Consider the following 114,245-nt stretch of genomic DNA (forward strand, 5'->3'; position numbering starts at 1 on the left):
GCTGTAAGAGCGGAACCAATACCAGCCATCACCCAAATAACGGATATACACCCAAAACACGCCCAATCTCACCAAAGACAACACCCAGTGACCACTGAGGCAACCTGTCACGCGGCAAAAGACCACGCCTTGCTCTCGCGAAAATGGGACTACTCTTTCAGCAATGCTTGATCCAGATCAAAACCTTCGCCGGGATTGCTCTGGCGGCCGCAAGGCCAGAATCCCTGCGTGGTTGGTTATAAAAAGAAACGAATTTGAATTCGCCACACTCCATATCCGTGGGGGCAGTGGGTGCAGGCCTCCAGCCAGCATTCGGTATTACCTGACAGAGGAAGACTTATGTTCGGTTTGGAGGCGCTAGATCTCGCCCGAATTCAATTCGCGTTCACCATCTCATTCCATATCCTGTTCCCGGCCATCACCATCGGCCTGGCCAGTTACCTTGCGGTGCTGGAAGGCCTGTGGCTCAAGACCCACAACGACACCTACCGTGACCTCTACCATTTCTGGTCGAAGATCTTTGCCGTCAACTTCGGCATGGGCGTGGTCTCCGGTCTGGTCATGGCCTATCAGTTCGGCACCAACTGGAGCCGCTTCTCGGACTTCGCCGGTGCCGTCACCGGGCCGTTGCTGACTTATGAGGTGCTCACGGCGTTCTTCCTCGAAGCCGGCTTCCTTGGGGTCATGCTGTTCGGCTGGAACAAGGTCGGGCGCAAGCTGCACTTCTTTGCCACGGTGATGGTGGCCGTCGGCACGCTGATCTCGACTTTCTGGATTCTTGCCTCCAACAGCTGGATGCAGACGCCACAGGGCTTTGAAATCATTGATGGCCGGGTGATTCCAACCGACTGGCTGGCCGTGATCTTCAACCCGTCGTTCCCCTACCGCCTGATGCACATGGCCACGGCCGCGTTCGTCGCTACCGCGTTCTTCGTCGGCTCCTCGGCGGCCTGGCACTTGCTGCGCGGCAAGGACAACCCGGCGATCCGCACCATGCTGTCGATGGCAATGTGGATGGCGCTGATCGTTGCGCCGATCCAGGCGGTCATCGGTGACTTCCACGGCCTGAATACCCTCAAGCATCAGCCGGCGAAGATCGCCGCGATTGAAGGCCACTGGGAAAATATCGGCAACGAGCCCACGCCGCTGATCCTGTTCGGCTGGCCGGACATGAAGGCTGAAAAAACCAAGTTCGCAGTAGAAATTCCGTACCTGGGCAGCCTGATCCTGACCCACTCCCTGGACAAGCAGGTGCCGGCCCTCAAGGAGTTTCCGCCTGAGGACCGTCCCAACTCGACCATCGTGTTCTGGTCGTTCCGGGTCATGGTGGGCCTGGGCTTCCTGATGATCTTCACCGGCCTGTTCAGCCTCTGGCTGCGCCGTGGCGACAAAATGTACACATCCAAGCCGTTCCTGTACCTGGCGCTGTGGATGGGCCCGTCCGGCCTGATCGCGATTCTCGCTGGCTGGTTCACCACCGAGATCGGCCGTCAGCCGTGGGTGGTCTACGGGCTGATGCGCACGGCAGACGCTTCGTCCAACCACAGTTTTGCGCAGATGAGCATTACGTTGGTGTTGTTTGTGGTGGTGTACTTCGCGCTGTTCGGCGCGGGCCTGGGCTACATGATGCGCCTGGTGCGCAAAGGGCCTGTGACCCACGAAAGCACCGAGCCTACTCACGGTGGTCCTGGGCAGAAACGCACACCGGCCCGTCCGTTGTCGGCGGCTGATGACAGTGCCGATGCCGATCACGGCGACACCTTGAACAAGGGGAACTGAGCCATGGGTATTGATCTTCCGCTGATCTGGGCCGTGATCATCATCTTCGGCATTATGATGTACGTGGTCATGGATGGCTTCGACCTGGGGATCGGCATTCTCTTCCCGTTCATCCCGGGCAAGACCGACCGTGACGTGATGATGAACACCGTCGCCCCCGTGTGGGACGGCAACGAAACCTGGCTGGTACTCGGCGGCGCGGCGTTGTTTGGCGCGTTCCCGCTGGCCTATTCGGTGGTGCTCTCGGCGCTGTACCTGCCACTGATGCTGATGCTGATCGGGCTGATCTTTCGCGGCGTGGCGTTTGAGTTCCGCTTCAAGGCCAAGGACGACAAGCGTCACCTGTGGGACAAGGCCTTCATCGGCGGCTCGCTGGCAGCGACGTTCTTCCAGGGCGTGGCGCTGGGGGCGTTCATTGATGGCATCCCGGTGGTCGACCGGCAGTTTGCCGGTGGCTCCCTGGACTGGCTGACGCCGTTCACGATGTTCTGCGGCGCGGCCTTGATCGTGGCGTATGCGCTGCTGGGCTGCACCTGGCTGATCATGAAGACCGAAGGCAGCTTGCAGGAGAAGATGCACAACCTGGCTCGGCCCCTGGCCTTCGTGGTGCTGGCGGTGATCGGTATCGTCAGCCTCTGGACGCCGCTGGCCCACCCGGAAATCGCCTCGCGCTGGTTCACCCTGCCGAACCTGTTCTGGTTCCTGCCGGTGCCGATCCTGGTGTTGGTGACCATGTACGGCCTGATTCGCGCCGTGGCCCGCAATGCGCACTACACGCCGTTCCTGCTGACACTGGTGCTGATCTTCCTTGGCTACAGTGGCTTGGGGATCAGCCTGTGGCCGAACATCATCCCGCCGTCAGTTTCGATCTGGGACGCCGCCGCACCGCCGCAAAGCCAGGGCTTCATGCTGGTGGGCACCTTGTTCATCATTCCGTTCATCCTGGGCTACACCTTCTGGAGCTACTACGTGTTCCGCGGCAAGGTCACCCACGAAGACGGTTATCACTAGGAGGATTGACTCATGTCCGGCAAACCTTCGTTGCACGACATCGAACAGGCCGAGAAAAAGCCGCTCTGGCAGCGCCTGGGCTGGCTGGCGATGATCTGGACCGGCAGCGTCCTGGCCCTGTTCGTGGTGGCCAGCCTGATGCGCATGTTCATGAATGCCGCGGGCCTGACCACCCACTGACATCCCGTTGTAACTATTGCCCTCCTTTATGGAGGGCTTTTTTATTTGCGCGCCTTGAGGACCACGAACTTCGGCGTGGTCGCCACTTGCTCGACGCCACGGAACAACCGCGCCAACTTGGTGTGATAACCCAAGTGACGGTTGCCGACGATGTACAGGGCGCCGCCCACCACCAACGCTTCCCGCGCCTGCTGGAACATGCGCCAGGCGAGGAAGTCTCCCACCACTTGCTGCTGGTGGAACGGCGGGTTGCACAGCACCACATCCAGTGACTGCGCTTCCTGATCGGCCAGGCCGTCGCCGGGGCGAATCAGCACGTCACGTTCGCCCAGCGCCGCGCGCCAGTTCTCTTCCGCCGATTGCACGGCCATATAGGACTCATCCACCAGCGTGTACTGCGCCTGCGGATTCTGCAGCGCGCTGGCAATTGCCAGTACGCCGTTGCCACAGCCCAGGTCTGCTACCCGGGCGTCCCCCAGGTTTGCCGGAAGGTGCGGCAGGAAGGCCCGGGTGCCGATGTCCAGGCCTTCGCGGCAGAACACGTTGGCGTGGTTGAGCAGTTCGATGGCCGGGGTTTCCAGGCTGTAGCGCGTAGGGTAGGGCGATACGGCGTGTGGCCGATCGGCCAGGGTGGCGATCAGCAGTCGGGCCTTTTTTACCGCCAGTGAGGCGTGCATCGGACCGATGTAGCGCTCCAGCAGTTCGCCGGCAGCCCGTGGCAGGTGCTTGACCATCGCCCCGGCAATCACTTCGGCGCCGGGTGCCAGTTGACCTTGCAGGCGAATCAGTTGTTCTTCGAGCAGGGCCAGGGTTTTCGGCACGCGGATCAGTACGCGGTCGAACGGCCCGGCAGGTGTCTGGCTGGCGGGCAGGAGCGTTACCGCGTCGAAAGCCTTGCCGTTGCGCGCCAGGTTTTTCTCCAGGCCCAGGGCGCCGAGGAACGAGTCACCACTGGAGGTGACCTGCACATGCCCTTCGAGGCTGGCCGCCAGTGCGCCGAAACTGTCGTTGAGCACGAGTACGCGGGTCGCCGTCGTCAGCTGTTGTTCCGCCAGGTAGCTGAGCAAATACTCATCGGCTGCATCAAACGCTTGCAGCGGGTCGTTGTGCTGTTCTGGCTGACGGATCAGGTCGAGTTGGGCGAAGGGGCTGTCGAGCAGGGGCATGGCGGGGGAGACTCTGGGTAAGCGAACCATCGGGGTGAGCGGCGACGCGAGGCGCATCAGGGGCTCGCGTCATCACCCGGAACTGGCCGCAAATGTTACGTTTTTTTCCCCTGGATTACATGCGGTGTTTAAAACAACCCGCATTTGACTGCCGTGATCACTGCGGCAATCTTGTTACTGACCCCCAGTTTCTTCATCGCACTGCTGATATGGAAGCCGACCGTGCGTTCGGACAGGCACAGGATGGTGGCGATGTCCGAGGCGGTCTTGCCCAAGGCCGACCATTGCAGGATTTCGGTTTCCCGCGGGGTCAATTTGCTGGGCGCTTGCGGGCTGGGATTGTCTGCGTATTTTTTGGCCACCACCGCGTGCATGGCGTGGCAAATCCAGAGCACTTGCCCGGCTTTTTCATAGAGTTCTTCAGGGCCCACTGGGCCGGTGGCACGCCCCAGGCTCAACATGCTGAAAACACCCTGGAAGTCATGAACCGATTGGGTCCATCCGAAATTCAGTCCGTTGGACTGGGCATGGGCCCATAAGTCCGGTACCGAAGAAAAGGTTTTCTCGTCCCATACGATCGGTAGAACCGAGCGTTTGCAATGCGCAACCACAGGGTCGAGATCAAAGTAGTGCTCTTGTCTGTACAGCGTATTCCATTCATTGGAATAGTTGTTGAGGTTGATAGTTTTCGTTTGGTTGTTGGGTAGATGGGAACTAAGGGTGAATGCGCAGTATTGGAAGCCAAGCTCGTAGGTAAGGTTGAGGGCAGCTTCGTACATACTGGTTATTTCGCTTTCCCCTTCGAGTTTGGGCAGGCGAGTGTTGTGCCAGTTGACCATCGGTAACTCTCCATGCGAACGGTTTTTACATGGGGTACTTCCAAGGCCCCCGTTTACAGCGTGAAAAATAGTGTAGGACAACGGCTACAGCTCGAAATGAAAATTTGGTTATGTTCAAGCGGGCGTTAGGCCAATAACATTTGTACAACCTGGCTACGGTGTACAGGTTTCAGGCGTTCGATAAGATTTTTTTCCATTAGTTTTAAGAACTTGCTCTAAATGCGCCTTGTTAATATTTAGTTGCACTCCCTCATCTAATGGCTTGTTGGAAGGCGACTAATAGCCAAATATTTAGTACCGCCCAGCGGTTGCCACAATGGGCAGCGGCAATGCCAGCACAAACCATCGGTGTTTCCAGGCGGCGCTTTGGGGGACACTAGGGGCCTCTGCAAATGGAGTTTCCCATGACGGCCAGTGCTGAAAAATACACCCGCCAGACCCTGCTCGACGTGAAATCGCTGACTCCCAGCCTGTTTACCCTGCGCACTACCCGAGACCCTGGTTTTCGTTTTCGCGCCGGACAATTCGTGCGTCTTGGGGTGACCAAGGCCGATGGCAGCATTGTGTGGCGTGCTTATTCGGTGGTGTCCTCGCCCTTTGACGAGCACCTGGATTTCTTCTCTATCGTCGTGCCGGGTGGCGAGTTCACCAGTGAGCTGAGCCGCCTGCGCGAGGGCGATACCCTGCTGGTGGAACGCCAGGCCACGGGCTTTCTGACCCTGGACCGGTTTGTGGATGGTCGTGATCTGTGGCTGTTGGGCACCGGGACCGGTATTGCGCCGTTTCTCTCGATTCTGCAGGACTTCGAAGTGTGGGAGAAATTCGAGCGGATTATCCTCGTCTATAGTGCCCGCGAAGCAAGGGAGCTGGCTTACCAGTCGTTGATCCATGAACTGGGCGAACGTGAGTACCTGGCAGAATACGCCCACAAGCTCACCTACATTCCCATTGTCACCCGCGAGCAACATCCGGGCGCGCTGAATGGGCGGATTACCACCCTGATCGAGAACGGCGAATTGGAGCGCGCCGCAGGCATCGAGCTGACCCCCGAGCATTCCAGGGTGATGATTTGCGGTAACCCGCAGATGATCGACGACACGCGTCAGTTGCTGAAACAGCGCGACATGCAACTGAGCCTGACCCGCCGTCCGGGGCAGGTCGCGGTAGAAAACTACTGGTAAAACAAAGGCGCCCTGCAGGCGCCTTTACTTTTTGCCGAGCTTACTCGGGCTTGCTGTTCTGTGCCTTGAGCAGATCGCGGATCTCCCCCAGCAGCACTTCTTCCTTGGTCGGGACCGGCGGCAGGCTAGGTGCCACGGCCTCTTCACGCTTCAGGCGGTTGATGGCCTTCACGCCCATGAAGATCGCAAACGCAACGATCACAAAGTCGATCACGCTCTGGATGAACTTGCCGTACGCCAGTACGACGGCCGGCGCATCGCCCTGGGCGGCTTTAAGCGTTACGGCCAGGTCGCCGAAGTCGACACCCCCGATCAACAGGCCGATAGGTGGCATCACCACGTCGCCTACAAAGGATGAAACAATTTTGCCGAAGGCGGCGCCGATGATAATACCGACCGCCATGTCGACCACATTACCTTTGACCGCGAAGGCCTTGAACTCACTTAACACGCCCATAGGTTATTCCTTGTTACAGATGAGGAGGTAGAAGCCAGTGTAAGACAGTGTGGCGAGGCTTGCTCGACACAACTGCTAACAGTGTCCGTTTTTATCGACACATTAAATCGCAAATAGTTTGCAAAGTGCCACCAATCGCGCGCGGAATACCCGCTATTTCAGTGGGTTACCACACTATTTTCTTTATCGGGGTGGTACGGCTTTTCTATTTATCTTCTGACTCGCGGGTCACTAGCCTCTGGCAAGCACAACTCAATGTGCACTAAAAAAACCAGAGGATACCTCGATGAAAAACCCTATTAGCCGCGGGCCTATTTCTGCGCGACAGGTGCTGTTTGCAGTGAGCGCCAGTCTTCTTTCGCTGTCCGTACACGCCGCCAACCTCACGCGCGATAATGGCGCGGCGGTCGGTGACAATCAGAACTCGCAAACCGCCGGTGCGAATGGCCCGGTCCTGTTGCAAGACGTGCAACTGATCCAGAAGTTGCAGCGCTTTGATCGCGAGCGTATTCCGGAGCGCGTTGTGCACGCCCGTGGCACCGGCGCTCACGGTACTTTCACCGTCACCGATAACCTCAGCGACCTGACCAAGGCCAAGGTGTTTGCCGCCGGCGAAGCCACGCCGGTATTTGTGCGCTTCTCTGCGGTCGTTCACGGCAACCATTCGCCGGAAACCCTGCGTGACCCGCGCGGCTTCGCCACCAAGTTCTACACCGCCGAAGGTAATTGGGACCTGGTCGGTAATAACTTCCCGACGTTCTTTATTCGCGATGCGATCAAGTTTCCGGACATGGTTCACGCCTTTAAACCAGATCCGCGCACTAACCTGGACGATGATTCCCGTCGCTTTGACTTCTTCTCCCATGTTCCGGAGTCCACTCGTACGTTGACCGAGTTGTACTCGGACTCCGGTACTCCAGCCAGTTACCGGGAAATGGACGGTAACGGTGTACATGCCTACAAGTTGATTAACGCCAAGGGCGAAGTGCACTACGTCAAGTTCCACTGGAAGAGCCTGCAAGGCATCAAGAACCTCGATCCTAAACAAGTGACTGAAGTACAGGGCCGTGACTACAGCCATATGACCAATGATTTGGTCACGCACATCAATAAGGGCGACTTCCCCAAGTGGGACCTGTATGTGCAAGTGCTGAAACCGGAAGACCTGGCCAAGTTTGATTTCGACCCGTTGGATGCCACCAAGATCTGGCCGGACGTACCGGAGCGCAAAGTCGGGCAGATGGTGCTGAACCGTAACCCGGCCAACGTCTTCCAGGAAACCGAGCAAGTCGCCATGGCGCCGGCCAACCTGGTGCCGGGCATCGAGCCTTCGGAAGACCGCCTGCTGCAAGGCCGGGTGTTCTCCTATGCCGATACGCAAATGTACCGCCTGGGGCCAAACGCCCTGCAACTGCCGATCAACGCACCCCGGGTGACCGTCAACAACGGTAACCAGGACGGCGCGATGAACTTCGGCAAGACCACCACTGGCGTGAACTACCAGCCAAGCCGCCTGCTGCCACGGGAAGAGCCGCAAGCCGCCCGCTACAGCCAGTCGGCCCTGTCGGGCAGTACCCAGCAGGCGAAGATCCAGCGTGAGCAGAACTTCAAGCAGGCCGGCGATCTGTACCGTTCGTTCAACAAGAAAGAACGCCAGGACTTGATCGACAACTTCGGCGGCTCCCTGGCCACCACCGATGACGAGAGCAAGCACATCATCCTGTCGTTCCTCTACAAGGCTGATCCGGAGTACGGCACTGGCGTGACCAAAGTGGCCAAGGGCGACCTGGCCCGCGTCAAGGCGCTGGCTGAAAAGCTGACCGACTAACCGCCCACGCTCCCTGTAGGAGCCGGCTTGCCGGCGATAGCGCCCACAAGTACGCCATCGCCGGCAAGCCGGCTCCTACAGGTGGCACATCACTGAGAATTTGCCATGCGAATCTTTATAGGCGCTGTCCTTGCGTGTTTGTCGTTCAGCGTATTGGCCGAACAAGCTGACCCGGCCGCGCTTAAGGCACAACTGCAGGATTACTACTTCGACGCCGCCCGCCGTGGCGACGTGGAAATGCTCAACACCTTCATCGAATCCGGCTATTCGCTGAACACCCAGGATGAAAAAGGCTACACGGCGCTGATTCTCGCCGCCTATCACGGTGAAAGTGCCTACGTGGACCGATTGCTCGCCGCCGGCGCCGATGCCTGCGTGCAGGACAAACGCGGCAACACGGCGTTGTTGGGCGCGATCTTCAAGGGTGAGCTGAAAATCGCCCAGCGCCTGCTCGCCACCGACTGCAACCCCGACCAGCGCAACGGCGCCGGACAAACGGCGGCCATGTATGCCGGGCTGTTCAAACGCGTGGAACTGCTGGATGAACTGAAAGCCAAGGGCGCCGATCTGAATGCCGAAGACCCGATCGGTAACAGCGCTTCACGTTTGGCCAGCGGTGAAATCCGTACCCCGGCGCCGCGCTGAGCTATCATCGCGGTTTTTCGGTTGGAGGTTCTCAAATGGCAAAGGCCAAGCGCATGTATGGCTGCACGGAGTGCGGCGCGACCTTTCCCAAGTGGGCCGGCCAGTGCACGGAATGCGGTGCGTGGAACACCCTGACCGAAACCATGATCGAGAGCGGCGGCGCCGTGGCCCCCAGTGGCCGTTCCGGCTGGACCGGGCAACAAACCCAGATCAAGACCCTGGCCGAAGTCAGCGTCGAAGAAATCCCGCGTTTCTCCACCGCTTCCGGTGAACTGGACCGGGTGCTGGGCGGCGGCCTGGTGGATGGCTCGGTGGTGCTGATCGGCGGTGACCCGGGCATCGGTAAATCCACGATCCTGCTGCAAACCCTGTGCAGCATCGCCAGCCGCATGCCGGCGCTGTATGTCACCGGCGAAGAATCCCAGCAGCAGGTGGCCATGCGTGCGCGCCGCCTGGGCCTGCCCCAGGACCAACTGCGGGTGATGACCGAAACCTGCATCGAAAGCATCATCGCCACCGCGCGCCTGGAAAAGCCCAAGGTGATGGTGATCGACTCGATCCAGACGATTTTCACCGAACAACTGCAATCGGCTCCGGGTGGCGTGTCCCAGGTGAGGGAAAGTGCCGCGCTGCTGGTGCGCTATGCAAAACAGAGCGGTACGGCGATTTTCCTGGTGGGCCACGTGACGAAAGAAGGCGCGCTGGCCGGCCCACGAGTGCTGGAACACATGGTCGACACCGTGCTGTATTTCGAAGGCGAGTCCGATGGGCGGTTGCGTTTGCTGCGGGCGGTGAAGAACCGGTTTGGCGCGGTCAACGAACTCGGAGTGTTCGCCATGACTGACCGGGGCTTGAAAGAGGTCTCCAACCCGTCAGCGATTTTTCTTACCCGCGCTCAGGAAGAAGTCCCAGGCAGTGTGGTGATGGCAACGTGGGAAGGCACCCGGCCGATGCTGGTGGAAGTCCAGGCGCTGGTGGACGACAGCCACTTGGCCAACCCGCGTCGTGTCACCCTGGGCCTGGACCAGAACCGGCTGGCGATGTTGCTGGCGGTATTGCACCGCCACGGCGGCATTCCCACCCATGACCAGGATGTGTTCCTCAACGTGGTGGGCGGGGTCAAGGTGCTGGAAACCGCGTCTGACCTGGCGTTGATGGCGGCGGTGATGTCCAGCCTGCGCAACCGGCCATTGCCCCATGATTTGCTGGTGTTTGGCGAAGTGGGCCTGTCGGGTGAAGTGCGCCCGGTGCCCAGTGGCCAGGAGCGCTTGAAAGAAGCGGCCAAGCATGGCTTCAAGCGGGCCATCGTGCCCAAGGGCAATGCGCCGAAAGAAATGCCACCGGGGCTGCAAGTGATCGGGGTAACGCGCCTGGAGCAGGCGCTGGATGCCCTGTTCGAATAGTCGCCAGCCACACAGCCCCCCTGTGGGAGCCGGGCTTGCCCGCGATGGCGGTGTATCAGCTGATTGATATGCAAACTGACACACCGCCATCGCAGGCAAGCCAGCTCCCACATGTTCAGGTCTCCAGCAAGGCGGCGAATTCCCGCTCCAGCTCTGCCTGATCACCGAGGTTCAGCTCGATTATCCGCCGCAGGTGGCTGATGGAGTCGAGGTCGATGTGTTCGCACACAAAGCCGAGCTGCCCATGATCGTCGTGGGTCAGCCGCACCTGCATCTTCACGTCGGTCTCGGCGTCGAGATGAATGTCCACATCGAACGATTCGTAGCGATGGCCGTGCCATTCTTGCGGCCGTTGCACCAGCAAGCCCTTGAGCGACAAATCCACCAGTTGCACCGGCCAGACATGGCCGTCTTGCGTGAGCTCGGTCCTGGCATCGAAGGCAATGCGTCGGAAACGGCGTCGGTCTGAAGGCTGTTCGCTCATGGTGAAACCCTCTGTGGATAAAGGAATTGTAGCCGTGCGCCATCATGGGGCGGTTTTTTCTGCTTTTTTTGCCCCGGCAAGGCTCTAGACCAACGTAGGGGGGTGGCCTTTAAGGCCAGTAGCGCTAAACTCGGGATGGCTGTCTTTCTGTCCACCCTGGCTGGAATATAAAAATGAAAAATAATAATAGCCTGCTACGCCATCTACCCTGGCTGCTGCTGGCAATCGTAGGAGCGTGCGCCCTGGGCGTAGTGGCCTTGCGCCGCGGCGAGGCGATCAACGCCTTGTGGATCGTGGTCGCAGCAGTGGCCATTTATCTGGTTGCTTACCGTTACTACAGTCTGTTCATCGCTAACCATGTGATGCAGCTCGATCCACTGCGGGCTACCCCCGCTGTGCTGAACAACGACGGTCTGGACTATGTGCCGACCAACAAACACATCCTTTTTGGTCACCACTTCGCGGCAATCGCCGGCGCAGGGCCTTTGGTCGGCCCGGTACTGGCGGCGCAGATGGGCTACCTGCCCGGCACGTTGTGGCTGATCGCCGGCGTGGTGCTGGCGGGGGCGGTGCAGGACTTCATGGTCCTGTTCCTGTCCACCCGGCGCAACGGCCGTTCCCTGGGGGACATGGTCCGCGAAGAAATGGGCCGTGTGCCCGGGACCATCGCGCTGTTCGGCTGCTTCCTGATCATGATCATCATCCTCGCGGTGCTGGCGCTGATCGTGGTCAAGGCCCTGGCCGAAAGCCCGTGGGGCATCTTCACGGTGATGGCAACCATCCCGATCGCGATGTTCATGGGCATCTACATGCGCTACATCCGCCCGGGCCGCATCGGTGAAATCTCGATTGTCGGCGTGCTGTTGCTGCTGGGTTCGATCTGGCTGGGCGGGCAGATTGCCGCTGACCCGGTGTGGGCCAAGGCCTTCAGCTTCACCGGGATCCAGATCACCTGGATGCTGGTGGGTTATGGCTTCGTGGCTGCCGTGTTGCCAGTGTGGCTGATCCTCGCGCCACGGGACTACCTGTCTACTTTCCTGAAAATCGGCACCATCATCGCCCTGGCGATTGGCATCCTGGTGACCATGCCCGACCTGAAAATGCCGGCGCTGACCCAGTTCATCGATGGCACCGGCCCGGTGTGGAAGGGCGGCCTGTTCCCGTTCCTGTTCATCACCATCGCCTGTGGCGCGGTCTCGGGTTTCCACGCACTGATCTCCTCGGGCACCACGCCCAAGTTGCTGGCCAGTGAAGGGCACGCCCGTTACATCGGCTACGGCGGCATGTTGATGGAGTCGTTCGTGGCCATCATGGCGATGGTTGCCGCTTCGGTGATCGAGCCAGGGGTGTACTTCGCCATGAACAGCCCGGCCGCGATTGTCGGCGGTGACGTGGTGGCTGTGGCGCAAACCGTCAGCAGCTGGGGTTTTGCAATTACCCCGGAAGCGTTGCAGGCGGTGGCCCATGACATTGGTGAGTCCACCATCCTGGCCCGTGCCGGTGGTGCGCCGACCCTGGCGGTGGGTATCGCGCAGATCCTGCACAGCGTCCTGCCGGGTGAAAACACCATGGCGTTCTGGTACCACTTTGCGATCCTGTTCGAAGCGCTGTTCATCCTGACTGCGGTCGACGCCGGTACCCGTGCCGGTCGCTTCATGCTGCAGGATTTGCTCGGCTCCTTCGTGCCGGCGCTCAAGCGTACCGAGTCCTGGACGGCCAACCTGATCGCTACCGCAGGTTGTGTGGCGATGTGGGGTTACCTGCTGTACCAGGGCGTGATCGACCCACTGGGTGGCATCAACACCTTGTGGCCGCTGTTCGGTATCTCCAACCAGATGCTGGCCGGTATCGCGCTGATGCTCGCCACGGTTGTGCTGATCAAAATGAAACGCCAGCGCTACATCTGGGTGACCATGCTGCCAGCCGTATGGCTGCTGATCTGCACCGTGACCGCAGGCTTCATCAAGTTGTTCGACGCCAACCCGGCGATCGGCTTCCTGTCGCTGGCCAAGAAATACAGCGATGCCCTGGCCGGCGGCCAGATCCTCGCACCGGCCAAGAGCATCGACCAGATGCAACACGTGATCTGGAACGCCTACACCAACGCAACGCTGACGGCGCTGTTCCTGTTCGTGGTCTTCAGCATCCTGTTCTATGCGCTCAAGGTCGGCATTGCTGCCTGGGGCAAAAAGGAACGTACGGATAAAGAAGCGCCATACCAGGCCATCCCGGACGCGTGATAGAGGATTGCAATCATGTTCAATGACATCAGTCGCCTCGGTAAATACCTCGGTCAGGCCGCGCGCCTGATGGTCGGCATGCCCGACTACGACACCTACGTCGAGCATATGCAAACCAAACACCCGGACAAACCGATGATGGACTACAAGGCGTTCTTCCGGGAACGCCAGGAAGCCCGTTACGGCGGCAAGGGTGGGCCCAAGTGCTGCTAGCCCGGTAGTTCGGGCTGCGGTGATCCCTTGTGGGAGCGGGCTTGCTCGCGAAGGCGGTCTTTCAGTGATGCATGTGCTGACTGACACGCCGCCTTCGCGAGCAAGCCCGCTCCCACATTTGTTTTGTGTTTCTTCAAGGAGAATTCTTTGTCCTCTCCCATTCCCGTCACCGTCCTCAGCGGCTTCCTCGGCGCTGGCAAGACCACCTTGTTGCGTCACCTGCTCAAGGCCGAGCACGGCTTGAAAATCGCCGTGATCGAAAACGAATTCAGCGACGCCGGTATCGACACCCAACTGCTGGGCAGCGAGCCGGTGCAAGTCATGACCCTGTCCAATGGCTGCGTGTGCTGCACCATCCACACTGACCTGACCAAGGCCCTGTACCTGTTGCTGGAGCGCCTGGACAGCGGCGAGATCGCCTTCGACCGCCTGGTGATCGAGTGCACCGGCCTGGCCGACCCGGCCCCCGTGGCCCAGACCTTTTTCATCGATGAAGAACTGCGCGAGCGCTACATCCTCGACGGCATCATCACCCTGGTGGACGCGGCCCACGCCGAGCACCACCTGACCCAGACCATCGCCCAGGCACAGATCGGGTTTGCCGACCGCCTGCTGGTGAGCAAGCGCGACCTGGTGGACGACGCCACCTTCGACGCCCTCAGCGAGCGCCTGACTCGTATCAACCGCCGGGCGCCGATTCGTGTGGTGGAACACGGCAAGATCGACCTCGCCGAACTGCTGGATGTGCGCGGCTTCAACCTCAACGCCGGCATGAGCCTGCGCCCGGTGAGCCAGGCGCCGTCCATCGACCGTATTTCCAGCCTGGTGCTGCGCACTGACCAGCCGCTGGATATCGACAAACTCAGCGAGTTCATGAACGAGCTGCTGGAAGACCACGGCAAGCAATTGCTGCGCTACAAAGGCGTGCTGAACATTGCCGGGGAAGACCGGCGCATGGTGTTCCAGGGCGTGCTGAAGCTCTACGGGTTCGATTGGGACACCGAATGGGCCGAAGGCGAAGCGCGGGAAAGTGTGATTGTGTTTATTGCTGACGAGTTGCCGGAAGAGAAGATTCGCGAAGGCTTTGCGCGGGTTTACCAATCCTGACTTGAAACGCAGTCAAAATGTGGGAGCGGGCTTGCTCGCGAAAGCGGTGTATCAGTCAGCCCATGCATCAACTGACACAGCGCTTTCGCGAGCAAGCCCGCTCCCACATTTGATGTCATTTCAAATTGAGAAAGCAGCGTTTTCAGGCATAAAAAAGCCCGGCTCAAGAGCCGGGCTTTTCATTCAAGCAACTGCAATCAAGCGCCGTATACCGGCAGCTTCTTGCAGATGGCCTTGACCTTCTCACGAACAGAATCAATCACTGCTTCGTTGTTCAGGTCAGCCAGGATGTCGCAGATCCAGCCAGCCAGTTCCTTGCACTCTGCTTCCTTGAAGCCACGAGTGGTCACAGCCGGGGTGCCGAAGCGCAGGCCGGAGGTGACGAACGGCGAACGTGGGTCGTTCGGTACCGAGTTCTTGTTCACGGTGATGAAGGCTTTGCCCAGAGCGGCGTCAGCGTCTTTACCGGAGATGTCCTGCTTGATCAGCGACAGCAGGAACAGGTGGTTCTCAGTACCGCCGGACACCACGTCAAAACCGCGCTCGATGAACACGCCGGCCATGGCCTTGGCGTTTTTCACCACTTGCTGCTGGTAGGTCTTGAACTCAGGCTGCAGGGCTTCCTTGAAGCAGATCGCTTTGGCGGCGATCACGTGCTCCAGCGGGCCACCCTGGCCGCCCGGGAATACCGCGGAGTTCAGCTTCTTCTCGATCTCGGCGTTGGCGCGAGCCAGGATCAGGCCGCCACGTGGACCGCGCAGGGTCTTGTGGGTGGTGGTGGTCACGACGTCAGCGAACGGCACCGGGTTCGGGTAGACGCCAGCGGCGACCAGACCGGCCACGTGGGCCATGTCGACGAACAGGTAGGCGCCGACCTTGTCAGCGATTTCGCGGAAGCGTGGGAAATCCAGGATCTGCGAGTAGGCAGAGAAACCGGCCACGATCATTTTTGGCTTGTGCTCAACGGCCAGGCGCTCGACTTCGTCGTAGTCGATCAGGCCGTTGCCGTCGATGCCGTACTGAACGGCGTTGTACAGCTTGCCGGAGGAGGAAACGCTGGCGCCGTGGGTCAGGTGACCGCCGTGGGCCAGGCTCATGCCCAGGATGGTGTCGCCCGCTTGCAGCAGGGCCAGGTACACGGCGCTGTTGGCTTGGGAGCCGGCGTGTGGCTGGACGTTGGCGTAATCGGCGCCGAACAGTTCCTTGGCGCGGTCGATGGCCAGTTGCTCAACGATGTCGACGAACTCGCAACCGCCGTAGTAGCGCTTGCCCGGATAGCCTTCGGCGTACTTGTTGGTCAGAACCGAACCTTGAGCCTCCATCACGGCGGGGCTGGTGTAGTTTTCCGAAGCGATCAGCTCAATGTGCTCTTCCTGGCGCTGAGCTTCTTGCTCCATGGCGGCAAAGAGATCGGCGTCGTACTTGGCAATAGTCAAATCACGGCTGAACATGGCGGTCCTCAAGGATCGGGGGCAGAAAAGAAGCGCATTCTAACCCAATGGGTTTTAGATGGCATATGAAAGGACATCATGTCGCGGACAAGCGGGGCTCATCTGGGGATAGGTGGTGTTTGTTCGGGCCCCTTCGCGAGCAAGCCCGCTCCCACATTCAATCGGGTTCCTTCAGGTGGAATACGGTCGAATGTGGGAGCGGGCTTGCTCGCGATGAGGCCATCAGCATCACCTGAGGATTTCAATCGAACATGAACAGCGCATCATTGCTGAACTGCGCCTCAAACCGATTCGCCGGCATCGGTCGCCCGAACAGGTAGCCCTGCACCTCATCGCAACCGTGCTCCCGCAGGAAGTCCAGCTGCTCATGGGTTTCCACACCCTCGGCGATCACCGCCAGGTTCAGGCTGTGGGCCATGGCGATAATCGCCCGGGCAATCTGCGCATCCTGCTCGCCCGACGGCAGGCCGTCGACAAAGGTGCGGTCGATCTTCAGCACGTCGATGGGGAACTGCTTGAGGTAGTTCAGCGATGAATAACCGGTGCCGAAGTCATCTACCGCGATGCTCAGGCCGAGGTTTTTCAGGCTGGCGAGGATCTGCATCGCTTCGTTGACCTCGCGCATCAGGATACTTTCGGTCAGCTCCAGCTCCAGGCACGCCGGCGGCAGGCCGGTGTCCTTGAGGATGGTGGCGATGCGCTCGCCCAGTTGCCCGTCGGAGAACTGCCGGGCCGAAATGTTGACCGAAACCTTGGGTACCCGCACCTTGTTCTGGTGCCAGGTCTTGAGTTGGCGGCAGGCTTCGCTGATCACCCAGTCACCCACGTCCACCACCAGCCCCAACTCCTCCAACACCGGAATGAAGTCCCCCGGCGGCACCAGCCCGCGACGCGGATGGCGCCAGCGCAGCAGGGCTTCGGCGCCGGTCAAACGTTTGCCGTCGCCGCTGAACTGCGGCTGGTAATACAGCACGAATTCGTTCTGTTCCAGGGCGTGGCGCAGGTCGCTTTCCAGCTCCAGACGTTCCAGGGCGCTGGCGTTCATGTCGGCCTGGTAGAACTGGAAGTTGTTCTTGCCCCGCTCCTTGGCGTGGTACATCGCCGTGTCGGCGTTTTTCATCAACTGGCTGAGTTCGTTGCCGTCCTGCGGGCTCAGGGCGATGCCGATACTGGCGGTGACGAAGAACTCGCGGCCCTCCAGCACAAACGGCTTCACCAGGCTGGCCAGAATCTGCTCGGCCACGTGAATCGCCCGGTTCAGCGCCATCTCACGGTTGACCCGCGGTTGCAGCAGCAAGGTGAATTCGTCGCCGCCCATGCGTGCCACGGTGTCGTCTTCGGCGACGCAGCCCAGCAGGCGGGTGGCCATTTCCTTGAGCATGCGGTCGCCGGCGGCGTGGCCCAGGGAGTCGTTGATCGGCTTGAAGCGGTCGAGGTCAAGGAACATCAGCACCACCCACGACTTCTGCCGTTCCGCCGATTGCAGCGCGGTGTGCAGGCGGTCCTGGAACAGCGTGCGGTTGGGCAGGTGGGTCAGGGCGTCGTAGTAGGCCAGGCGGTGGATGCGCTGCTCGCTGGCCTTGCGTTCGCTGATGTCACTGAAGAAGCACACGTAGCTGGCCAGGTCGCCTTCGTCATCGAACACGGCAGTAATTCCGACCCAGGCCGGGTAATGCTCGCCGTTGCGGCGCTTGAGCCACACTTCGCCTTCCCAGGTGCTGTGCTGGTGCAATTGCTTGAGCACGTAGCGCAGGTGGGCTTCCTGCTGTTCGTCGACGGTGAGCATGTTCGGCAACTGGTCGAGCACGTCCGCCACCGCATAACCGCTGACCCGGCTGAACGCCTCGTTGGCCTGCACGATGTAGCCGGCCGGGTCGGTGATCAGGATCGCCGAGGTGGAGTGTTCGAATACCGTGGCCGCCATGCGCAGGTCTTTTTCCGCACGGCGCTGCTGGCTGATATCGCGACCCACGCCAAGGATGCCCTCGAACGCGCCGTGTTCGTCCCACACCAGCACCAGGCGCAGTTCGATGGGGATCTTGCGCCCGTCGGCCCGCAGGCAGTCGAACAGGAACAGTTGGGTCTGCACGTCGTTGCGCAAGGCCGCGAGGGATTCGGGTTGGTCCAGGGCGCGGCTGACTTGCTCCACCAGGGAGTAGATACCGGTCAGTTGCTGCGGGTTGGCGATGGTCGATTGCCAGCCGTTTTCGAAGATCCAGTCGACGTCATAGCCCAGCACCGCGTTCACCGAAGGGCTGACGTAGTTGAGGGCCAGCTTGCTGTCGGTGGAGAAGATTACGTCGCTGATGCTTTCCGCCAGCATGCGGTAGCGCTGTTCGCTGTCACGCAGGGATTCACTGGCTTCGATCTGGTCGGTGATGTCCTTGGCGACGCCGATGATGCGCGTCACCTGGTCAGTCTTGTCACGGGCCAGGGCCTGTTCGCGGATGTCGAAGCGCCGCCATTGGTTGTTGCGGTGGCGAAAGCGCAACTGGCACTGCAACTGGCTCAGGTAGCCGGCCTGGCGCTGTTGCAGGCGCAGGTCGTGGTAACGCTCGGCGTCTTCGGGGTGCAGCAGGATCTCCCAGAAGTACTCGCCCATCTGCTGCAGCTCGGGCTTGTTGTAGCCCAGGGTGTGGCCCAGGTGGTGGTTGCTGAAAATCATCCGCTGGCTGATCACGTCCTGCACATACAGGTGATCGGGCACGGTGCGCACCACGTCCGACCAGAAACTCTCGCGCTCCACCAGTGACAACTCGATCAGCTTGCGGCTGGTGATGTCGCTGATGCTCAGGATCACGGCCTTGAAGTCGTCCTGTTGTTCCGGCAGGCGCATCACCAGCCACAGGTATTGGTCGTTGCCTTCGATATCGCTGAGCTGGATTTCCAGTTCAAGCTGCTTCTGCTGGGTCAGCACCGCGTCGATCACCTGGTTGCCGATGGCGGTCGGGCTCGACGGGCAGGCGTCGATCAGGCGTTCCCAGGCCTGCTCGCAAGAGGCAACATTCAGCAAGCGCACCGCCACCTGGTTGACCTCGGTGATGCGCAGTTCCTTGAGCAGTTGCTGGCGCTGTTCCGGGTTGTCTTGCAGCAACTGTTGCAACTGCTCGCGGGTTTGCAGTCGGGCTCTATCGAAGAACGCGCGCAGGCCCGACAGGTCGAGCACGCACAGCGCCACGCCGGTGCCTTCGAAAATATCCTGGTAGCGCCGGCGCCCCTCGTGCACCTGGCGCTGGCGGCGGCGCATGTTCAGCAGCACGATCACCGGGATCAGCGAGAAGGCCAGGCCCAGCAGGCATTTGCCGATAAAGGCCGGCAGCAGTTGCTCCAGCACGGCGGCGCGGTCGAACAGGCCGCGCAGTTGCCAGTCGCTCTTGCTCAGGGGCGTGACCAGTACACTTTTGTTCAACTCGTCCGGGGTCAACGCGGTGGCCCATTGGGCCGGCATCCCGCTGTCACGGCTGACCACCCGGTGGTTGAGGCGGTTTTCGATGACCCACATCGGGCGCTGGCCCTGGCCATCCTGGCGGGTCAGGTTGGCCAGGTAATTGGGGGCCAGGCGCAAGGCCCAGTACATCTTGGTGCCGCCGCTGGGCTGGTGCAGCAGCAGGTAGATGACGGTGCCGTCGTTGTTGTTGCTCAGGTAATAGGACTGGGCGTGGCTGCGCTTGACCAGTTCTTCGAGCCAGGCGCTGTCCTGGCTGTCGCTGGCGCTGTCACTGATCATCGCGCCGCTGGGGGCGAGCAGGGCGACGCTGCGCAACTCCGGCAGGGAGCGTTGCAAGGTGCGCATCAGGATTTGTTGCTGTTCGGCGTCCCGCGGCGGTTCGACGATCGGCAGCAGGTTCAGCGCGATCTGCGCACTGAGGGCCATGTTCAGGCTGATCTGTTCGGCCAGGTCGGCGCTGTAGTCGATGGTGTATTGCTGCTGGTTTTTCTGGTTTTGCTGCAACTGGTCCAGCAGTTGCCAGAACAATAACGCGAGCAGCAACAGGACCAGCGTCGCCAATGCGCCCTTCAGGGTTCCGTGCAGGGGCGCTCCCGGCGCTATATGAGCGGCGCGCAGGGGAGTTGGCGGCGTTACGTTGGACAAACTGTGATCCTGCGGTTTGGCTGGACTGGCGCGCGACGTGCACTATAAGCCGGACGCCCGGAGGGCGGCTAGCATGCCTTGTGTTGTGGCAAAGTGCCAGCCCTGCCTGGCTGGACTGCCCACCCGCATTCAGGTAGCTTTGCCGGTTACGCGAGGGCGTTCCAGCCCCAGACAATCAGGCATCTACCGCACGCAGGCATTGATAGACATCAACGGCCCGCGCGGCGCATGGCCTGGCACGGGTTTCGCCCGCTTAATTCATCAGTCACTGACGCTAGGTTCACCATGGCTCAATACGTCTTCACCATGCATCGGCTGGGAAAAGTTGTTCCGCCGAAGCGGGAAATCCTGAAAAACATTTCTCTGTCCTTCTTCCCGGGCGCCAAGATCGGCGTGCTCGGCCTCAACGGTTCGGGTAAATCCACCCTGTTGAAAATCATGGCCGGCGTCGACACCGAGTTCGACGGCGAAGCCCGCCCGATGCCCGACCTGAACATCGGCTACCTGCCACAGGAACCTATCCTGGACCCGACCAAGACCGTGCGTGAAGTGGTCGAGGAAGCGGTCAGCGTGATCAAGAACGCGCAGGCCCGCCTGGACGAGGTCTACGCGGCCTACGCTGAAGAAGACGCCGACTTCGACAAACTGGCGGCAGAACAGGCCAAGCTCGAAGCCATCCTGCAAGCCGCCGACGGTCACAACCTGGACCGCCAGCTGGAAGTCGCCGCCGACGCGCTGCGCCTGCCGGCGTGGGACGCCAAGGTTGAACACCTGTCCGGTGGTGAAAAGCGTCGTGTGGCCCTGTGCCGCCTGCTGCTGTCGGCCCCCGACATGCTGCTGCTCGACGAACCGACCAACCACCTGGACGCCGATTCCGTCGCCTGGCTGGAGCATTTCCTGCACGACTTCCCGGGCACCGTGGTTGCGATCACGCACGACCGGTACTTCCTGGACAACGTTGCTGGCTGGATCCTCGAGCTCGACCGTGGCGCCGGTATCCCTTACGAGGGCAACTACTCCGGTTGGCTGGAAGCCAAGTCCGACCGTCTGGCCGCCGAATCCAAGCAACAGTCGGCCCATGAAAAGGCCATGAAAGACGAGCTGGAATGGGTGCGTAAAGGCGCCAAGGCGCGTCAGTCGAAATCCAAGGCCCGTCTGGCACGTTTCGAAGAGATGCAGTCCCAGGAATTCCAGAAGCGTTCCGAGACCAACGAAATCTACATCCCGGCCGGTCCGCGCCTGGGTGACAAGGTCATCGAGTTCAAGAACGTCTGCAAGGGCTACGGCGACCGCGTGTTGATCGACAACCTGTCGTTCTCCATGCCAAAAGGCGCCATCGTTGGCGTGATCGGCGGTAACGGTGCGGGTAAATCCACACTGTTCCGCATGCTGATGGGCAAGGAACAACCGGACTCGGGCACCATCGAAGTCGGCGAAACCGTGCAGCTGGCTTGCGTTGACCAGAGCCGCGACGACCTCGACGGCAGCAAAACGGTGTTCCAGCAGATTTCCGACGGTTCCGACCAGATCCGTATCGGCAACTACGAAATCCCGTCGCGCACCTACGTGGGTCGCTTCAACTTCAAGGGCGGCGACCAGCAGAAGTTCGTCAAGGACCTGTCCGGTGGTGAGCGCGGTCGCTTGCACCTGGCCCTGACCCTGAAAGAAGGCGGCAACGTATTGCTGCTCGACGAACCGTCAAACGATCTCGACGTTGAAACCCTGCGTTCCCTGGAAGAAGCCCTGCTGGACTTCCCGGGCGCCGCCATTGTGATCTCTCACGATCGGTGGTTCCTTGACCGCGTGGCCACTCACATCCTGGCGTACGAAGACGACTCCCAGGCGGTGTTCTTCGAAGGCAACTACACCGAATACGAAGCCGATCGCAAGAAACGCCTCGGCGAAGCTGCTGCCCAGCCGCATCGTGTACGGCACAAGAAACTGGCCTGATTCGGGTTGGTGGTTTGAACAAGCGGGGCCTTCGGGTTCCGCTTTTTTTTGCGTGTTTTCATGTGCACCGCGTCGTCTGCATCGCAGGCAAGCCAGCTCCCACAGTTGACCGCATTGTCATGGATGTACTGGATCAAATGTAGGAGCTGGCTTGCCTGCGATAGCGGATTAACTGTTGGTGCAAAGCCTGGATTGAAATCCTCATTAAGGTGCAAAAAACGCCTGTATTTATATCTAATGCACCATTTAAATTCACAAAAGCGACATTTTGCCCTGTCGCGGTGCGACATGAATTGATAAAGTCCGGGACAAATCTCCTTTAACGACAATAAATTTGCCGAGACTTTTCATGATCGAATCCGTTGAATCCTTCCTTGCCCGCCTCAAGAAACGCGACCCCGACCAGCCGGAATTCCACCAGGCCGTGGAAGAAGTCCTGCGCAGTTTGTGGCCGTTTCTTGAAGCCAATCCCCACTACCTGAACTCGGGCATCCTGGAGCGCATCTGCGAGCCGGAGCGTGCGATTGTGTTCCGGGTGTCGTGGGAAGATGACCAGGGCAAAGTACGGGTCAACCGCGGGTTCCGGATCCAGATGAACAGCGCCATCGGCCCCTACAAAGGCGGCCTGCGCTTCCACCCGTCGGTGAACCTGGGCGTGCTGAAATTTCTCGCCTTCGAACAAACCTTCAAGAACTCCCTGACCTCGCTGCCCATGGGCGGCGGCAAGGGCGGCTCGGACTTCGATCCCAAGGGCAAGAGCGACGCCGAGGTGATGCGTTTCTGCCAGGCGTTCATGAGCGAGCTGTATCGACATATCGGCTCGGACGTGGACGTGCCCGCCGGTGATATTGGCGTGGGCGCCCGGGAGATCGGCTTCCTGTTCGGCCAGTACAAGCGCCTGAGCAACCAGTTCACCTCGGTGCTGACCGGCAAGGGCATGAGCTACGGCGGCAGCCTGATTCGCCCGGAGGCCACCGGTTTTGGCTGCGTGTACTTCGCTGAAGAAATGCTCAAGCGCAACGGCGAGCGGGTCGAAGGCAAGCGCGTGGCCATCTCCGGCTCCGGCAACGTCGCCCAGTACGCGGCGCGCAAGGTCATGGACCTGGGCGGCAAGGTGATTTCCTTGTCCGACTCCGAAGGCACTCTGTACTGCGAAAGCGGTTTGACCGAAGAACAATGGTCGGCACTGCTTGAACTGAAAAACGTACAGCGCGGGCGCATCAGCGAGCTGGCATCGCGTTTCGGCCTGGAATTCCGCGCCGGCAAAACACCATGGGAGCTGGCCTGCGACATCGCGTTGCCCTGCGCCACCCAGAATGAACTGGACGCCGAAGCGGCGCGCACCCTGTTGCGCAATGGCTGCGTCTGCGTGGCCGAAGGCGCCAACATGCCGACCACCCTGGAGGCGGTGGATATCTTTATCGAGGCCGGCATCCTGTTCGCGCCAGGCAAGGCGTCCAATGCCGGCGGGGTGGCGGTGAGCGGGCTGGAGATGTCGCAGAACGCCATGCGCCTGCTGTGGACCGCCGGTGAAGTGGACAGCAAGCTGCACAACATCATGCAGTCGATCCACCATGCGTGCGTGCACTACGGCGAAGAGAACGGCCGGGTCAACTACGTGAAGGGCGCCAACATTGCAGGCTTCGTGAAGGTTGCGGATGCAATGCTGGCCCAGGGCATCGTTTAACCCTCGGGTTCGATGCGCAGGATTTCGATCAACTGATCACCGACGGGGCGCCTCCACAGCACCTCGTCGCCCACCTGTGCACCCAGCAGCGCGCGGCCCAGTGGCGAACCCCAGTTGATCAGGCCCACCGTGGCGTCGGCCTGGTCTTCGCCCACTAACTGAATGCGCTGCTCTTCGTCCTGTTCGTTGGCAAAGGTCACCCAGCTGCCGATTTGCACCTTGTCGGTGGAGGTTGCCGGCGCCACCACCTGTGCGCTTTGCAGGCGCTGGTTGAAGTAACGCAAATCCCGCTCAAGGTCGGCCTGGCGCTGTTTATCGGCCTGCTCGCCCTTGGCGGATTCTTCGCTGTGCTCATGCTGCAACTGCGCGACCCTGGCCTGCAATTGTGCAAGTCCGCGGGCAGTGAGGTGATTGGGTTGCGCGCTGACCTGGCGTTCCACCGGTTGGCTGGCCTGGGCAGCGGCGCTGTCTTCGTTGACGAAAGCTCGACTCATGACGTTCTCCTGCTATGGAGTTTGGGCCATGGTCGCAGGGGTTAAGTTTCGCTGGATGTCTGGAAGCGACCTATTGCGAGCGAAAGGCCCTGGCAGCGTCGCGGTCTTTTTCCTGTTGCCAGGCGCGTTCGCGGTCGTCCCAGTGGCGATTCTTGTAGTCGTTCAGGTCTTCGTTCTCGCGCATGGCCTTGCATTGGCGAAAGCCATCATCCCAGCCTTCGGCGTAGGTGCGGTCTTTCAGGTAGCGCGGGACGTTCTTGCGAAATTCCCCGGTGATCACCCCGGCAGCCTGGCGGCCGCTGCTGCAACCGTCGTCATAGCCATCGGCGAAGGCGGGTGGATAACCCTTGGCCAGCAAATCCTCATGGGTTGATTGGCAACCCGACAGCAGGGCCAACAGGCCCAGCACTACAGCGTACCGCCACATCGCTTGCTCCCTGGCCGTTGAACGGCTGATGGGGGAAGTGTAGGAGTGGATTCGTTCGGGGTATGTGAAACGGATGTGAGAAATCCGTGTGACGCTGCGGCTTCGGGCGATCACGCGCCCCCTGTGGCGAGGGAGCTTGCTCCCGCTGGGGCGCGAAGCGGCCCCTGTTCAGGGTATTGAGATATTCCAGAGAGGGTGAGGTGTCTGGTTTTGGGGCTGCTGGGCAGCCCAGCGGGAGCAAGCTCCTTATGGACTAATTAGAGATCGTTCCCACGCTCTGCGTGGGCATGCCGCTCTGGACGCTCTGCGTCCGCTTTTAAAGGTCGTGACGCAGAGCGTCACAGGATGCATTCCCACGCGGAGCGTGGGAACGATCTACGGCTCAGGGATTAATAGTGATACCACTTCACTTCCAGCATCACTTCGTTCACCGGTGTCGCGAGGTGGCTGTATTCCCGCTGCGCACTCAGTCTCAGCCCCAGGTTGCGCGACAATTCCCACTGTTGATTCAGGCTGATACTGCGCCGCACCTCGCCATTGGTGAAGAAGTCACCCTTGGCTTCCAGGCTCAGGTTGCCCAGCGGGTTGCGCCACAACACACCTGTATTGAACCCGGCAGCCGGGGAGATGGCTTCACCGAAGTCGCTGTTGTGCTCCACGCGCACGGTGCCGAGGGCGAAGCCAAGCATGTCGTCGCGCAGTTGCCAGGTGCCGCCCGCGCCACCGTTGACGTGGCTGACGAGTGTCTCGTCGTCATGCTTGCCCGGTACGCGCTCCAGGCCGCCGGTGACTTGCCACGACCACGGCTGCAGCAGCTCGTTGCGTGGGGTCAGTGAGCGGATGGTTGCCAGATCCAGTTGCTGCAATTGCCAGTGGTTGCCTTCGTACTGGCGCAGTTTCATTTGCAGGATTTCAATCTGCGCGCCCAAGGGGAAGCCTTCGGCGTTGTCGTTCAGGTCGTGGTAGGCCATGCGCAGGCCGTATTCGCCGAAGGCCTTGTCGCCCCGGGTGCCGATGCCGGCTTGCCAGGTGCGGGATTCGTGGCCGTCTTCGGGCAGGCCGGGGCGTTCGATCTTCAGGTCCGGCGCCGGGTTCTGGTTGATCGCCCGCAGCAGTTCGAAGCTGCGCTGGGAGCGTTCGGTGTCGCGCTCCAGGCCGTTGGCGCGGTAGCGGCCAAGGCGGTAGGCGGCGTCGATGATCAGGGCCTGGCGGTCTTTGGCGATAGCCTTGAACGCCGGGTCCTGCAGTTGTTTCTGGTCGTCGCTGATCTTCAGCACCCATTGCTGCTCGTCGCTGTCCAGCGGCTTGGCGCGTTCCAGCAGCTCCCGTTCACGGGAAGGGCGGTAATCGATTTTCTCCACCAGGCCGGCTTCTTTCACGGCTTTTACCGTGTCGGTAGGGATCGCGGTCAGCGGGAATTGTTCGGTCAACCGCAGGCTTGGGCGGGCCACTTGCAGCAGTTCCAGCAGGCGATAGGAGCAGTTTTCGTCGAAGAAGAAGTAGTCGAATTGGATCTGCTTGAGTTCCCACACGTGCTCGACCATGCGCTCGGTCTCGACCTGGGTCAGGTTCAGGCGGTATTCCCACAGGTCGCGGTTCTCCAGGCTACGGTATTCCGAGAGTTTTTCCTGGTAGGGCACCAGCGCGAACAGGCCCGGGTAGCCGCCCATCAGGCCCTTCCAGGCGTAGAGGATGCTGTTGTCCGAGCCTTCGATATAGGCGCCAAAGTTGATCGCGTAGCTGAGCAGGGCGGTGTTGTTGCTCTGCACGTCAGCCTGGTCGATGCGCAGCAGGGTATGGCCGAACATTGATGACGGGCTGTTGAGGTAGGCCGCCGGGAAGATCATCACCGCGCTGTGGGGGGCGACGTCCTTGAACCATTGCTTGAACTCCTTGCAGTCCAGCGTCGGCAAGTCCGTCAGGTGCAACTGGTCCTTGAGCCAGCGTGTACGTGCCGGGTAAACGCATTGGGCGTGCTTTTCGCCGAGGCTGGCCGGGGCATACAGCGCCTCGACAGTGGCCTTCAGCTCCTGGTCCGGATGGTGGGCGCCATCGGGGGCGAGGAAGAATTTCTTGTCGCTGACATAGCTGCGCCAGCCTTTGAACTTGCCGGATTCGTAGTGCCCCAGCGAAAGCCAGAACGGGTCGTTGGCCAGCTGCTGCAAACGTTGATCATCAAGGTGCGGCGCCGCATACAGCGGGGCGCAGGCGAAGAGTGCCAGGTAGGCAAGGCGTTTGAGCATGTGGGCAACTTAAGTCGAGATAAAAAGACCCAAAGGGGAGGCAGGTCCAAAAATAATAAAAACCCGTGCCTCGAAAGGCACGGGCGGGTCGAGCTTAAGCCTGGGTAGCGTATTTCGCCAGACGGGTGTCGCTTTTCAGTACAGCCAGGGTGTTGTTGTGCACGTCATCTGCGGTTACGTCAGCCTTGCTGAAGATTTGCTGGAAGTGCTCGTGAGTCACAGCGGCAAAGTGCTCGCGATCTTCAGGAGCAACGCCCAGTACTACAGCGTAGGTAGTCAGCGCTTCGCCGTTACCCTTGGCCATGTCTTCGGACAGCTCGTTCATCATGCCATTCATGGCAATCCACGATTTGCCACCGTAGGTCAGTGCGCTGTTGGTGCTGCAGCCGTTGGTGCCCGAGGTCATGCCGAACGTGGCGTTACCCGAGGTACCGTTGGTGGTGGAGGCCAGGAAGTGAGCCGGAGTGCCGCGTTGGCCTTCGAACAACATGTTGCCCCAACCGCAGTTCGGGCCACCTGGCGCTTCTGCCATTGCATTGAGGGAGACGACGGTGAAGAGAGTACCGAGAAGGATCCGTTTCATAGCTTTGTTCTCTTTGTGTGCAAACCAATGGACAAGGGTTCAGGTGCCTGACAGCACCCTAGGGGTCGGTTATTAGTCCAACCCGCAGCAGGTTGGAGTTTAGGCATGATCCAAGGGTTCCGTGACTTTTTATGAAACAAGCCGGAAACACTCGGTTTTTTTACAGCCCCGAACACGGGTCTATGCTTTCCCCAAGCCGTCCTTGCCAGCCGGCCCAACCCGGCGCCAGAATGCCGTCATCTGCCCCGCCTGATGTAAGGAAGCCCGATGCCTGATCCTGTTGCTGCCAGCTTGCGTCTAGCGCCCGAAGCGCTGACTCGTCCTTTTTCCGCTGAACAGTTCAGCTTCTCGACCACCAATGATTTGGAGCCCTTTCGCGGTGTGCTTGGCCAGGAACGTGCGGTCGAAGCCTTGCAGTTTGGTGTGGCCATGCCACGCCCCGGTTACAACGTATTTGTCATGGGTGAGCCCGGTACCGGGCGCTTTTCGTTCGTCAAACGCTACCTCAAGGCCGAAGGCAAGCGCCTGCAGACCCCGGCCGACTGGGTCTACGTCAATAATTTCGATGAGCCTCGCGAACCCCGCGCGCTGGAACTGCCTGCGGGCGGTGCTGCCGCGTTCATCTCCGATATCAACGGCCTGATCGACAACCTGGTCGCGACCTTCCCGGCGGTGTTTGAACACCCGACGTATCAACAGCGCAAAAGCGCCATCGACCGTGCCTTCAACCAGCGTTACGACCGTGCCCTGGACGTCATCGAGCGCCTGGCCCTGGAAAAAGACGTGGCGCTGTACCGTGACAGCACCAACATTGCGTTTACCCCGATGCTCGACGGCAAGGCCCTGGACGAGGCCGAGTTCTCGCAGTTGCCCGAAGCCGACCGCGAGCGTTTCCACACCGATATTTCCGAACTGGAAGAACGCCTCAACGAAGAACTCGCCAGCCTGCCCCAGTGGAAGCGCGAGTCCAATAACCAGATGCGCCAGTTCAACGAAGAAACCATCACGCTGGCCTTGCAGCCACTGCTGGCGCCGTTGTCCGAAAAATATGCGGAGAACGCGGCCGTCTGCGGCTACTTGCAGGCGATGCAGGTCTACCTGCTGAAAACCGTGGTCGAGCAACTGGTGGACGATGCGAAAACCGACGCCCAGGCCCGCAAGTTGCTGGAAGAACAGTACTGCCCGAGCCTGGTGGTGGGGCATCCGATCAACGGTGGCGCCCCGGTGGTCTTCGAGCCGCATCCGACCTACGACAACCTGTTCGGTCGTATTGAATACAGCACCGACCAGGGCGCGCTCTACACCACCTATCGCCAATTGCGCCCGGGTGCGCTGCACCGTGCCAACGGTGGTTTCCTGATCCTTGAAGCCGAGAAGATGCTCAGCGAGCCGTTTGTATGGGACGCCCTCAAGCGTGCCTTGCAATCGCGCAAGCTGAAGATGGAATCACCGCTGGGCGAACTGGGCCGCCTGGCCACGGTGACCCTCAACCCGCAAGTGATCCCGTTGCAGCTCAAGGTGATCATCATCGGCTCCCGCCAGTTGTACTACGCGTTGCAGGACGCGGATCCGGACTTCCAGGAGATGTTCCGGGTACTGGTGGATTTTGACGAAGACATCCCGATGGTGGATGAAAGCCTGGAGCAGTTCGCCCAGTTGCTGAAAACCCGCACCTCGGAAGAAGGCATGGCGCCGTTGACCTCCGATGCGGTGGCGCGGCTGGCGACCTACAGCGCGCGGTTGGCGGAGAACCAGGGCCGCTTGTCGGCGCGTATCGGTGACTTGTTCCAGCTCGTCAGCGAGGCGGACTTCATTCGTCACCTGGCCGGTGATGAGCGCACCGACTCCGGGCACATCGAGCGCGCACTCAAGGCCAAGGCCACGCGCACCGGGCGGGTGTCGGCGCGGATTCTCGACGACATGCTCGCCGGGGTGATCCTGATCGACACCGCCGGCGCGGCGGTGGGCAAGTGCAACGGGCTGACGGTGCTGGAGGTGGGGGACTCGGCGTTTGGTGTGCCGGCGCGGATTTCTGCCACGGTGTACCCGGGCGGCAGCGGTATCGTCGATATCGAGCGTGAAGTTAACCTCGGCCAGCCGATTCACTCCAAGGGCGTGATGATCCTCACCGGTTACCTGGGCAGCCGTTATGCCCAGGAATTCCCGTTGGCGATCTCGGCGAGTATCGCCCTTGAGCAGTCCTACGGCTATGTCGACGGCGACAGCGCGTCCCTGGGCGAAGCCTGCACCTTGATCTCGGCCCTGTCGAAGACGCCGCTCAAGCAGTGCTTTGCCATCACCGGCTCGATCAACCAGTTTGGTGAGGTGCAGGCGGTCGGCGGGGTCAACGAGAAGATCGAAGGTTTCTTCCGTCTTTGCGAGGCCCGCGGGCTGACCGGCGAGCAGGGGGCGATCATTCCCCAGGCCAACGTCGCGACACTGATGCTCGATGAGAAGGTATTGCAGGCCGTGCGGCAGGGGCAATTCCACGTCTATGCCGTGCGTCAGGCCGACGAGGCCTTGAGCCTGCTGGTGGGTGAGCCTGCGGGTTCGCCCGACGAGGAGGGGCAATTCCCCGAAGGCAGCGTCAATGCGCGGGTGGTGGAGCGTCTGCGGGCGATCGCCGAGATGATCAGTGAAGATGACCTGAAGGAAGCCGAGAAGGAGTTGGCGCAGGAAGCACTGGCTGAGACCAAGCCGGTGTAATCAATGCCGAAGGGGCCTGGTTCCAGGTCCCTTCGGCATATTTTTGACGCCGTCGTGACGGCAGTCGTCCGTTGGTCCCCCAGCCTTGGTTTGTACCGGGTTTCTTCTATTCTCAGCTCAAGGGATAGCCACAGGAGTCGCTGGATAGAAACAGTCTTGCCTTGCGAGGCTGAATACCGGATCTACCGAGGGTCGCCGCCATGTCGCGCAACCTCTGCCTCACCCGCCAGTGTCTGGGCCTGGTCACCCGTATCGAATGTTCCATTCGCCCTCTCGCGGGGGATACCGGGATGTGGACCTTGTTGTTTGCCGCCGGAATGACCGGCGAACAACCCTCCACCATCAAGTCCCAAGGCCCGTTCCACGGACCTTTCGTGGCACAAACCATCCTCGATTCGATTGTTGAAAGCCTGACCCTGCACGGGTACGAGCTGGCTGACGACCCGCAGATCTGGTGCCTGCACCTGCAGGCGCACTTGCGACAACTCAACGGTGGGCGGCAGACGGTGCTAAGCGATATCCGCTGACCGCACTCCCCCCGTAGCAGCTGGCGCTCGACAGCTGCTACGGGGGCGAGGGAGGGGCTATGGCTTGGGGGCAGGGGCCGCCTCGGGTTTGTCCAGCTTCACCTCAAACCCATACTGCACCGTGTCCAGGCCGGTGCGCTGGTAGGTTTCCAATGTCGTCGGCTGGCCGTAGAAGTAATGCACGTCGAACAGCGCCGTGCCGTATTCCTCGGCGCGGTGGCTGACGCCGAGAATTTCCTTCAGGTAGTTGCCGCTGGCGTCCTTGGCATAGAACCGCCAGCTGTCAGAGGGGAACAGCTTCTGGTCGACAATCAGCGCGTTGTCCTTCAGCTCCAGGCCCTTGGGCAGTTGCCCGGCAGTGAGGCTGCCTTTCTCGATGGTCGCCAGGAACAGCGGCATCGATCCGACGGCAAACCCCGGGTTTTCAGGAAACAGGTTCAAGTCATAGGTGATGGTGCCGCGCCCCGGGTCGACCTCGTAGGCTTCGGCGGGCAGTTCGATCGGCTCGCCAAGCTTGCCTTCGTCGTTGGCGGTGAGGAACGTCACCGGGGCATCGCCGCCGCCGCGGTCCTCGCCCAGCAGGTCGTCGTTGAAGGTGTAGGGGTGATCGAACTCAACGTGCGCCGCACTGGCGTCATCCACCGACTGGTTGATGGTGACGCTTTTCTTCAGTTGGTCTTCGGACAGGGTGGCGTCCTTGAGCCAATCCGCAGCCTGGTCGTCATACACCGTGACGGGCATCGGCAACGGCTGTACGGTTTTTTCCAGGCTGTTCTTGTCGAAGCGCCGTACGGGCAGGTCCAGGTCCTTGCGGGTCACCGTGGCCTGGGAAAAGTCGAGCACGCTGACTTGCACATTGTCGATCAGGCCATTGAAGTACACCTTGGTGTAATGGCTATTCTGCTTGAGCTCGAAGGCTTTCTGCTCGTCTTCCAGCTGTTTCTCGAAGGCGTCGGACCAGGCCTTCTGCTTCTGCATTTCGGCCAGTTGCTTCTCGTAGAACGCCAGTTGCGCGGCGTTTTCGTTGATCGAGCCCGAGCGCGAGAGAAATTGCCCGGTGGTGTCACGAGCCTGCACCAGCAACGGGTTCGGCGATTCGTCCGCGACTTCCGGCGCCAGCGGGGCGCTGTTGGTCAGTTCGATCTCGGCATAGTTCTTTTCCAGGGCCAGCAGGGTGACGGTGACGTTTTCTTCGGTGCGCTTGCGGCCCACGTCCTTTTTCGCCAAGTCGAAGGTGAAGACTTTACGCGGGGCAATCACTTCCACCTTGCCCTTGAGGGTGACGGGCTGCGGCTGGCTTTTGTTCTCCGTCTCGACGCCTTCGACGAACGGGTAGGTCACCGTCAGGTCATCGGGGTTGGTCAGGTTGGAACTGGTGGGGCTCAACTGGATGCCCGGGTCGGTTTCCGACCATTCCGGCTGGAACGGGATGACCTTGTTGTTGCTCAGGGTCACCGACTGCCATTCCAGGCCGTGTGGGAAGGGGAACTGGTCGGGCATGTTGAAGTTGAACGGGAAGATCGGCTGCAGGTCCGTCAGGTAGTCCGAATGGGACGCCTTGCGCAGGACAAACAGGCCATTGATGTAGGTATCGACCAGCGCCTGCGGCGTAGGGTAATGCTTGAGCAGCGCCAGGGCGTCTTCGCTGTACTCGGCCTCGATGGGCTTGGTGGCGAGCTTGGCGCGCGCCCGTTCCAGCAACAGCAGCGAGCCTCCAAGCTCGGACACGGCGTCCTTGAGCTTGGGGTCCTGGATGGCGTCCAGGGATTGTTCGAACTTGGCGGTTTTCTCTTCGAGACTGGCTTGCTTGTGTTCATCGCTTGGGGAACAACCGCTGCCCATCAGCAACGCCGCACACAGGCCAAGGCTGGCCAAAGGGGATCGCACATCCATTATCTGAGTTTTCCTGTCCGACATCATCGAGCCGAGTTGATGAGCTCGACACTAGCAGAAAAATTCCTTAACAGATGCCGTACAGATCAGTTTTCTCGACGGTTTCTGGGGTTTGGGTGCGGCTGGTATACTCGCCGCCATTTTTAGCCAAGCTGTGTGAGATTCAATGGAACGCTTTATCGAAAATGCAATGTATGCCTCACGCTGGCTGTTGGCGCCGATCTATTTCGGGCTGTCCCTGGGGCTGCTGGCGCTGGGCCTGAAGTTCTTCCAGGAAGTGTTTCATGTGATTCCCATCGTGTTCACCATGAGCGAGTCGGATGTGATCCTGGTGCTGCTGTCGTTGATCGACATGGCCCTGGTGGGCGGCCTGCTGGTGATGGTGATGATCAGCGGCTACGAGAACTTCGTCTCCCAGCTGGACATCGACGAAAGCAAGGAGAAGCTCAACTGGCTGGGGACCATGGACTCCTCGTCGCTGAAGATGAAGGTCGCGGCGTCCATCGTGGCGATTTCGTCGATCCATCTGCTGCGGGTCTTCATGGACGCCAAGAACGTCGATCCCGAGCACCTGAAATGGTACGTGATCATTCACATGACCTTCGTGGTGTCGGCGTTTGCCATGGGCTACCTGGACAAGGTTACCAAGCATTAATCAGCCCCTGGCGCTCTCCTGCGCGGGGCTCATCAAGGGCGTGGCTTGTGTGCTAGTCTGCTCGCCCTTTTAGTTTGGACGGCACCTGTGTCGTCCTACAGCGGAGCCTTTCCATGTCCGAAGTTAATCTGTCCACCGACGAAACCCGCGTGAGCTACGGCATTGGCCGTCAGTTGGGCGACCAGCTGCGCGACAACCCGCCACCGGGCGTGAGCCTGGACGCGATCCTGGCTGGCCTGACCGACGCTTTTGCCGGCAAGCCTAGCCGTGTGGACCAGGAGCAAATGGCCGCCAGCTTCAAGGTCATCCGCGAAATCATGCAAGCCGAAGCCGCTGCAAAGGCTGAAGCTGCTGCTGGCGAAGGCCTGGCTTTCCTGGCTGAAAACGCCAAGCGTGACGGCATCACCACCCTGGCTTCCGGCCTGCAATTTGAAGTGCTGACTGCAGGTAGCGGCGCCAAGCCGACCCGTGAAGACCAGGTGCGTACTCACTACCACGGCACCCTGATCGACGGCACTGTGTTCGACAGCTCCTACGAGCGCGGCCAGCCTGCGGAATTCCCGGTTGGCGGCGTGATCGCCGGCTGGACCGAAGCCCTGCAACTGATGAATGCCGGCAGCAAATGGCGCCTGTACGTGCCGAGCGAACTGGCTTACGGCGCTCAAGGCGTTGGCAGCATCCCGCCGCACAGCGTTCTGGTGTTTGACGTCGAGCTGCTCGACGTTCTGTAAGACCTTACCTGCAGGAGCGAGCCTGCTCGCTCCTGCAGTGTTTTGCGCGGTTGCTCATGGATGAAACTTGCCATTGAGATCCGTCACCGGGCGCAACGCTCGGGCATAGCAGAACAGAAACAGATTTCTCACCACTTCCTTCAGCACCCCGGGCTCACTGGAACTCAGGCCATTGACGTCCAGGTCGCCCTGATCCTGCAGTTCGCTTAATGCCTCTTCTTCCAGCACCGCGCAGACTTCCCCGGTTTCCCGATGGAGGATTCGCAGGTAAGGGTGTGGACGGTCCAGCCAGGCATCGATCAAATAAGTCATGGGAAGTATCTCCTTGATGGGTTTCAATGAGAATAATTCTTATTCGTAGAATAGCAAGTCCCTATTGGCCATTTCCGGACTTTTCTGTGTGGATATTGTTTTTGATCAAAAGGCCTGGCCTTTTGCCGCCAGTGCGGAACTGACGCGGGGAGGGTGAAGCGCCATCCCGTGCAGGGCACGGGATGGAGGCAGCATATTCAGACCTTACGGACGAACTCGGACTTGAGTTTCATCGGGCCGATACCGTCGATCTTGCAGTCGATATCGTGGTCGCCATCGCACAGGCGGATGTTCTTGACCTTGGTGCCGACCTTGACCACCAGGGACGTGCCCTTGACCTTGAGGTCCTTGATCACGGTGATGGTGTCACCGTCCTGCAGGACGTTGCCCACAGAGTCTTTCTTCACGGATTCATCGCTGGCCGCCTCGGCTTCGCCGCCGACGGCCCACTCATGGGCGCATTCCGGGCAAATCAGCTGGGCGCCATCTTCGTAGGTGTATTCGGAATTGCATTTCGGGCAGGGTGGCAACGTGCTCACTAAAGCTCCTTTGGTTTCAGGATGGCTAAAAAGCGCACATTGTATAGGGTTTTAGCCGGGCAGGGGGCAGCAACGCCAGAGAACGCTGTGGGAGCTGGCTTGCCTGCGATGCAGGCACCTCGGTTTGTCTGTTACACCGCGGTGATGCAATCGCAGGCAAGCCAGCTCCTGCATGGAGCAGAGCAGAATCAGTGAGTACGGGCGACCGCGAACTCACTCAGCTCAACCAGGGCGTCCCGGTATTCGCTGGCTGGAAGGGCTTCCAGGCATTGGATCGCGCGAGCCACGTAGTCACGGGCCAGTTGCGCGGTGTATTCGAGGGAACCCGAGGCTTCCACGGCTTCGCGGATGCTTTCCAGGTCTTCGATCCCGCCTTTCTGGATCGCCTTGCGCACCAGGGCGGCCTGTTCCGGCGTGCCTTCGCGCATGGTGTAGATCAGTGGCAAGGTCGGCTTGCCCTCGGCCAGGTCGTCACCGACGTTCTTGCCCAGGGTTTCGGCGTCGCCGCGATAGTCCAGCAGGTCGTCCACGAGCTGGAAGGCCACGCCCAGGTGATCGCCGAACGTGCGCAGGGCTTCGCTCTGCTCGGGCGTCGCTTCGCACAGGGCGGCGGCGCTGTGGGTCGAGGCTTCGAAGAGCATCGCGGTTTTGCCGCGAATCACTTCCATGTAGGTTTCTTCAGTGGTGCTGGCGTCGCGAACCTTCGACAGCTGCAACACTTCGCCTTCGGCGATGATGCGCGTGGCCTGTGAAAGAATCTTCATCACCGGCATCGAGCCCAGCTCGACCATCATTTCGAACGAGCGCGAGTACAGGAAGTCGCCCACCAGCACGCTCGGCGCATTGCCCCACATCGCGTTGGCCGTCTCGCGACCACGGCGCATGCCGGACATGTCGACCACGTCGTCGTGCAACAGGGTGGCGGTGTGCAGGAACTCGATGGTCGCGGCCAGCAGGCGCAGGTCATCGCCTTCACGGCCCAGGGCCTTGCCACACAGCAACACTAATAAAGGACGCAGGCGTTTACCGCCGGCCGACGTAATGTAGTCGCCAATTTTGGAGACCAGCGGCACTTTAGAAGTCAGCTGCTTCTTGATGATGCCGTCGACGGCGCTAAAATCGTCCGCCACCGCGCGGTAGAAAGCTTGGGGTTGCATCAGCGACAGTCGCTCCAGAAGGGTTGCGCGGCATGCTAGGACCCACGTCCCGTAGTGTCAAGGCGCGATAGACGGCTACTTGCAACACCTCCATAGCTTGCGTACAATCGCGCACCCTGAACTTCCTGGGCAGCACCTGCCTTACGCAATTGCATTCGGGACGTCCATCCCATGCAGCCATGCCAGCCAATACCTCTTCTTATAAAGCGCTGGGTGAGCAGGATTATCGGAGAAATACCATGTCGTACGCAGTAATTGTTACTGGTGGCAAGCAATACAAGGTCGCCCCAGGTGAATACCTGAAGATCGAGAAGCTGGAAATCGCTACTGGCGAATCCGTTACTTTTGATCGCGTTCTGTTGGTCGCCAATGGCGATGACGTGAACATCGGCGCTCCAGTTGTTGCAGGCGCTACCGTTGTGGCTGAAGTGATCTCCCAAGGTCGTCACGATAAAGTCCGCATCATCAAGTTCCGTCGTCGTAAGCACCACATGAAGCGTATGGGCCACCGCCAGTGGTACACCGAGATCAAAATCACCGGTATTCAGGCTTAATTTCAGCCTAATTCCTCACTAGGAGAATTGACTCATGGCACACAAAAAAGCTGGTGGTAGTACCCGTAACGGTCGCGACTCAGAAGCCAAACGCCTTGGCGTGAAGATGTATGGCGGCCAGGTTATCATTCCGGGCAACATCATCGTGCGTCAGCGCGGCACCCAATTCCACGCCGGTTACGGTGTTGGCATGGGTAAAGATCACACTCTGTTCGCTAAAATCGACGGCGTGATCAAGTTTGAAGTAAAAGGCGCTTTCAACCGCCGTTACGTGAGCATTGTCCCGAAGACTGAAGTCGTCGCGGCATAATTACGTAGTTGCTGGAAAAGCCCTGTCTCGCGACGGGGCTTTTTCGTTTGTGGGGTGAGTCTCTTGCAAAGCTGTTTGTGATGGGCGAAAGCAGTGGATTTGCGGTCGTTGCTTGAGGTCGCTGCGCTCATTTTTGCAAGAGTCTTATGTCTTGGTTTCTTAAGCTCGTCCGTGTGGCGAGAGGCGTTTTGTTATGAAGTTTGTTGATGAAGTTTCGATCCGAGTAAAAGCTGGCGACGGCGGTAACGGTTGCATGAGTTTCCGTCGGGAAAAATTCATCGAAAACGGTGGTCCTAACGGCGGTGATGGCGGTGATGGCGGCTCGGTCTACATGATCGCCGACGAAAACCTCAACACCCTGGTGGACTACCGTTACACCCGGCACTTTGATGCCGAGCGTGGCTCCAACGGCGGCAGCACTGACTGCACCGGTAAAAAAGGCGAAGAACTGGTACTGCGGGTTCCGGTCGGCACCACCGTTATCGACTCCGCAACCCAGGAAGTCATTGGTGACCTGACCAAAGCCGGTCAGCGCCTGCTGGTGGCTCATGGCGGCTGGCACGGTCTGGGTAACACCCGTTTTAAGTCCAGTACCAACCGTGCGCCACGCCAGACCACGCCGGGCAAGCCAGGCGAGCAGCGTGACCTCAAGCTGGAAATGAAGGTGCTGGCTGACGTGGGCCTGCTGGGCTTGCCGAACGCCGGCAAAAGTACGTTCATTCGCTCGGTGTCTGCTGCCAAGCCGAAAGTCGCCGATTACCCGTTCACTACCCTGGTGCCGAACCTGGGTGTGGTCAGCGTCGACCGCTGGAAAAGCTTCGTGGTTGCGGACATTCCGGGCCTGATCGAAGGCGCTTCCGACGGCGCAGGCCTGGGGATCCGTTTCCTCAAGCACTTGTCCCGCACCCGTTTGCTGCTGCACCTCGTCGACATGGCGCCGCTGGATGACACCAGTGCACCGGACGCTGCTGAAGTGATTGTCAGCGAGCTGACCAAGTTCAGCCCGTCCCTGGCTGAGCGTGACCGCTGGTTGGTGCTGAACAAGTGCGACCAGATCCTCGAGGAAGAGCACGAAGAGCGCGTCAAGGAGATCGTTGATCGCCTGGAGTGGACCGGTCCGGTCTACGTGATCTCGGCCATTGCCAAAGAAGGCACTGAGCGCCTGACTCGCGACATTATGCGTTACCTCGAAGACCGTGCCGATCGCCTGGCCGCCGACCCTGTCTACAAGGCCGAGCTGGCTGAACTGGATCAGCGCATCGAAGACGAGGCTCGTGCCCAGTTGCAGGCGCTGGATGATCAGCGTGCCCTGCGTCGCAGTGGCGTCAAGTCGGTCCATGATATCGGTGACGATGATTGGGACGAGGAAGACGTGGATGATGAAGATGGTCCGGAAATCATTTACGTGCGCGACTGATTCGTTGCAGTAAACTTAAGCGCCGCTCAATCGAGCGGCGTTTTGGTATCTGGAAATCGGTAGTCACGAATAACGTTATGGGCGGCGCTGGGTCGCGCGGCCCTCTATCTAAGGTTGAAGATGATGCGGAGCAAGGTGACAGGTGCGCAGCGTTGGGTCGTTAAGATCGGTAGTGCGCTGCTGACGGCGGATGGCAAGGGGCTGGATCGTGCGGCCATGAGTGTCTGGGTGGACCAGATGGTGGCCTTGCATGAGGCCGGCGTCGAGTTGGTGTTGGTGTCGTCCGGGGCGGTTGCCGCCGGCATGAGCCGCCTCGGCTGGACCGCGCGACCCAGCGCGATGCATGAGCTGCAGGCTGCCGCCGCGATTGGTCAGATGGGCCTGGTACAGGCCTGGGAGTCCAGCTTTGCCGAGCACGGGCGCCACACGGCGCAGATTCTGCTGACCCATGACGACTTGTCCGACCGCAAGCGCTACCTGAATGCCCGCAGCACCCTGCGCGCCCTGGTTGAACTCAAGGTGATCCCGGTGATCAACGAGAATGACACCGTGGTGACCGACGAGATTCGCTTCGGTGACAACGACACCCTGGCAGCGCTGGTGGCCAACCTGGTTGAGGCTGATTTGCTGGTGATCCTCACGGATCGTGACGGCATGTTCGACGCTGACCCGCGCAATAACCCTGAGGCCCAGCTGATTTATGAGGCGCGTGCCGATGATCCGGCGCTGGATGCGGTGGCTGGCAGTGTCGGCGGTGCCCTGGGGCGTGGCGGCATGCAGACCAAGCTGCGTGCGGCACGGCTGGCTGCGCGTTCCGGTGCGCATACCATCATCGTCGGTGGCCGGATTGAGCGGGTGCTGGATCGCCTCAAGGCGGGCGAGCGCATCGGTACGCTGCTGTCGCCTGAGCGTGGCATGCTGGCGGCGCGCAAGCAGTGGCTGGCGGGGCATCTTCAGACGCGCGGTACCCTGGTGTTGGATGCTGGTGCGGTTTCAGCGTTGTCCCAAGGCAACAAAAGCTTGCTGCCAGTGGGTGTAAAACTGGTCCAGGGCAGCTTCCGCCGTGGCGAAATGGTGGTGTGCGTGGCGCCGGACGGTCGTGAGATTGCCCGTGGCCTTGCCAACTACAGTGCCCTTGAGGCGCAGAAAATCATCGGGCAGTCGTCTGATGCGATTGTCGGTCTGTTGGGTTACATGGCTGAGCCGGAGCTGGTTCACCGGGATAACCTGATTCTGGTTTAAGCAAAAAAGGAATTCTCGATGCGCGTGATGAAGGGGTTGCTCGGTTTGCTGCTGGCGATGCCGTTGCTGGCGTCGGCCGAAGAGATTGGCCAGGTGTCGACAGTGTTCAAGTTTGTCGGCCCCAATGACCGGATCGTGGTCGAGGCCTTTGATGACCCGAAGGTGGATGGCGTGACCTGCTACCTGTCTCGCGCCAAGACGGGTGGGGTAAAGGGTGGGTTGGGTCTGGCGGAGGATCGCGCCGAGGCGTCGATTGCCTGTCGCCAGGTGGGCGCGATTCGCTTCAAGGGCGAGCTGAAGGATGGGGATGAGGTGTTCAAGGAGCGCACGTCCCTGGTCTTCAAGACCATGCAGGTGGTGCGTTTCCTCGACAAGAAGCGCAATACCCTGGTGTATCTGGTCTACAGCGACCGCTTGATCGAAGGCAGCCCGCAGAATGCGGTGACGGCGATTCCGATCTTGCCGTGGCCCACAGCGCAATAAATCTGAAGTAGAGCCGGCATGCCGGCTCTTTTTTTGGCTTTCCCAAATCGCAGGCAATAAAAAACCGACCCTGGGGTCGGTTTTTTAACAAGCTTATCGCTTAGGCTGCAGCAGCAAGGTTCAGAGCCTTGATGTGGCCATTCAGACGACCTTTATGGCGAGCAGCTTTGTTCTTGTGGATGATGCCTTTATCGGCCATACGGTCGATAACTGGCACGGCCAGAACGTAAGCAGCTTGAGCTTTTTCAGCGTCTTTTGCGTCAATGGCTTTAACTACATTCTTGATGTAGGTACGAACCATGGAACGCAGGCTGGCGTTGTGGCTGCGACGCTTCTCAGCCTGTTTTGCACGTTTTTTGGCGGAAGGTGTGTTGGCCACCGTCGAGCTCCTCGAAAGACTTTTTAGGAAATAGCAAACAAAATAGGCCGCGAATCATGCCGATGAGTTGAAGTCTTGTCAAGGGCGTGTGATGCGAACTGCTGAGTGGTCGATCTTAAGAGGCGGGTGATTTATTTCCGGCGCTTGACCTGTAAACTCGCGAGCTTTGGCTCTGTGCTTGTTGCAGGCGCGGAGTATCGCATATGTGGGCCGTTTGTTCGCCTGCTCTTTATCTATAGGCAAAAACTCTTTCAATGAATCTGCTCAAATCGTTGGCCGCTGTCAGCTCTATCACCATGATTTCCCGGGTTCTGGGGTTTGTGCGTGACACGCTGCTGGCACGTATTTTTGGCGCCAGCATGGCCACGGATGCCTTCTTTATTGCCTTTAAACTGCCCAACCTGCTGCGGCGGATCTTCGCCGAGGGGGCTTTTTCCCAGGCATTCGTGCCGATTCTGGCGGAGTACAAGGCCCAGCAAGGCGAGGAGGCGACCCGCACCTTTATTGCCTATGTTTCGGGTTTGCTGACGTTGGTGCTGACGCTGGTGACGATCGCCGGGATGCTCGCCGCGCCCTGGGTGATCTGGGCCACGGCCCCCGGTTTTGCCAATACACCGGAAAAATTCGCCCTGACCACTGATCTGTTGCGGGTGACCTTTCCTTATATATTGCTGATTTCCCTGTCGTCCCTGGCCGGGGCGATCCTCAATACCTGGAACCGTTTCTCGGTGCCGGCCTTCGTGCCGACCCTGCTTAACGTCAGCATGATTATTTTTGCGCTGTTCCTGACACCGTATTTCGATCCGCCTGTGATGGCCCTCGGCTGGGCGGTCCTGGCTGGTGGCCTGGCACAACTGCTGTACCAGCTGCCGCACCTGAAGAAAATCGGCATGCTCGTGCTGCCGCGTTTGAATCTCAAGGACACCGGCGTCTGGCGGGTGATGCGCAACATGCTGCCGGCCATCCTCGGGGTTTCCGTCAGCCAGATTTCCCTGATCATCAACACCGCCTTCGCCTCGCTGCTGGTCTCGGGTTCGGTGTCGTGGATGTACTACGCCGACCGTCTGATGGAATTGCCGTCCGGCGTGCTCGGCGTGGCACTCGGCACCATCCTGCTGCCAACGCTGTCGCGCACCTATGCCAGCAAAGACCGCCACGAATATTCGCGGATTCTCGACTGGGGCCTGCGCCTGTGCTTCGTGCTGGTGCTGCCGTGTGCCGTGGCCCTGGGGTTGCTCGCCGAGCCGCTGACGGTCGCGCTGTTCCAGTACGGCCAGTTCACTGCGTTTGACGCCTCGATGACCCAGCGTGCGCTGATCGCTTATTCCGTCGGCCTGCTGGGCATTATCGTGATCAAGGTGCTGGCCCCCGGCTTTTATGCTCAACAAAACATCCGTACCCCGGTAAAGATCGCGATCTTCACCCTGGTGGTTACCCAGCTGCTCAACCTGGCGTTCATCGGTCCGCTGAAGCATGCCGGGCTGGCGCTGGCGATCAGTGTGGGGGCCTGCATCAACGCCGGGCTGCTGTTTTATCAGCTGCGTAAACAGAAAATGTTCCAGCCTCAGGCGGGCTGGGGCTTGTTTGCGCTCAAGTTGGTGGTGGCAGTGGGGACGATGGCCGCGGTACTGCTGGGCCTGATGCACTTCATGCCGGCCTGGGAGCAGGGCCATATGCTCGAGCGCTTCATGCGCCTGGGAGCGTTGGTGGCGGCTGGTGTGCTGGTGTACTTCGGCATGTTGCTGCTGATGGGCTTCCGCTTGCGGGATTTCAATCGCAAGTCGCTGAGCTAGAGACTTTTCGTCGATAAGACGGTTGTTTTATCGATTCGCGCAAATGGCCTGCGCTGTTGCCTGTCGTCCGGGGCCGGGTGTGGTTATAATCGACCACTTTATGAGCAAGAAGCGCGTTATGCAGCTGGTTCGAGGTCTCCACAACCTGCGCCCCCAGCATCGGGGCTGCGTCGCCACTATTGGCAACTTTGACGGTGTTCACCGTGGCCACCAGGCTATCCTGGCCCGCCTGCGTGAGCGTGCGGTTGAGTTGGGCGTGCCCAGCTGCGTGGTGATTTTTGAACCACAGCCGCGAGAATTCTTTACCCCGCAGACGGCGCCGGCGCGTCTGGCCCGCCTGCGGGACAAGCTGCAACTGCTGGCTGAAGAAGGTGTGGACCGCGTCCTCTGCCTGGCTTTCAACCAGCGCTTGCGCAGCCTCAGCGCCGCCGAGTTCGTCGACCGTATCCTGGTGGACGGCCTCGGCGTGCAGCATCTGGAGGTCGGCGACGACTTCCGTTTCGGTTGCGACCGGGTAGGGGATTTCGATTTCCTGCAGCAGGCCGGCGTCACCCAGGGTTTTACCGTCGAAGCCGCGCAAACCGTCGAACTGGACGGCCTGCGCGTGAGCAGTACCCAGGTGCGTAACGCCCTGGCCGCTGCCGACTTCGCCTTGGCCGAGCGTTTGCTCGGTCGCCCGTTCCGGATTGCCGGGCGGGTGCTGCACGGCCAGAAGCTGGCGCGCCAACTGGGCACGCCAACCGCCAACGTGCAGCTCAAGCGCCGTCGTGTGCCACTGACCGGGGTTTACCTGGTGAGTGTCGACATCGACGGCCAATCGTGGCCCGGAGTCGCCAACATAGGCGTCAGGCCCACGGTTGCAGGTGATGGCAAAGCCCACCTGGAAGTTCACCTTTTGGATTTTGCCGGTGATTTGTATGACCGGCGTTTGACGGTGGCTTTCCACCAAAAGCTGCGTGAAGAGCAGCGTTTCGCCTCCCTGGAGGCGTTGAAAACGGCGATCAATGCGGATGTCGCCGCCGCCCGTGCACTAGCCGCACCTAGCGCCCATCGCTAATGAAGAGCCTTAAATGACCGACTACAAAGCCACGCTAAACCTTCCGGACACCGCCTTCCCAATGAAGGCCGGCCTGCCACAGCGCGAACCGCAGATCCTGCAGCGCTGGGACAGTATTGGCCTGTACGGAAAGTTGCGCGAGATTGGCAAGGATCGTCCGAAATTCGTCCTGCACGACGGCCCTCCTTATGCCAACGGCACGATTCACATCGGTCATGCGCTGAACAAGATTCTCAAGGACATGATCATCCGCTCGAAAACCCTTTCGGGTTTCGACGCGCCTTATGTCCCGGGCTGGGACTGCCACGGCCTGCCGATTGAACACAAGGTCGAAGTGACCTACGGCAAGAACCTGGGCGCGGATAAAACCCGCGAACTGTGCCGTGCCTACGCCACCGAGCAGATCGAAGGGCAGAAGTCCGAATTCATCCGCCTGGGGGTGTTGGGCGACTGGGCCAACCCGTACAAGACCATGAACTTCAAGAACGAGGCCGGTGAAATCCGCGCCTTGGCCGAAATCGTCAAGGGCGGTTTCGTGTTCAAGGGCCTCAAGCCCGTGAACTGGTGCTTTGATTGCGGCTCGGCCCTGGCTGAAGCCGAAGTCGAGTACGAAGACAAGAAGTCCTCGACCATCGACGTGGCCTTCCCGATCGCCGACGAAGCCAAACTGGCGCAAGCCTTCGGTCTGGCGAGCCTGGCCAAGCCAGCCTCCATTGTGATCTGGACCACCACCCCGTGGACCATCCCGGCCAACCAGGCGCTGAACGTGCACCCGGAATTCACCTACGCCCTGGTGGACGTCGGTGACAAACTGCTGGTGCTGGCTGAAGAGCTGGTGGAGGCGTGCCTGGCCCGCTATAACCTGCAAGGCTCGGTGATCGCGACCACTACCGGGTCCGCGTTGGAACTGATCAACTTCCGTCACCCGTTCTACGACCGCCTGTCGCCAATCTACCTGGCCGAGTACGTTGAACTGGGCGCCGGCACCGGCGTGGTTCACTGCTCGCCTGCCTATGGCGTAGACGACTTCGTGATCTGCAAGCAGTACGGCCTGGTCAACGACGACATCATCAATCCCGTGCAAAGCAACGGCGTGTACGTGCCGTCCCTGGAATTCTTCGGTGGCCAGTTCATCTTCAAGGCCAACCCGGCGATCGTCGACAAGCTGGCGGAAGTCGGTGCGCTGCTGCACACCGAAACCATCACCCACAGCTATATGCACTGCTGGCGTCACAAGACCCCGCTGATCTACCGCGCCACTGCGCAGTGGTTTATCGGCATGGACAAAGAGCCGACCAGCGGCGAAACCCTGCGCAAGCGTGCGATCAAGGCGATCGAAGACACCAAGTTCGTTCCGGCCTGGGGCCAGGCGCGCCTGCACTCGATGATCGCCAACCGTCCGGACTGGTGCATCTCCCGCCAGCGCAACTGGGGCGTGCCGATTCCGTTCTTCCTGAACAAGGAAAGCGGCGAGTTGCACCCACGTACCGTCGAGCTGATGGAAGAGGTTGCCCAGCGCGTTGAACAAGAGGGCATCGAAGCCTGGTTCAAGCTGGACGCCGCCGAGCTGCTGGGCGACGAAGCGCCGCTGTACGACAAGATCAGCGACACCCTCGACGTCTGGTTCGACTCGGGTACCACCCACTGGCACGTACTGCGCGGCTCGCACCCGATGGGCCATGAGACCGGCCCGCGTGCCGACCTGTACCTGGAAGGTTCGGACCAACACCGTGGCTGGTTCCACTCCTCGTTGCTGACCGGTTGCGCGATCGACGATCACGCCCCGTACCGCGAGCTGCTGACCCACGGTTTCACCGTCGACGAGAACGGTCGCAAGATGTCCAAGTCCCTGGGCAACGTGATCGCGCCGCAAAAGGTCAACGACACCCTGGGCGCCGACATCATGCGCCTGTGGGTTGCCTCTACCGATTATTCGGGCGAGATGGCCGTTTCCGAGCAGATCCTGCAGCGCAGCGCCGATGCCTACCGCCGGATCCGTAATACCGCACGCTTCATGCTGTCGAACCTGACCGGTTTCAACCCGGCCACCGACATCCTGCCGGCCGAGGAAATGCTCGCCCTGGACCGTTGGGCCGTGGACCGTACCCTGTTGCTGCAGCGCGAGCTGCAAGAGCACTACGGCGAATACCGCTTCTGGAACGTCTACTCGAAGATCCACAACTTCTGCGTGCAGGAGCTGGGTGGTTTCTACCTCGACATCATCAAGGACCGCCAGTACACCACCGGCGCCAACAGCAAGGCCCGCCGTTCGGCGCAGACCGCGCTGTACCACATCTCTGAAGCGCTGGTGCGCTGGATCGCCCCGATCCTGGCATTCACCGCCGACGAACTGTGGGAATACCTGCCGGGCGAGCGGAACGAGTCCGTGATGCTCAACACCTGGTACGAAGGCCTGACCGAATTACCGGCCGACTTCGAGCTGGGCCGCGAGTACTGGGAAGGCGTAATGGCCGTCAAGGTTGCCGTGAACAAGGAGCTGGAAGTGCAGCGCGCGGCGAAGGCCGTTGGCGGCAACCTGCAGGCCGAAGTCACGCTGTTTGCCGAGGAAGGCCTGACCGCTGACCTGGCCAAGCTGAGCAACGAACTGCGCTTCGTCCTGATCACCTCGACCGCCAGCCTGGCGCCGTTTGTCCAGGCGCCTGCAGACGCAGTCGCGACCGAAGTCCCGGGTCTCAAGCTCAAGGTGGTCAAGTCCTCCTTCGCCAAGTGCGCCCGTTGCTGGCACTGCCGTGAAGATGTCGGCGTGAACCCCGAGCATCCGGAAATCTGCGGTCGCTGTGTCGACAACATCTCTGGCGCTGGCGAGGTTCGTCACTATGCCTGAAGCCAGTCGTTTTGGACGCCTGGGCTTGCTCGTGTTGAGCGTGCTGGTGCTGGTCATTGACCAGCTCAGCAAGGCTCACTTCGAAGGCGCCCTGGAGATGTACCAGCAGATCGTGGTGATTCCCGACTACTTCAGCTGGACCCTGGCCTACAACACCGGCGCTGCGTTCAGCTTCCTGGCTGACAGCTCCGGCTGGCAGCGCTGGCTGTTTGCCCTGATCGCCGTGGTGGTCAGTGCCGTGCTGGTAGTCTGGCTCAAGCGCCTGGGGCGTAACGACACCTGGCTGGCCGTTGCGTTGGCGCTGGTGCTGGGTGGCGCATTGGGCAACCTCTACGACCGCATTGCCCTGGGCCATGTGATCGACTTTATTCTGGTGCATTGGCAGAACCGCTGGTACTTCCCGGCGTTCAACTTTGCCGACAGCGCCATCACCGTCGGTGCAATCATGCTGGCGTTGGATATGTTCAAAAGCAAGAAAACCGGAGAGACCGTTCATGACTGAACAGGTATTGGCTGAGCAACGCATTGGCCAGAACACGGAAGTCACCTTGCATTTCGCATTGCGCCTGGAGAATGGCGACACGGTCGACAGCACGTTCGACAAGGCCCCGGCGACCTTCAAGGTCGGCGACGGCAACCTGCTGCCGGGTTTCGAAGCGGCACTGTTCGGTTTCAAGGCCGGCGACAAGCGCAACCTGCAGATCCTGCCGGAAAACGCCTTTGGCCAGCCCAACCCGCAAAACGTGCAGATCATCCCGCGTTCGCAGTTCCAGGACATGGAGCTGTCGGAAGGCTTGCTGGTGATCTTCAACGATGCGGCGAATACCGAGCTGCCGGGTGTGGTGAAAGCCTTTGATGACGCGCAAGTGACCATCGACTTCAACCACCCGTTGGCCGGGAAAACCTTGACCTTTGATGTTGAAATCATCGACGTTAAAGCGCTGTAACTAACGAAATCGGCCTACTGCAGGGGCGAGCTTGTTGGGGCTGCTTCGCAGCCCAGCGGGAGCAAGCGCCCTCGCCACACAAGCTCGATCCTACAGGGCAAGACACGAGGCACAGCATGCAAATCAAACTCGCCAACCCCCGTGGCTTCTGCGCCGGCGTGGACCGGGCGATTGAAATCGTCAACCGCGCCCTGGAAGTTTTCGGGCCGCCGATTTACGTGCGCCATGAAGTCGTCCACAACAAGTTTGTGGTCGAAGACCTGCGCAGCCGCGGGGCCATCTTCGTTGAAGAACTGGACCAGGTGCCGGACGACGTTATCGTCATCTTCAGCGCTCACGGCGTTTCCCAGGCGGTACGCACCGAAGCAGCAGGCCGTGGCCTGAAAGTGTTCGACGCCACCTGCCCGCTGGTGACCAAGGTGCACATCGAGGTCGCGCGCTACAGCCGTGATGGTCGTGAATGCATCCTGATCGGCCACGCCGGTCACCCGGAAGTCGAAGGCACCATGGGCCAGTACGATGGCAGCAATGGTGGGGCGATCTACCTGGTGGAAGACGAAAAAGACGTCGCTGCATTGCAGGTTCACAACCCTGAAAAGCTGGCTTTCGTTACCCAGACCACCTTGTCCATGGACGACACCAGCCGCGTCATCGATGCCTTGCGCTCGCGCTTCCCGGCCATCGGCGGTCCACGCAAGGATGACATCTGCTACGCCACCCAGAACCGCCAGGATGCGGTCAAGCAATTGGCCGACGAATGCGATGTTGTGCTGGTGGTGGGGAGTCCCAACAGCTCCAACTCCAACCGCCTGCGCGAACTGGCCGAGCGCATGGCCACCCCGGCCTACCTGATCGATGGTGCCGAAGACATGCAGCGCAGCTGGTTCGACGGTGTCGAACGCATTGGCATCACTGCCGGAGCCTCGGCCCCGGAAGTCCTGGTGCGTGGCGTTATTCAGCAACTGCAGGCCTGGGGCGCCACGGGCGCTGATGAACTGGCTGGCCGTGAAGAGAACATCACTTTCTCCATGCCCAAGGAGCTGCGGGTTCGTTCGCTGCTCTGAGGCCCAGAGTGCCGGCATAGCCCCGGCACAAAGCCTGCTCGGTCTTGTTACTGCGCAGGCTGATACGCCCGCTGGCGGCCAGCACTATTTGATACAGGCTCAGTTGCTGGTCCGTCGCACACACGTGGACGGTGCCGGCGCTGAATGCCCCTGCTGACAGCAGCGGTTCACCCAGGCTGCTGAAGCGTATCTGGGTTCTCACCGGCGTATTCCCCACAATCGGTATCTGCCCACTGTCCTGGCGCTCCAGCAGCACCGGGTTTTTGTCGTCCAGATGGCCGCGACCGTTCAGGTCCAGTATCACCCTCCAACCCCGGCTCCAGTCATCGTCCAATGCATGGATAACCACCGTGCGATTGCGTGCGATGGCTTCTGTGCGGGCATAACGCAGTCCGCCGGCAAGGGATTCGGCGGCGCTCTGGCGTCGTTGCGACTCGAGCAGCCCCTTGAGGCTCGGCACTGCCAGATTGGCCAGGATGCCGCTCAGGAACAGGCCGAGTATCAGTTCAATCAGCGAGAAACCTCGTTGTTTCATGGGCCGTCCCTCCGTGGACGCGGTGTGCTTTTTCAGTCGGTGCCGGATGGCAGACATAGTTATAGCGCCCAGTCCGGCGGGTCGAATGGTGGCCATTCTGTCCAAAGTATTTCGCTTTGTTCCGGGGGGCAGCGCCCAGGCAATACCGGCGCTAGTCTTGCGTCGCACAGCAGGTTTGCGCTGCTTTCTGATGACCTTCGACATGGATGGCGATGGTAATGAACGCTTTTCCCGTAACGCCCCACCCGCAACCGACCCAGGCCGGAATGACGCTGATCGAGGTCCTGGTATCTGTGCTGATCCTCGCTGTCGGCCTGCTGGGGGCGGCAGTCATTCAGCTCAATGCATTGAAATACACCGACAGTTCCAGGATGACCAGTCAGGCCAGTTTCATTGCCTACGACATGCTCGACCGGATCCGCGCCAATTCGGGTGCTGATTACTCCTGGGGCCAGGGCGAACGCGCGCCCTCCAGCACCTCGGTCGCGAGTGTGCGTGATCTGGACCTGCACGACTTTGAAGCGAATATCGTCGGGTTCGCCGGGGAAAGCGCCAAGGGGTCGGTTGCGGTCAATCAGCGAGAGGTGACCATCAGCATCAGTTGGGACGACTCCCGTGGAGCGAAGGCTCAAGGCACCCGGGAAACGTTCACCCTGACCAGCCGGGTTGCAGTCGACCCGAGGGTGTTGCCATGAGAGGTCCAGCGTGCGGTTTCAGCCTGGTGGAGATGCTGCTGGCATTGGCCCTCGGCCTGATGTTGATCCTGGGGGTGACCCAGATTGCACTCAGCTCCCGAACCACTTATGCCAGCCAGAGTGCGGCTTCGCTGTTGCAGGATGATGCACGGTTCGCCCTTGGCAAGCTGATTCAGGAAATACGCCAGGCGGGCATGTTTGGCTGCTTGTCCGCTGCATCAATCAGCAACGCTCCCGCAGGTTTTGATCGTCCCATTGGATGGAGTACCACCGGCAGTTCCCGGTCCCTGACGCTGGTGACCGCCGACGTCGGGGAGGGTGGCAGCAAGCCGGACTGGACGGTGCTTTCCGATTGCACCGGCTCTGCCCACGCCTATGTTGGAAGCCCGCCGGCAGCGACGCCCGGGCAAATCCACTTCCCACTGCGCAAGCTGACCTACACCTTTGAGGGCGGGCAGCTGAAGTTCAGTACGCTGGCGGCCCCGAGCAAAGCTGTGCTGGTGGATAACGTGGGGGCATTCGATATCAGTTTCGGCGTGGCCGACAAGCCTGGCTCAACGGTTGTCAGCCGATATGACCCCAACCCCGGCGATGAGTCGCTCATCCGCAGCGTGCGGATTCTGCTGACACTTCAGGATCCAAATGGGTTGGTGAAAGACCAGGCCTACAGCGTGGTCGCGGCACTACGTAATCGCCTGGAGTAGCGTGCCCATGGGTTATTACCTCTCTCGTTCGAGGCAGGCAGGCATGGTTTTGCTGATCAGCCTGGTATTCCTGCTGCTGTTGGCACTCCTCGGAGTGTCTTCGATGCAGGGAGCAATCTCGCAAGAAAAAATTACCGGCAGCCTTCGGCAGCGCAACCAGTCGTTTCAGCAGGCCGAAAGCGGCCTCAGGCTTGGCGAGTCTTTGGTGCAGGCGTCAGGTTTCGCCCTGCGCCCTTGCCACTCGACGGCCGCGTGCGCGCCACCTGCCGAATCGGTTTCGGTAGTGGGGCCGGGGACGAATCCCGTATCGACTGTGACCTGGATAGGGATGAAAGATGGCGTCTACGGTATTCAAAACCTGGGGCCGGGAACGGGTTTGGCTCAACTCCCGGCAGAGGCCCAGGCCACCGTCTATCGCGTGACCTCAGTGGGCGTCAGTGGGCGCTCACGCTCCGTCCTGGAGTCTGTGTATGCCCGTGTGGGCAGCGGGCCCGGCGAGCGTTTTCGACGAATCATGTGGCGACAACTTCAATAGGTGAGCAGCACGATGGGCAAAGATTGCACAGGCTTCACCCTGATCGAATTACTGATCGCCGTGGCGATCGTCGGACTCCTGGCGGGCGTCGCCTATCCCGGGTATCTCAGCCATATGAAAAAGGTCTATCGCGCGGAAATTGCCGGGTTGCTGAGTGAGCAGGCACAGTACCTTGAGCGCTATTACGCGAGGAACGGCACTTTTATTGATGCAACTGGCGTCATCGCCGGCAATGATCGCTATAGAATCACCCCTGCATTGAACCCTCAGGATTTCGTTCTGCTTGCCACGCCGGCAATTGACTCGGTGATGGCGGGCGATCCCTGTGCCGCCTTCAGCCTGAGCAGTACCGGTGCGCGAAGCAACCCGGGAGCCGCGCCTGATATGACGCGCAAGGCGTGCTGGGGGCAATGATGAGGAAGCTGGACGATTGGGCGCCGGGCGTGCCTTTTTCTTTTTATCGGCTGGATCGAACAATGGCTAAGCAACAGCAAGTAGTGGTTGTGGGTGGTGGGGTAATCGGGTTGTTGACGGCGTTCAACCTGGCGACCCAAGGGCAAGCGGTTGTGTTGCTGGATCGTTCGGCGGTCGGTCAGGAGTCTTCCTGGGCCGGCGGCGGCATTGTCTCCCCGCTCTACCCGTGGCGCTACAGCCCGGCCGTGACGGCCCTGGCGCACTGGTCCCAGGATTTTTACCCGCAACTGGCAGAGCGTCTGTTCGCGGCCACTGGCATTGACCCGGAAGTTCACACCACCGGCCTGTATTGGCTGGACCTGGATGATGAAACCGAGGCGCTTGCCTGGGCAGCCCGCGAAGGGCGCCCGCTGAGCAAGGTGGATGTTTCGGCTGCCCATGACGCTGTGCCGGTGCTGGGTGCCGGGTTTTCCCAGGCGATCTATATGGCGGATGTGGCCAATGTGCGTAATCCGCGGTTGGTCAAATCCCTCAAGGCGGCCTTGTTGGCCCTGCCGGGCGTGACGATTCACGAGCAGTGTGCGGTTGATGGGTTTATTCAGCAGGGCGGCAAGGTTGTTGGGGTGAATACGGCGCTCGGGCCGATCCATGGCGATCAGGTAGTGCTGGCCGCCGGCGCCTGGAGCGGTGAGTTGCTGGGCCGCCTGGGGCTTGAGTTGCCCGTGGAGCCGGTCAAGGGGCAGATGATCTTGTACAAGTGTGCGTCGGACTTCTTGTCGTGCATGGTCCTGGCCAAGGGGCGTTATGCGATTCCCCGGCGGGATGGGCACATTCTGATTGGTAGCACGCTGGAGCACGAGGGGTTCGACAAGACGCCCACCGACTCTGCACTGGAAAGCCTGAAAGCCTCTGCCGTCGAGTTGATTCCGGCCCTGGCCGATGCCGAAGTGGTGGGGCATTGGGCCGGTTTGCGGCCCGGCTCGCCGGAGGGCATTCCCTATATTGGCAAGGTGCCAGGTTTCGACGGGCTGTGGCTCAACTGCGGGCATTACCGCAACGGCCTGGTGCTGGCGCCGGCGTCCTGCCAACTGTTTGCCGATTTGTTGCTGGGACATGAGCCGATCATTGATCCGGCCCCGTATGCGCCGGCAGGCCGAATCAACGCTGGATAGATTTCGGCCCTTGCTCCAGATGCGCCTGGGTGCAATACCATTCCTGGCGCAGGCTCAAGGCTCGATCCTGTGGCAGGTGAAGGCCACAGTGGGCGCAACGAACCATCTGGATCGGGCCCTGTTCGCTGGGCCGCTGCTGTTTGGCGGCCGGGCTTTTGAATTTGCGCCAAAACCATACCGCGGCAGCAATAACGGCGATCCAGAACAGTAGACGAACCATGGTGGGCAGCTTCTCGACAAGGAATCCCGCAGTTTAGCCAAGGACGTGATGGGCGCACAGCGCAATTATGCAGCGCAATAAAAAAGGGAGCTCCGAAGAGCTCCCTTTTTGCATCACGGCGAACAATCAGTCAAAGATACCGAAAGTCATGTAGCTGAACCACGAGCGATCTTCGTTATTGCCCAGGGCTTGAGGCCCTTGCTCTTCGATGATGTCGCCGTTTTCGTCACGCGGCTTGAGGTCCGATGGAATCGAATCCTTGGCGTCCTGGTATTGCTTGATGATGTCCTGGTTGGCGCGGGTTTCACCCGGCGGCAGCGGTGGACGGGACTCGATCAGGCCCAGGGTGTACTTGCTCAACCACGAGCGGTTGTCGGCTTCGGCAACCTGCGGTACGAACTGGCCGTCCTTCAGGCTTGGGTGGTCCGGGTAGTTGAGCTTCAGGGTTTCCAGGCTGGTGGCCGCCAGGGCGTCCAGGTGCAGGCGCTGGTAAGCCTCGGTCATCACGGCTAGGCCGTCACCCACCGATGGGGTTTCCTGGAAGTTTTCCACTACGTAACGGCCACGGTTCGCGGCAGCAACGTACGCCTGACGGGTCAGGTAGTAGTGGGCTACGTGGATTTCGTAGGAAGCCAGCAGGTTGCGCAGGTAGATCATGCGCTGCTTGGCGTCCGGCGCGTAGCGGCTGTTGGGGTAGCGGCTGGTGAGCTGGGCGAACTCGTTGTAGGAGTCGCGGGCAGCGCCCGGGTCACGCTTGGTCATGTCCAGCGGCAGGAAGCGCGCCAGCAGGCCAACGTCCTGGTCAAACGAGGTCAGGCCCTTGAGGTAGTAGGCGTAGTCCACGTTCGGGTGCTGAGGGTGCAGGCGGATAAAACGCTCGGCGGCGGACTTGGCAGCTTCCGGCTCGGCGTTCTTGTAGTTGGCGTAGATCAGCTCGAGCTGGGCCTGGTCGGCGTAGCGCCCGAACGGATACCGCGACTCCAGTGCCTTGAGCTTGGTCGTGGCGCTGGTGTAGCTGTGGTTGTTCAGGTCGGTCTGAGCTTGTTGGTACAGCTCGACCTCGCTCAGGTTTTCGTCGACGACTTCCTTTGTTGACGAGCAAGCAGCAGTCATGGCGAGGATGGCGATCAGCAGCAGGTGTTTCACTTGCATGGCGGCTTGCGTCCCTATGACGGCCGCTGTCTTGGGCGGGGCCGTCCTGTTATGATGAGCGCCCCTTGGAAAGCCTCGGGGCAAAAGACGCCGTATTTAACCACAAGCGCGCAGCCGAAACCAAAGGCTGTGCCACGCCTAGTCTGAGCATGTCCGATAAAATTGAACTTCGCGCAGAGGTGCCGTCCGAATTGGGCGGCCAACGCCTCGATCAAGTCGCCGCACAATTATTCGCTGAGCACTCGCGCTCGCGCCTTTCCGCCTGGATCAAAGACGGCCGCCTGACTGTGGATGGAGCGGTTATCCGCCCGCGAGACATAGTCCATGGTGGTGCGATTCTTGAGCTGACTGCCGAGCAGGAAGCCCAGGGAGAATGGATCGCCCAGGACATTGAACTGGACATCGTCTACGAAGACGACGACATCCTGGTGATCAACAAACCTGCCGGCCTGGTGGTTCACCCGGCCGCCGGGCACGCTGATGGCACGCTGCTCAATGCCTTGTTGCACCACGTGCCGGACATCATCAATGTCCCGCGCTGCGGCATCGTGCACCGCCTGGACAAGGACACCACCGGCCTCATGGTGGTAGCCAAGACCATTCAGGCGCAGACGCAGCTGGTCACACAACTGCAGAGCCGCAGCGTCAGCCGGATCTACGAATGCATCGTGATCGGCGTGGTAACCGCCGGTGGCAAAATCAATGCCCCGATCGGCCGCCACGGCCAGCAGCGCCAGCGCATGGCGGTGATGGAAGGCGGCAAGCAAGCCGTCAGCCACTACCGCGTGCTTGAGCGTTTCCGCTCCCACACTCACGTGCGGGTAAAGCTGGAAACCGGTCGTACCCACCAGATTCGGGTGCACATGGCGCACATCAACTTCCCGTTGGTCGGAGATCCGGCCTACGGTGGCCGCTTCCGCATTCCGCCGGCGGCCAGTGCAACCATGGTTGATTCGCTGAAAACCTTCCCGCGCCAGGCGCTGCATGCACGCTTCCTGGAGCTGGATCATCCGACGAGCGGTAAACGGATGAGCTGGGAATCGCCACTCCCAGACGATTTTGTCTGGTTGTTGTCGCTGCTCAAGCAGGATCGCGAGGCGTTTATCGGATGAGTGACTGGCTGATTCCTGACTGGCCCGCGCCGGCCGGGGTGAAAGCCTGCGTTACCACCCGTGCGGGCGGCGTCAGCGTGGCGCCGTTCGACAGCCTAAATCTCGGCGATCATGTCGAGGACAGCCTCGAAGACGTGCTCGAAAATCGCCGTCGTCTCTGCGCTGCCTTCAATATCCAGCCCGCCTGGTTGCGCCAGGTCCACGGTGTGGTTGTCGTCGAGGCGGATCCCGGCCGGACTGCCGAAGCCGATGGCAGTTGGACCAGCACTCCGGGCATCGCCTGCACTTCGATGACGGCTGATTGCCTGCCTGCCTTGTTTTGCAATCGCGCCGGTACCCGCGTCGCGGCAGCCCATGCCGGCTGGCGTGGCCTGGCCGCTGGCGTATTGGAAGCGACCGTTGAAAGTCTGGATACCGAGCCTGCCGACGTATTGGTGTGGCTGGGGCCGGCCATCGGTCCGCAAGCCTTTGAAGTCGGCCCGGAAGTGCGTGAAGCCTTTATGCAGCAACTTCCGGAAACGATTGAGGCGTTCGTGCCCAGTCAGAACCCGGGCAAGTTCATGGCCGACATTTACCAGCTGGCTCGCCTGCGGCTTGCCGCCCGCGGCGTCACTGCCGTGTACGGTGGTGGCTTGTGCACTGTGACGGATCCCCGCTTCTATTCCTACCGTCGCAGCCCGCGCACCGGTCGGTTTGCCTCCCTTGTCTGGCTTGAACGCTAGACTCCTTTGACTTGGGTCAATCCTGACGCAAGTCAGCGGTCGCCCGCTTGAATCTTCCAGAATCCACCCCATCTATAAGGGTATCTGGCAGGTTTCTTCATTCAGGATGTGTTTGTTCATAGCTCCGGCCTGCTCAAAAGGAAGGTGACTAATGCGTATTGATCGTTTAACCAGCAAATTGCAGTTGGCTTTATCCGATGCCCAATCTCTGGCGGTTGGCCTGGATCATCCGGCCATCGAGCCTGCGCACTTGATGCAAGCGCTCCTGGAGCAGCAAGGCGGTTCCATCAAACCCTTGCTGATGCAGGTGGGCTTCGACGTCAACAGCCTGCGCAAGGAGTTGAGCAAAGAGCTCGACCAACTGCCGAAAATCCAAAACCCGACTGGCGACGTGAACATGTCCCAGGATCTGGCGCGTCTGCTTAACCAGGCGGATCGACTGGCGCAGCAAAAGGGTGACCAGTTCATCTCCAGTGAAGTGGTGCTGCTCGCCGCGATGGACGACAACAGCAAACTCGGCAAATTGTTGCTGGGCCAGGGCGTGAGCAAAAAAGCCCTGGAAAACGCCATCAACAACCTGCGCGGCGGCGAGGCGGTAAATGACCCTAACCACGAGGAGTCCCGCCAGGCCCTGGACAAATACACCGTCGACCTGACCAAGCGCGCCGAAGAAGGCAAGCTTGACCCGGTGATCGGTCGTGACGACGAAATTCGTCGCACCATCCAGGTCCTGCAGCGTCGCACCAAGAACAACCCGGTGCTGATCGGCGAACCTGGCGTGGGTAAAACCGCGATTGCCGAAGGCCTGGCCCAGCGCATCATTAATGGTGAAGTGCCGGACGGCCTTAAAGGCAAGCGCCTGCTGTCCCTGGACATGGGGTCGCTGATTGCCGGCGCCAAGTTCCGTGGCGAGTTCGAAGAGCGCCTCAAATCCCTGCTGAACGAACTGTCGAAGCAGGAAGGGCAGATCATTCTGTTTATCGACGAACTGCACACCATGGTCGGCGCCGGTAAAGGCGAAGGCTCGATGGACGCGGGCAACATGCTCAAGCCGGCACTGGCGCGGGGCGAGTTGCATTGCGTGGGTGCGACCACGCTGAACGAATACCGCCAGTACATCGAGAAGGACGCGGCCCTTGAGCGTCGCTTCCAGAAAGTATTGGTGGAAGAACCGAGCGAAGAAGACACCATCGCGATCCTGCGTGGCTTGAAAGAGCGGTATGAGGTCCACCATAAAGTCGCGATCACCGACGGTGCGATCATCGCGGCGGCGAAACTGAGCCATCGCTACATCACTGATCGGCAGTTGCCGGACAAGGCCATCGACTTGATCGACGAAGCGGCCAGCCGCATTCGGATGGAGATCGATTCGAAGCCCGAAGTGCTGGACCGTCTGGATCGGCGCCTGATTCAGCTGAAAGTTGAATCCCAGGCCCTGAAGAAAGAAGAAGACGAGCCGGCGAAGAAACGCCTGGAAAAACTTCAGGAAGAAATTGTTCGCCTGGAACGCGAGTATTCGGACCTCGAAGAAATCTGGACCTCGGAAAAAGCCGAAGTGCAGGGTTCTGCGCAGATCCAGCAAAAGATCGAGCAGTCCCGTCAGGAACTGGAAGCAGCCCGCCGTAAAGGCGACCTGAACCGCATGGCCGAGTTGCAGTACGGGGTGATCCCGGACCTGGAGCGTAGCCTGCAGATGGTCGACCAGCACGGCAAGCCCGAGAACCAGCTGCTGCGCAGTAAGGTGACCGAGGAAGAAATCGCCGAGGTCGTCTCGAAGTGGACCGGTATCCCGGTGTCGAAAATGCTCGAAGGCGAGCGCGACAAGCTGCTGAAGATGGAAAGCCTGTTGCACCAGCGCGTCATCGGCCAGGAAGAGGCGGTGGTCGCGGTGTCCAACGCGGTGCGGCGTTCGCGGGCCGGGTTGTCCGACCCGAACCGTCCGAGCGGCTCGTTCATGTTCCTCGGCCCGACCGGCGTGGGCAAGACCGAGTTGTGCAAGGCCCTGGCCGAATTCCTCTTCGATACCGAAGAGGCGATGGTGCGGATCGATATGTCCGAGTTCATGGAGAAACATTCCGTGGCTCGCCTGATCGGGGCGCCACCAGGCTATGTAGGGTACGAGGAAGGCGGTTACTTGACTGAAGCGGTACGGCGCAAGCCTTACTCGGTGATCCTCCTGGACGAGGTCGAGAAGGCCCACCCGGATGTGTTCAACGTGTTGCTGCAAGTGCTGGAAGATGGCCGCCTGACGGACAGTCACGGGCGCACCGTGGACTTCCGCAATACGGTGATCGTGATGACCTCCAACCTGGGCTCGGTACAGATTCAGGAGCTGGTGGGTGACCGTGAGGCCCAGCGTGCAGCCGTAATGGACGCGCTGACCAGCCACTTCCGGCCGGAGTTCATCAACCGGGTCGACGAAGTGGTGATCTTCGAGCCTCTGGCGCGGGATCAGATCGCGGGCATTACCGAGATCCAGTTGGGCCGCCTGCGCAGCCGTCTGGCGGAGCGCGAGTTGTCACTGGTGCTGAGCCGCGAGGCGTTGGACAAGCTGATCGCGGTTGGTTACGACCCGGTTTATGGCGCACGGCCGTTGAAACGTGCGATCCAGCGCTGGATCGAGAACCCGTTGGCGCAGCTGATCCTGTCGGGCAGCTTTATGCCGGGCACCAGCGTCGAGGCAACGGTGGAGAACGACGAAATCGTCTTCCACTAAGCCCAAGCGGTACTGCTATAAGAAGAGGCCCCGCATTGCGGGGCCTTTTTTTTCGATAGGGCGTTGAACTGTAAGGCAAAGGCTTGTAAAGTGCGCCCCGCAGCAACGTCAGCCCAACGGTTTCTTCTCCCCAAGGAGAAATCAGAAAGAAGCGCAAATCATTGTCTTAAAAGCAATTTAAAGGGTTGACAGGGGTTTTTAAGATTGTAGAATAGCGCGCCTCAGAGACACTAACGTAGCGATACGGAAGCGTCGAAGAGAAGGTAACATGCAACAACGTAACACTTTGAAATATGTAGTTCCGTGATAGCTCAGTCGGTAGAGCAAATGACTGTTAATCATTGGGTCCCAGGTTCGAGTCCTGGTCACGGAGCCAATTTCAAAACCGGGGTATAGCGCAGTCCGGTAGCGCGCCTGCTTTGGGAGCAGGATGTCAGGAGTTCGAATCCCCTTACCCCGACCATATTTGGGTCGTTAGCTCAGTTGGTAGAGCAGTTGGCTTTTAACCAATTGGTCGTAGGTTCGAATCCCACACGACCCACCATTTTTGAGACCAGTTAACGCTGGAATCGAATCTTAAGATCAGAGGCCAAAAGCGCTGATCGAAGAAGGCGACTGAGAGGTCGCCTTTTTTTTACCGGGGTATAGCGCAGTCCGGTAGCGCGCCTGCTTTGGGAGCAGGATGTCAGGAGTTCGAATCCCCTTACCCCGACCATATTAAAAATCCTCGTATCGAAAGATACGGGGATTTTTTTTGTGCGCGGAATCCTGTCCGCACCACAAAACAAGTGTGGGAGCGGGCTTGCTCGCGAAAGCGGTGTGCCAGCCAGTGCATCTGGCACTGAACCACCGCTTTCGCGAGCAAGCCCGCTCCCACACTCACCGAGTCCTATCCCGGAACGTGCTGTCAGTGCAGTTTCAGGCGCGGCTCGGTCCCTCGCCCGATCTTGCTCCCCAGCATCAGCATCGCCGTGCGGAAGAAGCCATACAGCGCCATCTGGTGCATGCGATACAGCGACACATAGAACATCCGCGCCAGCCAGCCTTCCAGCATCACGCTGCCCGTCAGGTTGCCCATCAAGTTACCCACCGCCGAGAAGCGCGACAGCGAGATCAGCGAACCGTAGTCGGTGTACTTGTACGACGGCAGGTCCTTGCCCTCGATTCGCAGTTTCAGCGACTTGGCCAGCAACGATGCCTGCTGGTGAGCTGCCTGGGCCCGTGGCGGCACATTGCGATCGGTGCCGGGTTGCGGGCAGGCCGCGCAGTCACCAAAGGCGAAGATGTTCTCGTCGCGGGTGGTTTGCAGGGTCGGCAGCACTTGCAGTTGGTTGATACGGTTGGTTTCCAGGCCGTCGATGTCCTTGAGGAAGCCTGGCGCACGAATCCCGGCGGCCCAGACCTTGAGACTGGCCGGGATTACCTGGCCGCTGCTGGTGATCAGGGCGTCGGCCGTCACCTCACTCACGGCGGAGTTGGTCAGGACGGTCACCCCGAGTTTCTCCAGGGTTTTATGCACAGGCCCGCCGATCCGCTCCGGCAGGGCAGGCAACACCCGTGGGCCGGCTTCGATCAGGGTGATGTGCATGTTTTCCGGCTTGATCTTGTCCAGGCCATAGGCGGCCAGTTCATGTGCGGCGTTATGCAGCTCGGCGGCCAGCTCGACGCCGGTGGCACCGGCGCCGACGATGGCGACGCTGATCTGCTCTACCACGTCCGTCTGCCCGGCATGGGCGCGCAGATAGTGATTGAGCAATTGCTGGTGGAAACGCTCAGCCTGCTTGCGGGTGTCGAGGAACAGGCAGTGTTGTGCCGCGCCTTCGGTGCCGAAGTCATTGGTGGTGCTGCCGACGGCGATCACCAGGCTGTCGTAGCCCAGCACGCGCGCGGGCACCAGTTCCCGGCCTTCCTCGTCGAGGGTGGCGGCCAGCTGGATTTTTTTCTGCTCGCGATCAAGCCCGCTCATGCGCCCCAGCTGGAACTCGAAGTGGTTCCATTTGGCTTGGGCAACATAATTGAGTTCGTCTTCCGAAGAGTTCAGCGAGCCGGCCGCCACCTCGTGGAGCAAGGGTTTCCAGATGTGGGTGAGGTTGGCATCCACCAGGGTGACGCTGGCGATGCCGCGCTTGCCCAGAGTCTTACCCAGGCGGGTAGCCAACTCCAGGCCGCCGGCGCCGCCGCCGACGATAATAATACGATGGGTCATGGGGATATCTCGCAAGGCTAAAGGAAATCGGTGCAGTTACCCGAGCGAGCGCCAGGCAGCTCATAGCGTCAGGTAACTCAAAAGGCGGCTCAGCAAACCCAGGCCGATCACTGCAACCAGCACCACGGCAAGGAGCAGCCAGGGCCGGAAAGGCCTGCGCTCGACTTGGTTCTGGGACAGTTGCAGGTACTCTTCGACATGCTGTTGGTCGTCGGGGTTCAGGCGGCTGGTCATAAAGGCCTCGTCAGGTAGACGTTGCTGAAGGGCGCCACGTTACAGTCGGGTGATTGGCGGCATTGCCTGAAGCATAGTCGCCAACCCGATCACAGGCTGATGCCCACATCGAACACTATGCTGCGCCCCAGATTGTTGCGCAAGAAGTCCGGCGCGTCCGGGTGCGCGAACAGTACGCGGGCGAAGGTCGGCCCCACGAGGGACAGCGAGCGCCAGCCCTGGCGGAGGTACTCGGTGGGAGGAGGGAAGTGACTGTTGAGGTCCAGTACTTCGCGCTTGAGGCTGGCGAAGGCGATGAGGTCCAGCTCCCCCAGGTCCATCCCGCGCTCTTTATAGTTGTGGGCCTTCTTGCGCAGGGTCGGCGCCAGGCGTAGCAGGAATTCGTGGGCGGGAATGCGCCGGGGCTTGGCTTCTCGCCGAACCAGTTGGCTCAGGGAAAACGCGCTGCGCCGCCGCAGCAGTTCGTCACGCCATTCATCGTTCAGGCGCCGGCCTTCATCGAGTACGAAAAACACTTCGAAACTGGCGTCGCGAAACAGCACGTCCGGCGGTTCTTGCCCGGCGGCGTGGAATTCTTCGGCGCGATAGGGCACGTTCAAGCCTTGCAACAGGCGCTGGCAGACCCAACGCTCACGCTCCCATTTGCGGGCATTGGACAGGAAAGCATTGGCTTGTTCGGCCGCTACGGTGAGCAGGCGCAAATAATCTGAGTCATCCATGTCACCAGCTTAGCGTCCAAATGATGACCGCAGGAAGTCCCGCGTCAAAAGGTCGGTGTAGACTGGCCACTCGACAGTTTCCCGTGGCATGAGGAGTATGCAGTGAAGTGTTTTGTGGTGCTGTTCTTGAGTCTTTTGCCCGTGTGGGCCCAAGCCGTCGAAGTGGGTGAGCGCGTTGCACCCTGGACGTTGCTTGATCAGTTCGACCAGGCCTACACCCTGGATGACCAGGCGCAAACCTTGCTCGTAGCGCGCAGCATGGACGCCGCCAAGATCGTCGATACGGCGCTGCAGGGCCAGCCCAAGGGTTACCTGGAGGCTCGGCATGTGGTGTTTCTCGCCGATATCCAGCGCATGCCCCGGCTGATCGCGAAGATGTTCGCGGTGCCGGCGATGCAGGCCTACAACTATCGCGTCATGCTCGACCGCGATGCCCGTGTTACCCCGCGCTATCCCGCACCTGTGGATAAAGTGCTGTGGCTGCAACTGGATCACGGGACGCTGGTGGCGCAGCATGAATACGATTCCGCCGCTGAACTGCGCCAGGCCCTGGAGCAGGTGCAGCCGTGATCAGCGCAGCGGTGTTGGCTCCGGAAACCCTCAGCATCGGCTGGCTGCTGTATGCGCCGGTGGTGATGTGGGCGCTCCTGCGTTCGCCGTGGGTCGAGCTGTTTGCCGACCGCCGACGCCAGCACTTGCTGTTCGGCACCGTATTCGCACTGTTCATGTTGTGGTTGGTGCGCCGGGATTTCGACACAGGGGTGTCCTATCACTTCATCGGCATGACCGCCGTGACCTTGTTGCTCGATTGGCCCCTGGCGATTGTCGGTGGCTTTGCCGCGCAGCTCGGCCTGGTGTTGCTCGGCCGCCAGGACCTGGCCGCCGTGGGGATCAACGGCATGCTGCTGATCCTGTTGCCGGTGCTGGTCACCGAAGGCTGTGCGCTGCTGGTGGAGCGGGCGAGGCCACGCAATCCCTTTGTGTATATCTTCTGTTCGGGCTTTTTCGCCGCCGCACTGTCGGCCTTGCTGTGCCTGCTGGCAGGCCTGGGGCTGCTGTGGTTCGATGGCCGTTTTGCGATGCCGGAATGGATCGAGGATTTTGTCGGCTACTTGTGGCTGATCATTTTCCCCGAGGCCTTTATCAATGGCATGGTGATCAGCGCCCTGGTGGTGTTCTGCCCCGAGTGGCTGGAGACATTCAACCGCACTCGCTACCTCTCGGCGCCCTGGAAGGATGACGATCCGCGGCCTTGATCCAGGTCAAATGCCGCACACGCAAGTGGTCGCATGCTCTGCAAAATTTCCAGGAGCACGGAATCATGAGTGTGTACGAGTGGGCACGGCAGGAGTTACGCAGAAGCCAGGACGCGGCGCAGGAAATCGGCTTTGACCCGGGCTTGACCCTGCGCGCCATGCTCAGTGCGGTGGTGCAGCAGAGCAAGGGCGTGCGCAGTTTTGAAGACCTGGCCGACGAGCTGCAGTACCTTGCAGAGAATCTCGACGACCAGCAGGACTATGGCTTTATGCGGCCTTAGTGTTTGGGCTGAAAGTCTTCGGAGAACAGGTCGTCCTCGGCGTCCGGACTGACCGGGATCTTGTGTTCCTCGGACGCCCAGGCGCCCAGGTCGATCAGTTTGCAACGGTCCGAACAGAAGGGACGGTTGACGTTTTCTGCTTTCCATTCCACAGGTGCGCCGCAGGTTGGGCATTCGACGTTCAAGGGTTGGCTCATGATCGGCCTCCACGCAAAGTAAGGTAAAAGTGGTGCAGTCGCTCGACCTCGGCGTGCAGCCGGGCCAGGTCCTGGTCATTGACCAGCACGTCATCGGCATGGCGCAGGCGGTCTTCACGGGTGGCCTGGGCCTTGAGAATCGCCTGCACCTGCGCTTCGCTGATGCCATCGCGTTGCAGGGTACGCTGTATCTGCAACGATTGCGGCACGTCGATCACCAGCACCCGCTGGGTCATGGTGTACTGGCCGGACTCGATCAGCAGCGGTGACACCAGGATCGCGTAAGGCGATTGTGCACGCGCCAGGTGGCTGCGAATCTCCTCGGCGATCAGCGGGTGCAGCAACGCCTCCAGCCAGCGGCGCTCGTCGGGCACTTCGAAGATCAGCTTGCGCAACGCGCCGCGGTCCAGTTGCCCGTCAGGCTGCAGCACATCCGCACCGAAATGCCCGGCAATCTGCGCCAGGGCAGGGCGCCCGGGTTCGACTACCCAGCGCGCGGCGTGGTCGGCGTCAATCAAGTCCACGCCAAGCCGGACGAAGTGTTCGGCGGCCGCGCTTTTGCCACTGCCGATGCCGCCAGTGAGGCCAAGAATCCAGGGTGTTGCGACAGAAGTGGTCATCTGAAACCGACAGACTGCAAATAGAAGTCGGTTATTTGACCACCCCAGAGCAATGCAATCCAGCCGGCAATTGCCAGATACGGACCAAAAGGCATTGGAGTGGATGCGTGGGCTTTGCGCAGGCGCAATAGAATCAGGCCTCCCATCACACCCACCAGGGAAGACAGCAACAGCGTCATCGGCAGGATCTGCCAGCCGCCCCAGGCACCGAGCATGGCCAGCAGCTTGAAATCCCCGTGCCCCATCCCGTCCTTGCCGGTAATCAGCTTGAACACCCAGAACACCGACCACAGGCTCATGTAACCGGCTACCGCGCCCCACAGCGCATCGTGCAATGACACAAAAACGCCAAAGCTGTTGAGGATCAGGCCCAGCCACAGCAACGGCAGCACCAGCACATCCGGCAGCAGTTGGTGGTCTGCATCGATCAGGCTCATCGCCAGCAAGCCCCAACTCAACAACAACACCGCTCCGGCTGCCCAGCCAAAACCGAAATGCCAGGCGACAACCGCCGAGATCAGCCCGCACGCCAGTTCGGTGATGGGATAACGCGCGCCAATAGGTTGATGGCAACTTGAGCAACGTCCCTTGAGCAGTACATAACTGAGCAGCGGAATATTCTCCCAGGGGCGAATCGGTTGGCTGCAGTGTGGGCAACAGGAGTTGGGGCGCATCAGGTTATAGGGAGCCGCGATGGGCTCGGCGGGAAGCCCCAGTACTTCATGGGCCTGGGCTCGCCATTCGCGCTCCAGCATCTTCGGCAGGCGCCATACCAGCACGTTGATAAAACTGCCGACAATCAAGCCCAGCAGCAACGCGCCTGACACAAACACCCACGGCTGATAAACGAGGATCTCAGTCAGTGGCGTGCTCAAAAGGCTGTACCGAGTTGAAAGATCGGCAGGTACATGGCCAGCACCAATGCCCCGACGATGCCACCGAGTACTACCATGATCAGCGGCTCCATGAGGCTGGTAAGGTTGTCCACCAGGTTATCGACGTCAGCCTCGTAGTGGCAGGCGACTTTTTCCAGCATGTTATCGAGGGTGCCCGACTCCTCGCCGATAGCCGTCATCTGGATCGCCATGCCTGGAAACAGGCCGCTTATGGCCATGGATTCATTCAGCTGGATTCCGGTTGCAACGTCGTGCCGCATACGATTGATTGCCTGTTTGAACTGCCCGTTACCCGTGGCGCCGGCCACGGAATCCAATGCCTGCACCAATGGAACGCCCGCCGCAAAGGTGGTCGAGAGCGTGCGAGCATAGCGGGCGACCGCCGATTTTTTCAGCAGTGTGCCTGCCACGGGAGCTTTCAACAAACTGGCATCGAGCCAGTGGCGAAAGCCTGTGGACGAGCGATAGGCTTTGCGCATTCCTGCGAAACCGGCACCCGCGGCCAGGATCAGCATCCACCAGCTTTGCTGCATGAACTCCGACAGGCTGATGACGCCCAGGGTAAAGCCCGGCAGTTGTGCATCGACGCCGGCAAACAACCCCTGAAACTGCGGCACCACATGAATCAGCAGGATTGCGCTGACAGCGGTGGCGACTGCCAGTACCGTCACGGGATAGGTCATGGCCTTCTTGATTCTGGTTTTCAGCTGTTCGCTTTTTTCCAGGTGAATGGCCACCCTTTCCAGCAGCGCTTCGAGTGCGCCCGCCTGTTCACCCGCCGCAACCAGGTTGCAGTACAGATCATCGAAGTAGCGTGGGTATTTCTGCAAGGCGACAGCCAGGCTGCTGCCGGCGGCGATCTCCTGCTTCAAGCCTTGTACCAGCGCCCCCATATGCCGGTTGTCGAAGCCCTCGGCGATGATATCCAGCGCCTGTAAAAGTGCGATACCTGCCTTCAGCAGCGTCGCCAGTTGGCGGGTGAATAGGGCGATCTCTGCCGGTTTGACCGGCAGGGCGAGGCTCGGCCAACCGGCGAATTTCTTGCGTACGCGCCCAGGATTGATACCTTGCTGGCGCAGCAGTGCCTTGATCAGGGCGGGATTGTGACCGCGGGTTTCTCCGGATACCTTGCGCCCTTTGCGGTTGACGCCTTCCCAGGCATAGATCGCTGAAACATCATTCATTTCACGGTTCCGCACACAGACAGTGGAAGATTTATAGCTTAGTCAGGTGACGGATTCGGGCAGGCTCGCCGTGAGCGAAAAAATGTCAGTTTGTGCGTCTTGTTCAGCATTGGTTGTGCGGGGGTGAGTACACTGGCGCGGTTGCCGAGACGGGGTGCAGGATGCGCCTCGCGAAAGGTTTTATTCTGGAGAGTGAATGTGATGCGTCAGAAAGGTTTTACCTTGATCGAATTGTTGATCGTCGTGGCAATCATCGGCATTTTGGCCACCATCGGCCTGCCCATGTACACCAAGCACCAGGCCAAGGCCAAGTTCACCGCAGGGCTGGCCGAAGTCTCCGCGTTGAAGGCGGGCTTTGAAGACACGCTGAACCAGGGGACGCCACCGACCCTGGCGTTGATTGGCGGGACCAGCCCAACGGCCAACTGCAGGATTGACGTGACCGGCGACATCGCCACCGGTGCTGGCACGATTGCCTGTGAAATCCTCGACGCACCCGCGCCGGTCCTGGGCAAGATCATCACCTTGACCCGTAGCGCCACAACCGGCTGGAAGTGCACCACCACGGCAGAAGACCAATACGCCGCTAAAGGTTGTGCTTCCGGCGGCGCGTGATCATCAGGTCGTCTACTGTTTACGCAGCAAGGAAGAGCGTGTGTGTAAACCGCTCTACGCCCATCACAAGGAAGTAGAGGTTGCCGATGACGTCGTCTGTCCAGCAGCGGGGGAACATATTCCTCATCGTGGTTATGTGTCTGCTGATGCTGGCGATCTGCGCGCCTTTCAGTAGTCATGACTGGCAACGTGCGGTGCAGATATGGGTGGCGCTGTGTGCGGTGGTGTATGGGCTGTGCTTGCCGCAGGCAGAGCAATGCGTAGACAGGTCGACAGCGCTCGGGGTGTCGCTGATCGGGGGCGCGGGGCTGGTTTCGGCCCTGTTGGCCCACCAGCCACTCTGGGCGTTGACCGAGCTGGCGCTGCTCATCAGTTGTTGCGCCACTGCTGTGGCTTTCAGCCGGGCCAGGCGCAATGGGGATGAGTCCCTGGATCGTGTATTGGTCCTGTTCGTATTGCTGCTGTGCATGGTTAAAAGCATTCAATATCTGCACGCCGGGGTCCTCGCCTTCACCAGCGGCGAAGCAATCGTGAATACCGATTTGCTGTTGTCCGGGTTCTCCAATAAACGTTTCTACGGTCAGTTCCAGACCTTCACCCTGCCGCTGCTGGCGCTTCCCTTGCTGGTTTCAAACGTCGCTCGTCCAGCGCGGGGCGCAGTGTTCGCCCTGCTGTGTGTCTGGTGGCTGATCGCGATCGGTGGCGGTACCCGCGGCACCTGGCTCGGTATGGGCGCTGCCGGCTGCGTGCTGATGTTCCTGGGGCCGCAGGGGCGCCGTTGGCTCGGCTGGCAGTTGGCGGCACTGGCCTGTGGGTTAGTGTTGTATTGGTTGGTCTTCACGGTGCTGGCAGGGTACTTGGGGATTGTAATTTCCAATGGTGCCGTAGATCGACTGACCACCAGCCTCTCGGGGCGTGGGCCGATATGGTGGCAGGCCTGGAGCATGATTATCGAGCGGCCCTGGCTGGGTTTCGGGCCGATGCATTTTGCCGACATCGCCAATGACATTGCCGCTCACCCTCACCAGGCGATTCTGCAGTGGGCCAGCGAATGGGGCGTACCGTCGACGCTCTGCATGATCGCGTTGGTTGCGTGGGCGGGTTGGTCAACCTTGGGCGTGTTGCGTGAGCGTGCGTTGTCCTTGGCGCCCGTGGACCTGCTGCGCCTGTGCCTGTTTGCTTCGCTGATCGGTGCACTGGCCCAGGCACAGGTGGATGGGGTGATCGTGATGCCGGTGTCGCAACTCTGGCTGGCGCTGGTGGTTGGCTGGCTGATGGGATTGCATGTGTGGCGCGTTCCATCGGTCGCCCCGGTGCCGGCGTTGTACAGGGTGTGGATGGCCGCGAGCGTCGTGGCCGTGGGCTTGCTGGTGTTCGTCGCGATTCGTGACGTGCCCCGACTCACGGAGCGCAGCGAGCGCTACATGGGCCTGGGCAACGGTCACCTGCAGCCACGCTTTTGGGTGCAAGGTGTGATTGCCCTCGAAATGCAGTGAGTTGCCGGACGTCCAAGGCAGTGCTAGCTTTAGCCCACCGCCCGTGTAGCTCAGCCGGTAGAGCAGCGCACTCGTAACGCGAAGGTCGCAGGTTCGATTCCTGTCTCGGGCACAAAGGCAACACAGTTTTCAGATGATCCCAGAATGGTTCTGAAGGCCAGACGAACCGGTATTCATGCCTGTTCTTTTGTATCTGCGCGACCTTGATGACCCAGATGCATCCCCATTCCTCGATCTAAGAGAACGACATGACCACACAAGAAATGACCCAGGAAGCGCGGCACGAAGCAGCCCTCAAAAAGTACGTCGCGGAGTCGCCGGAACTGCTGGATGAGATCAAGGACCTGAGCGCCGATGATCAAAGGGACCAGATCCAATGGGCGTTTGAGGATGAGGCCGAGGCCCAGGGCCTGCAGCCATGGGAACTGACCCTGAAGTACACCTCCACCCCCGAAGCGTTCGAGGCGGCGCGCCTGGCTTTGCACAAGGAAGCGGCCGAGGTGTTGGGTGTCGACTGGAACGAGTATTGCGGGATGAACAATCTCGCGATCTGACACAAGTTTGATGTGGCGAGGGAGCTTGCTCCCGCTGGGTTGCCAAGCGACCCCAAAAACCTTGGGAGCGCTGCGCACTCCAGCGGGAGCAAGCTCCCTCGCCACAAAAGCAGGCGCTTACATTCAAGGGCGTTTCAGAGACTAAGCCGCATCGACAAATCCACCGCCTTCACATCCTTGGTCATCGCCCCGATGGAGATGTAGTCCACGCCGGTTTCAGCGATGGGCAGCAGGGTGCTTTCGTTGATCCCGCCACTGGCCTCCAGCTTGGCTTTGCCGTTGTTCAGGCGCACCGCTTCGCGCATGTCATCCAGGCTCAGCTCATCCAGCATGATGATGTCGGCGCCCGCCGCCAGTGCCTCACGCAGTTCCTCCAGGCTTTCCACTTCGATTTCCACCGGCTTGCCCGGGGCGATCTTGTGGGCGGCGCTGATGGCCTGGGCAATGCCGCCGCAGGCTGCGATATGGTTTTCCTTGATCAGGAACGCGTCATACAGGCCGATGCGGTGGTTGTGGCAACCACCGCAGGTCACTGCATATTTTTGCGCCAGGCGCAGGCCGGGCAGGGTCTTGCGGGTATCCAGCAGCTTGACCTGGGTGGACGCGACAAAGTCCGCCAGGTATTGGGCGCGGGTGGCAACGCCTGACAACAGTTGCAGGAAATTCAGCGCGCAACGCTCGCCACTGAGCAGCGAGCGGGCCGGGCCTTCGAGGTGAAACAGCGCCTGGTTGGGGCTGACACGTTCGCCGTCGCGCACCTGCCAATGCACCGCGACGCGTGGGTCCAATTGGCGAAACACCGCTTCCACCCAGGCCGTGCCGCTGATGACGGCGGCGTCGCGCGTGATGATCGTGGCCTTGGCCAGGCGTTCGGCGGGGATCAGTTGTGCGGTGATATCCCCGCTGCCGATGTCTTCCAGCAGTGCGCGACGCACGTTGGCTTCGATTTCGGCGGTCAGGTCGGCTAGACGAAGATTGGGCATAACAGGCTCCACAAACAAAGTGCCTGGATTATAGGGGCAGGGCGGGCCTGAACCCAAGGCAACTGGCACCTCGGGTGCGGTGCGCGATGTTCATTTACACGGCAATCACAGAGTTCGCTGGCGCAACAACCCTCATTTGCAAGATAATCTCGCGCCTTGCAATTGGCGTCATAGCTTTGACGTCACGGTGATAGCCCGATTTTCGCAGTGCCCCGGCGTGCTTCGCGCTGTTGCTGCACCGATCTTTCACACAATCGAATACCGCCGTTTCAGGAGGCCAGGATGCACAATGACGGGAAGGTGGTGCCGATCAATATGGCACGGGCGACGCCATCGCCGCTCGCCCGCCTGCCGGTGGTGTTGCTCCAGGTCCGTGACAAGGCGGCGCAGCAACTCAGGCAGGGACTGCAGGAGCTGTTTGATAACGCCGACGACACCCTGTTCGAAATGGCCGACAAGACCCGCAGTAACGTCGACCACGGTATCTTCTTTGAAGCCATGCGCGACCTGCGCCTCAAGCGCAAGAATTTCGAGCGTGGCTTCATGGAGCAACTCTACGAAGCGTTTGCCAATCTTGGCAACGTGGAGCGCGGTGAGCTGCAACTGATTCCGGTGGTGTCCTACACCGCGGCGCCCGGGGGCTCGGGCGATGAACTGGAAAAAGCCGTCGCGCTCGAGGCCATGCTGGGCAAGGTGCTGCGCCGTGACGGGCTCGCCCTTGGGCAATTGACAGCCCGGCTGAATGCCTTGCTCGACAAACGCCTGGATGATCGGGACAACCCCCTGGGCCCGGCAATGCTGTGCGCGTTTTTTCTGCAAGCAGGACGCAGCCTTGGCGTGGAAATCCGGGTCAAGCTGATCATTCTCAAGCTGTTTGAGAAATACGTGCTCAGTGACGCTGATCTGTTGTACGGCGAAGCCAATCAGTTGCTGATCGCCACCGGCGTATTGCCCGAACTCAAGGCCGTGCCATCGCGGCGCGCCGTCGCCACGGCCGAGTTGCCTGAAGACACCCCGCCGATTGCCGGCCACCCGGCAGACGACAGCGGCCAGGAAGTTTTCGCGGCGTTGCAGGAATTGCTGTCGGCAGTGCGCGGCAGCGTGGCACCCACGCTGGAAGCCAGCGCCGAGACCCAGCCCATCTCCACCCGTGACCTGCTGCGCCTGCTCTCCCATTTGCAGCAATATGTGCCTGAGCCTGAGGTCGAGGATGATTTCGACCTGCGCAACCAGCTTGAACAATTGCTGACCCGGGTCAGCGTCAAGAGCGGCAAGTCTCGGGTGGTGGAGGATGCGGACGAGGATGTGATCAACCTGATCGCCATGCTGTTCGAGTTCATCCTCAATGACGGTACGGTGCCCGAGTCCCTCAAGGCGCTGATCGCGCGCCTGCAGATTCCGATGCTGAAAGTGGCGGTGCTGGACAAGAGTTTTTTCAGCCGCACCAATCACCCGGCGCGACGCTTGCTCAATGAAATCGCTTCGGCGGCCATGGGCTGGAGCCAGCGCGACGATTATCAGCGCGACAGCCTGTACCTGCACATCGAGCAGGTGGTGCAGCGGTTGTTGAACGATTTTGTGGATGATCCGGCGATCTTTTCCCAGCTCCTGACCGAGTTCACCGCGTTTACCCATGACGAGCGACGCCGCAGCGAATTGCTGGAGCAACGTACGCGCGATGCGGAAGAAGGGCGCGCCCGTACCGAAATCGCTCGTCAGCGTGTAGCCGAAGCCCTCAATCTGCGGTTGTTGGGCAAAGTTCTGCCCGAGGTCGTGGTGCAGTTCCTGCAACAGGCCTGGAGCCAGGTGCTGTTGCTGGCGTGCCTGAAGCATGGCGAGCACTCGCCACAATGGCTGGCCGGGTTGCGCACCATGGACGAGTTGATCTGGAGTGTCGGCCTCAGCGAAGACACCGAAGCCGGCCGGCACCTGCTGGAGCAGTTGCCAGGCTTGCTGAAAGCCTTGCGCGATGGGTTGAGCGGCGCGGCATTCGATCCCTTCATTACCCGGGAATTTTTCACCCGCTTGCAAACCCTGCATGTCCAATCGTTCCGGGGCAGTGCCGAGGAGCAACCGTCGCTGTCGCAAATCGAGGTGCGCGAGGCATTCGTCCTCAGTCCCGCGGCACCGGCCATCGAGGCGAGCCTGCCGGAAGATGATCCCGACCTGCTCAAGGTTCGCCAACTGCGGATCGGTTGCTGGGTGGAATTTCAGGAAGACGCCGAAAACACCCTGCGTTGCAAGCTGACGGCGATTATTGCGCCGGGCAATACCTGTATTTTCGTCAATCGAACCGGCCTCAAGGTATTGGAAAAAAATCCGCTTGAACTGGCCCTGGAGTTCAAGCGCGGCGCGGTGCGAACCCTGGATGATGCGCTGTTGTTCGACCGCGCCCTGGCTTCGGTGATTGGCAACCTGCGCCAACTTCATCGCGCCAAGTGATCGCAACCAGACAGCGGAACGCGGCATACTGAGTCACCCCAGCCTCGTTCAAGGAACCAGTATGCAGTTGGACCCCGCCAGCGGTTGGTGCCAGGGCATTCGCCATTGCCCCTCGCCCAACTTCAACGAGCGCCCCGGTGGCGAGATTTCCCTGTTGGTGGTGCACAACATCAGCCTGCCACCGGCGCAATTCGCCACCGGCAAGGTGCACGAGTTTTTCCAGAATCGCCTGGATGTCACGGAACATCCCTACTTTGAAGGTATTGCCGACCTACGGGTTTCTGCGCATTTTCTGATTGAGCGTGATGGCGCGGTGACGCAGTTTGTCTCGTGCCGGGACCGGGCCTGGCATGCCGGGGTATCGAGCTTCGAGGGGCGTGAGACGTGTAACGACTTTTCCCTGGGGATCGAGCTGGAGGGCACTGATGACCTGCCCTTCACCGATGCCCAGTATCAATCCCTGATCGCCCTGACGCGCCAGTTGCTGGCGGCGTACACGGGCATTACCCGCCAGCGCATTTGTGGCCATAGCGATATCGCCCCGGGACGCAAGACCGACCCCGGACCCGAATTTGATTGGGCGCGCTTTCGCAGCGCCTTGCAGGATGGAGGACACGCACAATGAGTTTTCTGGTGTTGGTGCTGGCGGTATGGATCGAGAAGTTCTCGGCCCTGCGTCACCGAATACAACGTGATGGCGGTTGGTTGCGGGAACTGGCCAAGCTGGAGTCGAGCGCCAGCCTGGGCAAGCAGCCGTGGCTGATCCTCACGTTGCTGGTGCTGTTGCCGGTGGCCTTGCTTGCGCTGTTGTTGCTGGTGCTGGAGCCAGTGGCCTATGGCCTGTTGGCGCTGCCGGTGCACCTGCTGGTGGTGATCTACAGCCTGGGCCGTGGCGATCTCCTGGCCGGATTGGGCCCGTTCCGTGATGCCTGGCGCCGGGGTGACCTGCAGGCGGCCGAACATGTGGCCGAACGTGACTTGAGCATCAGTGCCGACAGTGGTGAGCAGTTGCTGGAGCGGGTCCAGGGCCATCTGTTGTGGCAGGCCTACCAAAGCTTCTTCGCGGTGATTTTCTGGTACTTCCTCCTCGGGCCGGTGGCCGCCCTGGCCTACCGTCTGCTGGCGCTGGCGACTGAGAACAGCAAGAACCCACTGGTGGCCGAGCGTGCCGGGCAATTGCGCCATGCCTTCGACTGGTTGCCGGTACGTTTGCTGGCGGCGAGTTTCGCCCTGGTCGGCAACTTTGTGGCGGTCGGCCGGGTGATGCTGCATGAGCTGCTGAGCTGGGACATCAGTGCTGCGCAACTGGTGGAGAAGGTGGGCCTGGTGGCCGCGGAGATCCCGCCACCGGTGGTAGGCGCCGAGGGCATCAACAGCCTTGATCGTATCTGGGAGTTGCTGCTGCGTGCCGCCGTGCTGTGGTACGCCGGCTTTGCCATCTGGACCGTGCTGCCCTGATTTGCCCCCCCTGTAGGAGCGGGCAAGCTCGCTCCTACCTCGTTAACCTTAAGTTACAAACCTCCTTTTCGAATTGAGCTATACAGACAGAGCGCCAAATAGTGGCTATCTGCCGCCGCCCTGCGCCCTCAATAAAAATAAAAGAAAAGGGAGTTCACCTGTGAAGAGCTTGCTCTATCCCGCCGTCGCGTTCATGAACCGCCTGACCTTCGGCATGAAGTTCAGCCTTATCAGCGTGCTGTTCCTGTTGCCGATGCTGGCCACCAACTACTACCTGGTGCGCGATTCCTGGCGAGAATTCCAGGGCACTCGCATCGAGCTGCAAAGCCTCGACCTGCTGGGCAGCAGCCTGGCCCTGCGCCGCGACCTGGAAACCCTGAACAACCAGGTACAGATCAACGCAACCCTCGGCCAATCAGGCAAGGCCGGTGATATCGAAAACAAAATCACCGCCCTCGAAGACAGCCTGCTGCAGCGCCTGCAAAGCTTCCACGCCCTGTCCGCCGACCCAGAACAGGCCGCCGCCTTCGAAGCCAAGCGCGATGAAATGATCGCCGCCTTCAAGGCCCAGCAACAGGAAACTTCACTGCTCAGCAAAAGCGCGCTGATCGGCAAACTCCTCAACAAGGCGCAGATGCTCAGCCAGATCATCGCCAGCCAGTCGGGTTTGAGCCGTGACCCCCAGGGCGACCTGCGCCAACTCAGTGAACTGATCACCAGCGTCACCCCGCAAGTCACCCAGACCCTGGGGGAAGGCCGGGCCATGGGGGCTTATTCGTTGGGCCAGGGTTTTCTCAATTCGTCGTCCAGCACTCGTTTTGACGAGCTGCTGCAGCAACTGGAAAAGCTCCAGGCGGAATATGGCCTGAAACTGCAGGATGCCCTCGGCTCCAGCAAGCCCGCCCACGCAGCATTGGCGAGCCTGGCGGACGCGAGCAAGGCCAGCCTCAAGCAAGGCAGTGAGTTGTTCGAAGAGCAGGTCGTGGTGGCCGAAACCCTCGACGCCCCATGGCAAGACTTCTACGACGACGTCAGCACGTTGATGGCCAAGACCTATCAGCTCGACGAAGCCACCCTGACCTTTCTCGAGCAGCAACTGGAGCAACGTCTGTCAGAAAACCGCACGCACATGATCGGATTGGTGGCGGCACTGGCGTCGGTGTTTTTGCTGATCTTCTATTTGTATGCCGGTTTCTACGCCTCCACCCGCACCACCTTGCGCCGCCTGGGGGCGACGATGGACAAGGTGGCGGCCGGTGACATGACCGTCACCTTCATCGCCCACAGCCGCGACGAACTGGGGGATTTGGGCCAGGTGTTCAACGCTACCGTGGCCAAGATCCATGACCTGATCGAGCGGGTAGGGCACACCGTCAACCAGGTCGAACACCAGGCCGGGCAAGTGGAGTCGGTCTCGGCCAGCAGCAACCAGGCGGTGTCCGGCCAACGCAGCCAGATCGAGCAAGTGGCGACCGCCATGAACCAGATGTCCTCCACTGCCCAGGAAGTGGCGCGCAGTGCAGCGGCGGCGGTCAGCAGCGCCCACAGCGTCAACGATGAAACCGTCAGCGGACGCGGCCTGGTGCAGTCCCAGCAAGGCAGTATCGCGGCGTTGGCTTCGGAGATCGATCAATCGGTACGGGTCATCAACCAATTGGCCATCGACAGCCAATCCATCAGTCGCGTACTGGAAGTGATCAAGAGCATTGCTGAACAGACCAATCTGCTGGCGTTGAATGCCGCCATCGAGGCCGCGCGCGCCGGTGAGCAAGGACGCGGTTTCGCCGTGGTGGCCGATGAGGTGCGCACTTTGGCCCGGCGCACCCAGCACTCCACCGAAGAGATCGAGCAGATGATTGCCAAGCTCCACAGCGGTGTCGGCGCTGCGGTGAAGGCCATGGGCACCAGCCACGAGATGGCCAATGGCACGGTGGGGCAGTCGGAAAAAGTCCAGCAGGCCCTCGAAAACATCCTCGGCGCGGTAGGCATGATCGTCGACCAGAACCAGCAGATTGCCGCCGCCGTCGAACAGCAGACTGCCGTGGCCCATGACATCGATCAGAACATCGTCGAGATCAATCGCGCCGGTGAACATGCAGCGCAGGGCGCGCACCAGACTGAAGAGGCCAGCCGGCAGTTGTCCTTGCAAGTGATCGAGCTGAAGCAGTTGATCGGGGCCTTTCGAGTGTGAGGCATGGCCAGGCATGCATCGGGGATGGGCCCCTACCAGTTGAACAGTTCGCAGGCATTGCGGGTGCTCGCCTCGGCCAGCGCTGAGGAGCTGATGCCCATGCGCTCCGCCAGGGCGGCACAGATGTCTGGCAGGTGTTCGGGGCTGTTGCGCTGGCCGGGGTACATCACGGGGGCCATGTCCGGTGAGTCGGTTTCCAGCACCACGCTTTCCAGCGGCAGCCGGGCGATCACCTTGTGCATGCGCAGGGCTTGCGGCCACGTGGCCGCGCCGCCCAGGCCCAGTTTGAAGCCGAGCTTGATGTACTCGCGGGCCTCTTCCTGGCTGCCGGCAAACGCGTGGATGATTCCGCCCCGAGGCAGCCGAATGCGCTTGAGGGTGGCGATCACGGCAGCGTGGCTGCGGCGCACATGCAGCAGCGCCGGCAGTTGGAAGTCCACCGCCAGCTTCAGTTGCGCTTCAAACAGGCTTTGCTGGCGTTCGCGGTCCAGCTGTTCGAGGAAATAATCCAGGCCGATTTCGCCCACCGCGCACAGTTGCCGGTGGCCGTTCAGGCGGGTCAGCCAGTCGCCCAGTTCCGTCAGGTCGGCGGGGCGATGGTCGTCGAGATACACCGGGTGCAGGCCGAAGGCGGCGAATAAATCCGCGTCGGTTTGCACCAGGTCCCACAACCGTTGCCAATTCTGCTGATAGACCCCGAGCACCACCATCCTGCGCACGCCCAGGCGGCGACTGCGGCTCAGGACTTCGCGGCGGTCCGTATCGAAGTCCGGAAAATCCAGATGGGTGTGGCTGTCGATCAGCTGCACACCGCTTACTCCGAGTGAATCCGCTGCTTGAACGTACGGCCGATGGCATGCACGCCGGGTTCGTAGTGCTGCTCTTCAATGGCCGCCAGCGCCAGGCGCAGCGCGGTGTCGGCAATCAACTGATGCTGCTGGGCCATGGCATTCACCGGCAGTGGCAGGAAATCCAGCAGTTGGGTGTCGCCAAACGTCCCCAGTCGCAGTGGCCGGGATTTGAGCGGGAAGTCATGCAGCGCGTCAAACACCCCTTGCAGCAGGACGTAGGACGTAGTCACCAGTGCGTCAGGCAAATGCCCCAGGCTTTGCAGCAACTGCTCCATCAGCTGTCGGCCACAGTCGCGGCTGAACGACTCGCCTTGTTCGATCAGCACTTCGCCGCTGAAGTCTTTCAGCGCTTGCTTGAAACCGGCGGTACGTTCCTGGCTGATGCTCAGCTCTGGCCGCGCGCCGATCAACACGATCTGCTTGGGCAGCGGGTGCAGCAGGCTGCTGGTCAATTGCTGGCAGGCCTGGCGATCATCGCTGACCACCGAGCAAAACTGCGTAGACTCCATCACCCGGTCGATGGCGATCACCGGCAAACCCTTGGCTTGCAGTTCGCGGTAGCTGTCGTCGGTGGCCGGCAGGCAGCTGGCGACAAACAGCGCATCGCAACGGCGGGCACGGAACAGTTGCAGCAGTTGCCGCTCACTGTTGGCGTCGTCGTCGGAGCTGGCGATCAGCAATTGATAGCCGCGGGCACGGGCGCCTTGCTCGAGCAACTTGGCGATGCGTGCGTAACTGGGGTTTTCCAGGTCCGGCAGGATAAAACCCAGGGTACGGGTGTGCCGGCTGCGCAGCCCGGCGGCCTGGGGGTTGGGCGTAAAGCCATGTTCTTCAACCACGGCGCGCACCCGTTCGACGGTTGCGGTGCTGATCCGTTGCTGTTCGGCCTTGCCATTGATGACGTAGCTGGCGGTGGTCACAGACACACCGGCAATGCGCGCGATATCACTGAGTTTCAAACCGGGATTTCCTTGTTTTTTAGAGCTTGCCCCGACATTTTGTCCAATCGTAACCGATTACTGCAGGCGACCATTGTCGCAACTCAACAGCCGAGTGGCTCTTCAATCATGGGAAATTAACGCGTAATCTGCCATAAATTCTAGATTAAACGTTTCAGCAAGCGTATTTTTACGATTATCGCGACGAGTGTGGTCCTGCCAACTGACCACTCAGTCAATTTTATTCGAACGCTTTTGCACTGATTTATTCAAAATAATACCTAGTGCGCCCGCCGCACTAACTAGGAGAACGGCATGCTTGAGCTCACCCACGAGCAGATATCCATGGGCCAGACGGCTGTGGATAAGTCTGCTGCCTTGCAACTGCTCGCTGAAAAACTGGTGGCCGATGGCCTGGTCGCCGAGGGTTACCTCAGTGGCTTGCAAGCGCGTGAAGCCCAAGGCTCGACCTTTCTCGGCCAGGGTATCGCCATCCCCCACGGCACCCCCGAAACACGCGACCAGGTGTTCGCCACCGGCGTGCGCCTGCTGCAATTTCCCGACGGCGTGGATTGGGGCGATGGCCAGATCGTTTACCTGGCGATCGGCATTGCCGCCAAATCCGACGAACACCTGCGCCTGCTGCAACTGCTGACCCGTGCCCTCGGCGAGACCGACCTGGGCCAGGCCCTGCGCCGCGCCAGTTCTGCCGAGGCCTTGCTGAAACTGCTGCAAGGCGCGCCGCAGGAGCTGGCGCTGGACGCACAGATGATTGGCCTGGGCGTGTCGGCTGATGATTTCGAAGAACTGGTGTGGAGAGGCGCACGCCTGTTGCGCCAGGCCGATTGCGTGAGCAATGGCTTTGCCGCCGTGCTGCAACAAGTCGACGCGCTGCCCCTGGGCGATGGCCTGTGGTGGCTGCACAGTGAGCAGACGGTGAAGCGTCCCGGCCTGGCCTTCGTCACCCCGGACAAACCCATGCGTTACCTGGGCCAGCCCTTGAGCGGCCTGTTCTGCCTGGCCAGCCTCGGCGAGGCCCACCAGACCTTGCTCGAACGCCTGTGTGCCTTGCTGATCGAAGGCCGTGGCCAGGAACTCGGCCGCGCCACCAGTAGCCGCGCCGTATTGGAAGTGCTCGGCGGTGAACTGCACGCCGACTGGCCAAGCGTGCGCATTGCCTTGGCCAACGCCCACGGGCTGCATGCGCGCCCGGCGAAGATCCTCGCGCAATTGGCGAAAAGTTTTGACGGTGAAATCCGTGTGCGCATCGTCGATGGAGACGTCGGCGCGGTATCGGTAAAAAGCCTGAGCAAGTTGCTCAGCCTCGGTGCGCGTCGCGGCCAGGTACTGGAGTTTGTCGCCGAGCCAACCATTGCCGGTGACGCCTTGCCCGCCTTGCTGGCAGCAGTGGAAGACGGCCTCGGCGAAGAAGTCGAGCCGCTGCCGGCAGTCAGCGCCCAACAAGCCGTGGTCGAGATCGAACCGGTCATCAGCGCGCCAGTGACCGGCAGCCTGATCCAGGCCATTGCCGCCGCCCCCGGCATTGCGATTGGCCCGGCGCATATCCAGGTGCTGCAACCTTTCGAATACCCGCTGCGCGGCGAGTCGCCAGTGATCGAGCGCCAGCGCCTGCACGCGGCATTGACCGACGTGCGCCGGGACATCCAGGGCCTGATCGAGCGCAGCAAATCCAAGGCCATCCGCGAGATCTTCATCACCCACCAGGAGATGCTCGACGACCCGGAACTGACCGACGAAGTCGAGACGCGCCTCAAGCAGGGTGAAAGCGCCGAAGCCGCGTGGATGAGCGTGATCGAAGCCGCCGCCAAACAGCAGGAATCGTTGCAGGACGCCTTGCTTGCCGAGCGCGCCGCCGATCTGCGTGACATTGGCCGCCGCGTGCTGGCGCAACTGTGCGGCGTCGAAACCGCCCAGGAGCCCGACGAACCCTACATCCTGGTGATGGACGAAGTGGGTCCCTCGGACGTGGCGCGCCTGGACCCGGTGCGTGTCGCCGGCATCCTCACTGCCCGTGGCGGCGCCACCGCCCACAGCGCCATCGTCGCACGTGCTTTGGGCATTCCCGCTCTGGTGGGGGCAGGCCCTGCTGTATTGCTGTTGGCTTCGGGCACGCCGTTGTTGCTGGATGGCCAGCGCGGTCGCCTGCATGTGGACGCCGACGCCGCCACCTTGCAGCGCGCCACCGTCGAACGCGACACCCGCGAACAACGCTTGAAAGCCGCCGCCGCGCAACGCCATGAACCGGCCCTGACCCGCGATGGCCATGCCGTCGAAGTGTTCGCCAATATCGGCGAAAGCGCCGGGGTTGCCGGCGCGGTGGAGCAGGGCGCCGAAGGCATCGGCCTGTTGCGCACCGAACTGATTTTCATGGCCCACAAACAAGCGCCCGACGAAGCCACCCAGGAAGCCGAATACCGCCGCGTGCTCGACGGCCTCGGCGGCCGGCCGCTGGTGGTGCGCACCCTTGATGTGGGCGGCGACAAACCGCTGCCGTACTGGCCGATCGCCAAGGAAGAAAACCCCTTCCTCGGCGTGCGCGGCATTCGCCTGACCCTGCAACGCCCGCAGATCATGGAAGCGCAATTGCGCGCGCTGTTGCGTTCGGCAGACAACCGTCCACTGCGCATCATGTTCCCCATGGTTGGCAGTGTTGACGAGTGGCGACAGGCTCGGACCATGACCGAGCGCCTGCGCCTGGAAATCCCGGTGGCCGACCTGCAACTGGGGATCATGATCGAAGTGCCGTCGGCCGCGTTGCTGGCGCCGGTACTGGCCAAGGAGGTGGACTTCTTCAGCGTCGGCACCAACGACCTGACCCAGTACACCCTGGCCATCGACCGCGGCCACCCGACGCTGTCGGCCCAGGCTGACGGCCTGCATCCGGCCGTGTTGCAACTGATCGACATCACCGTGCGCGCCGCCCATGCCCATGGTAAATGGGTCGGCGTTTGCGGCGAGTTGGCAGCCGACCCGTTGGCGGTTCCGGTGCTGGTCGGCCTGGGGGTGGATGAGCTGAGCGTGTCTGCGCGCAGCATCCCCGAGGTCAAGGCACGGGTGCGTGAATTCAGTCTGAGCGAGGCCCAGGGCCTGGCACAAAAAGCCCTGGCGGTGGGTTCTCCCGCCGAAGTGCGTGCGCTTGTGGAGGCCGTGTAAATGGCAAGGATTTTAAGCCTGACGCTGAACCCGGCATTGGACCTGACGGTGCGCCTGGCGCGCCTGGAACCGGGCGAGGTCAATCGCAGCGAAGCGATGATCACCCACGCTGCCGGCAAGGGCGTGAACGTCGCGCAGGTGCTGGCGGACCTTGGTCATCAGGTGACCGTGGGCGGCTTTCTTGGAGAGGACAATCCCCAGGCATTCGAGATGCTGATTGCCCGTCGTGGTTTTACCGATGCGTTTATTCGGGTGCCGGGAGAAACCCGCAGCAATATCAAGATCGCCGAGCAGGATGGGCGGGTCACGGATGTCAATGCGCCGGGCCCGTTGGTCAGCGAGCAGGCGCAACACGCACTGCTTGAGCAACTGGCGCGGATTGCTCCCGGCTACGACGCCGTCGTCGTGGCCGGCAGCCTGCCACGCGGCATCACCCCTCAGTGGTTCCAGGGCCTGCTGCAGCAACTGAAAAACCTCGGCTTGAAAGTCGCCCTGGACACCAGCGGCGAAGCGCTGCGCGCCGGATTGAACGCCGGCCCGTGGTTGGTCAAACCCAATACCGAAGAACTGGCCGATGCCCTTGGTCATTCCACAGATGCCATCCGCCAACTGCATCGGCAAGGTGTGGAGCATGTGGTGGTCTCCGACGGTGCCGCGGGTGTGAGCTGGTACAGCCCGGATACCGCGCTGCACGCCACCCCGCCCAAGGTAACCGTGGCCAGTACCGTAGGCGCCGGCGACTCGCTGCTGGCCGGGATGCTTCACGGTTTGCTCAGTGGCGACACGCCGGAGCAGACCCTGGGCCGCGCCACCGCCATTGCCGCGATGGCGGTCACGCAGATCGGCTTTGGCATCACCGACGAAGCGCAGCTTGAGACTTTGCAGAGCGGCGTCCACGTGCGGCCGCTGACAGAACAATAAGAGGGTTGGTCATGAAGTTAGCCATTGTTACTGCCTGCCCGAACGGCATGGTCACCAGTGTGCTGTGCGCCCGCTTGCTGGACGCCGCCGCGCAACGCCAGGGCTGGAGCACCAGCGTCGAAGTGGTCGACGTGCAGCATCCGGAACGCCAATTGTCGGCGGCCACCCTTGAAGCCGCCGAGTGGGTATTGCTGGTCAGCAGCACGCCGGTGGACATGCAGCGTTTTGTCGGCAAACGCGTATTCCGCAGCACGCCAGCCCAGGCGTTGCAGGATGTGGACGCGGTGTTGCGTCGCGGAGCCGAGGAGGCCCAGGTGCAGGTAGCTGACGCGGCACCGGCGAAAAGCACGCCGCGTATCGTCGCGATCACCGCGTGCCCGACCGGCGTCGCCCACACCTTCATGGCTGCCGAAGCGTTGCAGCAAACCGCCAAGCGCCTCGGGTATGACTTGCAGGTGGAAACCCAGGGCTCCGTGGGCGCCCGCACGCCGCTGAGTCCCGAGGCGATTCGTGACGCCGACGTGGTGCTGCTCGCCGCCGACATCGAAGTCGCCACCGAGCGCTTTGCCGGCAAGAAAATCTATCGCTGCGGCACCGGGATCGCGCTCAAGCAATCCGAGGCGACCCTCAACAAGGCGCTGGCCGAAGGCAAGCAGGAATCCGCTGCCAGTGGTGCGGCCGCCAAACCGGAGAAGACCGGCGTCTACAAACACTTGCTCACCGGCGTGTCGTTCATGCTGCCGATGGTGGTGGCGGGTGGTCTGCTGATCGCACTGTCGTTTGTGTTCGGCATTCATGCCTTTGAAGAAAAAGGCACCCTGGCCGCCGCGCTGAAAACCGTCGGCGACCAGGCGTTCATGCTGATGGTGCCGCTGCTGGCGGGTTACATCGCCTACTCGATTGCCGACCGTCCTGGATTGGCCCCCGGCATGATCGGTGGCCTGCTGGCCAGCACCTTGGGCGCGGGGTTTATCGGCGGGATCTTCGCCGGCTTTCTCGCCGGCTACTGCGTCAAATTCATCAGCCGCGCGATCCGTTTGCCCCAGAGCCTGGAAGCCCTCAAGCCGATCCTGATCATCCCGTTGCTGGCGAGTCTGTTCACCGGCCTGGCGATGATTTACCTGGTAGGGCCGCCGGTGGCGAAGATGCTCACCGGGCTCACGGATTTTCTCAGCACCATGGGCACCACCAACGCCGTGCTGCTGGGCATCTTGCTGGGCGGCATGATGTGCGTCGACCTCGGTGGCCCGATCAACAAGGCGGCCTACGCGTTTTCCGTCGGCCTGCTGGCAGCGCAAAGCGGTGCACCCATGGCCGCGACCATGGCTGCCGGCATGGTGCCGCCGATTGGCATGGGCATCGCCACCTTCCTGGCGCGGCGCAAGTTCGCCCAGACCGAGCGTGAAGCCGGCAAGGCCGCGCTGATCCTCGGCATGTGCTTTATCTCTGAAGGCGCGATTCCGTTTGCTGCCAAGGACCCGTTGCGGGTAATCCCGGCCAGCATCGCCGGCGGTGCGCTGACCGGTGCGCTGTCGATGTATTTCGGCTGCAAGCTGATGGCGCCCCATGGTGGATTGTTTGTGATGCTGATCCCGAATGCGATCAACCATGCGCTGCTGTATCTGCTGGCGATTGTGGCGGGGAGTTTGCTGACGGCGGTGGTGTATGCATTCCTCAAGCGCCCTGAGACCGTAGAACTTTCTGTCGCACCCGCCCAGGCATAACGCGGCTCATGTAGGAGCTGGCTTGCCTGCGATGCAGGCACCTCGGTGTATCAACGCAACGAGTTGAGGCTATCGCAGGCAAGCCAGCTCCCACATTTGACCTCCGTGAGCAATAAGGCCGATGTCATAACTCGTTCATCCCGTCATGCTTAAGTTTCCCTTTTGCTGCTCGAGAGGGAACCCGCATGAGCCACTTCAATCTCGGCCGCCGCCGCGTGATGCAAGCCGTCGGCGCCGGCCTGTTGCTGCCGGGCCTCGCGCCTGCGGTGATCGCCTCGGTCAAGGATCGCCCGCAACTCACCGACGGCGTGCAGTCCGGCGACCTGCTGGGCGACCGCGCGATGATCTGGAGCCGCAGCGATCGCCCGGCCCGGATGGTAGTGGAGTGGGACACCCGCAGCGTATTCAGCAACCCGCGCAAATTCGTCTCGCCCCTGGCCGACAGCCGCACCGATTTCACCGCCCGTGTCGAACTCACCGGCCTGCCCGTCGACCAGGCGATTTTCTACCGTGTGCACTTTGAGGATGCCCAGACCGGCGTGGCCAGCGAGCCCTGGTTCGGTCACCTGCGCAGCGTGCCGCAGCAGCGCCGGGATATCCGCTTTGTGTGGAGCGGCGACACCGTCGGCCAGGGCTTCGGCATCAACCCGGACATCGGCGGCATGCGCATCTACGAAGCCATGCGCCTGCGCCTGCCGGACTTCTTCATTCACAGCGGCGACACCATCTACGCCGACGGCCCGGTGCCCGCGCAACTGACCACCGAGGACGGACGCATCTGGCGCAACATCACCACCGAAGCCAAAAGCAAAGTCGCTGAAACCCTGAATGAATACCGGGGCAACTACCGCTACAACCTGATGGACGAGAACGTACGTCGCTTCAACGCCGAAGTGCCGCAGATCTGGCAGTGGGACGACCACGAGGTGATCAACAACTGGTCGCCGAGCAAGCAACTGGATGAACGCTACAAGACTCGCGACATCAATACCCTGGTAGGCCGTGCGCGCCAAGCCTGGCTGGAATATTCACCGATGCGCCGGCAAAGCGCCGACCAGGGCGGGCGGATTTATCGCAAGCTCAGCTACGGCCCGTTGCTGGATGTGTTTGTGCTGGACATGCGCAGCTATCGCGGGCCGAACGATGACAACCTTGGCGGTGAAAAACCGTTCCTTGGGCGTGAGCAACTGGACTGGCTGAAGCGCGAATTGAAGGCCTCCCAGGCGCAGTGGAAAGTCATCGCCGCCGACATGCCCATTGGCCTGGGCGTGCCCGACGGTGAGGTCAGCCCCGGCGTGCCGCGTTGGGAAGCGATCGCCAACGGCGACCCGGGCCCGGCCCAGGGGCGCGAGTTGGAAATTGCCGAATTGCTCGCGTTTCTGCGGGCGCAGCAGGTGCGTAATCACGTGTGGCTGACGGCGGATGTGCATTACTGCGCGGCCCATCATTACCATCCGGATCGGGCGGCGTTTCAGGATTTTGAGCCGTTCTGGGAGTTTGTCGCCGGGCCGTTGAATGCCGGGAGTTTCGGGCCTAATCCGCTGGATAAAACCTTTGGCCCGGAAGTGGTGTTCGAGAAGGCGCCGACGGTGCAGAACAGCTCGCCGTTTGCCGGGTTCCAGTTTTTTGGCGAGGTGCAGATTGACGGGCAGACGGCGGAGCTGACGGTGATTTTGCGGGACCTGGATGGGGTTTCGGTGTTTGAACAGAAACTGGCGCCAGTGTGATTGCAATGCAATCTACCTACTGAAGAAGAGCTAATGTGGGAGCGGGCTTGCTCGCGAAGGCGGTGTGTCAGTCAACAGATGCATCGACTGATCCACTGTCTTCGCGAGCAAGCCCGCTCCCACATTTTGATCGGTGTATCTTCAGGGGGTCAGTAAACATCCCGGCGGTAGCGGCCCTGCTCGATCAAGCGTTCGACGGCTTCGCTGCCCAGCACATCGTGCAGCACCTGATCCACACCCGCCGCCATCCCCTGCAAACTGCCGCAGACGTAAATCGCGGCGCCATCGGCCACCCATTTACGCAGCACATCCGCTGATTCGCGCAGGCGATCCTGCACGTAGATTTTCTCTGCCTGATCCCGGGAAAAGGCCAGGTCCAGTAGCGCCAGGTCACCGCTGGCCAGCCAGCCTTGCAACTCATCCTGGCAGTGGTAGTCGTGGGCGATATTGCGTTCGCCAAACAGCAGCCAGTTGCGCTGCTGGCCGTCGGCAACCCGCGCCTTGAGCAGGCTGCGCAACCCGGCAAGGCCGGTGCCGTTGCCCAGCAGGATCATCGGGAGCGGCTCGGTCGGCAGATGGAAGCCACTGTTGCGCCGCACTCGCAGGCTGATGGTCGAACCCAGCGGTGCATGTTCGGTCAACCAGCCGGAACCCACGCCCACGCTGCCATCGGGGTGACGCTCCTGGCGCACTATCAGCTCCAGCACACCGTCGCTGGCAATCGAGGCGATGGAGTATTCGCGCATGCCCAGCGGCACCAGTGCATTGACCAGCGCCTGGGCATGCAGGCCCACCAGGTGTGCGCGATTGTCCGGCAGTTGGCGGCCGGCCAGGGCCTGGTCGAGGGTGTGTGCAAGGCCGTCGACTACCACACCTTCGCTGCCGGCCAGTCCCAGGCCTTCCAGGAAGTGTTCGATGGCCCATGGGCAATTGCGTGGCAGCACTTCCACCAGGTCGCCGGCCAGCCAGTCCCGGGGGGCTGGCGGGGTGAGCCCGAGCAAATAGACGCCGGAGCCACTGCTGTGCGGGTTGAGCAGGGTGCGTTGCTTCAGGGTCCAGTTTTCATAGGTCGCGCTGGCCCATGCCGCAGCGGGTGCATGGCCGGTCAGTTGGCCCAGTTGTTGTTGCCAGTGCAGCAACGCATCGGTGTCGCCGCTGTCGACTTCCACCGGGGCGAACAGCGGGTTGCCGCCCTGGTTGGTCAGCCAGAAATGCAGGCGCCGGGCGAAGCCGCAGAAGTGTTGGTACTGGCGATCACCCAGGGCCAACACCGAGTAGTTCAGGCCCTTGAGGGACAGGTCCTGGCCGAGCACGCTGCGCTCGAAACCGCGGGCGCTGTCCGGTGCCTCGCCGTCGCCGAAGGTGCTGACCACGAACAGCGCATGGCTCGATTGGCGCAAATCCTCTTCGCTGACGCTGCCCAGCGACTGCACGTTCACTGGCACGCCGGCGGCCTGCAACTGCCCGGCGGTCTGCCAGGCCAGTTGCTCGGCAAAGCCGCTCTGGCTGGCAAAGCCGATCAGCCAGGCCGGCGCGTCGCTGTGGTTGCCGGTCAGGCCTTTGCGGGCATCGCGCACCTGGCGTTTCTTGCGGCGGCGGTCCAGGTACAACAGCCAGCCGGTGATGAAGAACAGCGGCATCAGCAGCGCGCTGAACGTCAGGATGATCCGGCCGGGCAGGCCGAAGTAGCTGCCGGTGTGCAGCGCATAGATACTGGTCAGGATCTGCGCCTTGAAGCTTTTGCCGGCGTAGGTGTCATGGGATTTGACTTCGCCGGTGGCCGGGTCGAGGTTGATCTGGTTCAGCGCGCGATCGTGGGGCGAGGTCTTCAGCAGGTAGTAGACGGTGGCGGGTTGGCCGGCGACCGCGGGCATGCGGATGTTGTAGCCGCTCAAGCCGGGGCCGGCGTTGCTGTAGATGCTGCTCCAGATCGCGGCGTAATTGGCCACCGGCGCAGGCCCTTCGGGGGCCGGGCCGCGCTTGCGTACGCGTTCGTTCTGCGGCGCGTCGGACAGCAGTCTGGTCATGCCGTTGCTGTACCACTCGTAGGACCAGAACAGTCCGGTCAGTGCCGCCAGAAGATAGAGCAGCAGGCACCAAGTGCCGAATACCGAGTGCAGGTCCCAGTTGAAACTGCGGCCTTTCTTGCGCCAGTCCACCGCCAGCCATGCACGCCAGCTTGCCACCTGGCGCGGCCAGCGCAGGTACAGGCCCGAAAGGCAGAAGAACACCAGGATCAGCGTGCAGGCGCCGGTGATTTGCCGGCCGGTGTCGCCGATGGCGAGGAAACGGTGCAGTTGCAGCACGAAGCCGAAGAAGTCCTGGCCGACGGCATCGCCCAGGTAATCGCCGGTGTACGGGTCGAAGTAGCGCATCTGCCCGCGGCGTTCACCGGGCGGTGGGGTGAACCAGACCTTGGCTGCGTTGGTGCTGTCGGGCTGCACCGTGAGCATCGACACGACTTTGCCTTCACGGGCTTCCAGCAGGTGCACCAGTTCAGCGGGCGGCAGTACCCCGGCCGGACGCTTTTCCACCGTCAACACCGTCGGGTTCAGCAACTCGATGATTTCATCCTGGAACGACACCGTTGCGCCGGTGATCCCCATCAAGGCCAACACCAGCCCGGCGGTAATGCCGAAGAACCAATGCAACTGGAACAGGGTTTTCTTCAACACGTCGTACGGCCTCGTCATCAGGTTAGGTGTTCACGGCGCGCATTATGCCGCGAGTTGTCGAGAAAGATTCTTTTTTACACGCAAAAACCCCACGCATCCGATGCGTGGGGTTTCGTGCAGTCATTTGTATCGGTTTAGAAATGGAAACTGGTGGTCAGCAGGGCCGTACGACCGGCCGCCTGGTTGGCAAAATGCGAGGCATAGGCCTTGTCGTAGTAGGTCTTGTCGGTGAGGTTCTGCACGTTCAACTGCAGGTCGACGTTCTTGGTCAGCTTGTAGCTGGCCATGGCGTCGTAGCGGGTGTAGGACGGCACGTAGACGGTGTTGCCCGCATCGCCGTAGACCTCGTCGACATAGAACGCGCCGCCGCCGATGGTGAGCTTCGGTGTCACGTCATACGTCGTCCACAGGCTGAAGGTGTTCTTCGGCGTGTTGGGCATCTGGTTGCCTTTGTTCGAGCCGGCACTGACGACACCGTTACGACCGTTCAGGCCCGGGTCCACCAGTTCGCTTTTCAGGTAGCTGTAGCCGGCGAACACTTGCCATTGATCGGTCAGCTTGCCGCTGGCGGAAAGCTCCAGGCCGTCGACGCGGGATTCGCCACCGTTTTCATAGGTCAGCGCGTCCACCAGGATCCGCGTGTTTTTCTTCTCGGTGCGGAACACCGCGGCGGTCAGGGACAGGCGGTCGTGGAACATGTCCCACTTGGTGCCCAGCTCGTAGTTGACGGTCTCTTCCGGTTTCAGGTCGCTGGTGGCGGCGCCGGCAGACAGCGGGTTGCCGTCGGCGCCTTCACCTACCAGGCCGCCGGCCGGTGAGGCTGAGGTGGCGTAGGAGGCATAGATGCTGCCGTTTTCAACCGGCTTCCAGACCAGGCCCGCCTGCCAGTTGAAGAACTGACTGTCGTTCTTGATCTTGCTGCGGGCCTTGACGGTGGCGGTCGGCACCGCATTGGTGTTGGCCACGGTGTCGAAGGTGTCGTAGCGCAGGCCGACGTTCAGCAGCCATTTCGGGTCCAGCTCGATGGTGTCGAACACATAGGCGGCACGGCTGGTGGCCTTGGTGTTGGTGCCGTTGTAGTTGCGCGCAATGCTGCCGGTCCAGGCATCGTCCGGGTTCGGGTTGCCCAGCGAGGTGCACTGGCCGCCTTTGCCGGGCGCCGGGCAACCGGGGTTGCTGTTCGGGCTGACGGTGTAGCCGCTGTAGCGGGTTTCTTCGCCGGTGAATTCCAGCCCGGTGGAGTAGGTGTTCTTGAAGCCCAGCGCCTGGAAGCTGCCAAACAGATCGGTCTGGTTGGTGGTGGTCTCGGTGGTGGACACGCGGGTGTTCGCGCGGCGCCACACGGTGCCGAACTGGTTGACGTTGTGCTGGCTGTCGTCGGGTTGGGTGACGATATAGTCCTGGCCGGTGTTGCCGTGGCGCAGGGTGTTTTTCAGCGTCATGTTGTCGTTCAGGTCGTGCTCGATGGAGAACGTGCTGATGTCGGCGCGGGTCTTGCGGAAGTCGCGATCCTTGAGGCCGTAGAAGTTGTTGCTGTCGCCGCCGTCGGTTGGCTTGTCATGCACGTGGGCGGCTCTTGCGCCGCTGTTGCTGTAGCCATACGGAATGCCCGAATCCGGCAGGTCGTTGCTTTCCATGTGGTAGTAGCTGAAGTTGACTCGGGTCGGAGTGCCCAGGCCGAAGGTCAGCGACGGCGCCACGCCCCAGCGGTCGTAGTTGACGGCATCACGCCCGGCGACGTTCTGTTCGTGGCTCATCAGGTTCAGGCGGAAGGCCGCGCTGTCGAGGAACTGACGGTTGACGTCGAGCACATAGCGGCGGGTCTGGTCGGAGCCGTAGGTGAAGCCACCGTTGGTGAAGTCCCGCGCCTGTGGCGTCTTGCTCACCAGGTTGAGGCTGCCGCCGGCCGAGCCGCGGCCGCCGAATGACGAGTTGGGGCCTTTGCTGACTTCGATGGATTCGATGTCGAAGATCTCGCGGCTCTGGCCGCCCGTGTCGCGCACGCCGTCGAGGTAGGTATCGCCCTGGGCGTCGAAGCCGCGAATGAACGGACGGTCGCCCTGCGGGTTGCCGCCTTCACCGGCGCCGAAGGTAATCCCCGGCACGGTGCGCAAGGCGTCCTGCAACGAGGTGGCGGCGGTGTCCTTGAGCACTTGCTGCGGCACCACGGTGACCGAGCGCGGAGTATCTACCAGCGGCGCGGTGTACTTCTGCGAGGAGGCTTTTTCGACCTGGTAGGACGTGCTGTCCTGTTCCTGGCCGGTGATGCTGGTGGCTCCCAGGGAAATGCTGTTGCGCTCGCCTTTCTGCTCGGTGTCTGCAGCAGCTTGCGCCATTTGGGCGGCAGAGCTGGCGCTGATGGCAACGCCGATGGCCGAGGCCAGCAAACGTGGTGAACTGGCAGGTGTTTTTATCGAAGTGCGCGGCATGAGTGTGTCCTTTCCCCAAGGAGGTGAGGCCGCGGAATATAGGGAGAACAAGACTTCATATCAATTGCGATACATTACTATTCGCACTGAATTTACGTTCTTTACACTTTTTGCTTACGGTTTTGACGATCTCGTTCGTCCTTTGGGCGGGAGTAGGGTTGTACACAGTCAATAAGAATCACTACCATTGGCGTCTCACTGTTTTCAGGTAATGCCTCCATGTTGCTGCACATTCCCGGCCTGTTCTCTCGCGAGGAAGTGCTGCGCATCCGCGAAGCCCTGGCGCACACCGAGTGGGCCGACGGCAAAATCACTGCCGGGCACCAATCGGCCAAGGCCAAACACAACCTGCAACTGCCGGAAGGCCACCCGCTGGCAAAGGAAATCGGCGCGGCTATCCTCGATCGACTGTGGAAAAATCCGCTGTTCATGTCAGCGGCGTTACCGCACAAGGTCTTCCCGCCATTGCTCAACTGTTACACCGCCGGCGGCAGTTTCGACTTCCATATCGACAACGCCGTGCGCCAGTCCAAGGGCAGCCACGAGCGGGTGCGCACTGACCTTTCCTCCACCGTATTTTTCAGCGACCCCGACGACTACGACGGCGGCGAGCTGGAAATCCAGGACACCTTCGGCCTGCAGCGGGTCAAGTTGCCGGCGGGCGACATGGTGCTGTACCCCGGCTCCAGCCTGCACAAGGTCAACGCCGTGACCCGTGGCGCGCGCTACGCCTCGTTTTTCTGGACCCAAAGCCTGGTGCGCGAGGACAGCCAGCGCACCTTGCTGTTCGAGATGGACGGGGCGATCCAGCAACTGAGCCGCGACGTGCCCGACCACCCCGCGCTGATCCAGCTCACCGGCACCTATCACAACCTGCTGCGCCGCTGGGTTGAGGTCTGACCGTGGGCTTTTTATTGCGCCGTGAAGAAGTACTCAACGTTGAGCAATTGCAGAGCATGCTCGACGACTCCCCGGTGCGCGCCGCCCAGGCGATTTTGATCGCCGCGAAAGAGGGCGTGGTGTATGCCCAGGCGCTGCTCGGGCAAATCCTGCTGGAAGGGCGCGGCATCGAGCGCGATGAAGCACTGGCAGTGCGCTGGTTCCGCATCGCCGCCAAGGGCGGGCATTTGATGGCGCGCAATATGCTCGGGCGTTGCCTGGAGCATGGCTGGGGTTGCGAGGCGGATGCCGTGGCGGCGGCCCGGGAATATCGTCGGGCGGCCGAGGCCGGGCTGGATTGGGGTTTGTACAACTACGCCAACCTGCTGGCGACCGGGCGCGGGGTTGCCGAGGATCAAACCCAGGCGCTGGCGTGTTATCGACAGGCGGCGGAACTGGGCCATGCCAAGTCGATGAACCTGCTGGGGCGTTATCTGGAAGAAGGGCAGTACTGCCCGAGGGATCTGGAGGCGGCGGTGGCGTGGTATCGCCAGTCAGCAGAAGGCGGGGATTTTCGCGGGCAGTTCAGTTATGCGGCGGTGTTGGCGGACCGAGGCGAGATAGAAACGGCACTGGAATGGTTGCGCAAGGCACTGGCGGGCGGGAATTTGAAGTTCTTGCGGGTGGCGCACAAGGCGTTGTGTGCCGCCAATGAGCCGCAGATACGGGCAATGGCCGAGATCTATCAAGAGCATGCGATTGAACTTGATCGTTCCCACCCTCTGCGTGGAAATGCCGCCCTGGACGCCCTGCGTCCGCTCTAACGGCGTGACGCAGAGCGTCACCGGATGCGTTCCCACGCAGAGCGTGGGAACGATCAGGGCGTGCGTTTACAGGTAGAACGATTTCAACGGCGGGAAGCCATTGAATTCAACTGCGCTGTAGCTGGTGGTGTACGCACCGGTGGACAACCAGTACATCCGGTCACCAATCGCCAGGTTCAGCGGCAGGCCGTACTTGTAGTTCTCGTACATGATGTCGGCGCTGTCGCAGGTCGGGCCGGCGATGACCACTTCTTCCATCTCGCCTTTCTTCTCGGTCCAGATCGGGAACTTGATGGCTTCGTCCATGGTTTCGATCAGGCCGGAGAATTTGCCGACGTCGGTGTAGACCCAACGCTCGACGGCGGTGCGGGATTTACGCGCAACCAGTACCACTTCGCTGACCAGGATCCCGGCGTTGGCGATCAACGAACGGCCCGGCTCCAGGATGATTTCCGGCAGATCGTCACCGAAGTCTTCCTTGAGGAAGCGGATGATTTCCTCGGCGTAGGTTTCCAGGCTGTTGGTGCGGGTGATGTAGTTGGCCGGGAAGCCGCCGCCCATGTTGATCAGCTTCAGGTGGATGCCGTCTTCTTCCTTCAGGCGCTCGAAGATCACTTTGACCTTGGCGATCGCCGCGTCCCACACACTGATGTCACGCTGTTGCGAGCCGACGTGGAAGGAGATGCCGTAAGGCACCAGGCCCAGGTCGCGAGCGAGAATCAGCAGGTCCATGGCCATGTCGGTCTGGCAGCCGAATTTGCGCGACAGCGGCCAGTCGGCCGTGGTCGAGCCTTCGGTGAGGATACGTACATACACTTTCGAACCCGGGGCGGCCTTGGCGATGTTGCGCAGGTCGGCTTCGGAGTCGGTGGAGAACAGGCGCACGCCCTTCTCGTAGAAGTAGCGGATGTCCTTGGATTTCTTGATAGTGTTGCCGTAGCTGATACGGTCGGGGCTGACGCCGCGGTCCATGACCTTGTCCAGCTCGTAGATCGACGCGATGTCGAAGCTCGAACCCTTGTCCTTGAGCAGGTCGATGATCTCGACGGCCGGGTTGGCCTTGACGGCGTAATACACCTTGGCGAATTCGAAACCGGCGCGCAGGTCATCGTAGGCCTGGCTGATCATCGCGGTGTCGATCACCACGAACGGGGTTTCCTGGGTGTCGGCGAACGCCTTCATTTTGTCAAAAGTGGCGCGCGCGAAATAGTCTTCGACCTGGATCGACATGCTGGGAACTCCTACTGGCAAACTAGATTGATCAATGGGTGCAAATGAACGTCCTCCGTATCCCCACTTTGGTTCGCCTACTTCCCAAGGCATGTCGCCGAAAGCAAAAAGGCCATGGGATCAACCGCTTCCCTTGGCCTTGCTGTCTCGTCGTCAGTACTTGAGCCGGATGGATCGTTTCCAGCATGGACGTTCGGCGCGAACTTTAGGACGTGAGGGGCTATAGATCAACTAAAAATGTCGCGTTTTTGCACGCGTTCGTCGTGCGGCCGTGTGCAGCTACTTATGTAACCGACCGGTATGACGGATTGATGTTCCCCGGTAGGGGCAATTTGAGGTGTTGCGGGTACAGTGAAGATCCAATGTGGGAGCGGGCTTGCTCGCGAATGCGGTGTATCAGCCAATGCATCCGGTGACTGACACTCCGCCTTCGCGAGCAAGCCCGCTCCCACATTTTGACCGCTGTGTGTCAGGTCAGGCCAGTGCTGTCTCGGCAGGCGACACAATGCTGGTCTTGCCCCCACGGGACTTACCGGAACTCAGGTACTCGGCAATCGACTCCTGGGTCACTTCCCCGAGGAACACCCGCTCCGCATCCATCACCGGCAACCACGAGCGGTTGAACTCGTACATCCGCGACAGCAGGATGCGCAAATGCTCGTCATACGCCGCCGTGGCGTTGAATTCCCGCAGGTACTGGCCGCAGGTACCGGTCTGACGATGCAGGTCGCGACGTCGCACATAACCCAGGGCCTTGTTCTCGGCATCGGTGACCACCACGTAGCGACGGTCCAACTCATCCATCTGCTCCAGGGCATCCGCCACCGGGGTTTCCGGGCTGACCGACGGCGCGTTGTCCGCCGCATCTTCAGCCTTCACCAGCAGCAGGCGCTTGAGGGTGCTGTCCTGGCCAACGAAGTTGCTGACGAATTCGTCGGCAGGGTGGGCCAGCAGGGTGTCCGGGTGGTCGATCTGCAGCAGCTTGCCGGCGCGGAAGATCGCGATCTTGTCACCCAGCTTGATGGCTTCGTCGATGTCGTGGCTGACCATGATCACGGTCTTGTTCAGCGCGCGCTGCATCTCGAAAAACTCGTTCTGGATCATCTCGCGGTTGATCGGGTCGACCGCGCCGAACGGCTCATCCATCAGCAGCAACGGTGCATCCGCCGCCAGGGCGCGGATCACGCCGATCCGCTGTTGCTGGCCGCCGGACAGTTCACGCGGGTAGCGATGCAGGTACTGCTTGGGTTCGAGCTTGATCATGCTCATCAACTCGCGGGCGCGGTCGTGGCATTTCTGCTTGTCCCAGCCCAGCAGCTTGGGCACCACCACGATGTTCTCTTCGATGGTCATGTTCGGGAACAGACCGATCTGCTGGATCACGTAGCCGATGTTGCGACGCAGGGTCACTTCGTCGAGGTCGGTGGTGTCTTCGCCGTTGATCAGGATCTTGCCGGAGGTCGGCTTGATCAGGCGGTTGATCATCTTCAGCGTGGTGCTCTTGCCGCAGCCCGAGGGGCCGAGGAATACGCAAATTTCGCCTTCGTTGACGGTCAGGCTTACGGAATCAACGGCGGTGATGGTCTTGCCGTTGCTTTGGAAGGTCTTGGTCAGGTTTTGAAGTTCGATCATTTGAGCAGTCCTTTTGGAGTCAGCGTGCGTTGCAGCCATTGCAGAAGCAGGTCGGCGAAGATGGCCAGGAGACTGACCAGCACGGCGCCAACGATCAGCATCGACATGTCGCTGCGGCTGATGGAAGCCAGAATAAGTACACCCAGGCCACCGGCGCCGATGGTGGCGGCGATGGTCATCACACCAATGTTCATGACGACGGCGGTGCGCACACCGGCGAGGATCACCGGTACGGCAATCGGCAGCTCGACCATGCGCAAGCGCTGGCCGAAGGTCATGCCGATGCCTTTGGCGGCCTCGCGAATGCCTGGCTCAACGCCGGTGAGGGCGAGGTAGGTGTTACGCATGATGGGCAACAGGGAATAGAGGAACACGGCGGTGATCGCCGGCATTGGCCCCAGGCCCTGGCCGAACTTGGAGTAGAACGGCAGCAGCAGGCCGAACAGCGCAATCGACGGCACGGTCAGCAACACCGTGGCACTGGCTTGCAATGGGCCGGCGAGCGTCGGGAAGCGGGTCATCAGCACGCCCAGGGGCACGCCGACGACGATTGCGAGGATCACTGCAATGCCGACCAGGGTGATGTGCTGCCAGGTCAGGTGCAGGACTTGGGCCCAATCAAGATGGGAAAAGGCGTTCAGGAATTCCATGTCTTCTCCTCTTAGTTGATCGGATGCTGGCGCAGGAAATCTGCGGCCACGGCGGACGGGCTTTCGTGGTCGACGTCGACCCGCGCGTTCAGCTGGCGCATGGTTTCGTCGTCGAACAGCGCAGCCAGTGGCTTGAGATCAGCGGCCAGTTGCGGATGGGCATCGAGGTAAACCTGACGCACCACCGGCGCGGCGGTGTAGTCCGGGAAGTAGTGCTTGTCGTCTTCCAGCAGCTTCAATTTGAAGGCGTTCAGGCGACCGTCGGTGGTGTAGACCAAGCCGGCAAACACCTGGCCATTACGCAGCGCGGTGTACACCAGGCCGGCGTCCATCTGCCGGGTGTTCTTGCGGGTCAGGTTCATGTCGTACAGCTTGACCATGCCGGCCATGCCGTCGGAACGGTTGGCGAACTCGGTGTCCAGGGCCACCAGGCGGTTTTCCTTGGTTTTCTCGGCCAGTGCCGCGGTCAGGTCGCTGATGCTGTTGATCTGCGGGAATTCCTTGGCCACGTTCTCTGGCAGGGCCAGGGCGTAGGTGTTGCTGAATTTCGACGGGGAGAGCCAGACCAGGCCTTTTTTCGCGTCGAGTTCTTTCACTCGGGCGTAGGACTGTTCGCTGTCGAGCTTCTCGTCGACGTGGTTGTAGGCCACCAGCGACACGCCGGTGTATTCCCAGATCAGGTCCAGTTGCCCGCTTTCCTGGGCACTGCGTGCCAGGTTGCTGCCCAGGCCGCCGGTCACACGGGTGTCGTAACCCTTGGTGCGCAGGTACTGGGAGGTGATTTCGGCGAGCAGGGTCTGTTCAGTGAACACCCGGGCACCGATGCGGATGACCGGTTTTTCAGCGGCTTGCGCAAACCCTGCGAACAGCAGGACGCAGCTCAATATCAATGTCAGTTTTTTCATGTGAATTCCTGTTTCAGGCCCAAGACGGGGCCAAAGCCTTAAGACGGACGCAACCCGCGTTCCAGCCAAAGGCGGCTGGCCATGGTCACCAGACCGTCGAGCAGCAAGGCCAGCAGCGCGGTGCATGCGGCGCCGAGCAGCAGTTGCGGCTGATTGTTCAGGGCGATGCCGGGGAAGATCAGGCTGCCCAGGCTGTTGGCGCCAATCAGGAACGCCAGGGGCGCGGTACCGACGTTGATCGCCAGGGCCACGCGTACACCACCGATGATGATCGGCACGGCGTTGGGCAATTCCACGCGAAACAGCACCTGGCGCGGCGTCATGCCGATGCCGACGGCGGCTTCTTTCAGGGAACCTTGAACGTTTTTCAGGCCTTCATAGGTGTTGCGCACGATGGGCAGCAACGAGGCGAGGAACAGCGCGAAGATCGCGGGGCCGCTGCCGATGCCAAGGACACCGAGGGCGATGGCCAGTACGGCCAGGGGAGGGACGGTATTGCCGATGTTGAAGATCTGCATGAAGCGTTCTGCGCGCCCGACCATGTTGGGTCGGCTCAGCAGGATACCGGCGGGAATCCCTACGATCAGGGCGGCCAGCATCGAAACAAGGACGAGGATCAAGTGAGCTTGCAGGTAAAACAACAAATCGTCGCGGTACAGTTCGATCGTGTTGATGCCGATCCAGTGGACCAGCAGGGCCAGGAGAGCGACGACAACCGCTCCTCCTATCAGCCCTTTGCCATAGCGAATAGCCACAGGCGGACTCCTTTTTTCTTTTGTCGGCGAACACATTTCCGAGCGGCAATGCCATTCCTGGCTGTCGGCGAATGTGGTCGCGAATAGCAGCTCGCCCCTACCGGCAACGCGGTATGCGGTCGAGCCATGAGCGCAGCCTCGTCAGGCTAACTTGCTGATTTTTCAGCCCCTGTTACGAGTGCGATAGCAGGGGAGTGGACGTCTCTACCTTTTAAAAGGTTCCATACTTGGCAGCAATTAGCCACCCCCAATGGGGTGAACGGTGGTCCGTCACCCCGGGTTTGCGCTATACTCGCCGCCCTTTTTTGACTCACCTGCCAGGCGATTTCCCATGACCCACCAGGCCGCCGAAGTCGCGAAACGCCGCACTTTCGCCATTATTTCCCACCCCGATGCCGGTAAAACCACCATCACCGAAAAGCTGTTGCTGATGGGCAAGGCGATCGCGGTGGCCGGCACGGTGAAATCCCGTAAATCCGACCGCCATGCCACCTCCGACTGGATGGAAATGGAAAAACAGCGCGGTATTTCCATTACCACGTCGGTCATGCAGTTCCCGTATCGCGATCACATGATCAACCTGCTCGACACCCCGGGCCACGAAGACTTCTCCGAAGACACCTACCGCACCCTGACGGCGGTGGACTCGGCACTGATGGTCCTCGACGGCGGTAAAGGCGTCGAGCCGCGCACCATCGCGCTGATGGACGTGTGCCGCCTGCGGGACACGCCGATTGTCAGCTTTATCAACAAACTCGACCGTGACATCCGCGACCCGATCGAACTGCTGGACGAAATCGAAGCCGTCCTGAAGATCAAGGCCGCGCCGATCACCTGGCCGATTGGTTGCTACCGCGACTTCAAGGGCGTGTACCACCTGGCCGACGACTACATCATTGTGTACACCGCTGGCCACGGCCACGAACGTACCGATGTGAAAATCATCGAGAAGCTCGACTCCGACGAAGCCCGCGCCCACCTGGGTGACGAGTACGACCGGTTTGTCGACCAGCTGGAACTGGTGCAGGGCGCCTGCCACGAGTTCAACCAGCAGGAATTCCTCGACGGCCAGCTGACGCCGGTGTTCTTCGGTACCGCCCTGGGCAACTTCGGTGTCGACCACGTGCTGGATGCCGTGGTCAATTGGGCCCCCAAGCCGCTGGCCCGGGTTGCCAACGAGCGTACCGTGGAGCCTGTGGAAGAGAAATTCGCCGGCTTCGTGTTCAAGATCCAGGCGAACATGGACCCCAAGCACCGCGACCGTATCGCCTTCATGCGTATCTGCTCCGGCAAATACGAAAAAGGCATGAAGATGCGCCACGTGCGTACCGGCAAGGACGTGCGCATCGGCGACGCCCTGACCTTTTTCTCCTCCGAGCGTGAGCAACTGGAAGAAGCGTATGCCGGCGATATCATCGGCTTGCACAACCACGGCACCATCCAGATCGGTGACACCTTCACCGAAGGCGAAGTGCTGGGCTTCACCGGTATCCCGCACTTCGCCCCGGAACTGTTCCGCCGCGTACGCCTGCGTGACCCGCTGAAATCCAAGCAACTGCGCCAAGGTTTGCAGCAGTTGGCGGAAGAGGGTGCCACCCAGGTGTTCTTCCCGGAGCGCAGCAACGACATCATCCTCGGCGCCGTCGGTGTGCTGCAGTTCGATGTAGTGGCCAGTCGCCTGAAAGAGGAATACAAGGTGGAATGCTCCTATGAGCCGATCACCGTGTACTCCGCGCGCTGGATCGACTGCAGCGATAAGAAGAAGCTGGAAGAGTTCAAGATCAAGGCCGTGGAAAACCTGGCGATCGACGGCGGTGGTCACCTGACCTACCTGGCCCCAACCCGGGTCAACCTGGCGCTGATGGAAGAGCGCTGGCCGGATGTGAAATTCCGCGCGACCCGTGAGCATCACTAAGGGTTAGCGATATAAGAGAGGGCGAAGCTGTGATGGCTTCGCCTTTTTCTTTGGCTGCTATTCAGGTTGTTTCATTGGCGAAAACTTCAGTTCGGGACTAGTTTGAAGCAAGGCGACGGCGGACAGCTGTCGTACGCAGTTCAACTCCTGACTGGGCGGAATTCGACCATGAGTATCTTTCAACGTGTGGTGCTGTTGCTCAAAGTGCTGGTGATGATGTCATTGGGCATGTCTGCCGCGTGGGCCAATACGGCTGTGCAAAGCCATGGCACGGGGTTTGTGGCGGCGAAGACGGTGCAGGCGGGTGGCTTGCAGTTGGCCAAGAGTGAATCCGAGCCCGGTGACGAAAACCAGGGCGGTTCCAAGGACGATGACGATGCCGAGAACCCGGACAATGATGGCGAAGACAGCGACACCTACAACGATGGCGACAGCGATACATAAGTAACGCAGGCAAAAGAAAGCCCCGCTTGCCGAACAGATGCGCTATCCGACAAGCAGGGCTGTAGAACACTGGAATGCTCTGGACTCACCCTCCAGAGCATTTTTTTGCACGTCAGACCACAAATTGCTCCGCGTAGTGGCAAGCCACCTGACGGTTGTCCAGAGGTCGCAGCACCGGTTCATCGGTGCTGCACAGCTGGGTCGCGTACGGGCAGCGCTTGTGGAAGGCGCAGCCGGATGGCGGGTTCAACGGGTTGGGCAACTCGCCGACGATTTTGATCTTCGGTTTGTTCGGGTCCGGATGAATGGTCGGGGTCGCCGACAGCAACGCCTGGGTGTACGGGTGCAGCGGGCGTGCGTAGATGTCTTCCTTTGGACCGACTTCCACCGGGCGGCCGAGGTACATCACCATTACGTCGTCGGCGACGTGCTGCACCACCGCGAGGTTGTGGGAGATGAACACGTAGGCGGTGTTGAATTCCTGCTGCAGGTCCATGAACAGGTTCAGCACCTGGGCCTGGATCGATACGTCGAGGGCCGAGGTCGGTTCGTCCGCTACCAGCACCTTGGGTTGCAGCATCATCGCCCGCGCCAGTGCGATCCGCTGGCGCTGGCCGCCGGAGAACATGTGCGGGTAGCGCTGATAATGCTCAGGGCGCAGGCCCACTTGCTTCATCATCGCCTGGACCTTTTCCCGGCGCTCGGCGGCAGACAGGTTGGTGTTGATCAGCAGCGGCTCGCCCAGTTGGTCGCCGACCTTCTGGCGCGGGTTCAGCGAGGCGTAAGGGCTCTGGAACACCATCTGCACGTCTTTGCGCAGTTGCTTGCGCTGGGCCTTGTCGGCACCGGCGACTTCTTGCCCGGCGATTTTCAGCGAGCCGGAAGACGGCTCTTCAATCAGGGTCAGGGCGCGGGCCAGGGTGGATTTGCCGCAACCGGACTCGCCTACGACCGCGAGGGTCTTGCCGGCTTCCAGTTCGAACGACACACCGTTGAGTGCGCGCACCAGGGCATGGCCCTTGAACAGGCCACGGGACACTTCGTAGTGACGGGTCAGGTCGCGGGCGGTAAGTACGACGGCCATTACGCCACCTCCTGATTCAGCGGGTAGAAGCAGCGGGCAAGGCTGTTGCTTTTCGGGTCAAGGCCCGGGCGTTGGGCGCGGCAGGACTCCTGCACATACGGGCACCGCGGCGACAGCAGGCAACCCTGCGGGCGGTCATAACGGCCGGGAACGATACCCGGCAGCGTGGCCAGGCGCGTGGCGCCGAGGCTGTGCTCGGGGATCGCCTTGAGCAACGCTTCGCTGTACGGGTGCGCCGGGATGTCGAACAACTGAGGCACCTGGCCGACTTCCACGGCCTGGCCGGCATACATCACGCACACGCGCTGGGCGGTTTCAGCCACTACCGCGAGGTCGTGGGTGATCAGCACCAGGCCCATGTTCTGCTCTTTCTGCAAGGCCAGCAGCAGGTCCATGATCTGGGCCTGGATGGTTACGTCGAGGGCGGTGGTCGGTTCATCGGCGATCAGCAGTTTCGGCTCGCCGGCAATCGCCATGGCGATGGCCACACGCTGGCTCATACCACCGGACAACTGGTGCGGGTAGGCATCCATACGGCTGGCTGCGCCCGGGATTTCCACCTTTTCGAGCAGTTCGATGGCACGCTTGCGCGCTTGCTTGCCGGACATTTTCAAATGCAGGCGCAGCACTTCTTCGATCTGGAAACCCACGGTGTAGCTGGGGTTCAGGGCGGTCATCGGGTCCTGGAACACCATCGCCAGGTCTTTGCCGACGATCTGCCGACGCTGGCGGTTGCTCAGCTTGAGCATGTCCTTGCCGTCGAAGTTCAGGGCGTCGGCGGTGACGATACCGGGGTGCTCGATCAGGCCCATCAGCGCCATCATGGTCACGGATTTACCCGAACCCGACTCGCCAACGATCGCCAGTACTTCACCTTTGTCGACGGAGATGTCGAGGCCATCGACCACCGGCACGGCGGTCTTGTCGCCGAAGCGGACATTGAGATTCTTGATTTCTAGCAGTGACATGGGAATCTCCTCAGGCGGCGTTCTTGAGTTTCGGGTCCAGCGCATCGCGCAGGCCGTCGCCCATCAGGTTGATTGCCAGCACGCTGAGCAAAATGGTCAAGCCAGGCAGGCTCACGACCCACCAGGCGCGTTCGATATAGTCGCGGGCCGAGGCCAGCATGGTGCCCCACTCAGGGGTTGGCGGTTGTACGCCAAGGCCCAGGAAGCCCAGGGCGGCAGCATCGAGAATCGCCGAGGAGAAACTCAGGGTGGCCTGAACGATCAGCGGCGCCATGCAGTTCGGCAGCACGGTGACGAACATCAGGCGCGGCAGGCCGGCGCCGGCGAGGCGGGCGGCAGTCACGTAGTCACGGTTCAGTTCGCCCATCACCGCAGCGCGGGTCAGACGGACATAGGACGGCAGCGACACGATCGCGATCGCAATCACGGTGTTGATCAGGCCAGGGCCGAGGATCGCGACAATCGCCACAGCCAGCAGCAGCGACGGCAGGGCCAGCATAATGTCCATCAGGCGCATGATGGTCGGGCCGAGCAGGCGCGGGAAGAAACCGGCGAACAGGCCCAGCAGGATCCCCGGGATTAGCGACATCACCACCGACGACAAGCCGATCAACAGCGACAGGCGCGAACCCTGGATCAGGCGCGACAGCAGGTCACGGCCCAGTTCATCGGTGCCCAGCAGGAACTGGATCTGCCCACCTTCCAGCCAGGCCGGAGGGGTCAGCAGGAAGTCACGGTATTGCTCGCTCGGGTTATGCGGGGCCACCCAAGGGGCGAACAGCGCGCAAAACACCACCAGCAACATGAACAGCAGGCCGGCAACGGCGCCCTTGTTCTTGGAAAAGGCTTGCCAGAATTCTTTGTACGGGGACGGGTACAGCAGGCTTTGATCGACTGCTACCGCGGGAGTAGGTGTGGTCATGGTCATGATCTCAGCGCTGGTGACGGATGCGTGGGTTAGCGAAGCCGTAGAGGATATCCACCACGAAGTTCACCAGAATCACCAGGCAGGCGATTAACAGGATGCCGTTTTGCACCACGGGATAATCCCGTGCGCCAATGGCTTCGATCAGCCATTTACCGATGCCGGGCCACGAGAAGATGGTTTCGGTCAGGACCGCACCCGCCAGCAATGTGCCGACTTGCAGGCCGACCACGGTGAGTACCGGGATCAAGGCGTTACGCAGGCCGTGGACGAACACCACGCGCGCCGGCGACAGGCCCTTGGCCTTGGCGGTGCGGATGTAGTCTTCGCGCAGTACTTCGAGCATCGACGAACGGGTCATCCGCGCGATAACAGCCAGCGGGATGGTGCCGAGCACGATGGCCGGCAGGATCAGGTGGTGCAGCGCGTCCCAGAATGCGTCCGGCTCGTCGGCCAGCAGGGTGTCGATCAGCATGAAGCCGGTGCGCGGCTCGATGTCGTAGAGCAGGTCGATCCGTCCGGAGACTGGCGTCCAGCCCAGGCTGACGGAGAAGAACATGATCAGGATCAGGCCCCACCAGAAGATCGGCATCGAATATCCCGCCAGGGAGATGCCCATCACCCCATGGTCGAACAGGGATCCTCGCTTCAAGGCCGCGATCACCCCGGCTAACAGCCCCAGGATGCCGGCGAACAACAGGGCGGCCATGGACAGTTCCAGGGTCGCAGGGAAAAGGGCGGTGAATTCAGTCCACACGCTGGTACGGGTGCGCAGGGATTCGCCGAGGTCGCCGTGGGCGAGCTTGCCGACATAATCCAGGTATTGCGCGTAGAGCGGTTTATTCAGACCAAGGCGTTCCATTGCCTGAGCGTGCATCTCGGGGTCGACTCGTCGTTCGCCCATCATGACTTCGACGGGGTCGCCAGGGATCATGCGAATCAACGCGAAGGTCAGCAAGGTGATGCCGAAAAACGTGGGGATCAATAACCCCAATCGGCGGGCAATAAAACTAAACATCTTGTTGTGTACCTCAATCAGCCGGTTAGGCAGGTTCGGCACCGTCAATGTCGACGGTGCCGAGCGTCTCTTATCTACTTCACCTGGGTGGTGGCGAAGTTATTTGTGGTCAGAGGGCTTTGGGTATAACCCTCGACGTTTTTACGCATGGCGGTGAACATTTTCGGGTAAGCCATGGGAATCCATGGTTGGTCCTTGTCGAAAACGTCCATTGCTTGTTCATAGAGTGCAGCGCGCTGGGTGGGTTCAGCGATGGCGCGCGCCTTGTCGATCAAGTCTTGAAACTCCTTGTTACACCAGCGGGCGTAGTTTTCGCCGTTTTTCGCTGCATCGCAACTCAAGTTCGGGGTGAGGAAGTTATCCGGGTCCCCGTTATCCCCCGCCCAGCCGGCGGAGACCATGTCATGTTCGCCATTCTTGGCGCGCTTGAGCATTTCGCCCCATTCCATGACCTTGATGTTCACTTTCAGGCCGATCTGCGCCAAATCCGCCTGCATGCGCTGGGCGCCGAGCATCGGGTTGGGGTTGGTCGGGCCGCCGCCGTTGCGGGTGAACAGGGTGAACTCGGTGCCTTCCGGTACGCCGGCTTCCTTGAGCAGGGCGCGGGCCTTGTCGAGGTCGCGGGGCGGGTTTTTCAGCTTGTCGCTGAAACCCAGCAGGGTTGGCGGGTACGGGCCGGTGGCGTCGACCGCGTTGCCTTTGCCGTACAGGGATTCGTTGTAGCCCTTCTTGTCGAACGCGATGTTGATCGCGTGACGCACCCGCGCGTCGCTCATGTACTTGTGGGTGGTGTTCATGGCGGTGTAGGCGGTGGTCATCGCCGCCAGTTCCGCCACCTTCAGGTTCGGGTCGGCCTTCATGCTCGGCACGTCATCCGGTTTCGGATACAGCGCGATCTGGCATTCGTTGGCCTTGAGCTTTTGCAGGCGCACGTTGTTGTCGGTGGTGATGGCCAGGATCAGCGGGTCAGCCGGCGGCTTGCCACGGAAGTACTCCGGGTTGGCCTTGAAGCGCACTTGGGCGTCTTTGGCGTAGCGGGTGAAGATGAACGGGCCGGTGCCGATGGGCTTGGCGTTCAGGTCGTCGGTCTTGCCGGACTTGAGCAACTGGTCGGCGTATTCGGCGGAGTGAATCGAGGAAAACGCCATGGCCAGGTCGGCCAGGAACGGTGCTTCAGGGCGGGTCAGGGTGAAGACCACGGTGTGGTCATCGGTCTTCTCTACGCTCTTGAGCAGTTCCTTGAAGCCCATGCTTTCAAAGTATGGGTAGCCCACGTTGGACTTTTTGTGCCACGGGTGATTCGGGTCCAGCTGGCGCTGGAAGCTCCAAAGCACGTCGTCGGCGTTCATGTTGCGCGTGGGTTTGAAGTAGTCGGTGGTGTGGAACTTGATGTCGTCACGCAGGTGAAAGGTGTAGGTCAGGCCATCGGCGCTGATCTCGGGCAGGTCTTTGGCCAGTGCCGGGATCACTTCGGTGGTGCCGGGCTTGAAGTCCACCAGGCGGTTGAAGATGGTTTCGGCCGCGGCGTCGGCGGTGACAGCCGTGGTGTACAGGACCGGATCGAAGCCTTCCGGGCTGGCTTCGGTGCAGACGACCAACGGTTTGGCCGAGATGCCGACAGCAACGCTCAACAGCGCAGCGGCAATGGCGGCTTGTAACGGGAGCATTTTCATCTAAGAGCCCTCTGCAATCGATTGGACCAGACAAGCGTAGGCGGCGGGCCCGTCCTGAGCCCGCCGCCGACCTGGCGCTGATTAAAGAATGTTGAACGGGATGGTGGTCACCAGGCGGAACTCACGCAGGTTGCCGTCAGCCTGGTTGGCGCTGGCACGGTGAGTCACGTAGGTACCACGAATGGTGGTGGCCTTGAGTGCGCCGCTCTGGATCGCGTAAGCCGCGCCTACACCGTATTCCTGGTGCTTCTCGCCGTCCTGGGCCTGAATGCCGTTGTAGGCAAAGCCAGCGCGGCCGCCGTCGCCGGTGTAGTGAGTACCGTCGATACCCCAGCCACGTGCCGAGTAGACGTTGAACTTCAGGCCCGGCACGCCGTATTCGGCCATGTTGATGCCGTAGGCGATCTGGAAGGACTTCTCGTTCGGACCGTTGAAGTCGGACGTCAGGGAGTTGGCCAGGTAGATGCCGTTGGTTTCGTGCAGGTAGTCGAAGTACTCGTCGCCGTTCACGGCCTGGTAGGAGAAGGTCAGGCTGTGAGCCTGGTGGGTCAGGCCGAACGACAGCGAGTAGGTGTCGTTGTCGATCTTGCCCATCAACTTTTTGCCTTCGTCGACGGTCTTGTAGTAGTTCAGGCCCGTGGTCAGGGACAGGGTCTGGCTGTCACCCAGTTCGTGGGTAGCACCGAAGTAGTACTGGTTCCAGAAGTCTTCCACGTTAGCGGCGAACAGGCTGGTCTTCAGGCTCTTGAACGGCTGGTAGTTGACGCCCAGGGTGTTGACCTTGTCGGTTTCCTGGCGACCATTGCCGTATTCGGTACGGAATTTCGACAGGCTCTGCTCGGTCCGTGGCGAAACGCGGTCGAACACGCCGCCCTGGAAGGACAGGTTGCTGAACTCTTCGCTGTTGAAGCTCACACCTTCGAAGCTCGAAGGCAGCGCACGGTTACCGATGGTGTCGATGATGCCGCTGCTGAAGTTCTGGCGACCGGCGGTCAAGGTGGTGTTCGAGACACGGAACTTGACGTTGGCCAGGCCCAGTTTGCTCCACTGGTCTACAGCGTCGCCGTCGGAGTCGGCCAGGGTACGGTTGGAGCCGCCCTTGATGTCGCGCTTGCTGCGGTCCAGGACCAGAGCGTTGTAGACCGCCACTTCAGTGCTCACGCCAACGGTGCCTTGGGTGAAACCCGAGGTAGCGTTGAGGATGGTGCCTTGCACCCAGTTGGTACGGTAGTTGTCAGTACGGGCTTCGCCGTGCTTCTGGTAAGTGAACTTGCTGCCACGGAAGCGTTGTTCGTTGGAGAACCAGTTACGGGTTGTACCGCCCAGGCTTGCGCCATCGATAAAGCCTTTGGCCTCGCTTTGGGCGCTGGTGCCGGCCAGTGTGGTTGGAACGAAGTCCTGGCTTGCAGGATCAGCGTAGGCGTTAGCCGTGATGCTGCTGATGGCCAGGGCCAGTAGCGCGGTGCTGCTCAGTTTCATGGGTGAAGCTCCTTTGGTTCTCTTTTTAATGCCGGTCTTTTTAGGTGAACCGGCTATTGGGTGTGTAACTCGTTCAAGCCTTTGCAAACGTTTGCCCATGGGTAAAACCCGAAATAAGGCTGCACGTTTGCAGCAAGGCGAATGCTCGCCCTGCGCAATCCGGTTATCTTTTTATGGGTTGATGCTGACGCCCGAGAACACGTTGCGGCCGAAGGGGCTCACTTTGAAACCTTCGACTTTGGCGCTTAACGGCTGGTTGACCGTCGAGTGGGCGACTGGCGTGATCGGCACCTGCTGCTTGAGCAGTTGCTGCGCCTGTTTGTATAGAACAGTCCTTTGTTCGCGGTCGGTGACGACCTTGGCTTGCTTGATCAGCTTGTCGTACGCCGGGTCACACCACATGGAGTAGTTGTTCCCGCCGATGGCGTCGCAGCTGTAGAGGGTGCCCAGCCAGTTGTCCGGGTCACCGTTGTCGCCGGTCCAGCCGATCAGGCTGATGTCATGCTCGCCATTCTTGGTGCGCTTGATGTACTCGCCCCATTCATAGCTGACGATCTTCACCTTGAGGCCAATCTTTGCCCAATCGCTTTGCAGCATTTCGGCCATCAGCTTGGCGTTGGGGTTGTACGGCCGTTGTACCGGCATCGCCCACAGGGTGATCTCGGTACCTTCCTTCACGCCGGCAGCCTTGAGCAATTCCTTGGCTTTTTCCGGGTTGTAGGCGGCGTCCTTGATGGTGTCGTCGTAAGACCACTGGGTCGGCGGCATGGCGTTGACCGCCAGTTGCCCCGCGCCCTGGTACACGGCGTTGAGGATGCTCTGCTTGTTCACCGCCATGTCCAGGGCCTGGCGCACTTCGAGCTGGTCGAAGGGCTTGTGCCGCACGTTATAGGCGATGTAGCCCAGGTTGAAACCCGGCTTGGTCAGCAGTTGCAGGTTCGGGTCGGCCTTCAGGGCTTCGACGTCGGCCGGGCGCGGGTGCAGGGTGATCTGGCATTCGCCGGCCTTGAGCTTTTGCACCCGTACCGAGGCGTCGGTGTTGATCGCAAAAATCAGCTGGTCGAGCTTCACGCGGCTCGGGTCCCAGTACTGTTTGTTGCCGGTGTAGCGAATCTGCGAGTCTTTCTGGTAGCGCTGGAACACGAACGGCCCGGTGCCGATCGGCTTCTGGTTGATGTCGCTGGGCTTGCCGACCTTGAGCAAATGGTCGGCGTATTCGGCCGACAGGATCGAGGCGAAGCTCATGGCGATGTTCTGGATAAACGCGGCGTCGACCGTGTTCAGGGTCATCACCACGGTGTGCGGGTCGGTTTTCTCGACCTTGGCGATATTCTTGTTCAGGCTCATCCCGTTGAAGTACGGAAACTCGGTGGGGTAGGCCTTGCGGAACGGGTGTTCGGGGTCAAGCATGCGATTGAAGGTGAACAGCACGTCGTCGGCGTTGAAGTCGCGCGTCGGCTTGAAGTCCTTGTTGCCGTGGAATTTCACCCCTTCACGCAGGTGGAAGGTATAGGTCAGGCCGTCTTCGGAAATATCCCAACGGGTTGCCAGGCCCGGTACGACATTGGTCGCGCCTTTTTCAAACTCGGCCAAGCGGTTGTAGATAGGCTCGGCGGCGTCGTTATCGGTGGCCGTCGTGTATTGCGCGGTGTCGAAGCCCGCCGGGCTGCCTTCGGAGCAAAACACCAGGCTCTTTTTCTCGGCAGCCTGGCCCATCGAGGCCACAGCCAGCAGGCTGGTGCCAAATATCGCGGATAGAACGGTGGTATGGCGCATAACAATCCCGATCCTTGTTTGTTGTTTTCGTCAGTGAGCAATCGCAAGGTCATTCACGACCTTGCGACAACACTGATCCCACAACGGCAGTTGCCCTACAGAGACGATACGTCTGCCGTACCACGACGTTATGGGTCGGGAGCCGGGCAGTAAATGCAACGAATCTGACAGACCTTGTAGGTAACGGAGCCGCGATTCGCAGTTAGCTGCCGTAGGACGGCAGCGTGTGCGGAGGTGGTCTGTTTCCTACGGTCTTGGCGGATGCAATAACGGCGACGTTATGAAACGTCGCCGCCAGAGATCCTTACTTGCCGCTTACGCTCACGCCGTAGAAGGAGTTCAAGCCAAATGGGCTGATCTTGAAGTCCTGCACGTTGTTGCGCATGGGTTGATACACCGTCGAGTGCGCGATAGGTGTCATCGGGACTGCATCTTTGAGGATATGTTGCGCCTGCTTGTACAGCTCGGTGCGTTTGGCTACGTCGGAAGTCGCCTTGGCTTCTTTCACGATGCCGTCGAATTTCTTGTCGCACCACTTGGAGAAGTTGTTGCCGGCCAGGGAGTCGCAGCCGAACAGCACGTTCAGCCAGTTGTCCGGGTCACCATTGTCGCCGCTCCAGCCAATGATCATGGCCTGGTTCTCGCCGCCTTTGGAACGCTTGATGTACTCGCCCCACTCATAGCTGACGATGTTCACTTTCAGGCCGATCTGTTTCCAGTCGTTCTGCAGCATCTCGGCCATCAGCTTGGCGTTCGGATTGTACGGACGCTGGACCGGCATCGCCCACAGGGTGATCTCGGTGCCTTCCTTGACGCCGGCTTCCTTGAGCAAAGCCTTGGCTTTGGTCACATCAAACGGCGCATCCTTGATGGTGGTGTCATAGGACCACTGGGTTGGCGGCATGGCGTTGACAGCCAGTTGGCCTGCGCCCTGGTACACCGAGTCGATGATCTGCTGCTTGTTCACCGACATGTCCAGGGCCTCACGCACGCGCAGGTCGGACAGCGGGTTAGGCGCGGTTTGGCCCTTGAGGACCGGCATTACGTTGTAGGCGATGTAGCCCAGGTTGAAACCGGCCTGGTGCGGCAGTTTCAGGTCCTTGTCTTCACCCAGCGCCTTGAGGTCGGCCGGACGTGGGAACAGGGTCACCTGGCATTCGTTTTTCTTCAGCTTCTGGATACGCACCGACGGGTCGGTAGTGATGGCGAAGATCAGGTTGTCGATCTTCACGTCTTCAGGTTTCCAGTAATCCTTGTTGCCGGTGTAACGGATGTTGGAGTCTTTCTGGTAGCTCTTGAACACGAACGGACCAGTGCCGATTGGCTTCTGGTTGATGTCCTGTGCCTTGCCTTCCTTCAACAGCTGGGCGGCGTATTCAGCCGACTGGATGGATGCGAAGCTCATTGCCAGGTTCTGGATGAAGGCGGCGTCCACGGTGCCAAGGGTGAACTTGACGGTGTGGTCATCGACTTTCTCGATGTTCTTGATGTTGGTGTCCATACCCATGTCCGTGAAGTACGGGAACTCGGTCGGGTAGGCTTTACGGAACGGATCGTCTTTATTGATCATCCGGTTGAAGGTGAACAGTACGTCGTCAGCCGTGAATTCACGAGTTGGCTTGAAGTACGGGGTGGTGTGGAACTTGACGCCTTCACGCAGGTGGAAGGTGTACGTCAGGCCATCCGGGGAAACGTCCCAGGTCGTGGCGAGCCCAGGAACAACAGCGGTGCCGCCGCGCTCGAACTGGGTCAGACGGTTGAACATGGTTTCGGCCGAAGCATCGAAGTCTGTTCCGGTGGTGTACTGGCCTGGATCAAAACCGGCCGGGCTCCCTTCGGAGCAGAACACCAGGTTGCTCGCCGCTTGGGCGAAAGGTGCAGCAGCCATTAAACCGGCGCTGACTAATAACGGAATGACTGCGTGTTTAAGCATGTTGGCCTCATGATTTGTTGTCATTTTTGGTAGTGAGGGCGACCTCGTGAGTCGACCTGCGGATACTTATGCAGGGCCCATACCCAATGCAAGATGTTGAGAGCCTACAACGGCTAAACAGTGGTACGAACGTACACGAATGTCGCATATGTGTAAGTTCAGACACATTTACGCACTTTTGAGGGTTTTTTTCGGTGCGAGGGCTGCACCAGGAATGCCCAACCGAGGCGTCTGGCGCACTCGGTTGGGGCGCGGCTGTTACTTATTCAGACTGACGCCGTAGAAGGGAGTGAGTCCAAAAGGACTGATCTTGAAGTCCTGCACTTCCTTTCGCAGGGGCTGGAAAACCGTCGAGTTTGCGATAGGCGTTATAGGTACTTGTTCCTTAAGGATTTTTTGTGCCTGTTGATACCACTTGATGCGCTGCTCGCGGTCGCTGCTGACCTTGGCCTGCTGCACCAGTTTGTCGTAGGCCGGGTTACACCATTTTGCATAGTTGCTGCCCTTCACCGCGGCACAACTGTAGAGCACGCCCAGCCAGTTATCCGGGTCGCCGTTGTCGCCGGTCCAGCCGTAGATCATCACGTCGTGCTCGCCGGCTTTGGCGCGTTTGATGTACTCGCCCCACTCATAGCTGACGATATTGGCCTTGATGCCAATCTTTTCCCAATCCTGCTGGATCATCTGCGCCGACATCCGGGCATTGGGATTCGACGCGCGTTGTACGGTCATCGCCCACAGGTTGAGGGTGGTACCTGGTGCAACCCCTGCTTCTTTTAGTAGCGCCCGCGCCTTGGCCGGATCGTAGGGCGCGTCCTTGATTGTCGGGTCATAAGACCACTGGGCCGGAGGCAGGGCGTTCTGCGCCAATTGTCCGGCGCTCTGGTACACCGCCTTTATAATTGCCGGCTTGTCGATGGCCATGTCCAGCGCCTGGCGCACCTTGAGCTGGTCCAGGGGCGGGTGGGTCACGTTGTAGGCGAGAAAGCCCAGGTTGAAGCCGGCTTGCTGAAGAACCCGCAGGTTGGGGTCTTGCTTCATCACTTCGATGTCGGAAGGGCGCGGGTAACCGCTGACCTGGCACTCGCCGGCCTTGAGCTTTTGCAGGCGCACGGCGGCGTCCGGAGTGATCGAGAACACCAGGTTGTCGAGCTTCACATCTTCGGGCTTCCAATACTGTTTATTGGCGCTGTAGCGAATCTGCGAATCCTTCTGGTAACGCTTGAACACAAATGGCCCAGTGCCCACCGGCTTCTGATTGATGTCCTCGGCCTTGCCTTCCTTGAGCAACTGCGCGGCATATTCGGCGGACTGCACCGAGGCGAAGCTCATGGCCAGGTTCTGCACGAAGGAGGCGTCAACGTTGTTCAGGTTGAAGCGCACGGTGTGCTCGTCGAGTTTTTCGACGCTCTTGATCGTGGTGTTCAAGCCCATGTCGGTGAAGTAGGGCGACTCCGATGGATAGGCCTTGCGGAACGGGGTCTCGGGATCCAGCAGGCGCTGGAAGGTGAAGAGCACGTCGTCGGCATTGAAATCACGGGTCGGGGTGAAATAGTCGGTGGTGTGGAACTTGACGCCATCGCGCAGGTGGAAGGTATACATCAGGCCGTCTTTGGACACGTCCCAATGGGTTGCCAGGCCGGGTTCGACTTCAGTGCCGCCACGCTTGAACTGGGTCAGGCGGTTGAACACGGTTTCGGCGGAGGCATCGAAATCGGTGCCGCTGGTGTACTGGCTGGGGTCGAAGCCGGCAGGGCTGGCTTCGGAGCAGTAGACCAGGGTGCCGGCTGCCTGGGCCATGGGCATGAATGCCAGCAGGCCGGCAGCAAGGAGCAGCGGTTTTAAGGTGATTCTTTCCATGGAGACCCCTGAAGTGGCAGGCAAATAGTGCCCGAACGAAAACGGCAGTCACCGAGGTTACCGCCGTTCTTGTCACTCAGGTAGAGATAAGCATGCGAGACCCCAGTGTCTCCGGGATTCGGCTATTCCAGGTCGCTACGATTTAGCCGGAAAGTGTTCGGGTTTATAAGTGAACGCCCACCACTTGAGCGGATTCCAGTACGGGTTGTTCTTTGACGGCTTGAATTTCTTGATCCGCGCCATTTCTTCGCTGACATACTGTTCAGCCTGAGCTCTTACTGCGGTACGGACGTTGTCGGTGATCGGGATTTTTTGTGCGGATAAGTTCTCCAGGTAGAGGTGTTCTACTTTATCAATGGCTGCTTTTACTTGTTCCGGGGACAGGTTGGCGGTCAAGGTACCGCTATAACCTTTGACAGGGCGGCCAATCAACTTTTGGAATTGAGCGGCAAACGAAGCATCCCCACCGGTTGCGGAATCACATGACAGCAGGCGCACGTTGTCGAACTCTTCCGGATGGATCCCTTTGCTGTGAAGCGTATCCAGCAATTCTTCCGGACTATTGAGCTTTCCATCGTAAGAAACTTTTGCGACCCCGGTAGTCTCATCGACTTTACCGTGTACCAGTATATTCAATCGCTGGGCCGCACCTTGTTTGTTCACATCCACGAACGTGTAAAGTTTATCGTTGATAGTGTTCAGGCTATCTATTTCTCCACTGAGAATACTGGTTTTTTCAGCAGTAGAAAAAAGGCCCTCGCCGACCGGCAGATTTTTAACCGTTTTCAGGGGCGGCAGTTCGACGCCGTCTACGTTGATAGATGCCGGGGGGACCTCTGGTCCACTCGACTCAACTTCATTCAACGACGGGTCCGGATGACTATCACCGGATACTTTCGAAACGCGTGTCAGCTCAAATTCGCTCTTCTGCGAATTATAGTTCCAGCGGTAGTCTTCAGTAACGGTGGAGTTGAACGTGATCGGAGTTTCACCCAGGCTCGCCTCGACCAAACCGGGTGCAACTTCGTGTGCCAGCATCAGGCTTGAGATGACGGCCGCAGCAGTTCCCCCTGTGCGCTCGCCTGCGGTCTTGCCATAGAGGCTGTCATGCACGCCAAACACGATATTGCCTATATTGCCAACAATGGGCAGATAATCAAAGCTTTTGCCCCAGGTGTCTTTCACCGACTTCCAGGCTTGCTGCGAGGCACCAAACACATCCGTCTGGTCGGCCCACACCGCATTGTTGGCGTTCTGCTCCTGATAGTGGGGGGCGATACCTTTGTTCAGATCGCCAAATTGCAGCCCATAACCTGCTTTTCGCGATTCGGTGTAGTTGAATAGCTCTCGTACCGGCACGGATTTATCTTTGTACCAGTGTTCGTACCCCGGATATCGCGACCGATTATCCTGGATGAGGCTGTCGAGCACCGCCCCGGCCGGTGGCCAGTGGGCATTGTGTCCCCCTTGCATATCACCGGTATTGAAACGGCGCATCAATTCATCACGATTGTCTTTGGCCCAGTTCGCAAATTCTTCATCGCCTTTTATCTCGCGGACAGCGCCGTTCTTCAAGTCGATCATGACTCCCTGATTGGGGCGATTGGCGGGATTGCCATCGTAAGGCGTGTAGGGGATAAAGGCATACCCGCTCATGGGGTAGCCGTAAATATTGGGGATAATCACTTGCCCATTCTTGTCCAGCGTGCGATTCACCGCTTCCTGGCCGGCAGGGCTTAACCTTGCGAAATTTTCCGTGTCACTACGAAGGCTCAGCAACGTGCCCCGTGTTACATAGGCGTCTGCTTTTCCCGATCGCTCTGCTATTGTTCCGGAGCCCTCGCGCATCGGCGCGGCTATGTCTTTCTCCCAGCGAGCTTGAAGTTGTCGGCCGAACGCTTCCAAATCATTGATTTTTGTCCGGTCTTTTTTTTCTATTTCCATTTCAGGAAAATTTAAAACCCCACCACGTGCGGGTCTGTCGTGCGCTAGAGCACCCGCTGCAATTTCCCATGCGAAATAAGTGTGTGTCTGGGTATCAGAGAGATTTTGTGCTGTGCCCATACCGACATAGGTATTGAACGTTACCGTGAACTTTTCATGCGGGTCGAACCCGGCTGCCAATAAACCCCCACTGAAGTATCCTGCGGGTTCCATGAACAGGCGCACGTTCTGGAACTTGACGTTTCGTTCGCCTTCAGTGCCACTTTCTATATTTTCGATCTGCGTCTTTACACGATTGGCATAGGCATCGATATGAGCCTCTCGCTCATTGTAGATATACCCATCGCCTGGCGCGTGAACAAAGTCGGGTCCATAAATGGTTGCCTTGTAGATATCAGACTCGTTCCTGGCGGCAGTGCCAACGTTGTCCGTTTCATAAATATCCGTACTCTTCAATGGCGTTGGCGGTATTCGTTCCAGCGCCTCGGTACGTTGTTCTTGAGTCGTACCGGGTAGCGGTGTTTTTGGGTA

The 114,245-nt window shown here is 60.6% G+C and carries 98 protein-coding genes and 5 tRNA genes (1 of these 103 running past the window's edge); 58 read left to right on the forward strand and 45 right to left on the reverse strand.

Annotation, left to right across the window (positions count from 1 at the left end; translation table 11 throughout):
* Window positions 1-339: 339 nt before the first annotated feature.
* From HX818_RS16585 to HX818_RS16595, 3 genes are read left to right on the forward strand one after another with little or no spacing between them, the layout of a single operon-like run.
* Window positions 340-1,779, forward strand: a complete 1,440-nt coding sequence (locus HX818_RS16585; protein ID WP_008432808.1) for a cytochrome ubiquinol oxidase subunit I — start codon at window positions 340-342, stop codon at window positions 1,777-1,779.
* A 3-nt stretch (window positions 1,780-1,782) separates the two neighbouring features.
* Window positions 1,783-2,790, forward strand: a complete 1,008-nt coding sequence (gene cydB, locus HX818_RS16590) for a cytochrome d ubiquinol oxidase subunit II (RefSeq protein WP_177020427.1) — start codon at window positions 1,783-1,785, stop codon at window positions 2,788-2,790.
* A 12-nt stretch (window positions 2,791-2,802) separates the two neighbouring features.
* Window positions 2,803-2,970 (forward strand): DUF2474 domain-containing protein, encoded by a 168-nt coding sequence (locus tag HX818_RS16595; RefSeq protein ID WP_003215809.1) that lies wholly within the window; start codon window positions 2,803-2,805, stop codon window positions 2,968-2,970.
* Between the two features lie 41 nt (window positions 2,971-3,011).
* Here HX818_RS16595 and HX818_RS16600 read toward each other — a convergent pair whose 3' ends face one another.
* Window positions 3,012-4,136, reverse strand: a complete 1,125-nt coding sequence (locus HX818_RS16600; RefSeq protein ID WP_177008704.1) for a methyltransferase — start codon at window positions 4,134-4,136, stop codon at window positions 3,012-3,014.
* A 128-nt stretch (window positions 4,137-4,264) separates the two neighbouring features.
* Window positions 4,265-4,975: a LuxR family transcriptional regulator gene (locus HX818_RS16605; RefSeq protein WP_003215813.1), complete on the reverse strand. Its 711-nt coding sequence runs from the start codon at window positions 4,973-4,975 to the stop codon at window positions 4,265-4,267.
* Between the two features lie 404 nt (window positions 4,976-5,379).
* On the opposite strand from HX818_RS16605, the gene HX818_RS16610 reads away from it, so the two are divergent.
* Window positions 5,380-6,156 (forward strand): ferredoxin--NADP reductase, encoded by a 777-nt coding sequence (locus HX818_RS16610; protein ID WP_177020428.1) that lies wholly within the window; start codon window positions 5,380-5,382, stop codon window positions 6,154-6,156.
* Window positions 6,157-6,196: 40 nt separating this feature from the next.
* Here the strand turns inward: HX818_RS16610 and mscL are convergent, their stop codons facing one another.
* Entirely contained in the window at window positions 6,197-6,613 is a 417-nt protein-coding gene (gene mscL, locus HX818_RS16615) for a large-conductance mechanosensitive channel protein MscL (RefSeq protein ID WP_003215816.1), read from the reverse strand.
* A gap of 286 nt (window positions 6,614-6,899) precedes the next feature.
* Here mscL and katB point away from each other — a divergent pair, with 286 nt between their 5' ends.
* From katB to radA, 3 genes are all read left to right on the forward strand, one after another.
* Complete coding sequence (gene katB, locus HX818_RS16620; protein ID WP_177020429.1) at window positions 6,900-8,441, forward strand: catalase KatB; 1,542 nt, start codon at window positions 6,900-6,902, stop codon at window positions 8,439-8,441.
* Between the two features lie 105 nt (window positions 8,442-8,546).
* Complete coding sequence (locus HX818_RS16625) at window positions 8,547-9,086, forward strand: ankyrin repeat domain-containing protein (RefSeq protein ID WP_177020430.1); 540 nt, start codon at window positions 8,547-8,549, stop codon at window positions 9,084-9,086.
* A 35-nt stretch (window positions 9,087-9,121) separates the two neighbouring features.
* On the forward strand, window positions 9,122-10,489 hold the full coding sequence (radA, locus tag HX818_RS16630; protein ID WP_003215821.1) for a DNA repair protein RadA: 1,368 nt from the start codon (window positions 9,122-9,124) through the stop codon (window positions 10,487-10,489).
* Between the two features lie 115 nt (window positions 10,490-10,604).
* Here the strand turns inward: radA and HX818_RS16635 are convergent, their stop codons facing one another.
* Window positions 10,605-10,973, reverse strand: coding sequence for a PilZ domain-containing protein (locus HX818_RS16635; protein WP_177020431.1), 369 nt, complete (start codon window positions 10,971-10,973; stop codon window positions 10,605-10,607).
* Window positions 10,974-11,146: 173 nt separating this feature from the next.
* Here HX818_RS16635 and HX818_RS16640 point away from each other — a divergent pair, with 173 nt between their 5' ends.
* From HX818_RS16640 to yjiA, 3 genes are all read left to right on the forward strand, one after another.
* The gene (locus HX818_RS16640; protein WP_003215826.1) at window positions 11,147-13,213 is read left to right on the forward strand and encodes a carbon starvation CstA family protein; all 2,067 of its coding nucleotides are present in this window, start codon (window positions 11,147-11,149) and stop codon (window positions 13,211-13,213) included.
* 15 nt (window positions 13,214-13,228) lie between these two features.
* Window positions 13,229-13,426, forward strand: coding sequence for a YbdD/YjiX family protein (locus HX818_RS16645; RefSeq protein ID WP_003176208.1), 198 nt, complete (start codon window positions 13,229-13,231; stop codon window positions 13,424-13,426).
* A gap of 147 nt (window positions 13,427-13,573) precedes the next feature.
* On the forward strand, window positions 13,574-14,533 hold the full coding sequence (gene yjiA / locus HX818_RS16650; protein WP_003215828.1) for a GTPase: 960 nt from the start codon (window positions 13,574-13,576) through the stop codon (window positions 14,531-14,533).
* A 197-nt stretch (window positions 14,534-14,730) separates the two neighbouring features.
* Here the strand turns inward: yjiA and glyA are convergent, their stop codons facing one another.
* Together glyA and HX818_RS16660 are read right to left on the reverse strand one after the other, a co-directional pair.
* The gene (gene glyA, locus HX818_RS16655) at window positions 14,731-15,984 is read right to left on the reverse strand and encodes a serine hydroxymethyltransferase (RefSeq protein ID WP_003215829.1); all 1,254 of its coding nucleotides are present in this window, start codon (window positions 15,982-15,984) and stop codon (window positions 14,731-14,733) included.
* Window positions 15,985-16,225: 241 nt separating this feature from the next.
* Window positions 16,226-20,077 (reverse strand): bifunctional diguanylate cyclase/phosphodiesterase, encoded by a 3,852-nt coding sequence (locus HX818_RS16660; RefSeq protein WP_023659180.1) that lies wholly within the window; start codon window positions 20,075-20,077, stop codon window positions 16,226-16,228.
* Between the two features lie 285 nt (window positions 20,078-20,362).
* Here HX818_RS16660 and ettA point away from each other — a divergent pair, with 285 nt between their 5' ends.
* Window positions 20,363-22,027, forward strand: coding sequence for an energy-dependent translational throttle protein EttA (gene ettA, locus HX818_RS16665; RefSeq protein ID WP_003215833.1), 1,665 nt, complete (start codon window positions 20,363-20,365; stop codon window positions 22,025-22,027).
* A 349-nt stretch (window positions 22,028-22,376) separates the two neighbouring features.
* On the forward strand, window positions 22,377-23,714 hold the full coding sequence (gene gdhA, locus HX818_RS16670) for an NADP-specific glutamate dehydrogenase (RefSeq protein WP_102369933.1): 1,338 nt from the start codon (window positions 22,377-22,379) through the stop codon (window positions 23,712-23,714).
* Here gdhA and HX818_RS16675 read toward each other — a convergent pair.
* The 4 genes from HX818_RS16675 to HX818_RS16690 form a co-directional block, all read right to left on the reverse strand.
* Window positions 23,711-24,208: a GreA/GreB family elongation factor gene (locus HX818_RS16675; protein ID WP_003215837.1), complete on the reverse strand. Its 498-nt coding sequence runs from the start codon at window positions 24,206-24,208 to the stop codon at window positions 23,711-23,713. The genes gdhA and HX818_RS16675 overlap by 4 nt on opposite strands.
* Window positions 24,209-24,278: 70 nt before the next feature.
* Window positions 24,279-24,635: a hypothetical protein gene (locus HX818_RS16680; protein WP_003215838.1), complete on the reverse strand. Its 357-nt coding sequence runs from the start codon at window positions 24,633-24,635 to the stop codon at window positions 24,279-24,281.
* A 389-nt stretch (window positions 24,636-25,024) separates the two neighbouring features.
* On the reverse strand, window positions 25,025-26,878 hold the full coding sequence (locus HX818_RS16685; RefSeq protein WP_177020432.1) for a DUF4105 domain-containing protein: 1,854 nt from the start codon (window positions 26,876-26,878) through the stop codon (window positions 25,025-25,027).
* Window positions 26,879-26,972: 94 nt separating this feature from the next.
* Window positions 26,973-27,461, reverse strand: coding sequence for a DUF3015 domain-containing protein (locus tag HX818_RS16690; protein WP_003215845.1), 489 nt, complete (start codon window positions 27,459-27,461; stop codon window positions 26,973-26,975).
* A 267-nt stretch (window positions 27,462-27,728) separates the two neighbouring features.
* On the opposite strand from HX818_RS16690, the gene HX818_RS16695 reads away from it, so the two are divergent.
* Both HX818_RS16695 and HX818_RS16700 read left to right on the forward strand, forming a co-directional pair.
* Window positions 27,729-30,167, forward strand: coding sequence for a Lon protease family protein (locus HX818_RS16695; RefSeq protein ID WP_003215847.1), 2,439 nt, complete (start codon window positions 27,729-27,731; stop codon window positions 30,165-30,167).
* A 200-nt stretch (window positions 30,168-30,367) separates the two neighbouring features.
* On the forward strand, window positions 30,368-30,694 hold the full coding sequence (locus tag HX818_RS16700; RefSeq protein ID WP_003215849.1) for a hypothetical protein: 327 nt from the start codon (window positions 30,368-30,370) through the stop codon (window positions 30,692-30,694).
* 57 nt (window positions 30,695-30,751) lie between these two features.
* Here HX818_RS16700 and HX818_RS16705 read toward each other — a convergent pair whose 3' ends face one another.
* The gene (locus HX818_RS16705; protein WP_177020433.1) at window positions 30,752-32,587 is read right to left on the reverse strand and encodes a hypothetical protein; all 1,836 of its coding nucleotides are present in this window, start codon (window positions 32,585-32,587) and stop codon (window positions 30,752-30,754) included.
* A 166-nt stretch (window positions 32,588-32,753) separates the two neighbouring features.
* Here HX818_RS16705 and HX818_RS16710 point away from each other — a divergent pair, with 166 nt between their 5' ends.
* Complete coding sequence (locus HX818_RS16710) at window positions 32,754-33,242, forward strand: TIGR00645 family protein (RefSeq protein WP_003215853.1); 489 nt, start codon at window positions 32,754-32,756, stop codon at window positions 33,240-33,242.
* A gap of 113 nt (window positions 33,243-33,355) precedes the next feature.
* A complete protein-coding gene (locus HX818_RS16715) occupies window positions 33,356-33,973 on the forward strand; it encodes an FKBP-type peptidyl-prolyl cis-trans isomerase (RefSeq protein WP_003215854.1) in 618 nt (205 codons plus the stop codon).
* A 54-nt stretch (window positions 33,974-34,027) separates the two neighbouring features.
* Here the strand turns inward: HX818_RS16715 and HX818_RS16720 are convergent, their stop codons facing one another.
* The 3 genes from HX818_RS16720 to HX818_RS16730 all read right to left on the reverse strand — a co-directional run bounded on the left by HX818_RS16720 (window position 34,028) and on the right by HX818_RS16730 (window position 35,981).
* Window positions 34,028-34,285, reverse strand: coding sequence for a hypothetical protein (locus HX818_RS16720; RefSeq protein ID WP_003215856.1), 258 nt, complete (start codon window positions 34,283-34,285; stop codon window positions 34,028-34,030).
* A gap of 197 nt (window positions 34,286-34,482) precedes the next feature.
* Window positions 34,483-34,824 carry a zinc ribbon domain-containing protein YjdM gene (locus HX818_RS16725; RefSeq protein WP_003215858.1) on the reverse strand — a complete coding sequence of 114 codons (342 nt, stop codon included), beginning with the start codon at window positions 34,822-34,824 and terminating at the stop codon, window positions 34,483-34,485.
* Between the two features lie 188 nt (window positions 34,825-35,012).
* Window positions 35,013-35,981, reverse strand: a complete 969-nt coding sequence (locus tag HX818_RS16730) for a polyprenyl synthetase family protein (protein ID WP_003215860.1) — start codon at window positions 35,979-35,981, stop codon at window positions 35,013-35,015.
* Between the two features lie 239 nt (window positions 35,982-36,220).
* On the opposite strand from HX818_RS16730, the gene rplU reads away from it, so the two are divergent.
* The 5 genes from rplU (at window position 36,221) to HX818_RS16755 (ending at window position 39,987) form a co-directional block, all read left to right on the forward strand.
* Window positions 36,221-36,535, forward strand: a complete 315-nt coding sequence (gene rplU / locus HX818_RS16735; protein WP_003176051.1) for a 50S ribosomal protein L21 — start codon at window positions 36,221-36,223, stop codon at window positions 36,533-36,535.
* Between the two features lie 34 nt (window positions 36,536-36,569).
* Window positions 36,570-36,845 carry a 50S ribosomal protein L27 gene (rpmA, locus tag HX818_RS16740; RefSeq protein WP_003215862.1) on the forward strand — a complete coding sequence of 92 codons (276 nt, stop codon included), beginning with the start codon at window positions 36,570-36,572 and terminating at the stop codon, window positions 36,843-36,845.
* Between the two features lie 193 nt (window positions 36,846-37,038).
* Entirely contained in the window at window positions 37,039-38,262 is a 1,224-nt protein-coding gene (gene cgtA / locus HX818_RS16745; protein ID WP_003215864.1) for an Obg family GTPase CgtA, read from the forward strand.
* Window positions 38,263-38,385: 123 nt separating this feature from the next.
* Window positions 38,386-39,504: a glutamate 5-kinase gene (gene proB, locus HX818_RS16750; RefSeq protein WP_017477809.1), complete on the forward strand. Its 1,119-nt coding sequence runs from the start codon at window positions 38,386-38,388 to the stop codon at window positions 39,502-39,504.
* Window positions 39,505-39,522: 18 nt separating this feature from the next.
* On the forward strand, window positions 39,523-39,987 hold the full coding sequence (locus HX818_RS16755) for a CreA family protein (protein WP_008432835.1): 465 nt from the start codon (window positions 39,523-39,525) through the stop codon (window positions 39,985-39,987).
* A 100-nt stretch (window positions 39,988-40,087) separates the two neighbouring features.
* On the opposite strand, the gene rpsT is transcribed toward HX818_RS16755, so the two are convergent.
* A complete protein-coding gene (gene rpsT / locus HX818_RS16760; protein WP_003215870.1) occupies window positions 40,088-40,366 on the reverse strand; it encodes a 30S ribosomal protein S20 in 279 nt (92 codons plus the stop codon).
* A 254-nt stretch (window positions 40,367-40,620) separates the two neighbouring features.
* Here rpsT and murJ point away from each other — a divergent pair, with 254 nt between their 5' ends.
* The 6 genes from murJ to ispH all read left to right on the forward strand — a co-directional run bounded on the left by murJ (window position 40,621) and on the right by ispH (window position 48,072).
* Window positions 40,621-42,159: a murein biosynthesis integral membrane protein MurJ gene (gene murJ, locus HX818_RS16765; RefSeq protein WP_003215872.1), complete on the forward strand. Its 1,539-nt coding sequence runs from the start codon at window positions 40,621-40,623 to the stop codon at window positions 42,157-42,159.
* 118 nt (window positions 42,160-42,277) lie between these two features.
* A complete protein-coding gene (ribF, locus tag HX818_RS16770) occupies window positions 42,278-43,216 on the forward strand; it encodes a bifunctional riboflavin kinase/FAD synthetase (RefSeq protein WP_003215874.1) in 939 nt (312 codons plus the stop codon).
* A 13-nt stretch (window positions 43,217-43,229) separates the two neighbouring features.
* A complete protein-coding gene (ileS, locus tag HX818_RS16775; RefSeq protein WP_177020434.1) occupies window positions 43,230-46,061 on the forward strand; it encodes an isoleucine--tRNA ligase in 2,832 nt (943 codons plus the stop codon).
* On the forward strand, window positions 46,054-46,563 hold the full coding sequence (lspA, locus tag HX818_RS16780; RefSeq protein WP_003215877.1) for a signal peptidase II: 510 nt from the start codon (window positions 46,054-46,056) through the stop codon (window positions 46,561-46,563). Before ileS ends, lspA begins: the two co-directional genes overlap by 8 nt.
* A 7-nt stretch (window positions 46,564-46,570) precedes the next feature.
* On the forward strand, window positions 46,571-47,008 hold the full coding sequence (gene fkpB / locus HX818_RS16785) for an FKBP-type peptidyl-prolyl cis-trans isomerase (protein ID WP_003215879.1): 438 nt from the start codon (window positions 46,571-46,573) through the stop codon (window positions 47,006-47,008).
* A gap of 116 nt (window positions 47,009-47,124) precedes the next feature.
* Window positions 47,125-48,072, forward strand: a complete 948-nt coding sequence (gene ispH, locus HX818_RS16790) for a 4-hydroxy-3-methylbut-2-enyl diphosphate reductase (RefSeq protein ID WP_003215881.1) — start codon at window positions 47,125-47,127, stop codon at window positions 48,070-48,072.
* On the opposite strand, the gene HX818_RS16795 is transcribed toward ispH, so the two are convergent.
* Window positions 48,026-48,607 carry a GspH/FimT family pseudopilin gene (locus HX818_RS16795; RefSeq protein ID WP_008432843.1) on the reverse strand — a complete coding sequence of 194 codons (582 nt, stop codon included), beginning with the start codon at window positions 48,605-48,607 and terminating at the stop codon, window positions 48,026-48,028. The genes ispH and HX818_RS16795 overlap by 47 nt on opposite strands.
* A 218-nt stretch (window positions 48,608-48,825) precedes the next feature.
* Between HX818_RS16795 and pilV the strand changes: the two genes are divergently transcribed.
* From pilV to thiO, 5 genes are all read left to right on the forward strand, one after another.
* Window positions 48,826-49,302 (forward strand): type IV pilus modification protein PilV, encoded by a 477-nt coding sequence (gene pilV / locus HX818_RS16800; protein ID WP_003215885.1) that lies wholly within the window; start codon window positions 48,826-48,828, stop codon window positions 49,300-49,302.
* Window positions 49,299-50,006, forward strand: a complete 708-nt coding sequence (locus tag HX818_RS16805; protein WP_177020435.1) for a PilW family protein — start codon at window positions 49,299-49,301, stop codon at window positions 50,004-50,006. Before pilV ends, HX818_RS16805 begins: the two co-directional genes overlap by 4 nt.
* Window positions 50,007-50,013: 7 nt before the next feature.
* The gene (locus HX818_RS16810; protein ID WP_177020436.1) at window positions 50,014-50,541 is read left to right on the forward strand and encodes a PilX N-terminal domain-containing pilus assembly protein; all 528 of its coding nucleotides are present in this window, start codon (window positions 50,014-50,016) and stop codon (window positions 50,539-50,541) included.
* A 12-nt stretch (window positions 50,542-50,553) separates the two neighbouring features.
* Window positions 50,554-50,955, forward strand: coding sequence for a type IV pilin protein (locus HX818_RS16815; protein WP_003215892.1), 402 nt, complete (start codon window positions 50,554-50,556; stop codon window positions 50,953-50,955).
* 62 nt (window positions 50,956-51,017) lie between these two features.
* Complete coding sequence (thiO, locus tag HX818_RS16820; protein WP_003215894.1) at window positions 51,018-52,127, forward strand: glycine oxidase ThiO; 1,110 nt, start codon at window positions 51,018-51,020, stop codon at window positions 52,125-52,127.
* On the opposite strand, the gene HX818_RS16825 is transcribed toward thiO, so the two are convergent.
* Together HX818_RS16825 and HX818_RS16830 are read right to left on the reverse strand one after the other, a co-directional pair.
* Window positions 52,114-52,347: a PP0621 family protein gene (locus HX818_RS16825; protein WP_026078011.1), complete on the reverse strand. Its 234-nt coding sequence runs from the start codon at window positions 52,345-52,347 to the stop codon at window positions 52,114-52,116. The two genes, thiO and HX818_RS16825, sit on opposite strands and share 14 nt — an antisense overlap.
* 126 nt (window positions 52,348-52,473) lie before the next feature.
* Window positions 52,474-53,499: an outer membrane protein assembly factor BamD gene (locus HX818_RS16830; RefSeq protein ID WP_003215898.1), complete on the reverse strand. Its 1,026-nt coding sequence runs from the start codon at window positions 53,497-53,499 to the stop codon at window positions 52,474-52,476.
* A 149-nt stretch (window positions 53,500-53,648) separates the two neighbouring features.
* On the opposite strand from HX818_RS16830, the gene rluD reads away from it, so the two are divergent.
* From rluD to HX818_RS16865, 7 genes are all read left to right on the forward strand, one after another.
* Window positions 53,649-54,611, forward strand: coding sequence for a 23S rRNA pseudouridine(1911/1915/1917) synthase RluD (gene rluD / locus HX818_RS16835; protein WP_003215899.1), 963 nt, complete (start codon window positions 53,649-53,651; stop codon window positions 54,609-54,611).
* On the forward strand, window positions 54,608-55,333 hold the full coding sequence (gene pgeF, locus HX818_RS16840) for a peptidoglycan editing factor PgeF (protein WP_177020437.1): 726 nt from the start codon (window positions 54,608-54,610) through the stop codon (window positions 55,331-55,333). Before rluD ends, pgeF begins: the two co-directional genes overlap by 4 nt.
* Window positions 55,334-55,484: 151 nt before the next feature.
* Window positions 55,485-58,049, forward strand: coding sequence for an ATP-dependent chaperone ClpB (gene clpB / locus HX818_RS16845; RefSeq protein WP_003215904.1), 2,565 nt, complete (start codon window positions 55,485-55,487; stop codon window positions 58,047-58,049).
* A 300-nt stretch (window positions 58,050-58,349) separates the two neighbouring features.
* Window positions 58,350-58,425: transfer RNA gene (locus HX818_RS16850), tRNA-Asn, on the forward strand.
* A gap of 10 nt (window positions 58,426-58,435) precedes the next feature.
* Window positions 58,436-58,512, forward strand: a tRNA-Pro gene (locus HX818_RS16855).
* Between the two features lie 5 nt (window positions 58,513-58,517).
* A tRNA-Lys gene (locus HX818_RS16860) sits at window positions 58,518-58,593 on the forward strand.
* Window positions 58,594-58,687: 94 nt separating this feature from the next.
* A tRNA-Pro gene (locus HX818_RS16865) sits at window positions 58,688-58,764 on the forward strand.
* 192 nt (window positions 58,765-58,956) lie between these two features.
* On the opposite strand, the gene HX818_RS16870 is transcribed toward HX818_RS16865, so the two are convergent.
* From HX818_RS16870 to HX818_RS16880, 3 genes are all read right to left on the reverse strand, one after another.
* On the reverse strand, window positions 58,957-60,255 hold the full coding sequence (locus tag HX818_RS16870; RefSeq protein WP_003215906.1) for an NAD(P)/FAD-dependent oxidoreductase: 1,299 nt from the start codon (window positions 60,253-60,255) through the stop codon (window positions 58,957-58,959).
* Window positions 60,256-60,315: 60 nt separating this feature from the next.
* The gene (locus tag HX818_RS16875) at window positions 60,316-60,489 is read right to left on the reverse strand and encodes a DUF3094 family protein (protein WP_003215908.1); all 174 of its coding nucleotides are present in this window, start codon (window positions 60,487-60,489) and stop codon (window positions 60,316-60,318) included.
* Window positions 60,490-60,578: 89 nt separating this feature from the next.
* A complete protein-coding gene (locus tag HX818_RS16880) occupies window positions 60,579-61,208 on the reverse strand; it encodes a DUF1780 domain-containing protein (RefSeq protein WP_008437312.1) in 630 nt (209 codons plus the stop codon).
* A 102-nt stretch (window positions 61,209-61,310) separates the two neighbouring features.
* Here HX818_RS16880 and HX818_RS16885 point away from each other — a divergent pair, with 102 nt between their 5' ends.
* The 3 genes from HX818_RS16885 to HX818_RS16895 all read left to right on the forward strand — a co-directional run bounded on the left by HX818_RS16885 (window position 61,311) and on the right by HX818_RS16895 (window position 62,745).
* Window positions 61,311-61,778 carry an FAD/FMN-containing dehydrogenase gene (locus tag HX818_RS16885; RefSeq protein WP_177020438.1) on the forward strand — a complete coding sequence of 156 codons (468 nt, stop codon included), beginning with the start codon at window positions 61,311-61,313 and terminating at the stop codon, window positions 61,776-61,778.
* Window positions 61,775-62,464 (forward strand): energy-coupling factor ABC transporter permease, encoded by a 690-nt coding sequence (locus tag HX818_RS16890; protein ID WP_177020439.1) that lies wholly within the window; start codon window positions 61,775-61,777, stop codon window positions 62,462-62,464. Before HX818_RS16885 ends, HX818_RS16890 begins: the two co-directional genes overlap by 4 nt.
* Window positions 62,465-62,529: 65 nt before the next feature.
* Window positions 62,530-62,745, forward strand: coding sequence for a hypothetical protein (locus tag HX818_RS16895; protein WP_003215917.1), 216 nt, complete (start codon window positions 62,530-62,532; stop codon window positions 62,743-62,745).
* On the opposite strand, the gene yacG is transcribed toward HX818_RS16895, so the two are convergent.
* From yacG to HX818_RS16915, 4 genes are read right to left on the reverse strand one after another with little or no spacing between them, the layout of a single operon-like run.
* Window positions 62,742-62,942 carry a DNA gyrase inhibitor YacG gene (gene yacG, locus HX818_RS16900; RefSeq protein ID WP_003215918.1) on the reverse strand — a complete coding sequence of 67 codons (201 nt, stop codon included), beginning with the start codon at window positions 62,940-62,942 and terminating at the stop codon, window positions 62,742-62,744. The two genes, HX818_RS16895 and yacG, sit on opposite strands and share 4 nt — an antisense overlap.
* Window positions 62,939-63,562 carry a dephospho-CoA kinase gene (coaE, locus tag HX818_RS16905; RefSeq protein WP_003215920.1) on the reverse strand — a complete coding sequence of 208 codons (624 nt, stop codon included), beginning with the start codon at window positions 63,560-63,562 and terminating at the stop codon, window positions 62,939-62,941. Before coaE ends, yacG begins: the two co-directional genes overlap by 4 nt.
* A complete protein-coding gene (locus tag HX818_RS16910; protein ID WP_371315722.1) occupies window positions 63,559-64,437 on the reverse strand; it encodes an A24 family peptidase in 879 nt (292 codons plus the stop codon). Before HX818_RS16910 ends, coaE begins: the two co-directional genes overlap by 4 nt.
* Window positions 64,434-65,642 carry a type II secretion system F family protein gene (locus HX818_RS16915; RefSeq protein WP_177020440.1) on the reverse strand — a complete coding sequence of 403 codons (1,209 nt, stop codon included), beginning with the start codon at window positions 65,640-65,642 and terminating at the stop codon, window positions 64,434-64,436. The genes HX818_RS16910 and HX818_RS16915 overlap by 4 nt, the downstream gene beginning before the upstream one ends.
* A gap of 201 nt (window positions 65,643-65,843) precedes the next feature.
* Here HX818_RS16915 and HX818_RS16920 point away from each other — a divergent pair, with 201 nt between their 5' ends.
* The 4 genes from HX818_RS16920 (at window position 65,844) to HX818_RS16935 (ending at window position 68,307) form a co-directional block, all read left to right on the forward strand.
* Complete coding sequence (locus HX818_RS16920) at window positions 65,844-66,257, forward strand: pilin (RefSeq protein ID WP_003215925.1); 414 nt, start codon at window positions 65,844-65,846, stop codon at window positions 66,255-66,257.
* An 86-nt stretch (window positions 66,258-66,343) separates the two neighbouring features.
* Window positions 66,344-67,753 (forward strand): O-antigen ligase, encoded by a 1,410-nt coding sequence (locus HX818_RS16925; protein ID WP_177020441.1) that lies wholly within the window; start codon window positions 66,344-66,346, stop codon window positions 67,751-67,753.
* A gap of 39 nt (window positions 67,754-67,792) precedes the next feature.
* Window positions 67,793-67,865, forward strand: a tRNA-Thr gene (locus HX818_RS16930).
* A gap of 136 nt (window positions 67,866-68,001) precedes the next feature.
* Window positions 68,002-68,307 carry a DUF6388 family protein gene (locus HX818_RS16935; RefSeq protein ID WP_008437299.1) on the forward strand — a complete coding sequence of 102 codons (306 nt, stop codon included), beginning with the start codon at window positions 68,002-68,004 and terminating at the stop codon, window positions 68,305-68,307.
* Window positions 68,308-68,441: 134 nt separating this feature from the next.
* On the opposite strand, the gene nadC is transcribed toward HX818_RS16935, so the two are convergent.
* On the reverse strand, window positions 68,442-69,290 hold the full coding sequence (gene nadC / locus HX818_RS16940; RefSeq protein ID WP_008437288.1) for a carboxylating nicotinate-nucleotide diphosphorylase: 849 nt from the start codon (window positions 69,288-69,290) through the stop codon (window positions 68,442-68,444).
* Between the two features lie 282 nt (window positions 69,291-69,572).
* Between nadC and HX818_RS16945 the strand changes: the two genes are divergently transcribed.
* From HX818_RS16945 to HX818_RS31490, 4 genes are all read left to right on the forward strand, one after another.
* Window positions 69,573-71,732, forward strand: coding sequence for a DUF1631 domain-containing protein (locus HX818_RS16945; protein WP_177020442.1), 2,160 nt, complete (start codon window positions 69,573-69,575; stop codon window positions 71,730-71,732).
* Between the two features lie 61 nt (window positions 71,733-71,793).
* A complete protein-coding gene (gene ampD / locus HX818_RS16950) occupies window positions 71,794-72,357 on the forward strand; it encodes a 1,6-anhydro-N-acetylmuramyl-L-alanine amidase AmpD (RefSeq protein ID WP_003215934.1) in 564 nt (187 codons plus the stop codon).
* Entirely contained in the window at window positions 72,354-73,190 is an 837-nt protein-coding gene (gene ampE, locus HX818_RS16955) for a regulatory signaling modulator protein AmpE (protein WP_003215936.1), read from the forward strand. Before ampD ends, ampE begins: the two co-directional genes overlap by 4 nt.
* Window positions 73,191-74,676: 1,486 nt before the next feature.
* Window positions 74,677-75,381: a methyl-accepting chemotaxis protein gene (locus HX818_RS31490; protein ID WP_371132334.1), complete on the forward strand. Its 705-nt coding sequence runs from the start codon at window positions 74,677-74,679 to the stop codon at window positions 75,379-75,381.
* A gap of 32 nt (window positions 75,382-75,413) precedes the next feature.
* On the opposite strand, the gene HX818_RS16965 is transcribed toward HX818_RS31490, so the two are convergent.
* Both HX818_RS16965 and cra read right to left on the reverse strand, forming a co-directional pair.
* Entirely contained in the window at window positions 75,414-76,190 is a 777-nt protein-coding gene (locus HX818_RS16965) for a TatD family hydrolase (protein ID WP_177020444.1), read from the reverse strand.
* Window positions 76,191-76,195: 5 nt separating this feature from the next.
* Complete coding sequence (gene cra / locus HX818_RS16970) at window positions 76,196-77,191, reverse strand: catabolite repressor/activator (protein WP_177020445.1); 996 nt, start codon at window positions 77,189-77,191, stop codon at window positions 76,196-76,198.
* 294 nt (window positions 77,192-77,485) lie between these two features.
* On the opposite strand from cra, the gene ptsP reads away from it, so the two are divergent.
* The 4 genes from ptsP (at window position 77,486) to HX818_RS16990 (ending at window position 84,716) form a co-directional block, all read left to right on the forward strand.
* Window positions 77,486-80,344, forward strand: a complete 2,859-nt coding sequence (gene ptsP, locus HX818_RS16975) for a phosphoenolpyruvate--protein phosphotransferase (protein WP_177020446.1) — start codon at window positions 77,486-77,488, stop codon at window positions 80,342-80,344.
* Window positions 80,345-81,265, forward strand: a complete 921-nt coding sequence (pfkB, locus tag HX818_RS16980; protein ID WP_087694617.1) for a 1-phosphofructokinase — start codon at window positions 80,345-80,347, stop codon at window positions 81,263-81,265.
* 11 nt (window positions 81,266-81,276) lie between these two features.
* Window positions 81,277-82,989 carry a PTS fructose-like transporter subunit IIB gene (locus tag HX818_RS16985; protein WP_003215951.1) on the forward strand — a complete coding sequence of 571 codons (1,713 nt, stop codon included), beginning with the start codon at window positions 81,277-81,279 and terminating at the stop codon, window positions 82,987-82,989.
* 185 nt (window positions 82,990-83,174) lie between these two features.
* On the forward strand, window positions 83,175-84,716 hold the full coding sequence (locus tag HX818_RS16990; protein ID WP_087694616.1) for an alkaline phosphatase: 1,542 nt from the start codon (window positions 83,175-83,177) through the stop codon (window positions 84,714-84,716).
* Window positions 84,717-84,865: 149 nt separating this feature from the next.
* Here HX818_RS16990 and HX818_RS16995 read toward each other — a convergent pair whose 3' ends face one another.
* Both HX818_RS16995 and HX818_RS17000 read right to left on the reverse strand, forming a co-directional pair.
* Window positions 84,866-87,391, reverse strand: a complete 2,526-nt coding sequence (locus tag HX818_RS16995; RefSeq protein WP_177020516.1) for a sulfite reductase flavoprotein subunit alpha — start codon at window positions 87,389-87,391, stop codon at window positions 84,866-84,868.
* Between the two features lie 134 nt (window positions 87,392-87,525).
* Window positions 87,526-89,820, reverse strand: a complete 2,295-nt coding sequence (locus HX818_RS17000) for a TonB-dependent siderophore receptor (RefSeq protein ID WP_177020447.1) — start codon at window positions 89,818-89,820, stop codon at window positions 87,526-87,528.
* Between the two features lie 219 nt (window positions 89,821-90,039).
* On the opposite strand from HX818_RS17000, the gene HX818_RS17005 reads away from it, so the two are divergent.
* Together HX818_RS17005 and HX818_RS17010 are read left to right on the forward strand one after the other, a co-directional pair.
* Entirely contained in the window at window positions 90,040-90,720 is a 681-nt protein-coding gene (locus HX818_RS17005; protein WP_008437276.1) for a Fe2+-dependent dioxygenase, read from the forward strand.
* A gap of 2 nt (window positions 90,721-90,722) precedes the next feature.
* On the forward strand, window positions 90,723-91,523 hold the full coding sequence (locus HX818_RS17010; RefSeq protein ID WP_102369917.1) for a tetratricopeptide repeat protein: 801 nt from the start codon (window positions 90,723-90,725) through the stop codon (window positions 91,521-91,523).
* Window positions 91,524-91,589: 66 nt separating this feature from the next.
* Here the strand turns inward: HX818_RS17010 and HX818_RS17015 are convergent, their stop codons facing one another.
* The 5 genes from HX818_RS17015 to HX818_RS17035 form a co-directional block, all read right to left on the reverse strand.
* A complete protein-coding gene (locus HX818_RS17015; protein WP_003215969.1) occupies window positions 91,590-92,753 on the reverse strand; it encodes a type III PLP-dependent enzyme in 1,164 nt (387 codons plus the stop codon).
* Between the two features lie 474 nt (window positions 92,754-93,227).
* A complete protein-coding gene (locus HX818_RS17020; protein WP_008437274.1) occupies window positions 93,228-94,385 on the reverse strand; it encodes a betaine/proline/choline family ABC transporter ATP-binding protein in 1,158 nt (385 codons plus the stop codon).
* On the reverse strand, window positions 94,382-95,035 hold the full coding sequence (locus HX818_RS17025; RefSeq protein WP_003215973.1) for an ABC transporter permease: 654 nt from the start codon (window positions 95,033-95,035) through the stop codon (window positions 94,382-94,384). The genes HX818_RS17020 and HX818_RS17025 overlap by 4 nt, the downstream gene beginning before the upstream one ends.
* Before the next feature lie 11 nt (window positions 95,036-95,046).
* Window positions 95,047-95,940, reverse strand: coding sequence for a glycine betaine ABC transporter substrate-binding protein (locus HX818_RS17030; protein WP_003215975.1), 894 nt, complete (start codon window positions 95,938-95,940; stop codon window positions 95,047-95,049).
* 38 nt (window positions 95,941-95,978) lie between these two features.
* Window positions 95,979-96,695: an ABC transporter permease gene (locus HX818_RS17035; RefSeq protein ID WP_003215977.1), complete on the reverse strand. Its 717-nt coding sequence runs from the start codon at window positions 96,693-96,695 to the stop codon at window positions 95,979-95,981.
* 331 nt (window positions 96,696-97,026) lie between these two features.
* Here HX818_RS17035 and HX818_RS17040 point away from each other — a divergent pair, with 331 nt between their 5' ends.
* Window positions 97,027-98,610, forward strand: a complete 1,584-nt coding sequence (locus HX818_RS17040; protein ID WP_003215978.1) for a peptide chain release factor 3 — start codon at window positions 97,027-97,029, stop codon at window positions 98,608-98,610.
* Window positions 98,611-98,778: 168 nt separating this feature from the next.
* Window positions 98,779-99,054, forward strand: a complete 276-nt coding sequence (locus HX818_RS17045) for a hypothetical protein (protein WP_003215984.1) — start codon at window positions 98,779-98,781, stop codon at window positions 99,052-99,054.
* Window positions 99,055-99,166: 112 nt separating this feature from the next.
* Here the strand turns inward: HX818_RS17045 and HX818_RS17050 are convergent, their stop codons facing one another.
* The 10 genes from HX818_RS17050 to HX818_RS17095 all read right to left on the reverse strand — a co-directional run.
* On the reverse strand, window positions 99,167-100,138 hold the full coding sequence (locus HX818_RS17050) for a peptide ABC transporter ATP-binding protein (protein WP_003215987.1): 972 nt from the start codon (window positions 100,136-100,138) through the stop codon (window positions 99,167-99,169).
* A complete protein-coding gene (locus HX818_RS17055; RefSeq protein WP_008437263.1) occupies window positions 100,138-101,106 on the reverse strand; it encodes an ABC transporter ATP-binding protein in 969 nt (322 codons plus the stop codon). Before HX818_RS17055 ends, HX818_RS17050 begins: the two co-directional genes overlap by 1 nt.
* Before the next feature lie 10 nt (window positions 101,107-101,116).
* Window positions 101,117-102,028, reverse strand: a complete 912-nt coding sequence (locus tag HX818_RS17060; RefSeq protein ID WP_003215991.1) for an ABC transporter permease subunit — start codon at window positions 102,026-102,028, stop codon at window positions 101,117-101,119.
* A 10-nt stretch (window positions 102,029-102,038) separates the two neighbouring features.
* Window positions 102,039-103,049 (reverse strand): ABC transporter permease subunit, encoded by a 1,011-nt coding sequence (locus tag HX818_RS17065; RefSeq protein WP_003215992.1) that lies wholly within the window; start codon window positions 103,047-103,049, stop codon window positions 102,039-102,041.
* Between the two features lie 74 nt (window positions 103,050-103,123).
* Window positions 103,124-104,722: an ABC transporter substrate-binding protein gene (locus tag HX818_RS17070; protein ID WP_102369916.1), complete on the reverse strand. Its 1,599-nt coding sequence runs from the start codon at window positions 104,720-104,722 to the stop codon at window positions 103,124-103,126.
* 81 nt (window positions 104,723-104,803) lie between these two features.
* A complete protein-coding gene (locus HX818_RS17075; RefSeq protein WP_003215995.1) occupies window positions 104,804-106,201 on the reverse strand; it encodes an OprD family porin in 1,398 nt (465 codons plus the stop codon).
* 171 nt (window positions 106,202-106,372) lie between these two features.
* Complete coding sequence (locus tag HX818_RS17080; protein ID WP_371135981.1) at window positions 106,373-107,917, reverse strand: ABC transporter substrate-binding protein; 1,545 nt, start codon at window positions 107,915-107,917, stop codon at window positions 106,373-106,375.
* A gap of 364 nt (window positions 107,918-108,281) precedes the next feature.
* Window positions 108,282-109,910: an ABC transporter substrate-binding protein gene (locus HX818_RS17085; protein ID WP_003216000.1), complete on the reverse strand. Its 1,629-nt coding sequence runs from the start codon at window positions 109,908-109,910 to the stop codon at window positions 108,282-108,284.
* 258 nt (window positions 109,911-110,168) lie between these two features.
* Complete coding sequence (locus HX818_RS17090) at window positions 110,169-111,770, reverse strand: ABC transporter substrate-binding protein (protein WP_177020448.1); 1,602 nt, start codon at window positions 111,768-111,770, stop codon at window positions 110,169-110,171.
* 135 nt (window positions 111,771-111,905) lie between these two features.
* A protein-coding gene (locus tag HX818_RS17095) for a hypothetical protein (protein ID WP_218173866.1) crosses the window boundary here: on the reverse strand, window positions 111,906-114,245 show its 3' portion. It continues 33 nt past the right edge of the window; the window shows 2,340 of its 2,373 coding nt (coding positions 34-2,373); its start codon lies beyond the right edge, outside the window; its stop codon occupies window positions 111,906-111,908.

Origin of the sequence: Pseudomonas sp. F9001, assembly GCF_013385435.1 — a bacterium.
Lineage (GTDB): Bacteria > Pseudomonadota > Gammaproteobacteria > Pseudomonadales > Pseudomonadaceae > Aquipseudomonas.

Excerpts from the sequence above, each read along its gene's own strand:
- katB (WP_177020429.1), top strand. The coding sequence starts at position 6,900 with ATGAAAAACCCTATTAGCCGCGGGCCTATTTCTGCGCGACAGGTGCTG.
- HX818_RS16605 (WP_003215813.1), bottom strand. The coding sequence starts at position 4,975 with ATGGTCAACTGGCACAACACTCGCCTGCCCAAACTCGAAGGGGAAAGC.
- HX818_RS16730 (WP_003215860.1), bottom strand. The coding sequence starts at position 35,981 with ATGCAACCCCAAGCTTTCTACCGCGCGGTGGCGGACGATTTTAGCGCC.
- ampE (WP_003215936.1), top strand. The coding sequence starts at position 72,354 with ATGAGTTTTCTGGTGTTGGTGCTGGCGGTATGGATCGAGAAGTTCTCG.
- HX818_RS16680 (WP_003215838.1), bottom strand. The coding sequence starts at position 24,635 with ATGTGGCGGTACGCTGTAGTGCTGGGCCTGTTGGCCCTGCTGTCGGGT.
- HX818_RS16815 (WP_003215892.1), top strand. The coding sequence starts at position 50,554 with ATGGGCAAAGATTGCACAGGCTTCACCCTGATCGAATTACTGATCGCC.
- rluD (WP_003215899.1), top strand. The coding sequence starts at position 53,649 with ATGTCCGATAAAATTGAACTTCGCGCAGAGGTGCCGTCCGAATTGGGC.
- HX818_RS16595 (WP_003215809.1), top strand. The coding sequence starts at position 2,803 with ATGTCCGGCAAACCTTCGTTGCACGACATCGAACAGGCCGAGAAAAAG.
- HX818_RS16645 (WP_003176208.1), top strand. The coding sequence starts at position 13,229 with ATGTTCAATGACATCAGTCGCCTCGGTAAATACCTCGGTCAGGCCGCG.
- nadC (WP_008437288.1), bottom strand. The coding sequence starts at position 69,290 with ATGCCCAATCTTCGTCTAGCCGACCTGACCGCCGAAATCGAAGCCAAC.
- rplU (WP_003176051.1), top strand. The coding sequence starts at position 36,221 with ATGTCGTACGCAGTAATTGTTACTGGTGGCAAGCAATACAAGGTCGCC.
- HX818_RS16990 (WP_087694616.1), top strand. The coding sequence starts at position 83,175 with ATGAGCCACTTCAATCTCGGCCGCCGCCGCGTGATGCAAGCCGTCGGC.
- gdhA (WP_102369933.1), top strand. The coding sequence starts at position 22,377 with ATGATCGAATCCGTTGAATCCTTCCTTGCCCGCCTCAAGAAACGCGAC.
- HX818_RS17000 (WP_177020447.1), bottom strand. The coding sequence starts at position 89,820 with ATGCCGCGCACTTCGATAAAAACACCTGCCAGTTCACCACGTTTGCTG.
- HX818_RS16640 (WP_003215826.1), top strand. The coding sequence starts at position 11,147 with ATGAAAAATAATAATAGCCTGCTACGCCATCTACCCTGGCTGCTGCTG.
- HX818_RS16880 (WP_008437312.1), bottom strand. The coding sequence starts at position 61,208 with ATGGATGACTCAGATTATTTGCGCCTGCTCACCGTAGCGGCCGAACAA.
- HX818_RS16585 (WP_008432808.1), top strand. The coding sequence starts at position 340 with ATGTTCGGTTTGGAGGCGCTAGATCTCGCCCGAATTCAATTCGCGTTC.
- HX818_RS16810 (WP_177020436.1), top strand. The coding sequence starts at position 50,014 with ATGGGTTATTACCTCTCTCGTTCGAGGCAGGCAGGCATGGTTTTGCTG.
- HX818_RS16925 (WP_177020441.1), top strand. The coding sequence starts at position 66,344 with ATGACGTCGTCTGTCCAGCAGCGGGGGAACATATTCCTCATCGTGGTT.
- HX818_RS16805 (WP_177020435.1), top strand. The coding sequence starts at position 49,299 with ATGAGAGGTCCAGCGTGCGGTTTCAGCCTGGTGGAGATGCTGCTGGCA.
- HX818_RS17030 (WP_003215975.1), bottom strand. The coding sequence starts at position 95,940 with ATGAAAAAACTGACATTGATATTGAGCTGCGTCCTGCTGTTCGCAGGG.
- HX818_RS16635 (WP_177020431.1), bottom strand. The coding sequence starts at position 10,973 with ATGAGCGAACAGCCTTCAGACCGACGCCGTTTCCGACGCATTGCCTTC.
- HX818_RS16915 (WP_177020440.1), bottom strand. The coding sequence starts at position 65,642 with ATGAATGATGTTTCAGCGATCTATGCCTGGGAAGGCGTCAACCGCAAA.
- HX818_RS31490 (WP_371132334.1), top strand. The coding sequence starts at position 74,677 with ATGTCCTCCACTGCCCAGGAAGTGGCGCGCAGTGCAGCGGCGGCGGTC.
- HX818_RS17025 (WP_003215973.1), bottom strand. The coding sequence starts at position 95,035 with ATGGAATTCCTGAACGCCTTTTCCCATCTTGATTGGGCCCAAGTCCTG.
- HX818_RS16700 (WP_003215849.1), top strand. The coding sequence starts at position 30,368 with ATGTCGCGCAACCTCTGCCTCACCCGCCAGTGTCTGGGCCTGGTCACC.
- HX818_RS16695 (WP_003215847.1), top strand. The coding sequence starts at position 27,729 with ATGCCTGATCCTGTTGCTGCCAGCTTGCGTCTAGCGCCCGAAGCGCTG.
- HX818_RS17045 (WP_003215984.1), top strand. The coding sequence starts at position 98,779 with ATGAGTATCTTTCAACGTGTGGTGCTGTTGCTCAAAGTGCTGGTGATG.
- HX818_RS16920 (WP_003215925.1), top strand. The coding sequence starts at position 65,844 with ATGCGTCAGAAAGGTTTTACCTTGATCGAATTGTTGATCGTCGTGGCA.
- HX818_RS16870 (WP_003215906.1), bottom strand. The coding sequence starts at position 60,255 with ATGACCCATCGTATTATTATCGTCGGCGGCGGCGCCGGCGGCCTGGAG.
- HX818_RS16685 (WP_177020432.1), bottom strand. The coding sequence starts at position 26,878 with ATGCTCAAACGCCTTGCCTACCTGGCACTCTTCGCCTGCGCCCCGCTG.
- HX818_RS17055 (WP_008437263.1), bottom strand. The coding sequence starts at position 101,106 with ATGTCACTGCTAGAAATCAAGAATCTCAATGTCCGCTTCGGCGACAAG.
- HX818_RS16675 (WP_003215837.1), bottom strand. The coding sequence starts at position 24,208 with ATGAGTCGAGCTTTCGTCAACGAAGACAGCGCCGCTGCCCAGGCCAGC.
- murJ (WP_003215872.1), top strand. The coding sequence starts at position 40,621 with ATGAATCTGCTCAAATCGTTGGCCGCTGTCAGCTCTATCACCATGATT.
- HX818_RS16610 (WP_177020428.1), top strand. The coding sequence starts at position 5,380 with ATGACGGCCAGTGCTGAAAAATACACCCGCCAGACCCTGCTCGACGTG.
- HX818_RS16935 (WP_008437299.1), top strand. The coding sequence starts at position 68,002 with ATGACCACACAAGAAATGACCCAGGAAGCGCGGCACGAAGCAGCCCTC.
- clpB (WP_003215904.1), top strand. The coding sequence starts at position 55,485 with ATGCGTATTGATCGTTTAACCAGCAAATTGCAGTTGGCTTTATCCGAT.
- ampD (WP_003215934.1), top strand. The coding sequence starts at position 71,794 with ATGCAGTTGGACCCCGCCAGCGGTTGGTGCCAGGGCATTCGCCATTGC.
- HX818_RS16600 (WP_177008704.1), bottom strand. The coding sequence starts at position 4,136 with ATGCCCCTGCTCGACAGCCCCTTCGCCCAACTCGACCTGATCCGTCAG.
- cydB (WP_177020427.1), top strand. The coding sequence starts at position 1,783 with ATGGGTATTGATCTTCCGCTGATCTGGGCCGTGATCATCATCTTCGGC.
- ispH (WP_003215881.1), top strand. The coding sequence starts at position 47,125 with ATGCAAATCAAACTCGCCAACCCCCGTGGCTTCTGCGCCGGCGTGGAC.
- pilV (WP_003215885.1), top strand. The coding sequence starts at position 48,826 with ATGAACGCTTTTCCCGTAACGCCCCACCCGCAACCGACCCAGGCCGGA.
- HX818_RS17005 (WP_008437276.1), top strand. The coding sequence starts at position 90,040 with ATGTTGCTGCACATTCCCGGCCTGTTCTCTCGCGAGGAAGTGCTGCGC.
- radA (WP_003215821.1), top strand. The coding sequence starts at position 9,122 with ATGGCAAAGGCCAAGCGCATGTATGGCTGCACGGAGTGCGGCGCGACC.
- HX818_RS17020 (WP_008437274.1), bottom strand. The coding sequence starts at position 94,385 with ATGATCGAACTTCAAAACCTGACCAAGACCTTCCAAAGCAACGGCAAG.
- HX818_RS17080 (WP_371135981.1), bottom strand. The coding sequence starts at position 107,917 with ATGGGCCAGGCTGCCGAGAAAAAGAGCCTGGTGTTTTGCTCCGAAGGC.
- HX818_RS16795 (WP_008432843.1), bottom strand. The coding sequence starts at position 48,607 with ATGAAACAACGAGGTTTCTCGCTGATTGAACTGATACTCGGCCTGTTC.
- HX818_RS16755 (WP_008432835.1), top strand. The coding sequence starts at position 39,523 with ATGCGCGTGATGAAGGGGTTGCTCGGTTTGCTGCTGGCGATGCCGTTG.
- HX818_RS16825 (WP_026078011.1), bottom strand. The coding sequence starts at position 52,347 with ATGGTTCGTCTACTGTTCTGGATCGCCGTTATTGCTGCCGCGGTATGG.
- HX818_RS17040 (WP_003215978.1), top strand. The coding sequence starts at position 97,027 with ATGACCCACCAGGCCGCCGAAGTCGCGAAACGCCGCACTTTCGCCATT.
- HX818_RS16895 (WP_003215917.1), top strand. The coding sequence starts at position 62,530 with ATGAGTGTGTACGAGTGGGCACGGCAGGAGTTACGCAGAAGCCAGGAC.
- ileS (WP_177020434.1), top strand. The coding sequence starts at position 43,230 with ATGACCGACTACAAAGCCACGCTAAACCTTCCGGACACCGCCTTCCCA.
- ribF (WP_003215874.1), top strand. The coding sequence starts at position 42,278 with ATGCAGCTGGTTCGAGGTCTCCACAACCTGCGCCCCCAGCATCGGGGC.
- coaE (WP_003215920.1), bottom strand. The coding sequence starts at position 63,562 with ATGACCACTTCTGTCGCAACACCCTGGATTCTTGGCCTCACTGGCGGC.
- glyA (WP_003215829.1), bottom strand. The coding sequence starts at position 15,984 with ATGTTCAGCCGTGATTTGACTATTGCCAAGTACGACGCCGATCTCTTT.
- HX818_RS17090 (WP_177020448.1), bottom strand. The coding sequence starts at position 111,770 with ATGGAAAGAATCACCTTAAAACCGCTGCTCCTTGCTGCCGGCCTGCTG.
- rpmA (WP_003215862.1), top strand. The coding sequence starts at position 36,570 with ATGGCACACAAAAAAGCTGGTGGTAGTACCCGTAACGGTCGCGACTCA.
- mscL (WP_003215816.1), bottom strand. The coding sequence starts at position 6,613 with ATGGGCGTGTTAAGTGAGTTCAAGGCCTTCGCGGTCAAAGGTAATGTG.
- HX818_RS16875 (WP_003215908.1), bottom strand. The coding sequence starts at position 60,489 with ATGACCAGCCGCCTGAACCCCGACGACCAACAGCATGTCGAAGAGTAC.
- pfkB (WP_087694617.1), top strand. The coding sequence starts at position 80,345 with ATGGCAAGGATTTTAAGCCTGACGCTGAACCCGGCATTGGACCTGACG.
- HX818_RS17060 (WP_003215991.1), bottom strand. The coding sequence starts at position 102,028 with ATGACCACACCTACTCCCGCGGTAGCAGTCGATCAAAGCCTGCTGTAC.
- HX818_RS17085 (WP_003216000.1), bottom strand. The coding sequence starts at position 109,910 with ATGCTTAAACACGCAGTCATTCCGTTATTAGTCAGCGCCGGTTTAATG.
- thiO (WP_003215894.1), top strand. The coding sequence starts at position 51,018 with ATGGCTAAGCAACAGCAAGTAGTGGTTGTGGGTGGTGGGGTAATCGGG.
- HX818_RS17050 (WP_003215987.1), bottom strand. The coding sequence starts at position 100,138 with ATGGCCGTCGTACTTACCGCCCGCGACCTGACCCGTCACTACGAAGTG.
- HX818_RS17070 (WP_102369916.1), bottom strand. The coding sequence starts at position 104,722 with ATGAAAATGCTCCCGTTACAAGCCGCCATTGCCGCTGCGCTGTTGAGC.
- HX818_RS16985 (WP_003215951.1), top strand. The coding sequence starts at position 81,277 with ATGAAGTTAGCCATTGTTACTGCCTGCCCGAACGGCATGGTCACCAGT.
- HX818_RS16705 (WP_177020433.1), bottom strand. The coding sequence starts at position 32,587 with ATGGATGTGCGATCCCCTTTGGCCAGCCTTGGCCTGTGTGCGGCGTTG.
- HX818_RS16830 (WP_003215898.1), bottom strand. The coding sequence starts at position 53,499 with ATGCAAGTGAAACACCTGCTGCTGATCGCCATCCTCGCCATGACTGCT.
- HX818_RS17015 (WP_003215969.1), bottom strand. The coding sequence starts at position 92,753 with ATGTCGATCCAGGTCGAAGACTATTTCGCGCGCGCCACTTTTGACAAA.
- proB (WP_017477809.1), top strand. The coding sequence starts at position 38,386 with ATGCGGAGCAAGGTGACAGGTGCGCAGCGTTGGGTCGTTAAGATCGGT.
- lspA (WP_003215877.1), top strand. The coding sequence starts at position 46,054 with ATGCCTGAAGCCAGTCGTTTTGGACGCCTGGGCTTGCTCGTGTTGAGC.
- HX818_RS16715 (WP_003215854.1), top strand. The coding sequence starts at position 33,356 with ATGTCCGAAGTTAATCTGTCCACCGACGAAACCCGCGTGAGCTACGGC.
- HX818_RS16710 (WP_003215853.1), top strand. The coding sequence starts at position 32,754 with ATGGAACGCTTTATCGAAAATGCAATGTATGCCTCACGCTGGCTGTTG.
- ptsP (WP_177020446.1), top strand. The coding sequence starts at position 77,486 with ATGCTTGAGCTCACCCACGAGCAGATATCCATGGGCCAGACGGCTGTG.
- ettA (WP_003215833.1), top strand. The coding sequence starts at position 20,363 with ATGGCTCAATACGTCTTCACCATGCATCGGCTGGGAAAAGTTGTTCCG.
- HX818_RS16625 (WP_177020430.1), top strand. The coding sequence starts at position 8,547 with ATGCGAATCTTTATAGGCGCTGTCCTTGCGTGTTTGTCGTTCAGCGTA.
- HX818_RS17065 (WP_003215992.1), bottom strand. The coding sequence starts at position 103,049 with ATGTTTAGTTTTATTGCCCGCCGATTGGGGTTATTGATCCCCACGTTT.
- pgeF (WP_177020437.1), top strand. The coding sequence starts at position 54,608 with ATGAGTGACTGGCTGATTCCTGACTGGCCCGCGCCGGCCGGGGTGAAA.
- cgtA (WP_003215864.1), top strand. The coding sequence starts at position 37,039 with ATGAAGTTTGTTGATGAAGTTTCGATCCGAGTAAAAGCTGGCGACGGC.
- HX818_RS16945 (WP_177020442.1), top strand. The coding sequence starts at position 69,573 with ATGCACAATGACGGGAAGGTGGTGCCGATCAATATGGCACGGGCGACG.
- yacG (WP_003215918.1), bottom strand. The coding sequence starts at position 62,942 with ATGAGCCAACCCTTGAACGTCGAATGCCCAACCTGCGGCGCACCTGTG.
- HX818_RS16690 (WP_003215845.1), bottom strand. The coding sequence starts at position 27,461 with ATGAAACGGATCCTTCTCGGTACTCTCTTCACCGTCGTCTCCCTCAAT.
- HX818_RS16720 (WP_003215856.1), bottom strand. The coding sequence starts at position 34,285 with ATGACTTATTTGATCGATGCCTGGCTGGACCGTCCACACCCTTACCTG.
- HX818_RS17075 (WP_003215995.1), bottom strand. The coding sequence starts at position 106,201 with ATGAAACTGAGCAGCACCGCGCTACTGGCCCTGGCCATCAGCAGCATC.